Consider the following 115,343-nt stretch of genomic DNA (forward strand, 5'->3'; position numbering starts at 1 on the left):
ACTTTGGACAGCGTTACATTTAAGATTTGGTCCCCTTTTGTAACCATTTCTTTAATTTCAAATTCAAAAGGAAGACCTTGTTTTTTTAACTGTTCAATGACCCACTTGGTCTGTGTTAACGCAAGTTTACTTCGACGAGAGCCGACAATAATTTTTCGCATGTTGTCCTCCTAATTACGAACCCCAAAAGTGAAAATTCGATAAACTGCCAAATAAAAAGAAATTAATAAGTAAGACTAAGAACAATCCAATATTCCACATTGCGATTGCCTTTCCTTGAATACCTCTACGCAGTCTAGCATACAAGTAAGCGCTGTATGCAACAAACATTAAAAATGAACCTAACACTTTTGTATCGTACCAATGAAAATCTACGTATTTAATATAAGCCCATATGATTCCTAAGATTAACGAAAGCAATAACAGCGGTACACCAATTAAAATTAATACATAGGACATGTAATCTAGCTTTGTTAAATCTTCAATTCTTAGCAAGCGCTTGCCCCATTTCTTCTTTTTCAATAAATTATACTGAACAAGATACAGAGCGGAAAAAACAAAAGAGACTGAAAAAGCGCCGTAAGATAAAATAGCCATAGTAATATGAATGATTAATAATTCTGACACAAGGCGCTCCGACTGGACAGCAGTGTATGTTTCAAGTGGAGCAAACGTATGAATAGCCATAATTAAGAAACCAATCACATTTGTAAAAAACACCATAAAATCAACGCGAAACAGGCGATTAATCACAAGTGAAAGAGTAATTAACACCCACGCGTAAAAATACAGCCCTTCAGAAACGGTAAGAATAGGAAACCTTCCCGTCTCAAACATTCGTAAAATTAAAAAGGCTGTTTGCAAAACCCACACAATAGAAAGTAACCAGAAGGCTATCGAGTTTGCCTTCCGGTTATTTTGTACAAAATCAATAAAATATAATAAAACGCTCGCGGCGTATAAAATCACAATCAATTCATAGATTCTGGTTAATTCCATATCAACCATTATTCCATCCTCACTTAAGACTGATAAGCTACTGAATGAGACGTAATCGATGTACGAAGCTGCTCTTCTTTTTCTTTTTGCAAAGCAACTTCCTGTTCAATATTAAAAATCTTCATGAACAGCTCTAAAGAATCTTCAGCATGTTTCTCTCCAGCCAATTCTTTCGCGTGTAAAATTGGATCGCGAAGAAGTTGATTAATTATACTTTTTGTATGTTTATTTAAAACTTTGCGCTCACGCTCAGATAAATCTGGAAGCTTACGATCAATGCTTTTCATCGTTTCAGCTTGAATGGCAAGTGCTTTTTGACGAAGTGCAGAAATAACAGGCACAACGCCTAATGTACCAAGCCAAGACTTGAAAGCAACAATTTCAGCTTCAAGCATAATTTCAATTTCATCCGCAGCTTTTTGACGCTCTTGCAAATTGGATTCTACAATCCCGTTTAAATCGTCGATATCGTATAAAAAGACCGTCTCTAGCTCATCTAGTTCTGGATCTAAGTCACGCGGAACGGCGATGTCTACCATAAACAATGGACGACCTTTACGCGTACGCTCGGCTTCACTCATCATTTGTTTCGTTACTACATAGTCATTAGCTCCTGTTGAACTAATTAAGATATCTGCTTCGCTTAAAGCATGTTGAAGATCAGCAAATGGTTTCGCTTCTCCAGCAAAACGGTTTGCTAGCTCTTGTGCCTTTTCAAATGTTCGATTCACTACCGTTACTTTTTTAGCTCCGCTGCCATATAAATTCTGTACGGCAAGCTGACCCATTTTTCCCGCACCAAGAATCAACACATGTTTGGATGATAAGTCTCCAAAAATCTTTTTAGCAAGCTCTACGGCTGCATAGCTGACAGAAACTGCATTCGCACCAATTTCTGTTTCATGATGAGCTTTTTTGGCTAATGTCACAGCTTGTTTAAACAGCTGATTAAAAACCGTTCCAATTGTTTCTTCTTCTTGAGCAAGCAAAAAGCTTGAACGCACTTGTCCAAGAATTTGTGTTTCACCAATCACCATTGAATCTAATCCACATGCTACTCGGTATAAATGTTCGATGGCTCCATCATTTTCATAGATGGTTAAATAAGGCGAAAACTCTTCTTTATCTATTCCGAACCATTCAGCTAAAAATGCTTTTACATAATAACGGCCCGTGTGTAATTGATCAACAACAGCATAAATTTCCGTACGATTGCATGTTGAAACAATGATGTTTTCCAAAATACTTTTTTGGCCGCTTAACGTTTTCATGGCAGATGCTAGTTCTTGCTCATTAAAACTCAGCTTTTCTCTTATTTCAACAGGGGCTGTTCGAAAGTTTAAGCCGACTGCTATAATATGCATTTGTACATACCCCCTATAATTGAAATGTGCTTATTTATCCGAATTTGACGGGCAGTAACCCCTAAATTTCCAAAGAGCTACAGTGAGATAACTGCCCGTAAAATCCGGCGTTCTTCATTCTACTATTCGTAAAAAACGGCGGACATTACACAAGTGTAAGCTTCGCCTTATCTCTAACTATTATAACATGTTCTATAAGTCATTCGAAAAAAAAATGTGAACAGTCTTTGAAAACATGTGTTAAGATATTAACTGTTATTCCGTAATAAATTGTATCAAAAAAGCAGCGTTTTATCACGTTTTCTGTTTTGAAACACCTGGAGGTTACTATGAAAAAGCAATCAATGTTTTTTGGTGTCTTACTAGTTGGATTTGGAATCTTTTTCTTACTGAATGAACTACATATGAGCATTGCAGCAAAGGTATACACGTGGCCTGTACTGTTAATTTTAATAGGAGCAGCCCTGTTAACTGAGTCTGCTTTATCTCAAGATCATTCAAACTTGCTTGCAAGCTACATATTAATCACTTTAGGTATTCATTTCTATGTAAGTGAACAAATTCCCTTTTGGCCTACGAATATTAGCATGGTCGTTTTTATGGTGGCCATTAGCTTTTTACTTAGTGCTAGAAAAGCCAAATCAGGCTTTTTCCAAGGCGGCACCCTTTTAATTATTGCCATTTTAATGATGTTTTCAGACCGTCTTAAACTATTTTTGCCAAAAGTTGAAGACGGCGTAAATTATTTAACAACCTTCTGGCCTATTTTATTGTTACTAGTTGGGCTATATTTATTATTTTTCAAACGAAAGTAATCTATGTAAACAAGTTAAAAAAATGGAACGTTTGACTCACTTCCTGTTAGAGTGATGATAAACGTTCCATTTTTTTAGATTCTATTCCTTTGTTTAGTGAGTCATGCGATACTGCAAAGATTTCCACGCTTTATCTTTTCCTTCACCTGTTTCAGATGAGAAATGAATTAATTCATCATTTGGATCCAAGTCCAGCGTTTCTCTCACTACTTTTAAGTGCTTTTGCCATTTTCCTTTGGGAATTTTATCAGCTTTCGTTGCAATAACCATAACGGGAAGGTCATGGTGCTTCAAAAACTCATACATCATAACGTCATCCTTTGAAGGGGCATGGCGTAGATCAACAATCATTAACACAGCTTTAAGCTGCTCACGATTTGTTAAATACGTTTCAATCATTTTCCCCCATGCTTCACGCTCTTTTTTAGACACTTTTGCAAATCCGTAGCCAGGTACGTCTACAAAGTGAAGGATTTCATTAATTAAAAAGAAGTTAAGCGTTTGAGTTTTTCCAGGCTTAGACGACGTACGCGCTAAGCTTTTGCGATTGAGCATCTTATTAATAAAAGATGATTTTCCTACATTTGAACGGCCTGCTAACGCAAACTCTGGCAGGTTTTCTTTAGGATATTGTTCAGGGCGTACGGCACTGATAACAATATCGGCTTGAGTTACTTTCATTTTACCTCTCCTACTAGCGCATGTTCCAATACTTGGTCCACATGTGACACAAGAACGATGTCTAATTCCTCTTGTACACTGTCAGGGATATCTTCAATATCACGTTCATTATCATGAGGGATTAATATTTTAGTTAATCCGGCACGATGTGCACTAAGTGACTTTTCTTTTAAACCGCCGATTGGTAATACGCGACCTCTTAGTGTAATTTCTCCTGTCATTCCTACTTCTCTACGCACTGGTTTACCCGTTAGTGCTGATACTAGAGCAGTGGCAATGGTAATTCCTGCAGAAGGTCCATCCTTTGGTACAGCTCCTTCTGGAACATGGATATGAATATCATGTTTTTCATAAAACTTTTCATCAATTCCGAGTTTCTCTGCATTTGAACGCACGTAGCTAAATGCTGCCTGAGCTGATTCTTTCATCACGTCTCCAAGCTTTCCAGTTAGCACTAGTCTTCCTTTACCAGGGGACAAGCTTACTTCAATGGCTAGCGTGTCTCCTCCTACAGTTGTGTAAGCAAGACCTGTAGCAACGCCGACTTGATCTTCCGTCTCAGCCTGTCCGTAACGGAACCTAGGCTTACCAAGGAATTCTTCAAGCGTTTTGGCCGTCACCACCACGCGTTTTTTCTCGCCAGAGACTACGATGCGAGCTGCTTTTCGACAAATGGAAGCAATTTCGCGTTCAAGGTTACGAACACCAGCTTCTCTCGTATATAAACGGATGATTGCTGTTAACGCGTCATCGCGAATCTGCAAATTGCCCTTTTGCAGTCCGTGATTTTCTAGCTGACGCAGCAATAGGTGACGCTTCGCGATTTCAAGCTTTTCCAGCTCCGTGTAACCAGCAATTTGAATAATTTCCATTCGATCACGCAGGGGCCCCGGAATCGTAGCTAAGTTATTAGCTGTAGCCACGAACATCACTTTTGATAAATCATACGTTTCTTCTATATAGTGATCGCTGAAATTATAGTTTTGTTCAGGATCCAATACTTCTAACAAAGCAGAAGACGGGTCTCCTCGGAAATCATTTGACATTTTATCGATTTCATCAAGCAGAAATACCGGATTAATCGTTCCTGCTTTTTTCATTCCTTGAATAATGCGTCCAGGCATAGCTCCCACGTACGTGCGACGATGACCGCGGATTTCTGACTCATCTCTCACGCCGCCTAGAGACACTCGTACAAAATGACGATCTAGAGACGTGGCAATTGAACGGGCTAGGGATGTTTTCCCTACGCCAGGAGGTCCTGCTAAACATAAAATAGGGCCTTTAAGAGATTTTGTCAACTGCTGCACAGCTAGATATTCCAATACGCGTTCCTTCACTTTTTCAAGGCCATAGTGCTCATCGTTCAGCACTTGTTCAGCATTATGAATATTGAGCGTATCTTCCGTTTCATTTGTCCAAGGTAGCGCAATCAACCACTCGATATAATTTCGAATGACTGAGCTTTCAGCGGAGGTAGCAGGAATTTTTTCATAGCGATCCAATTCTTTAAACGCCACTTGTTTGACATGGTCCGTCATCCCACTTGCTTCAATTTTTTCGCGAAGTGTTGCTACTTCTCCCGTCTTTCCTTCTTTGTCTCCAAGCTCTTTTTGAATCGCCTTCATTTGCTCACGAAGATAATACTCTTTCTGAGTGCGTTCCATCGATTTCTTTACACGCTGTCCAATTTTTTTCTCCAGCTGCAAAACTTCTTGCTCGTCTTGAATATGAGAAATGATCGTATTTAATCTTTCCTTCACATCAGTTATTTCTAAAATTTCTTGTTTAAGCTGAATTTTTATTGGTAAATGAGAGGCTACAATATCCGCTAATCTTCCTGGTTCTTCAATGTCGCTTACGGTTGAAAGAGTTTCAACGGACACCTTTTTGGAAAGTTTTATGTATTGTTCGAAATAGTCTAAAAGCGTGCGCATCAGCGCTTTATCTTCTACATCAACCTGATGTTCTTCGTTTTGCTTTTCCACGTGCACAACAAAATATTCTTCGCTGTCTTCAAATTCTGTAACGTTTACGCGATTTAGTCCTTCTACTAAGACACGCATCGTTCCATTCGGCAGCTTTAGCATTTGTTTAATTTTTGCTAACGTACCGGTTCTATATAAATCCTCTTTTGTTGGTTCATCAATACCCATATCTTTTTGTGATACTAAACAAACTAAGTGATCATCCATCATTGCTTTTTCTAATGCTTGCACAGATTTATCTCGCCCAACATCTAAATGAAGCACCATTGTCGGATAGACGATCAAACCTCGTAAAGGCAATAGCGGCATTGTCAATTTTTCTTTTTCTGCCATGCAATGAACACCTCCAATGCTCGTCAATTAAAGTATGTAAAGTGTGAATTCTTTTAACAATTTTATCTCATTTGTATACACATGTCTAACAATAGTAATTACTAATTGTACCATGAGAAAGAATTAAAAGGCAAAATATATCTTTTTAAGCTCTTTTCATAAAAAAACGCCTTTTTCGTTGGCTGTGTATAAAGGTTTTATACGCGAAAAAGGCGATGAATATTCATCTGACCATTAATTTTTAATTATCATGATAGAATTAGCTAGATTCTCTAGTTGAAATAGCTGGATCTACCGACAAATGTGCAACATGCTCATGTACAGACAATAGCGCTTGTTCAAACACCTCCGTTAAATGATGGACAGGAATAATGTCGATACCTTTTACCTTTTCTACCATTGCATTCATATTTTCTTTTGGCACAATCACCGTCTGAACGCCTGCTTGTTTGGCTGCCTTGATTTTTGGAATCACGCCGCCAATTGGCTTTACGTTACCATGCAGACCAATTTCTCCTGTCATTGCTACCGTATGTTTAATTGGCACTTCATAAATCGCTGAGTAGATACCTGTTGCCATAGCAATACCCGCAGAAGGTCCATCAATCGGAACGCCTCCCGGAAAGTTTACATGAATATCATACTCATCGGCAGGAACATCCATTGAGCGAAGAACCGTTATGACATTTTCAATTGAGCTTTTAGCCATACTTTTACGGCGAATAGACTTCCCTTGAGTCCCTATACTTTCCTCTTCAACGATACCCGTAATAATAATGTTCCCTTTCTCTTTTGCAGGAATCGCTTTGACTTCAATTTCTAAAAGTGCTCCAGAGTTGGGCCCGTAAACGGCTAATCCATTAATAAGTCCCACTTTTTCCTCATCTGCAATTTTCGGATCGTGTCTTGGAGATAGTTGACTAGAATGAACAATCCATTCAATATCTTCATTTTTAATATCCGTTCGTTCCTCTGATATCGCTAATCCAGCCGCAATTTGCATCATATTAACCGTTTCACGTCCATTGCGTGCATATGTAGAAAACAGAGATAAACCTTCTTCTGATATATCCATTCTTACTTTATTTGCTGCTTTTTTTGCAACTGTAATAATTTCGTCGCGATCAAGCTCACGGAAAAATACCTCTACGCATCTGGAACGAATGGCAGGCGGAATTTCATTAGGTGTTCTAGTCGTCGCACCAATCAAACGAAAGTCTGCTGGCAACCCATTTTGAAAAATATCGTGAATATGTGTCGGGATTTGTGTGTTTTCTTCGCTGTAATAGGCGCTTTCCATAAACACTTTTCGATCTTCTAGAACCTTTAACAGCTTATTCATCTGAATAGGATGGAGCTCTCCAATTTCATCAATAAATAAAATTCCCCCGTGTGCATCTGTAACCGCTCCTTGTTTTGGCTGCGGAATTCCAGCTTGGCCCATGGCACCTGCTCCTTGGTAAATAGGGTCATGAACTGACCCAATCAAAGGATCAGCAATGCCTCGCTCATCAAAACGCGCCGTAGTTGCATCTAACTCTACAAATACAGCCGATTGTTTAAAAGGTGATTTTTTATTTTTTTTTGCTTCTTCTAACACTAAACGTGCTGCTGCCGTTTTTCCTACTCCAGGCGGCCCGTATACAATCACGTGCTGTGGATTAGGACCGCAAAGGGCAGCCTTTAGTGACCGAATTCCATCCTCTTGTCCGACAATATCGGAGAAGCTAGACGGCCTTACACGTTCGGCAAGCGGCTCAGTTAAAGAGATGGCTCTCATTTTCTGCAATTGCTCCATTTCTTTCTTTGAATCCCGGTCAATTGAGACTTTTTGCGTACGCTGATTGCGTAATAAATTCCAAAAATATAAGCCAATGATGATACCAAAAAAGAGTTGGACCATTAAGGCAATATTCGTCCAGTTCATAGATAAACCTCCTGCGCAGTTTAGTAAGATAATTATCAGTTATTATCTCCCTGCAGCAGTAGGAATAAACAAGATTCTAGTAAAAAGTAAAATTTAGTTGTGCTTCATCACTAGAAAAAAGCCGGGTACTCAAATTGAGTACCCGGCTTTTTTTATGCTGATGTTTTGCTGCCTTCTTGAATAGTAGATCCGTCTTCTAATACGAACTTAGGAGCCGCTTGATCACGAACAGTTTCACCTGTGATAATACATTTTGTAATATCATCACGTGAAGGAAGATCAAACATTACATCTAACATAATACCTTCAATGATTGAACGTAGACCACGAGCACCTGTTTTACGCTCGATTGCTTTTTTAGAAATTTCTACTAAAGCCTCGTCTTCGAACTCAAGTTCAACGTCATCAAGTTCAAGCATTTTTTGATATTGTTTCACTAGTGCATTTTTCGGTTTTGTTAAAATCTCAACTAGCGCTTCTTCATCAAGAGGCACTAAGCTAGCAGTAACCGGTAAACGACCAATAAACTCTGGAATTAAACCAAATTTTAATAAATCTTCCGGTAATACTTTTGCTAGTAACTCTTTTTCTGTAAAGTCTTGTTGTTTTGTTTCTGAACCGAAACCAATTACTTTTTTACCTAGACGACGCTTAATAATAGGTTCGATTCCGTCAAATGCACCACCGCAAATAAATAAGATATTTGTTGTATCAATTTGAATAAATTCTTGATGAGGGTGTTTACGTCCACCTTGAGGAGGAACGCTTGCTACAGTACCTTCTAAGATTTTAAGAAGAGCCTGCTGCACACCTTCACCTGATACATCACGTGTAATAGATGGGTTTTCAGACTTACGCGCTACTTTATCAATTTCATCGATGTAGATGATACCTTTTTCAGCTTTCTCCACATCGTAATCAGCTGATTGAATTAATTTTAATAAGATGTTTTCAACATCTTCTCCTACATAACCCGCTTCTGTTAGAGATGTTGCATCTGCAATCGCAAACGGTACGTTTAAAATACGAGCCAATGTTTGAGCTAGTAAAGTTTTACCGCTTCCTGTAGGTCCAATTAATGCAATATTACTTTTTGATAACTCAACGTCATCAATTTTACTGTTTGAATTGATTCGTTTGTAATGGTTGTATACCGCAACGGATAACGATTTTTTCGCATCCTCTTGACCAATTACATACTCATCTAAAATGTCACGAATTTCTTTTGGTTTTGGTACATCTTTAAATTCTACTTCTTCTTCTGTACCTAACTCTTCTTCTACGATTTCCGTGCAAAGTTCAATACATTCATCGCATATGTAAACACCTGGACCCGCAACTAACTTGCGTACTTGTTCTTGTGTTTTACCACAAAATGAGCATTTTAACTGCCCTTTTTCATCGTTAAATTTAAACATAATTTTCACCCCTTGTAGTATTTACTAAAGTGCTCGAAGCTGATTTCTATCCGCGCTATAGCCCAACAACATGAACAACTCATCTATTTGTAGGTAAATGCCCCTCTTTATTACATAGTAAAAGCGCTATGAAAAGATTTGTATTGCATTTTACCATACATTTTCTTGAATAGATACTAAAACGTTTTATGTATATGTTGTTGATGAGCATAACAGAATGGAGATCTGCTATTATATAGTGTCCTCTTATTGGGCCTATTTCATAACCACGGATTTCAAACAATGGGTTAAAGCTGCTTCTACGGTGTTGGTTATGATATAAAAAAACTATTGAAGTTTATAAAACAAGGCACGATCAAGTCGCGCCTTGTTTCTTACTTACTATTATGCAACAGCTTTGCTGTTTTCTACAAGAAATTCAACTGCTTTACGTACTTTCATGTCTTCTTTAATGCTATCAAGACTGCCAAGCACTTTCTTAATTTCTTCGACAGGCATGTTGTACATTCCTGCCATGTTTTCTAATTCTTTTTCTACTTCTTCTTCGCTTACTTCAAGATTTTCAGCTTTTGAAATAGCTTCTAGCGTTAAGTTGATTTTCACACGCTTTTCAGCATCCGGACGCATTTGGTCGCGAAGAGCTTTTTCATCTTGACCTGAGAATTGGAAGTAAAGTTCAAGGTTAAGACCTTGCATTTGTAAACGTTGTTCAAACTCTTGCATCATACGATCCATTTCAGTATTGAACATTGCTTCTGGAATTTCTACTTCAGCGTTTTCAGCAGCTTTTTCTACTAAAGTGTCGCGAAGAGCTGATTCCGCTTGATTCTCTTTATCGCTTTGTAATTTTTCTTTTGTTTTTGCTTTTAACGCTTCTAAAGTTTCTACTTCTTCGTCTACGTCTTTTGCAAACTCATCGTCTAAAGCTGGAAGCTCTTTAGATTTGATTTCGTGTAATTTCACTTTGAATTTAGCAGCTTTACCAGCTAGCTCTTCAGCGTGATACTCTTCAGGGAATGTTACTTCCACTTCTTTTTCAGCGCCTACTTCAAGACCAACTAGTTGCTCTTCAAAGCCAGGGATGAATGTGTTAGAACCGATTTCTAAAGAATAGTTTTCGCCTTTTCCGCCTTCGAATGCTTCGCCATCAACGAAACCTTCAAAGTCGATTACAGCTGTATCACCTTCAGCTACAGTTCCTTCTTCTTTAACAACTAGTTCAGCGTGACGCTCTTGAAGTGTTTTTAATTCAGCTTCAACGTCTTCATCTGTTACAGTTGTATCTACTTTTTCTACTTCTAAGTTTTTGTATTCACCTAATTTAACTTCAGGCTTAACAGTTACTTTAGCAGTGAAAACTAGAGGTTGTCCTTTTTCGATTGTTTCAACATCGATTTCTGGACGATCAACCGGTTCGATACCAGCTTCAACAATTGCATTGCCGTAAGCTTCAGGTAATAAGATGTCTAGTGCATCTTGGTATAAAGATTCTACGCCAAAACGTTTTTCGAAAAGTGGACGAGGCATTTTACCTTTACGGAACCCTGGTACGTTTACTTGTTTTACAACTTTTGTGAATGCTTTATCTAAGGCTTTATCAAACTCAGCAGCTTCAACTTCTACTGTTAAAACGCCTTGATTTCCTTCTTGTTTTTCCCATTTTGCAGACATGAATGTTTCCCTCCAAAATCATTTTAAGTAGTGATTTCTAAACTAGATAATGCAGATAGCCTATCAGTTCAACCCTCAATCATTATCTATTTAACTCCCTATTACTTTAAAGTAAGTAGGAATGTAATGTAAAGATGAAATTCTACTATACGTATTTAAGTGCATTTTACAACCATTATATTATAACATACAACAATAACGTTTCAACTAAACACCACATTTTATATAAAAGAAATTTCTTCAATTTCTTTTAGCTCTTTAATTGCCTTTCTTATTTCAGCTGCGGAGAAACTTCCGTCTTTCTCTGCTACAGCTGCATCTGACTCTTCTCCTTGCATCATCAGACTAACAGCATACACCGCTTCTGTCCAAAGTTTTACATTATCACCCGGTAAAAATGGAAATGTAATAAATAAATGACGCTGCCATATTTCAACGGCAACCTGCAGCAATGTAGGATTTTCATGCTCCAGCTTTTCCGTCAGCTGCGCTTCTACTTGCTCAGCAAACAAATACGGTGTTGTTCGTTGAAGCTGAAGCGCATTTACTTTTTTCGTCTCTCCAAACTTAGTAATCATAAAGTCAATGTCTACTTCTTCTTCCATGACTGTTTTTAAAGCGACTGTTTTTACGATAGGGTGAACAGCTTCGGATGAAAATAGCTGTTCCAGAAAGAAGCGCTGCTTTTCAATTCTCTTTGTTTTTAATGAATGAACCCATTCAAGCTGATCTTGAATATTGTCTAGAGCTGTGAATGATTTAAACTGCTCTAGCTGTTCTTCTTCTGTTTGTTCTTCTATGACTTGTTCTTGATTCATTCTATTCTTGCAGAACTCCAATAGCTGATAAAGCTGTTCAGCATGTTCAGAAGGGAGTTTGTGTTCTTGAATAACTGCTTGTAGAGTGACATATCCTTCATGATAGTGACCAAGCTGAATTAACACCATGAGGTACATTTGCAAATTATGATAATAATCGCCAATATCTTCTTTCAGCATTTGCTCACATAATTCCTTAGCTATGCCTGCATCACCGAGCTCCACGTGACAAATAACAAGGCCAAGCAAAATTTCATGATGCTTATTATCAAGTTCGTAGGCCTGCTCAAATAAAGGAAGTGCTTCTTGAAACTGCTTGTGCTGCATATGATCTGTAGCTTTTTCAACCAACCGTTCTTTTAATAGAGGAAAAGCTACAATTTTGTTTTGTTGTTCATTCGACATGTTTTCTCCCCACTTCGCGGTCCATTTGCTTTACAGTTTAGCAATTGAATTAACGGAACGCAAAAAAATCGAGCAAAATCATCATTTTGCTCGATTTTTGGTTAATATCTCACCGTTTTTGCTTCATAAGCAGAAATGTCGTCTTCAAAAGAAAGCGTATAGCCAATTTCATCATATCCGTTAACAAGCATATATTTCCAATGGCCATTGATATCAAACGTACGTTCAAAACCTGCTTCATCGGTAATTTTTTGCTGATGAAGATCGATTGTACAGGCGTAAGAAGCACTTTGAGACTCTTTCATCAAATAGGAAACATCTTCTTTTGGTAAAACAATAGGTAAAATACCATTTTTTAGACAGTTTTGTTTAAAAATATCCGCAAATGAAGGTGCGATAATAGCACGAAACCCGTAGTCTAAAAGCGCCCATGGAGCGTGTTCACGTGACGAACCACATCCGAAGTTCTCGTCAGCTACAAGAATTGTTGCTCCTTGATTTTGAGGCTGATTTAATTCAAACGTTTCATTTAACGTTTCATCTTCATTATATCGCCAATCAAAAAATAGAAATTGGCCAAAGCCAGTACGCTCAATTCTTTTCAAAAATTGCTTTGGGATAATTTGATCAGTATCTACGTTTGCTCGGTCGAGACCTGCTACTTTCCCTGTATGGATTGTAAAAGCATTCATCTGTGTTCTCCTCCTTATCGCACCGCTTGTTCTTGTAGTTTGCGTACATCAACAAAATGTCCATATACCGCTGCCGCTGCTGCCATTACCGGGCTTACTAAATGCGTTCTGGCGCCTTTTCCTTGACGTCCTTCAAAATTCCGGTTAGAAGTGGACGCACAGTGTTCGCCTTGTGGAACTAAGTCAGAGTTCATGCCTAGACACATGCTGCAGCCTGAGTCTCTCCAATCAAAACCTGCTTCAATAAAAATAGCAGATAACCCTTCTTCTTCAGCCATTCGCTTTACTTTTTGAGAACCTGGTACAATGATCGCTCGCACATCTGGTGACACTTTCTTTCCTTTAATAAAGGCTGCCACGTCACGAAGATCAGACAAACGAGCATTTGTACATGAACCGATAAATACATGCTGAACTGGAATCTCTTCTATTTCCATGCCAGGCTGTAAGCCCATATACTCAAGTGCTCGTGACAAAGACTTTCTCTCAGCTTCTGTTTTACACTCTTCTAATGTAGGAACTTGCTTGCTAACATAAGAACTCATCGCCGGGTTTGTTCCCCATGTTACAACAGGTTCAATTGTATCTGCATCAATTTCCAGCGTTTCATCGTACGTTGCACCTTCATCTGTTGCCAAAGCTGCCCAAGCTTCCACTGCTTTTTCAAACTGTTCTCCTTTAGGAGCATACTGACGTCCTTTAATATAAGAGAACGTGACATCGTCTGGACTGATTAAACCAGCTTTTGCACCGGCTTCAATAGACATATTACAAATGGTCATGCGCTCTTCCATTGAAAGATCGCGAATACATTCGCCCGTAAATTCCACGATTGAACCCGTTCCAAAATTCACGCCGAATTTTTGAATTATTGCTAACACAATGTCCTTAGCATAAACGCCAGGCTGCTTTTTGCCATTTACTTTCACTTGTAGCGTTTTTGGTTTCGCTTGCCATAGCGTTTGTGTTGCTAAAACATGCTCTACCTCACTAGTTCCTATCCCAAAAGCAAGCGCTCCAAATGCACCGTGAGTAGATGTATGACTATCTCCGCACACAATGGTTTTTCCAGGCTGAGTTAATCCTAATTCCGGTCCAATGATATGCACAATTCCTTGCTCTTCACTTGTTAAATCTAAAAGCTTCACACCAAACTCATGACAGTTTTCAGATAGTTTGTCTACTTGTTTCTTTGCAATCGGATCTTTAATATTAAAACGGTCAACCGTTGGAATGTTGTGATCCATTGTAGCAAACGTTAAGTCTGGACGCTTCACTTGGCGATTTGCCACGCGAAGACCTTCAAATGCTTGAGGAGACGTTACTTCATGAATAAGATGAAGATCGATATATAATAAGTCCGGCTTCCCCTCTTCTCGACGTACAACATGTTGTTCCCAAAGCTTATCAATAATTGTTTTTGGTTTCATACTGCTCCTCCTTTCTGATTATGAAAAACGTTTCTCACAAAACGTGAGAAACGCATGATTAACTGTAAGCTGTCATAATGCTTGAAATGGCAGAATCATTGGCAATTACCGCAGTTATCGCCTCCACCATTTTATCGGTACCTAAATAATGATTACCGTCTGCTAAGTCAGCTGTTCGATGACCTGCATGTAATACACTTTCAACCGCTTGTTCAATCACTGCTGCTTCTTTTTCTAATCCAAATGAATGTCTAAGCAACATTGCTGCAGATAAAATAGCAGCAATCGGATTAGCTTTGTTTTGACCAGCAATATCTGGTGCAGAACCGTGAACCGGTTCGTATAAAGATGGACCATCAGCCGTTAAGCTGGCAGATGGCAACATTCCTAACGATCCTGTCAGCATAGAAGCCTCATCACTCAAAATATCACCAAACATATTTTCAGTTACCACTACATCAAAATACTTCGGATTACGAATCAACTGCATAGCAGCTGAATCTACAAGCATATGCTCAAGCTCTACATCCGGGTAGTCTTTTGCTACTTCTTCAGCTACTTCACGCCACACTCTACTAGACTCAAGCACATTCGCTTTATCAACAGACGTTACTTTTTTACGTCGATTTACAGCCGTGTCAAATGCTTGGCGAATAATTCTTTCTATTTCTGTACGCTTATAAAATAATGTGTCGACAACTGTTTCTTCATTTCCTTCTGTTCGGCGCTCGCTAGGCTTACCAAAATATAAGCCTCCTGTTAGCTCGCGGACGATAATGAAGTCAACACCTTCAATGTATTCTTTTTTCAGAGGAGAGGCATCCGCTAAGCTATCATAAAACGTCACCGGACGAAGATTAGCATATAAATCCAGTTCTTTTCGAATAGCTAGCAAACCTTTTTCCGGTCGCAAATGTGAAGGGTTACGATCCCATTTTGGCCCTCCAACCGATCCAAGTAATACAGCATCTGCCTGCTTACAAGTCTCAATTGTACTTTCTGGAAGAGGTGTGCCGGCCTCATCAATTGCAGCTCCGCCAATTAGTCCATACGTAAACTCAAATTGATGATCAAAGCGCTCTCCAATTGCTTTTAAAACGGCAACAGCGCCCTTGGTTACTTCTGTTCCTACGCCGTCACCCGGTAATACAGCAACTTTTTTTGTCATGGTGGTCTCTCCCTTCAGTTCACATTACTTCTTGCTTTGTACGATGCTGCTGAATAGCAATTAAACGATTAATGGCGTTCAGATATGCTTTCGCTGACGATTCTAATACGTCAAATGCTACTCCGCGTCCGCTTGCTTCAGTTCCTTCGCTTTCAACCTTCACAAATACTTCAGCCAGTGCGTCCGGCCCACCGTTAATAGACTGAATACGATAGTCTAATAGTTTTACATCTTGTTCAACACAGCGCTGCAGCGTATTATAGATAGCTTCCACGCTTCCAGATCCCGTAGCTGCTTCTTGAATCTCTTCTCCGTTTTCTTTGCGAAGCGTAATCGTAGCCGTTGGAATATTGTTCGTACCATACTGAACTTGCAGACTTTCAAGCTTATATTCACTGTCTTTGCTAACTTGCTTTTGAATGACTAATGCCAATAAATCATCATCGGTAATGTCTTTTTTCTTATCTGCTAAGTCTTTAAACTTCTCAAAAAGCACGTTTGCTTCTGTATCTTCCAATGTGAATCCAAGCTCTACTAAGCGTGTACGGAACGCATGACGGCCTGAGTGTTTACCTAGCACAATTGGATTTTGTTTAACACCCACAAGTTCTGGGGAAATAATCTCATATGTTAACGGATTTTTTAAGACGCCATCTTGGTGAATACCTGATTCATGAGCAAAAGCATTTTTTCCGACAATTGCTTTATTTGGTGCAATATTCATTCCGGTAAGCTTACTGATAATGTCACTCGTACGCTTAATTTCAGGCAAGATAAGACCTGTGTTCGCTTGATAGAAATCTTGACGGACATGAAGCGCAAGTGCTACTTCTTCAAGAGCTGCGTTACCCGCACGTTCCCCGATTCCGTTAATCGTTCCTTCAATTTGAGTAGCTCCTGCTTCAATCGCAGCCATTGAATTGGCCACAGCTAGCCCTAAGTCATCGTGACAGTGAGCTGACAAATCAACTTTATGAATATTTGACACATGTTCTTTTAAGTAATTAAATACTGATTGATAGTCACCAGGAGTGATAAATCCTACTGTATCTGGAATATTAACGACTTTTGCACCAGCATCAATAACGGCTTCTACAATTCTAGCTAAAAACGGTAAATCTGTTCGACATGCATCTTCAGCAGACCATTGAACAACCGGGAATTTTTCACTTGCGTACTTCACCATTTCCACTGCTGTTTCAAGTACTTCATCAGGTGTTTTTTTCAATTTATGCTGCATATGAATTTCGGAAGTAGCGATAAAAACATGCAGTCTTGGTTCTGCACTTTCTTTTAACGCTTCCCATGCAATGTCAATATCTTTTGTAACAGACCTTGCAAGGCCTGTTACAGAAGAATTTTTGACAATAGACGCAATTTCTTTTACGGATTGAAAATCACCTTTTGAAGAAGCGGGAAATCCGGCTTCAATGATGTCGATACCTAATCGCTCTAACTGCTTAGCAATTTCAAGCTTTTCTTGTAGGTTCAAATTGACTCCAGGTGACTGTTCACCATCGCGTAGCGTCGTGTCAAATAGTTTAATTTTTTGCACTAGCGATCACCGCTTCTTTCTTTTGTTTTTTAACAAATGGCATCATTTCACGTAATTGAGCGCCAACTTTTTCAATTAAATGTTCGTTTTCACGGTTATTGATAGCTGTAAATTCCGGACGATTTGCTTGGTTTTCTAAGATCCAGCCTTTTGCAAATTTACCTGTTTGGATATCTTCAAGCACTTTTTTCATTTGTTCTTTTGAACGCTCATCTACAACGCGTGGTCCTGAAACGAAGTCACCCCATTGAGCTGTATCAGAGATTGAATAACGCATGCCTTCCATTCCGCCTTCATACATAAGGTCAACAATTAATTTTAATTCGTGTAAACACTCAAAATATGCAACTTCCGGTTGGTAGCCAGCTTCTACAAGCGTTTCAAAACCAGCTTTAACTAATGAAGTTAAACCACCGCAAAGTACTGCTTGCTCACCGAAAAGATCTGTTTCTGTTTCTTCTTTAAATGTTGTTTCTAACACACCCGCACGAGCTGAACCGATTGCTTTAGCATAAGCTAACGCTACGTCTTTTGCTTCTCCAGTTACATCTTGGAATACTGCGAATAACGCCGGTACGCCAGCTCCTTCTTCATACGTTCTTCTTACAAGGTGACCAGGGCCTTTTGGAGCTACTAAGAATACGTCAACGAATTCAGGTGCTACGATTTGGTTAAAGTGAATGTTGAAACCGTGAGCAAATACTAAAGATTTTCCTGGTTTTAGTCCTGGAAGAATTTCTTCGTTATAAACTTTTGGCTGATACTCATCTGGAAGTAATACCATTACTACTTCCGCTTGTTGAACTGCATCTTTTACAGATAATACAGTGAAACCGTCTTGCTCTGCTTGGTCCCATGATTTACCTTTACGTAATCCTACTACCACGTTTACTCCGCTGTCGCGTAAGTTTTGTGCATGAGCGTGACCTTGTGAACCATAGCCTACGATTGCTACTGTTTTACCTTGTAATAATTGATCCTTTGCATCTCCGTTATAATATACCTTTGTCATAATAAATCTCTCCTCTTAGTTTATATAGTTTTATATAGTTTACTTGGTTAGTAACTAGCTAGAATTAAATGATTGATGAAAGTTTGGCTGCGGCTTTTTGCGTACCGCGCGGAACAGCTACTGTGCCCGTGCGCGTTACTTCTTTTAATCCATAAGGCTGAAGCAGATCAATCATCGCTTCAATCTTGCTGGATTCACCTGTTACTTGAATAATTAAGCTGTCGCGGCTTACATCAATGATGGTTGCACGGAAAGGCTCAATTACTGCATAAAGTTCGTTACGGCTTGCTGGCGTAGAGGCTACTTTCATTAAAGCAAGCTCTCTTGACACCACAGCTTGATCCGTAATATCTTGAACTTTCAACACATCGATCTGCTTATTTAACTGCTTGATCACTTGTTCAGCAGCGTTATCATGCTCTACGTTCACAACAAACGTCATGCGTGATACATCTTCAGATTCAGTGTGACCTACCGAAATACTCTCAATATTGAAATTTCTTTTTGTGAATAACCCCGTCACGCGATTTAATACGCCCGCATGGTTTAATACAGTTGCTGTAATAATTCGCTTCATGGTTTCACCCCTACCATTTCATGTAATCCTTTTCCAGGTGCAACCATTGGATATACGTTTTCTTTAGGTGCGACAAAGAAATTTAGTAGAACAGGTCCATCTGTTTCCATTGCTTCTTTCAAAGCCGCATGCGCTTCTTCTTCAGTAGAAGCTTGTAAACCTTTGATATCATAAGCTTCTGCAAGCTTCATTAAATTAGGCTGATTCGGAATTAAAGAGTGTGAGTAGCGTTCTTCATAGAAGATTTCCTGCCACTGACGAACCATACCAAGCGACTGATTGTTAAGTACAACCACTTTTACAGGTAAATTTAATTCTCTAATAACTCCTAATTCTTGAAGCGTCATTTGAAATCCACCGTCACCAACGACTGCTACAACTGTTTTATCTTTGTTTGCCAGCTGAGCGCCGATTGCAGAAGGTAATCCAAAGCCCATAGTGCCAAGACCACCTGAAGTTACCCATCGATCTGGATTATTAAATGTGTAGTATTGAGCTACCCACATTTGATGTTGCCCAACGTCCGTTGTAACAACGGCATCTCCATTTGTATACTTGTGAAGCAACTCAACTACTTTTTGTGGTTTTAACACATCCCCTGAGTTCTGATACCATAGTGGATATTCTTGCTTCCACGCCGCTAATTTCTCATGCCATTTCGTATAATCTCCAACTTCTCCTTCTTGCAGAAGCAATTGCTTCAATACTTCTTTCGCATCTCCAACAATTGGAATCTTGGTTGGAACATTCTTTCCAATTTCCGCTGGGTCGATGTCAATGTGAGCAATTTTTGCATTTGGTGCAAAGTGCTTCAAGTTACCTGTTACTCGGTCATCAAAGCGTGCACCGATACTAATGAGAAGATCACTCTCATAAATTGCCATGTTTGCTGTGTAGGTTCCGTGCATGCCAGCCATTCCTAAATGAAGCGGATGATCTGCAGGAAAACAGCCCAACCCTAAAAGCGTATTAATAACCGGAATATTTTGACGTTCAGCATAATTTTTTAATTCTTCTGAACCTTTACTCAATAACACTCCCGCACCTGCTAGAATAACAGGTTGTTTTGCAGCTGCTACTGCGTCTGTTAATTTTTTAACCTGCAGCTGATTTGGAAAATAAGTTGGCTGATAGCCAGGTAAATCAATTTCTCCTTCGTAATTAAATGTTCCATCACCCTGTGCCATATCTTTTGGAATGTCGATTAAGACTGGACCAGGTCTTCCTGTTGTCGCAATATGAAATGCCTCTTTGATGATTCTCGGCATATCGCTGATATTGCGTACTTGATAGCTATGTTTTGTAATTGGCATTGTGATCCCTAATACATCTGCTTCTTGGAACGCGTCAGAACCAATTACACTTGAAGCTACTTGACCAGTAAAAACAACTAAAGGAAGTGAGTCAATCATCGCATCTGCCAAACCTGTTACGATATTTGTTGCACCAGGACCACTTGTTGCGATAACTACACCGGGTTTGCCTGAAATTCGTGCGTACCCTTCTGCTGCGTGAATTCCACCTTGTTCGTGACGAGCAAGTACGTGAAACATTCCTGAACCATATAGCTTATCGTAAATCGGTAAAACGGCTCCCCCTGGGTAACCGAAGATGACGTCAACATTTTCTCTTCTTAGAGATTCAATCAACATGTCAGCTCCATTCATTTGTGCCCCAGTGCTTACAGGTTCTTTCGTTTGCATATTGGCTCCCACTTTTCTCATCCTTTCGTTTTCTAGATAAAAGAAAAAAGACTTCTCACCCCTAAATAGACCCTATCAAATGATATAGGTCAAGGGGCGAAAAGTCTTTTGTACTTTACGCGGTACCACCCTCGTTTGTAATCGTAATGATTACCTTATGAATGTATACTGTACATTCTTTTTGATAACGAGTGCTTTGGAAGTACACTCGGTCGCCCTTACTGAATTTCAGGGTGACACTCTGAGGTGAGTTCATTTTGAGTTGGTAACGTCGGCTTCCAGCAACCCGACTCTCTGTTGATACCTAAACATCAAAACTACTTATCCTCTTCAACGTTTTAAAACGCTATATGCTTTTTGAACAATGCTTTACACATCATATTTTAAATTAATTACAATTAATTAAAATTTTTAGAAAACTTATATTTGAGGACTATCTTACGCCCATTTCTATGCATAGTCAACCACTTTTCAAGATTTTTTTAGACAATTTAGACTAAACAGAATATTTGAATGCGTTTTCATTATTGATGTAATAAGGGTTTACAGCAGTTCAAAAAGTTTTTGTGAAACGTTCATTTGTACACACTGAATGAACAAACATTCACTTTTAAGATAAATAAAAAACCGGCTTTTACTAAAAAGTAAAAGCCGGTTTTTTCCGGACGTCCCAGGAGAGATTCGAACTCCCGACCGACGGCTTAGAAGGCCGTTGCTCTATCCTGCTGAGCTACTGGGACATAATGTTAAAGTGTATCAAAGACAATACTTATTATATTCAAATATAATTTAAAAGTCAACGTTTTTTTGAAATTTTATGAGAAGAGAGGTAAAAAACCTTCTCTTCTCCCTATATTTGGCTATATTATGCTGAAAGTGTACAGGTTAACTGCATGCTAGGAATATGTTTACCGCTTATATCGTAAAACTGCACGGTAGCTTCTGTACCATCCATTACTAGTATAGCATACGTACGTTCTTTTCTCATACGAGGAAGTAACATACTTCCTGGATTGATAAATAAAACTCCGTCCATGAGCTCAGCTCCCGCTATGTGAGAATGCCCAAAACAAACAACGTTTGCCCCGACTTCTCTCGCTTTGTAATGCAGATTCATCATAGACATTTTAACATTATATAAGTGACCGTGTGTAACCAGACACGTAGCTTCTCCAAGCGACTCTACTCGATCATTAACGTAAGATGCATCGTAGTCACAATTTCCTCGAACGCCTAAAAACGCAGACATTTCTTTGCTGTCTTGCGGCAACTCAGAGTCCCCACAATGGATCATCTTATCTACATCAGCATGTCTCTCTCTGATAGTGAGCAGTTCTTCTTGTAACCCGTGGCTATCGCTTACAATTAATAGTTTCACACGTCATCACTCCTTCTAAAATTGCGCATCAATTAGCGGTGCTAGTTTTTGTAACGCATTTGCTCGGTGACTAATCTGATTTTTTTGCTCTTTGGTCAATTCTGCCATGGAGCATCTCCATTTTTCTACAAAGAAAATGGGATCGTACCCAAAACCGTTTTCCCCTCTTTTTTCCTCCAAGATGTGCCCTTTACACGTGCCTTCTACAATTTCGGTTCTCTTTCCGGGCACTGCAATGGCAAGAGAACAGTGAAAGCGTGCCGTGCGCTTTTCAAACGGCACGTCATTTAACTTTTGAAGTACCTTCTCTATATTAGCATTATCATCTTTATTTTCACCAGCATAACGCGCGGAATAAACGCCTGGCTCCCCGTTTAAGGCGTCAATAGCAAGCCCGGAGTCATCGGCAATGACCGGCTTATTTAATGCGGATGAAATGGCCTCTGCTTTTAGCGTGGCATTCTCTGCAAATGTAACGCCCGTTTCTTCCACGTCTTCAATCTCAGGAAAATCAAGAAGCGATTTTACTTTAAATCCCTTTGGTGAGAAAAGTGTTTCAAAATCTTTTACTTTGCCTGCATTTTTAGTTGCAATAATGATTTCACGCACATTAATCCCTTACCTTTCTTTAACCGGAATGTAGGCAGCCAGGTGATCAAGAACTTCCTTTTGCTGTTCAATCAATTGATAAACACCCTTTTCCCCTAAATCTAGAAGATGGTTTAACTGTTCTCTCGAAAACGTCGATTCCTCTCCCGTTCCCTGTAATTCTACAAACTGTCCGCTTCCTGTCATCACAATATTCATGTCAACTTCCGCTGTCGAATCTTCTTCATAATTTAAATCTAAAATCGAATTTTCTCCATGAATACCTACTGAAGTCGCAGCTAAGTAGTCACGAATAGGAATTTCTGTTAGCTTGTTCTCTTCAACCAGCTTTCCAAACGCTAAAACCATAGCCACAAAAGCACCTGTAATCGATGCTGTTCTTGTGCCTCCGTCAGCTTGAATAACATCACAATCAATCCAAATTGTCTTTTCTCCGACCTTTTCCAGATCGACTACAGAACGAAGAGCTCGTCCGATTAGACGCTGAATTTCCATTGTTCGTCCTGTGACTTTACCTTTTGATGATTCACGTATATTTCTTTGTGCCGTAGCTCGAGGCAGCATAGAATATTCAGCTGTAATCCATCCTTTTCCTTGTCCACGCATAAAAGGAGGCACTCTGTCGTCTATGCTTGCTGTACAAATAACCTTTGTGTCTCCCACCGAGATTAATACAGATCCTTCTGGATGCTTTAAGTATGAAGTATGAAGAGATACAGGTCTCAATTCATTAAATTCCCTGCCGTCCAAACGCATTAAGCATGTCCTCCTATAAATTCATTTATATGTAATAGTCTCTTCCATTTTAACTATGAAACAGCGGAAAGAGGTCGCTATTTCAGCAGACCTCTTTCTACTTAGTCCTTTACTAGTATAACAAAAATTTGTTTTTAAAAACTACCTGTGTTCACATTTTTAGGTCTTGAAACTGGTTCCGTTAATTTTTTCCCTTTTTCATCTTTTAGCGTTTTTTTGCCATTCACCTTAATGGCAACGCTGTCTACGGCTTTTTGCTCTGTCAGCGATAACACCAAGGAGTCGAGAACACGCTGAGAAATTTCCGTGCCTTTTAAATTTCCAAAGATGTTTTTATTAAAGTTAAGCGTTAACTCACCGTCCGCATACTTTGGAGCTGCTACGAGCTTTGCATCGGGATTAAAATCTGTCACTAAACCTGATGCAGGCGCAGGTCCTTCTACAAGTTCGTTCACAATTGCAGTGTACATATCTTTGTCATCAGAAGCAATTCGTTTTGTGACAGGAACATAGTAAGTTTGTTTGCCCTCTTGAGCTAAGTAATAAATCGTAACTGGCTTTGTTTGAGTTACGTCAACTACTCCAGTATTATCAAAGTTAATGCCATCTGCTCTGCTCAACCCTTTACTGATTGGCGTATGATTTACAGGCATCTCATCTTTATCATAGCCGTTAATGCGAATTTTAACTTTATTTACGCCTTCAAACTGCGTCAGCGTCCAAGTGACGGCCTGCAGGATACGGAGTTCATCTTCTTTTTTATATTCAGCAAATTCAGGTGAAAAATCTGCTACCATCGTGCCGTCACTTTCCAGCTTTGTCCCTAAAACTCTTGTATCAGCAGGAAGAACCGCTCGGAAATTATTTGGCAGTAAGTTTGTGACCGGTCCACCCTCTACTAAATATTCAAGAGACTGTTTAGCGACACCTTTTGATTTAGGAATTTCAAGCGTCTGGGGAACAACGTACCCGTTTTTATCAATTAAGTAGAGTTCTCTTTTGGTAGGCGCAGACGTTTCTGCCGCTTTACTTTGTTTTTTATTAGCTTCCGTTACTTTCGCTTCAGTCGCTAATGATTTTTCATCTTTCACATAGGTGACATCCTTTGGCGGATCAATTTCCTTTGCTGCGTTATCCCCTCCGAAAAGTCCACAGCCGGATAACAATACAGATGTGGTCACCACGGCGGATATGAGAACAAGTTGGGTCTTTTTGGACATTCCTTTCCCTCCTCAGACTGTTTGTACTACTATGTATACGAGCTTTTTTGCATTTTAGACCAGCTCAAAAAAGTTTTTGTCCACAAAAAAAACCGAGCATAATATGCACGGTTTTAAAGCTTGATATGTTCAACATTATATACAGGGTGCTCAAACCATTTAGATGCAATAGATTGAAACAGTTCTGTTGATCCTGTTGTAAAGAAGTAGTGTTCAGGCTCCATGTTTCTAGGAGCTAGTAAATTGCTATAAGAAAGAATGGCACTTACCTCTATTGCCGTTTCTTCCCCAGAACTGATTAACTGAACTCGAGGCCCAATTGCTTCTTGAATAACTGGCTTTAATAACGGATAATGCGTACATCCTAAAATAAGGGTATCCATATCTGTATGATAAAAAGGTTTTAATGTTTCTTTTACAATCCGCTGCGCTTCCGGTCCTTCATAATTACCGCTCTCTACAAGAGGTACAAACAAAGGGCATGCCAAATTTTCCACTTCCACTCTCGTGTGAAGAGCGCGGAGTGCATGTGTATAGGCTTGACTTTTTACGGTTCCGTTTGTGCCGATTACGCCTATTTTATGATTTTTAGTTACTTTAAGCGCAGCGCGTGATCCTGGTTCAATGACCCCTATAACCGGAATATCGAGCTGTTCTTGAATTTCATCCAATACAACTGCCGTAGCCGTATTGCACGCAATAACAAGCATTTTAATATCTTTAGCTATTAAATAATTAGTCATCTCCCATGTGAAAGCTCGTACTTCTTCACTAGGACGAGGACCGTATGGGCAGCGGGCTGTATCTCCAATGTACATAATTTGTTCTTTCGGAAGCTGTCTCATAATTTCCTTTGCTACCGTTAATCCACCCACACCCGAATCTATAACACCAATTGGTCTACTCAAAACAATCGCCTCATTTTTCTTTCATTTCATCATGCAATTTTCGTAACGTTACTCGTAAAACTTCCGTTTCACTCGGAGAGAAGTTTGCCAGTACGCCATTTAAATACGTTTGTCTCTTTTCAATTACTTCTTCGATAACACGTGCTCCTTCAGGAAGCAAATGAATACGTACTACGCGGCGGTCTTTTGGATCTTTCACCCGAACCACCAACTTGTTTTTTTCCATACGATCTACTAAATCTGTCGTTGTACTACAAGCGAGAAAAATACGATTTGATAAATCGCCAATCGTCATATCTCCACGTTCAAACAGCCACTGCAAAGCAATAAACTGAGGTGGCGTAATCGTATAGTCTTCTAAAATTTCTCTTCCTTTTTGCTTTACAATCGCTGCAATATGTCGAAGTGACTTTTCTAATTCTGCCACTGTATCCTCATTATTTTTTGCTGTCATACCGTAATCCTTTCCACCTATAAGTCTTATTTTCTATTATTTCTTTCAGTTAAACCCGTCTCTACTGTTTCTCTTTTCTATTTTATATTGTGCTCTTTTTTCGGTGATTTTTCAAGGTTAACATGAGGATTCTACAACGTTCAGCATCAAAAAACAGCTGCTCCATAAAAGGAGCAGCTGTTTCTATTAATTATTGATATACAGCTCGAAAACTGAGCTGAAATCTTTTGTTGTGTAGGCTGTTTTTTTATCTAATAACCAAGAAAACGCAGCTTCGTTAATTTCTTTAAATTCACCAGCAACACTTCCACTTGTATTTCTTGTACTGCTTAGCGTAGAAGAAGCTAGCTGAATACTTTGTTTAGCAAAATCGAGCGCAATTTCATTTTCACGCGTTATTTCAGACATTTTAAACAGCGCTTTATATAAATCTTTTACCTCTTCTATATGCTTTTTGTGTACATCGATAGAAAAAGTCTCCGAGCCAATTTTAAATTTAATTTCCACATCTAAATCGACAGTTCCAGCCGTTTCTAGCATCACGTTTGAAATGTGATTTGTGCTGTAGTTATAGCGGCGAAGCATGCGCTTTTTGCTTGTAGCACTTGTTCCATCAAGGTGAATGAGCGCTTTATTGGTAAAGCAATATTCATCTGACTTTGATTTGATTAGAAAATAAATTTTTTCTTGTTCTTCATGCATAACGTAATCATCTGCATCTACCTTGTCATAATCAACCGGCTTAATAACAGAACCAATATCACTTAGCCCTAATACATCAGCAGCTACTTTTCCAAACATTTCTCCATCTCCCTTTTAAAAACAATTGTATTATTTTCATGTTTTAAGTGTACTGTGCAAATGAGGGGATGTAAATAAAAAAAGGAGCTTCTTAAAAAGAAGCTCCACATTTATTAAAAGAACAAATTTAAAATCATATAGATAAGTGCAGCTAATGAAGCTGAAATTGGCAATGTGATAATCCATGTAATCACCATGCGCTGTGCAGTTCCCCATTTTACACCTTTCACTCGGTGAGCAGAACCTACACCTAAGATAGAAGATGAAATAACATGAGTAGTACTGACAGGTAGATGAATAAACGTTGCTCCAAAGATAATGGCAGCACCTGTTAAGTCCGCAGCTACTCCATTAACAGGACGAATTTTCATAATTTTACCGCCAACGGTTTTAATGATTTTCCATCCACCAATTGACGTTCCAAGCCCCATTGCCACCGCACAAGCCAGCTGGACCCACCACTGAATCTCAGTACCGCTTTGCATATTGTTAGCAATAAGCGCTAGCGTAATGATACCCATTGCTTTTTGCGCATCATTCGTACCGTGTGTGTAAGATTGTAGGGCTGCAGTCAGGATTTGAACGCGTCGAAAACGCTTATTCGTTTTCGTCAAGTTATGGTTTTTAAACGTTAGTTTGATAATCGTATAGACAATATAACCTACTACAAAGGCTAGAACTGGTGAAATTAGAAGGGCTTCAATGATTTTGATGAAACCTTTGTAATTTAAAGCACCAAATCCAGCAGCTGCAATAGCTGCTCCTGCAATCGATCCAATAATTGCATGAGAAGAACTACTCGGGATACCGAAATACCATGTGATTAGGTTCCACGCGATAGCAGAAATTAATGCTGCTAAAATAACGATAGAACCATTTTGAAGCGTATAAGGATCAACGATATCCTTTGTAATCGTTTTGGCTACGCCCGTAAACGTCATAGCACCGACAAAGTTCATGGTTGCGGCTAAAAGAATTGCATGTCGCGGTTTTAAAGCTTTGGTTGAAACAGAAGTCGCAATGGCATTAGCTGTATCATGAAATCCGTTGATAAAGTCAAAACCAAGTGCACCAACTACAATTAGAATGGTTAATATTAACATCGAGTCCATTATAATATAGCCCCGTTACGCATTCTTCATAATAACTGATTCTAAGTTGTTCGCAACCGTTTGACAATAATCCGCGATTTCTTCTAGCGTTTCATAAATTTCTTTATATTGAATAACTTTAATTGGATCTTTACATGTTGCAAATAATTGTTTTAGCGCACGACGATATAATGTATCACAATGTGACTCATACTCTTTAATTTTAATTGCATGTTCACTAATTTGAAGAAGCTTTTTCTCAGACAACAAATTAATAGTAATTAAAATCTCTTCAGCACAGCCTTGAATATTTTTAACAAATTCAGCTACATATTCATCAAATGTCGTAATTGAATGAATTTCCATTAAAGCAGCAAAGCTGTCGATGCCATCAAGTACATCATCCATGCTCATTGCTAGCTGTAAAATATCTTCACGCTCAATTGGAGTAATAAATGCTTTATTCAACTCAGTAATCACTGTATGCACGTATTTATCACCTTTTGATTCATACGCTTTTAAAACATTGGCAAATTCCTTTAGGTCAGATACATTTTGAAGTTCAAAGCTGCCTAAAAAATCTGCTGAGTCCTTAATATTTTGGGCAATGTCCATTAACATTTCAGAAAACTTGTCTTTTTTTCTTTTGATCACGTTGCAATCCTCCATCCAATTTATCGAAACTTTACCACTCGTTTTTTCTCTCTATCTTTTTATATGTGTTCTAGTTTCTTTTTTCATTTAAAGTAATGGATAAAACTTATCTGTTCATTACTATAACGAGAGAAACCACCTCTCTTGTGTATCAAAAAATTCGAAAAAAACAAACGTTTACCAGAGCAAAAGTCCCAAAAGATGGTTCTTTTACTTATAGGTTATGCGATTCATTTTTTTACGCCAAGTCAAAAATTACTCCTATTATTGTTAATTGTCAATAACTTTTCAAACACATTTTTTTAGGTCTCTTTACAATACATTAACAATAATACGTTCATTCCTTTTAAAACAAGGGTTTTCAGAGTTTGTATAAAACTGGGATTTACAAAAACTTAACATTACTCCCCTTGTGTAAATAATACAAGCCAGCTCCTTTAGAACTGGCTTTTATTATTTACTTATTATATTGCTGAAATACATTTTTTACTTTCGGCACGACGTAATGACTTCCGCCTTTATCTTCTACTCCTTCAATCATCATTGAAACGAGTAGGTTTTTCTGTTTTGTATCCACAGCTACAAACCAGCCGTTTTCCTGCCCTTTTTCACCTTGAGTTTTCTTTAATTCTGCCGTTCCAGTTTTTCCAGCCAGGGTTAACCCATCTATTTTTGCAGCATGACCCGTACCATTTTTATCTTCAATGACATCAACTAAATCATTTTGAATTAATTGTGCCGTTTCTTTAGATATTACTTGTTTTTTCCATATTCCACTCTCATCACCGTTCATAAGAATAGGCTTTACTATGTTTCCATCGTTTACAATCGATGTATACATCAATGCCAAGTGGAGAGGATTCACTTGCAGTTTCCCCTGGCCATAGCCAGAGTTTGCTAATACTCCCTCATCTTTAATATCTTGATCACCTGCAATTTTAGACGTTTCAAAAGGATAATTAACAGGCATTTCTTGATTGAACCCAAACTGTTTTAAACCACTGTTAAATTTGTCTAAACCTAACTTCAAAGCAGTCTGCGCAAAATAAATATTATCAGATGTAACATAAGCATCACGTAAATTAACATTCGGCTTGCTTCCCACTCGTGTTACGTAGAAATTCCCCCAGCTTTTATCTTTTTGCCACTTCTTCCCGCTGATTGATACACTTTCGTTTGGATTTACCACACCTTCATCAACCGCTAAAGCTCCCGTGACTAACTTAAATGTAGATCCCGGAGAATACGTTTTGGTAAAGCGGTTCATTAACGGCTTATCGGGATTCGTTGAAAGGGATTGATACGTATTAGCATCGATTCCAAAAGAAAAAGAATTCGGATCAAAAGCTGGCGTGCTTACAAGACCTAATATTTCTCCCGTTTTAGGTTGAAGAGCAGTAGCTACTCCTTTTTCATCTTTTAACTGTTCATAAAGGGATTTTTGAACATTCGTGTCTACTGTAACTTGAATGCTTTCCCCATCTTTTGGATTCACTTTTGCAATTTCATTCTTTTTATTGCCATCTTTATCTACAGTATAAATCGTGACGCCGTCTCGAGCACGAAGCTTATCTTCATATAAAGACTCCAACCCAATCATTCCAGCTTTAGACTGAGCATTATAGCCTTCATCTTTATGCTTTTTTAAATATTCCGCTGTGACAGGCGCAACGTATCCAACTAAATGGGCACACGCTTCTTCACAAGGATATACGCGCGCATTTACTTTTTTTTGTTGAATGCCTTCTACTTTTTTCAAAGAATTCTCTAAATTAGAGGCGTCTTTTTGACTAACTGTTTTAATAGGAACAAATTGATTCTTTTTCACCCAAGAAGCGCTCAGTGCTTGATTAATACTTTTTTCTGAAAGAGCAAGAGTCTTGCTTAATTGTTGTATAGCGTGCTCGCCGCCTTTAGAAAACTGCTGGGGAACAACTCCAATTTGAATCGCTTCTCCATTTTGAGCTAAATATTTCCCTGAACGATCCATAATTTCTCCACGCACAGCTGACTGAGCAGCTACTCTTACTTGCTCTTCTTGCTTAAGTCCTTTAAAAATCATGTTAGGCTTCCAATTAATATACCAATTCTCTGTATCCCCTTGTTTTTCTTGAACTACAGCAGCATTTTCTTTAAATGAGATTTTACCGGCTACAGAGTTCATGTTTACTTCAAAAGGTAAAACAGCTTTATGGTCTTTTATTTCTAAGTTTTCTATTTTACTTGCCTTCACTTTAAGCTTGTCCGCTTCAATTGCAGCATAGATATTTTTATATCGATTTACAAAGTCTTTTTCTGAAATCGTCTTTTTAGCATCTTTAGACAAGTATCCATACATGCCTTTAAAATCTTCTTTATTCCACATGGCTACATATTTATCAAATCGATCCTGTGCTTTCTGTTGATCATTTGAGCAACCGGCAGTTATTAATAAAAGAATTGCCATAGTAAAAAATAGCCACCCAATTCGTCTCATGATGATTTTCCCCCTTTTTTCAATAGCATTTCTCTATCATATAAAATTTTACATAAACTTTCCATCGGAAAGTTACAATCAGGAATTAATTGGTATTACAACCCACTAAATTTACATATCGACAAAAAAATCAATAGGCAAACAAGAAAAAAATTGAACATTTTGTGAATATTTTGTGTCTTTTTTGGAAAGTATTTGATATAATAATTGTAAGAAGAAAAAGAATAGGAGGCGACTAAAATGAGAAGATTCTTACAGCTTTACTTTATGTTTAGTTCTCTGTTCTGTTTTGGAAGCGTTTTCGTCCTACTTATGTCTCAAGAATATTATTTTGCACCGTTATTCCTCACACTGGGCTGTTTAAATATTTTTCTCTTTAAAGTATATATTCAAGAAAGTCGAAAAGATAAACAAGCTGCACCTGAAAAACCTAAACCAACAATTTAACGAACTCGTCTCTCGGCTGAGATGAATGTAAAAGAAGAACCGGTGAATTTTTCACCGGTTCTTCTTTTATGACGTTGAAGCTTTTGGAAACCTATCGTTTGCAATAATCTCACCGATGCTTTCACTCTTTCCTTCACCCTCATCAATATTTAAAAGCGGAAACAATAACTCGCCTACGTGATAAGCTTCTTCTAAATGCGGATAGCCTGATAAAATAAAAGATTCAATTCCTAAAGCTTCATATTCTTTTATTCGTTTCGCTACATTTTCAGCACTGCCTACTAGTGCAGTTCCTGCACCTCCCCGGACAAGCCCTACACCTGCCCATAAGTTAGGGCTAATCGTAAGTTCCTCTCTGGTTCCTCTATGAAGGCTCGCCATTCGCTGCTGCCCGACCGAGTCATACCTAGCAAAAGTACGCTGTGCTGCTTGAATCGTGTCGTCGTCCAAATGCTGAATTAATCGATCGGCTGCTTGCCAAGCTTCTTCTTCCGTTTCCCTTACAATAATATGCAAACGAATCCCAAACTTAACGGTTCTGCCTTCTGCTTCTGCTTGCTTTCTCACAGCCGTTATTTTTTCTCTTACTTGTTCAGGAGGTTCGCCCCACGTTAAATACACGTCAGAATGTTTCGCTGCAACTTTTTGTCCTGCGGGTGAAGATCCGCCAAAATAAATAGGTGGAGAAGGTTTTTGAACAGGTGGATACAACAGCTCACTGTTCTCTACATGAATATGTTTTCCTTCATAATTAACCGTATCTCCAGCCAATAACCCTTTCCACACATCTAAAAATTCATCCGCAGCTTCATAACGTTCATCATGTGATAAGAAAAGGCCATCTCCCGCTAATTCGGCCGGATCTCCTCCTGCTACTACATTAACTAGTAAACGACCGTTTGAAATTCGATCAAGAGTCGAGGTCATGCGCGCTGCCACGGAAGGGGCCATAATGCCGGGACGTACAGCTACTAAAAATTTCAAACGCTCTGTTTCAGGTATAAGTGAAGCAGCCAATAGCCAAGGGTCTTCGCATGATTTCCCCGTTGGAATCAAAACTCCTTCAAACCCTAAACGGTCAGCTGCTTGAGCAACTTGCCGAAAATATGAATAGTCTGCTGAACGATCTCCTCGATTTGTCCCTAAATATCTTCCATCTCCATGGGAAGGAATAAACCATAGTATTTTCATGATTCAACACTCCTTTTCGTTTGTTCTAGATGATATCCCAGCTCTTTTAATGAACGTTTAATTCTCGCTTCTGCTTGTTCCGCAATAAACTCAATTTCATTTTCTTTCGTATAAGCCACCTCAGAATCAACAATATAAACTCCATGAATAAGAGCAGTAGCCCCTAAAACTGATAAAGTCGGCTTAAATACATAATCAAGAGTCAGTAGGTGAGCAATGGTTCCCCCTGTAGCTATCGGCAGCACGGTTTTATTGTGAAAACCTTTTTCAGGTATTAAATCTAAAAATGTTTTTAAAATTCCTGTGTAGCTAGCTTTATAGATTGGGCTGACAATAATAACGGCATCAGCATCTGCGACTTTCTTTTGAGCTTCTTGAATCGCAGGGCTAGAAAAGTTAGCATATACTAAGTCTTCAGCGGGCAAGTCACGGACATGCACGGTTTTCACTTCATATTTTTCATCTTGTAGATATGCTGCAATATACTCGCTTAAAGCAGCTGACCTTGATTGCTTTGAAGGGCTTCCTGTAATAATTGTAACCTGGCTCATTATCATCTCTCCTTTTCACTTATAAAACTGATAGATTTACAAGGATTAATACGTGTATAAATCCTTCTTTTATTTTTCACCTGCGTAGCTGTCTCTCCATTTAAGAAGACGCTTTTCTAATACTCGGACAAATGAATCGGTTAATTTGCCTACAACAGCAAAAATGATAATTCCGACAAAAACTACGTCCGTTTGAGAAAACTGTCTAGCATCCATAATCATGTATCCTACACCTTCACTTGCTCCCATTAATTCAGCAACTACCAGTCCGAGCCATGCAATACCTAAAGACAATCGGACACCAAGTAAAATATTAGGAAGAGCAGCTGGTAAAATGAGTTTTGTGATTTGTTTCCATTTACTAAATTGAAGAACGCGAGCAACATCAAATAATTTCGAATCAACCCCGCGAATGCCTAGATACGTATTCACATAGATTGGAAAAAATGCACCATTTGCAATTAGCAATATCTTTGAAATTTCACCAAAGCCAAACCATAAGATAAATAAAGGCGCCAATGCAAGGTGTGGAACAGTTCTAAGCATTTGAATAGATGGATCCATATAGTGCTCTGTTTTCTTTGAGAAACCGACAATTACACCAAATAGCAACCCTAGTCCAGCTCCAACGGCAAAACCTATGGCAGCACGCAAAATACTGATTTGAAGATTAGCTCCGAGTTCCCCGGATACGATGAGCTGTTTAAAAGAAAGTACAATATCAACAGGTGTAGGAAGAACAGTTTTGGATACATAGCCCGCAGAACCAATAATTTGCCACACCGTGATAAGCAGAAGTGGCACGACAAGAGAACGAAGGAAAATCCCCTGCTTATTTTTCGCTTCTTCCTTTCTTTTTTTCACTTTTTGCAAGTGAGCTGCTGAAGACTGGACATGTCCTGAAACCACAGATGTTTTACTCATTTTCATCACCTCATTTTTCTTTTAATGCTTTTTCAATAAATGAATTATCAACAACATCTCCAGTATCAATTTTCTTTTTAATAACACCTAAAGATTGTTGAAAATCAGCTGTTCGCTGTTGTTCTGCAATAATTTCTTTAGAGGTTGGACGATTATAGGCAGGATTATTTTTTAACACTTGTCTTACTACGTCTTTATCTAGATTTTTTTGCTTTGCTAAAATATCCACAGATTCTTCAAAATGTTCGTTTTGCCATTCAAGCGCTTTTTGATAAACTTGTAAAAACTTAACGACTAACTCTGGATGATCTTTTGCAAAGCCTTCTCTTACAATAGTAAAACCTGGTGAAGCAACCTTTAATGAATCGCCGTCTGCTAAAATACGAGCTTCATTTTTTAAGTTTTGCAGTGAGATAAACGGTTCCCAGATTGACCATGCATCCACTGACCCATTTTCAAATGCTGGCTGAGCTTCGTCTGGCTGAAGCTGAATAATCTTTACATCACTTGGCTTCAACCCATTTTGGTCAAGAGCTCTGTATAATAAATTAAAACCGCTGCTTCCTTTCGCAACCGCAATCTTTTTACCTTTTAAATCTTTTACGCTTTTAATCTTGCTGTTTTTCCCTACTAAAATGGCATTTCCTTTCAACCCGTCGCTGGAATTAGCAATTTCTAAAAACGGAATGTCTGCGCCTTGACCAGAAATAACCGGTGAATTTCCAACTTGGCCGAAATCCAAATGTCCAGATGCTAAACCTTCAAATTGCGGAGGTCCGCTTTGAAACTCTGTCCATTTAACATTTACACCTATTTTTTTAAATTCTTTTTCAAACCATTTTTGGTTTTGTGCCAGCATTAAAGGGCCTAAGCTTTGTTGGATCCCAATGTTGATCGTAACGTCTTTTGAATCTTCTCCGCTCGCTTTTTCTTTTGTCCCGCATCCAGCCAATGCGAGAACAAGTACAATAGATGCAGTTAAAAGTAGCTTTTTCATCTGTTCTGTCTCCTTCTCTGTCTTATTGAATCTTTAATGTTCTCCTGCTTCTTCAAATTCTTTCAGTACTTGCTGCCTTAGCTGCTGAAATGGTAACTCTGTCTTTTTTCGCGGATGACTAATTTCTACTGGAACGACCCGGCTAATTTCTCCTGGCCTGGCACTCATAATCACAATTTTAGTCCCCAAGTAAATGGATTCATCTAAATCATGCGTAACAAAAATCATGGTTGTTTTTTCTTTTTTCCATATGTCTAGCAGCACATCTTGCAAATGAGTGCGAGTAAAAGCATCTAACGCACCGAACGGCTCATCTAATAATAAAACTTCTGGATTTCTTAAAAGAGCACGCGCAATAGCGACTCGTTGAGACATCCCTCCGGATAATTCTCGAGGATAAGCTTTTTCAAATCCTTTCAGCCTGACAATATCAATTAACTCATCTACGCGGCGCCGAACGTTCGAATCTTTCAGCGATAAGTCAGCCGCTATATTTTGTTCCGCATTAAGCCATGGGAACAAGCGGTGTTCTTGAAAGATCATTCCCTGTTTAATGCTAGGTCCGGCTATGTGCTTCCCGTTGATTTCAATACGCCCTTCATAATCCATATCAAGTCCTGCAATCATTTTAAGCAGCGTACTTTTTCCGCATCCGCTCGGACCAATAACGGTAATAAATTCACCTTTATTAATCGTAAGATTTACATTTCGCAATGCTTGAGTTACTTGTTCTCCTTTTTGAAATGATCGGTTAACAGATTGAATGACAACACTCACAGCAGTTCCTCCTCCTTAAATTTTCAAATCAAAAGCTCGTTCATCTAAAAACACAAAAGCTCCTACCTGAAAAAGGTAGGAGCTTTCGGTTGACCGATCAGCCCGTTGCTATATTTAACTGATTTGTTATTGGATTATTTTGAATTTTATCATATTAATCCGATTTGTCAACTGTGTTTTATATATATTATCACTTTGATTCTTGAGGATTTGGTTTTTTCCATTTAAATACCGAGTTTAAAAACCCATATATATGCTTAGACTCCTTCGTTAACAAAGGGCCAATAATAGCTAAAATCAATACATAAAGCGCGGCGAATGGCTGAAGAATTGCGGATAATCCTCCTTCAATTCCAATGTTAGCCATAATAATTGAAAACTCGCCTCGTGACATAATCGTTAACCCAATGTTGGTCGAAGCCTTGTGTGACAGCCCGCTTTTTCTTCCTGAGATCATACCGGCTGTAAAGTTACCAATAATCGTAAGCGCAACTGCACCAAGCGCAAGCCAGCCCGCATCCCATAGCGTGAGAGGATCAATACTTAACCCGAAGCTGAAGAAAAAGATGGCTCCAAAGAAATCACGAAACGGTACGACAAGATGTTCAATACGATCGCGATGTTCCGTTTCAGAAAAGACAAGTCCAAGCAATAACGCGCCAATTGCTTCTGCCACGTGAATTGTTTCTGAGAAGCCTGCCACAAAAAACAATACCGCAAAAACGACGATTATAAAGATTTCGTTTGATGAAATATTTAAAAGTTTATTTAGTAGCGGCGTGGCTTTTCGAGCAATGATAAAGAACAGCATCATATAGCCAAACGCAATTAAAATAGATGTTAAAGATCCAGCAAGCGATCCGTGGTCTCCAAGCACCAACCCTGAAACGACAGAAAGATAAACCGCTAAGAAAATATCTTCAAACATGATAATCCCTAATATCAGTTCCGTTTCTGGATTCGCTGTTCGTTTTAAATCAACCAATACTTTTGCGACAATTGCGCTGGACGAAATCGTAATAATTCCAGCGATAATCAGCACTTCAAGAAGAGGATTTCCTGTCAGGTATCCATACAATAATCCTAAAGTGAAGTTAATTAAAATATAAATAGACCCTCCCACCGCGATGGACCTACCTGATTTAATTAGCTTTCCAACTGAAAATTCTAATCCTAAATAAAACAGTAAAAAGAGAACTCCAATTCTCCCCATAAATTCAATAATCTCTTGGCTTTCAATAAACTTTAAACTGAATGAGCCAAACTCAGGAGCATGGGGACCGACCGCCATGCCCAGCAGAATGAGGAATGGAATAATCGTAAATTTAAATTTATGTGCTAGTATAGCCGCTAAAGCCACTAGTAACAAAGCTGTCCCAACTTCAAATACTAAATGATCCAATTATGAACTACCTCCTTGTGAAAGCAATTCTTTAATGAGCGTTTTTAAATTCCCTCGTTCTCCAGAGATAACAAGCGTATCTCCTTCTTCAATTAACGTATCTGGTCCTGGAGTTGATAATTTTTTTTGCGTGTTTTTAATGACGGCGATGATAGTGACATCATAGTTGCTGCGAACGTCAATTTCACCAATTGTTTTACTGTGAGCTTTCGCTTGTTTTTCAACTTTGTACCATTCAATAACTAAGTCATTGAATGCCACTTCAATGGTTTCCATTGCTTTTGGCTTGTAAATCATGCCGCCTAAAATTGCAGCTAGCTGTCTTGATTCTGTATCTGTTAACGTAATGTCAAAAATGCTTTCTTCTAAATCTTTTTGATCGAAGTGGTAGATTTCACGTCTTCCATCATCATGAATGATAACGACTACGCGGCTTCCTCCGCTTGTCTCAATTTCAAATTTACGGCCGATTCCTGGTAACTCCGTTTCTTTAATCATCATTGAATGATCACTCCTATAAAGTTTTTAAAAAGAATTTTTTAATTTTGCCCCGTTATTTGCCTAGAAAATCCGCATAGCAAATAAGCCTAAGAATAGTTGGTAATTTTAGGTTTGAAGAAAAGGCTGTTGAAATTTCAACCTTTTTTATTTAATTGAGGTAACTTGATTGAAAGATTTTTGGATAAAAAAGTGTTTTCTTGAGGATAAAATACGCAATTTGATGCGTTGGAATGATGAGTTTGGCACTCGTCCATACTAAAGCAAAAGTTACTATCACGCTTTGTATGAGGGATCCTATTTGTTTAACGCTGTGCTTAGCTCCTGGAGACATGTGCACAATATCGGTGTAATGCTGAACCGAACTTTTTGTGACCTTCACTTTTTCAAAGTCGTTATCAATAAATTTATCTGGCAAACTCGCAAAAGGCAAACAGAATATCATGCATAACAATAAGCTCATCCATACATTTTTCATCATCTCACCTCTCTTTCTTCTGAACTAGTATCTCCTTACTTAAAAGTATACGTACTCTGAAATTCAATTTCAAGCAATAAGTTTTTTTTATAAAGATTTACCTTTTTTATAATATTTTCTTAACGTCATTCTTTTTAGATATGTATGCGACACCTGAAAAAATATACAAAAAGCTGGCTTTCTAAGAAGAAAGCCAGCTCATGTTATAGTTCAAGTTCTCCCATTCGAAGGAGTTCTACGACTGCTTGAGAACGCCCCTTGACTCCAAGCTTTTGCATCGCATTAGAAATATGATTTCGAACTGTTTTTTCGCTAATGAATAGTTCACTCGCGATTTCTTTTGTTGTTTTGTCCTGTACTAAAAGCTCGAATACTTCTCGTTCACGCTTTGTAAGTAGCGGTTTAGGTTGAAACTCTTTTTCTTTCAATGTAACCCTCCTTGCCTGATCCTGAGTTGAACTATCGGATGGGTGTAAATTTAGTCAACATATCTTATGTGCGGTATGCCTACGCGGTTACTAGTTTTAGAAAAAATATGCAAAAAACTCTTTTTTTCCTTTAAAAAAGAAAAAAGCCTGAAGAAAGAGCCTTCAAGCCATTTTCATATAGTTGATAAACACCTTTTCATCTCTTCATCCCAAGGCACGCTTTTTCCTGTTTCTTTAGAAATTTGCACCATTGTTCCTCTCCCGGTGAGCACAACCTCTTTTTGCTCATTTTGAATCATATAGTGTAAATCAACCGACGAACGTCCAATTCTATGAGCTTTTACAAAAACAGATAGCACGTTGCCAAAATACACTTGTTTGGCATAATCGCACTGCAAATCAGCCACCACCGGTATCGTTCCCTCATGCTTACTCGTCCACTTTTGCATAAAGCCAATATGGTGAAAAAATTCCGTACGTATTTGTTCAAAATAAACAAAAGGAACCGTATTATTTAAATGCCCAAACATATCTGTTTCTGAAAATCTTACCTTGATCTCCTTCTTAAACGAAAATGACTCTTTCCAATGATCTATGTCTTCAATATACGAAATATTATTCATCTGTATTTCCTCCGTTCGTCATAGACAAAATAAAACCTCTCCGCGTGGAGAGGTTTTGAGTGATTATACTTGATCGCTACCAAAGAAACTTCTGAATGCTTGAATTGTTGTATCGCGGTTCAAAGCTGCGATTGAAGTAGTCAATGGAATTCCTTTTGGACATGATTGAACGCAGTTTTGAGAGTTCCCGCAGTTCGCTAGTCCTCCATCACCCATAATCGTCTCTAAACGTTCTCCTTTATTTAACGCACCGGTTGGATGGGCATTAAACAAGCGAACTTGAGAAAGCGGTGCTGGACCGATGAAGTTTGACTTGTCGTTTACGTTTGGACAAGCTTCTAAGCAAACGCCACATGTCATACATTTGGATAACTCATACGCCCACTGACGTTTCTTTTCAGGCATACGTGGTCCTGGCCCTAGATCGTATGTGCCATCGATTGGAACCCAGGCTTTTACTTTTTTCAGTGAATCAAACATACGGCTGCGGTCTACTTGCAAGTCACGAACCACAGGAAATGTTTTCATTGGCTGTAAGCGAATTGGCTGTTCTAGTTTATCAACAAGAGCCGTACATGACTGACGAGGTTTACCGTTGATGACCATTGAACAGGCTCCGCATACTTCCTCTAAACAGTTCATCTCCCAGTTTATCGGAGCAACCTCTTTACCTGAAGCATCAACAGGGTTACGTCTGATTTCCATCAGTGCTGAAATAACGTTCATATTCGGACGATACGGAATTTCAAACTCCTGATTGTAAGGAGCAGATTCAGCTGAATCTTGACGTGTAATAATGAAGCGCACTGTCTTTTGGACTGTTTGTTGTTCACTCATTGATTAACGAACCCCCTCTTGTTGTTTTTTTGGTTTTTCATCTTTTTTCTTTGTGTAGTCGCGCTTACGCGGTTTGATTAACGATACGTCTACCTCTTCATAATGGAAAGAAGGAGCCGTTTTCTTATCCACAAAAGATGCCATTGTTGTTTTTAAGAATTCTTCATCGTTACGATCAGGGAAATCTGGCTTATAATGAGCACCGCGACTTTCGTTACGGTTGTAAGCTCCTAGCGTTACAACACGTGAAAGCTGAAGCATGTTTTGCAGCTGACGAGTAAATGTTGCCGCTTGATTACTCCATTTAGCCGTATCATTAATGTTAATACGATCATAGCGTTCAATTAATTCTTGAATTTTTTCATCTGTTTTTAACAGTTTGTCATTGTATCGTACGACTGTCACGTTGTCAGTCATCCATTCCCCTAGCTCTTTATGAAGAACATATGCATTTTCTGTACCTTGAAGATTCATGATATTGTTCCATTTCTCTTCTTCTTCTTTCACATGACGATCATATACGCTTGAAGAAATAGCATCTGCGCTCTTTTCTAAACCATTGATGTATTCAACCGCTTTAGGACCAGCAACCATCCCACCATAAATAGCTGATAATAATGAGTTTGCTCCTAAACGGTTCGCTCCGTGCTGTGAATAATCACACTCACCAGCTGCGAATAAGCCAGGAATATTTGTCATTTGATCGTAATCCACCCATAAACCGCCCATTGAATAGTGTACGGCTGGGAAAATTTTCATTGGCACCTTGCGCGGATCATCGCCCATGAATTTTTCATAGATTTCGATGATACCTCCAAGTTTAATGTCTAGCTCTTTTGGATCTTTATGTGAAAGGTCCAGATAAACCATGTTCTCTCCGTTAATTCCTAACTTCTGCGCTACGCAGACGTCAAAAATTTCACGAGTTGCAATATCACGAGGTACTAAGTTACCGTATGCAGGATATTTTTCCTCTAAGAAATACCAAGGTTTACCGTCTTTATATGTCCAAACGCGTCCGCCTTCTCCACGAGCAGATTCACTCATAAGACGAAGCTTATCATCTCCTGGGATAGCAGTTGGATGAATTTGAATAAACTCTCCGTTTGAATAGTATGCACCTTGCTGATACACGATAGATGCCGCTGAACCGGTATTAATAACTGAGTTCGTCGATTTTCCAAAAACAATTCCAGGTCCACCTGTAGCCATAATAACCGCGTCAGCTGGGAACGTTTTAATTTCCATTGATTTTAAATTCTGTGCAGAAATTCCGCGACAGCTGCGCTCATCATCAAGAACAGCACCTAAGAATTCCCATCCTTCGTACTTTGTCACAAGTCCGGCAACTTCATAGCGACGAACCTGCTCATCTAATGCATACAATAATTGTTGACCCGTTGTTGCCCCAGCAAAAGCCGTACGGTGATGCTGCGTCCCGCCAAATCGTCTGAAGTCTAACAAACCCTCAGGAGTACGGTTAAACATAACACCCATGCGGTCAAGTAAGTGAATAATACCAGGAGCTGCTTCACACATTGCTTTTACAGGTGGCTGGTTGGCTAAAAAGTCTCCGCCGTACACTGTGTCATCAAAGTGTTCCCATGGTGAATCCCCTTCACCTTTCGTATTTACGGCTCCGTTGATTCCACCTTGCGCGCAAACTGAGTGAGATCTTTTTACCGGAACTAGTGAAAATAAATCTACTTGCTTGCCAGACTCAGCAATTTTTATTGTTGCCATCAAGCCAGCTAAACCGCCACCGACTACGATGATTTTTCCGTTACTCATCGGAACCCCACTCCTTCAAAACCTTAATTTTATGCAAATGCGAATAATGTACGAACACCTACAAATGTAAGTGCTAAGAAGATTGCTAATGTCACATAAGTTGAAATTCTTTGAGAACGTGGTGTTACAGTTAACCCCCAGCTAACTCCAAATGACCATAGACCGTTTGCAAAGTGGAAGATCGTAGATACAACACCAACTATGTAGAATGCAAGCATTGCCGGGTTGCTTAAAATTCGTTCCATCATTTGAAAATCTACTTCTTTTCCAAGCGCAGCTTGTATTCTGGTTTCCCATACGTGCCATGTGATGAAGATAAGTGTGATTACACCTGAAACACGCTGAAGGATAAACATCCAGTTACGGAAAAATCCATAGTTGTTAACGTTTGTTTTAGCAGTGAATGCGATGTAAAGACCGTATATTGCGTGAAAAACGATTGGTAAGAAAATAATGAAAATTTCTAGAGCATAGCGGAAAGGTAAGCTCTCCATGAAGTGAGCTGCTTGATTAAATGATTCTTCTCCCTTTGTCGCGAAATGATTCACAACTAAATGCTGTGTTAAGAAAATCCCGATTGGTATTACCCCAAGTAATGAATGGATTCTCCGATATTGAAACTCTCTGTTTGCCGCCATCTGCGTAGACCCCCCTTAGTTAAATGAACATAGTTTGTGAAGAACTTTCTTACTCCCACTAGACAAATAGATTAATCGTGAATACAGGAAATGAAAACCTTTGCATTTCCTAATAAAGTATGTGACAGGTTAATTTTACTCCCATCGATTAAGAGCGTCAAGGCAAGATGTTTAAATCTTCTATAAAATATAAATTTATAAAATTTTATATTTGTTACCGCTTACTATACTGATGTTACAGATTTTTTCTTTCTATTATAATATTGCTTGCCACAACTAAGTAAGCGTTTACTTTATACTTTTATTGTAAACAAGTTCACAAAACATTTACACAGGTAAAAGTACCCTTTTAAAAGGTATATTATGGATTTTTTATCTTTACATCTAACTCTTTTTACCATAATAAAGATCCTCTTACATTTTATTAAAAAAATGCGTGAGAGGTTTTTTAGATTTGTATATAATAGTAGTAAAGAAAGAGGGGAAAGCATGAGCAATTTACAAACAGAATCACAGCAAGAACTTGAAGAGACGATGGAAACATCAGAACCTAATGTCACAGCTGAAACAGAGAGAACTCTTGATCACGTTTCATATTTCGGATACAGCCTTTTGCGTGACGTGTTAATTCCAGAGCTTCTTGGAGACGAAACAAATACCATTTCATACTGGGCAGGAAAACACCTTGCGCGGAAATACCCGTTAAATACAATGGATGAAATCGTCGCTTTTTTTAAAGCAGCTTCCTGGGGAACACTGACGCTTGCAAAAAAAGATAAATATTCACTAGAGCTTGAGTTATCAGGTGAGGTGGTCAGCAAAAGATTTCAGCAGGAAACTTGTTCGTTTCATCTTGAGTCAGGATTTGTAGCTGAACAGATTCAGCGTCAAAACAACTGCCTAACAGAAGCCTACTTAACACATAAAGAAAAGAACGGAAAAGTGCTGATTTCCGTGCAGTGGGACCGAAAAGATATCTTACCTACCGAAACGCGTGCGGAGCGTTATAAAAAATAGGAAATATGTATATATAAAAGACGTGGAAATACCACGTCTTTTTCTCTTCTTTATACGTGCACTGCTTGCTGCTCTTCTAATTCAAATGCTACGTGAAGCGTCTCAACAGCTTTTACCATATCAGCGTGCGGTACAACTGTAGATACTTTAATTTCAGACGTGCTGACCATCTTCACTTCAATTTTCTCTCCTGCCAGCACTTCAAACATTTCGGCTGCAACGCCTGGATTAGAAATCATGCCAGAGCCGACAATTGATACTTTAGCCAGACTGCTTTCATGTTCAATACGCGTATATCCTAAAGTAGATTTATACTCTTTTAAGACGGCAAGAGCGGCATCTACGTCTACAGTTTTAATAGAAAATGAGATAGAAAGACGATTATTAGCCGTTACGTTTTGAATAATAATGTCCACATTTAACTGTTCTTTTGCTAATGCTGTAAAAATAGTAGAAAGAGTTTGCAACTCTTTGTTTAACCCTTCAATTGTCACTCGTGAAATATTATCTTCAAACGCAATTCCTCTTACGACTAAGTTTTGTTCCATTGAAACTTCCTCCTCAACAATCGTTCCATTCTCGTTTTCTAAGCTTGAACGCACTTCTAGCGGTACCTGATAATTTTTTGCAAACTCAACGGCGCGCGGATGCAGCACCCCTGCTCCCAAATTAGCTAATTCTAACATTTCGTCATATGAAATAGAGTGAAGCTTACGAGCATCTTCTACATAGCGCGGATCTGTCGTAAACACTCCTGTTACGTCTGTATAAATATCACATTTTGCAGCTTTTAATGCTGCGGCAAGAGCTACTGCCGTCGTGTCAGAGCCGCCTCGACCTAATGTTGTAATGCTTCCATCTTCTGAACAGCCTTGGAATCCAGCTACTACTACGATTCGACCTCTATCTAATTGGCTTTGAATACGAGTCGTGTCAATGTGCTGGATTCGTGCATTGCTGTGAACTGCTTCCGTCTGGATACCAGCTTGCCAACCTGTTAGCGAAGTTGCTTCATACCCTTTATATTGAAGAGCCATTGTTAACAGGGAAATCGTTACTTGTTCTCCAGTTGTAAGAAGCATATCCATTTCGCGTTTGCTTGGACTGTCCGTAATATCACTTGCTAATTTCACCAGTGCATCTGTAGTTTTGCCCATTGCCGATACAACAACAACTACTTGGTTACCGCGCTCTGCTTCTTGAATAACACGGTTTGCTACATGTTGGATACGTTCAACAGAACCAACAGATGTTCCACCAAATTTTTGAACGATTAATGCCATAATTTTGTTCATTCCTTTTCAATAAATTTGCATATGCAGGATGATGAGAAGCTAAATTTTTTTACTCAGACAATAAAAAAAGCAATGAGATGAGCTCTCATTGCTTAACGAACGAAAATTATAAAACATAACCGTCCACTGCCGTGAGATAGCTCTCCAAGAATCTACATCTTGACAATCCTACGTTTATTCAACGCAGAACCAGCAATCATTACTATGAGGTAATGTTCACTTCGGCAAATTTCCCTTTCCGCATCATTCATAAGAGCTCATACCCTTCCTGATACGTACTGATTAAATTTGCACCTCTATCTTCACTTCATTTGATGAAGTGTCGTATGAAATTAGTTAATAGCTTATCAAATATTTTCTATTATTTCAAGACTATTTTTGCAATGTTTCATAAATTTTTTCAGCGATGTTTTGAGGAACACCTGAATTTCGAATATCATCAACCGTTGCTTCTTTCAATTTTTTCACCGAACCAAAATACTTTAACAAAGCTTTTTTACGCTTTTCTCCCACTCCCGGAATGTCGTCCAGAACAGACTGAAAAGCGGACTTAGAGCGCACTTGACGGTGGAAGGTAATCGCAAAGCGGTGAACTTCATCTTGAATTCGCTGAAGCAAATAAAATTCTTGACTATTGCGTTCAAGCGGTATGATTTGAGGAGGCTCACCAATCATCAGGTTGGAGGTTCTGTGCTTATCATCTTTGACAAGACCTGCTGTAGGCACTAAAAGTCCCAATTCATTTTCGAGAACGTCCTGTACTGCAGCTAAATGCCCTTTGCCTCCATCTACAACAATTAAATCTGGAAGCGGAAGACCTTCTTTTAACGCTCTGGAATACCGTCTGCGAACGACTTCTCTCATGGAACTGTAATCATCTGGTCCCTTTACGGTCTTAATTTTATATTTGCGATATTCTTTCTTTTCCGGTTTCCCATCAACAAAAACAATCATCGCAGAAACGGGATCTGTCCCTTGAATATTTGAGTTATCAAATGCTTCAATCCGGTAAGGCGCTGCAATTCCAAGCTCTTCTCCTAACCGTTCAACTGCGCCGACCGTGCGCTCTTCATCTCGTTCAATTAAATAGAATTTTTCACCGAGCGCAATTTTTGCATTTTTACACGCAAGTTCTACTAATTCTTTCTTTTTGCCTCGCTTTGGATGCTGAACCTCTACTTCTACTAATTTCTCAGCTAACTCTGCATCAATCGTTGCTGGAACCAGCACTTCTTTTGGCTTAATATTTTTGGCATAAAACTGACCGATAAAAGTTAAGAAATCTTCTTCTGGCTCTTTATAAAAAGGAAACATAGAAACTTCTCGCTCAATTAATTTCCCTTGGCGAATAAAGAAAACTTGAACACACATCCAGCCTTTATCATAAGAATAGCCAAACACATCTCGATTAACAAAATCATTAAACGTTACTTTTTGCTTTTCCATTGTCGCTTCAATATGAGCAATTTGATCTCGATATTCTTTAGCCCGTTCAAAGTCAAGTTCTTCTGAAGCTTTTAACATTTTTTCAGTTAACTCTGTTTTGACATGCTCATATCCACCATTTAAAAACCGCGTGATATTTTCAATAATTTGTTTGTTTTGCTCTTCTTTTACTTCTTTTACGCAAGGAGCTAGACATTGCCCGATATGGTAATACAAACAAGGTCTGTCTGGCATGGTAGAGCACTTTCTTAGTGGATAAATGCGATCAAGAAGCCGCTTGGTTTCATTTGCAGCTTGGACGTTAGGATAAGGACCGAAGTATTTCCCTTTATCTTTTTTTATTTTTCTTGTAATAACAAGGCGGGGCTGTTTTTCAGCTGTAATCTTAATAAAGGGATAGCCCTTATCATCTTTAAGCATAATATTGTATTTTGGATCATGCTTTTTAATTAAATTCATTTCTAAAATAAGCGCTTCTAAATTAGAAGATGTGACGATATATTCAAAGTCGACAATGTCGTTTACAAGTCGAAGCGTCTTTCCGTCATGAGATCCGGTAAAGTAGGAGCGCACTCGATTTTTTAATACTTTTGCTTTTCCTACGTAAATGACCGTTCCATATTTATCTTTCATCAAGTAGCAGCCGGGCTGATCCGGTAAAATAGCCAGCTTTTCTTTTAAATAATCATTCATACTTTTCTCCTTCCTCTTCTCTTACTCTGTCCATCTATACATTCGCTTATGAAGCGTAACCTACATTCTTTCCTGCTTTACAATACATGCACATAAGCCGGATTTATGACGGTGTTCCTTACATCTAGTATAAAACAAACGAACGCATATTCGCTAAATAAAAGTATTCCAAAAAGAGAAAAAGTGGAGAAAAAGAAAAAACCTAGCCTGAGCTAGGTTTTGACTTACGCGTGTTTATTAATTAATTCTGTTAATGCTTCTTTTGGTTGGAAACCAACTACTTGGTCAACTTTCTCTCCATCTTTAAATAATACTAAAGTTGGGATACTCATAACACCAAATTTTCCAGCTGTTTCTTGGTTTTCATCAACGTCTACTTTCACGATTTTAACTTTATCGTTAAGTTCGCCATCAATTTCTTCAAGAACTGGAGCAATCATTTTACAAGGTCCGCACCATGGTGCCCAAAAGTCAACAAGCACTAGGCCTGATTTAATTTCATCTGTAAAGTTTTTATCTGTAGCATGTGCAATAGCCATTTTAATTCCTCCTAAATATATGCAATATCCAAATTCTACTCACAGTATATCACCTTCAAATAAGGTTTGCTAACTTTTTGCTTACATTTATACTGTTTATTCTCCGCTCTAGTTTGTACAATTCACATAAAAACATACGTAGAAAATTTCGTTTTCCGTGAGGTTGAGACATAACGAAATGAATTCCATCTAAAGGTGAACAAATAGTATACAAAGGCTGAACCGCTTGTGCCACCGCAGTTGATTTCTATGCAAGACTTCGCTTTCCCCGGGAGTCTGGCACAGAAATCAACTGCTAGAAAGACCCACACACATAAAGTTTACCCCAACAAAAAAACGAACCACTAATCAAACATCTTGATCAATGGTTCGTTTTTCACTTCGTCTAAAATCCTTTTGTCCCAGCCTCTTACGCAGACTGTACTTTCAGCTTTTTAAATTCTTCCGTTAGTAGAGGCACCACTTCAAATAAATCTCCAACGATTCCGTAATCAGCTACTTTAAAAATATTCGCTTCAGGATCTTTGTTAATGGCAACAATAATTTTTGAATTTGACATGCCGGCCAAATGCTGAATGGCTCCTGAGATTCCGCAGGCAATGTATAAATCTGGTGTGACTACTTTGCCCGTCTGACCGATCTGAAGAGAATAGTCGCAGTAATCTGCATCGCACGCTCCGCGAGATGCCCCAACAGCTCCATTTAACACGTCCGCTAGTTCTTGGAGAGGTCCAAAACCTTCCGTGCTTTTTACACCTCGACCACCTGCAATCACGACTTTTGCTTCGGATAAATCAACCCCTTGCGTTGCTTTCCGTACAACTTCTTTTACAACTGTACGCAGGTTTTTGATTTCAACATTTAAATCCTCTACATCGCCTGTACGTCCCTCTTCTTTTGCAAGCGGTGAAATATTATTTGGACGAATCGTGACAAACGTAAAAGCATCGGTCATGATTTTCTTTTCAAATGCTTTACCAGAATAAATTGGGCGGGTGAAGACTACTTGATCCCCTCCAACTTCTACATCCGTCACATCGGAAATAAGTCCTTTGTCTAAGCGAGCTGCCAGTTTTGGCGCTAGGTCTTTGCCAAGAGCCGTATGGCCAAATACGATAGCTTCAGGCTGTTCACTTTCAATGATGGCTAATAACGCCTGAGCGTAACCATCTGATGTATAAGCAGCTAAATCTTCATGCTCCGTCACAACAACTTTATTTGCTCCGTACGCAATAAGCTCTTCACTTAAAGCTTTTACGTTCTTTCCTACTAACGCTGCAACAATTTCTCCACCGTCAGCTACAGTAGATGCTGCGGAAATCGCTTCAAACGATACGTTTCGTAATCCCCCATCACGTGCTTCTCCTAGAACTAACACTTTGCGTCCCATTGCAATACCCCCATTGTTTTGACTTATTAAATGACTTTTGCTTCTTTATGCAGTAAATTGACCAGTTCTGTCACTTGATCTTTTATATCTCCTTGTAATACGCGTCCTGCGTCTTTTTTCGGAGGCAAATAAATTTCAATTGTCTTTGTTTTTGCTTCTACATCATCTTCATCTAAATCTAAATCATCCAATTCCACTTCAACCAACGGTTTCTTCTTCGCTTTCATAATCCCTGGAAGAGATGGATAGCGAGGTTCGTTAAGTCCCTGCTGAGCTGTTACTAAAAGAGGAAGCGACGTTTCAATAACCTCGGAATCACCTTCCACATCGCGTACAACAGTTACTTTTTCACCTTCGATATCCAATTTTGTAATGGTCGTGATATAAGGGATTTCTAACTGTTCTGCTACGCGCGGTCCCACTTGGCCCGAACCTCCGTCAATCGCTACGTTTCCTGCCAAAATCAAGTCAGGAGATTGTTCTTTTAAGTACTGTGCCAGCAGCCTAGAAGTCGTGTACTGATCGCCATCTTCTATGTCATCTTCCGTATTGATTAAAACCGCTTTATCTGCTCCCATAGCCAAAGCTGTTCGGAGTTCTTTTTCTGATTCTTCCCCTCCTACACTCACGACCGTAATCTCCCCGCCATGCTTTTCCTTTAGCTGAATAGCTTCTTCAACTGCATACTCATCGTAAGGATTAATAATGAATTCAGCCCCATCTTCAACAATTTGACCATTTTTTAATGAAAGTTTCTCCTCTGTATCGAATGTTCTTTTTACTAACACGTAAATATTCATTCAATTCCCCTCCTAAGCTTATTTTCCTAAAAATTTAGGCTGGCGCTTTTCAATAAAAGCGGCTACGCCTTCTTGAGCATCCCGGCTTTTGAATACGCTTCCAAAAAACTGCGCTTCTTTTTTAATGCCGCTGTAGTAAGCATCTGTTTTTACATGCTGAAGCAGCTGCAAGGTAGCTTTAACAGAGATTGGGCTTTTTTTGGCAATTTTTCTAGCAAGTAAAAATGTTTCATTGATAAGCTGACTTTCTTCAAAAGCTGCATTTGCCAATCCTAACTCCACTGCCTCGCTTCCGGATATTGGATCACTTGTCAGCATCATCTCACAAGCCTTATGAACTCCTACATAACGAGGCAATCGCTGAGTTCCTCCAAACCCTGGTATAATTCCTAACTGAAGCTCAGGCAAGCCCAGCTTAGCGTTTTCTGTTACCAAACGGATATGGCAGCTCATAGCAAGCTCCAATCCTCCGCCTAAAGCAGCTCCATGAATAGCTGCAATCACTGGTTTTGGGTAATTTTCAATATACTCAAAGAGCTCTTGACCGTTAACAGCAAGCTTCTCGTATTCTTTTTCCTGCTGAAGTGATGTGAATTCTTTTATATCAGCTCCGGCACAAAAAAATTTCCCTTCACCTTTAATAACGATAACCCTTGTCTCTTTACTATCTTCCAAATGTTTCAAAACACTTGAAAGATCTTTTAATAAAGCTTGAGACAAAGCGTTAGCAGGTTGTCTATTTAACGTAATGAAGCTTATTGCATCAACAGTTTCAACCTGGATAATCTCCATTTGTTTACGCCACCCTTTCTTTCTATTTTCATTACCTTGCGCTTTTTCCCCTCGCAGGGGAGCAGCAGGCTCACTTACGATTATGAGCCGCTGCAGCCGTTTAACAGCAGGGAATGGACTTTATCTACCGATTCTATTAGACCATATCGATGATCGTTCATTACCCATGTTGTGACAGTTTCATCAATCGTTCCAAAAATCATCTGTCGCGCAAGACGAATATCTATATTTTCAGAAAACTCACCCGTTTCGATTCCTGTCTGCAAAATAGAATCAATGAGAGTCAGATAATCTTTTAATACATCATTAATTTTCAATCTTAAATCTTTGTTCGATTGACGCAGTTCGAGCTGTGTCACTGTAGCTAAATGATGATCCTCTGCTAGAAACGAAAAATGTTTGTCAATTAACACATGAAGTTTTTCTGCCGCGGTTTCAATTCCCGCCAGTTCTTCATAAATTTTTTCTACAAATTGTCCCATCTTCTCTTGAAACAAAGAAATTAAGACATCTTCTTTGTTTTTAAAATATAAATATATCGTACCGTCTGCAACTCCAGCCTGCTTAGCAATTTTAGAAACCTGAGCATTGTGGTATCCGTTTTCTGCTATTACTACTACAGCTGCATCGATAATCTGTTTATACTTTGGCTTATTTCTTCTCAATCTTATACGCTCCTTTAAAATATGAATGATTATTCATTCATATCTTTATAATAAAGAAACCGCAAGTATCTGTCAATTATGTTTCAGTAAAAAAATCAAAGGCGACGATCGATTACGTCGCCTTTTTATGCTTTTCATTTTCTTCATCAATCAGCGCTCGTCGCAGAATCTTACCGACCGCTGTTTTGGGAAGCTCATTTCGAAATTCATAAAGGCGCGGAACTTTATAAGCAGCTAAATACTTTCTGGAAAACTCATTTAGCTCTTCTTCAGTACATCTTACACCATTTTTCAATACAATGTAAGCCTTCACCGTTTCTCCTCTATATGGGTCAGGAACACCTACTACTACAGCTTCTTGAATTTTTTCATGCTCATATAATACTTCTTCAACTTCTCGAGGATAGATATTATATCCCCCGGCAATAATAATATCTTTCTTTCGGTCTACTACATAAAAATAACCTTTATCATCCATATAGCCAACATCACCTGTTAGCAACCATCCGTCTCGCATAACAGCCTCCGTTTCTTCAGGCTGCTTCCAGTATCCTTTCATGACCTGAGGACCTTTAACCGCAATTTCTCCTACTTCGCTTACAGCAGCTTCTTTACCTGTTTCAAACGAGAGAATTTTGGCATCCGTGTCTGGCCAAGGCACTCCAATGCTTCCTGGTATTCTCTCTTCCCAAAGAAAATTAGCATGAGTAACAGGAGAGGTTTCTGTTAATCCATACCCTTCTACCAGTTTACCTCCGGTGATCTTTTCAAACTGCTCCTGCACTTCTACAGGAAGGGGAGCCGAACCGCTCATACATGAATCAATGGAAGATAGGTTGTATTTTGCTAAATCAGGATGATTTAATAATGCGATGTAAATTGTCGGAGCACCTGGAAATAAAGTAGGCTGCTGCTTATGGATGGTTTTGAGCGTCGTTTTTGCATCAAATTTAGGCAGAAGAACCATCTCATAGTTTTGCAAAACCGATAGAACAAGAACCGTTGTTAAACCATACACATGAAAAAATGGAATAATTCCAAGCACTTTTTCTTCTCCATGCCTGCAGCGGTATAACCAATGTGAACACATTGTTGCATTGGCTACCAAGTTTTTATGAGTAAGCATGACTCCTTTTGGAAAACCTGTTGTTCCCCCGGTGTATTGTAAAATCGCGATATCTTCGTCTGAAATTCCCTCAGCGTTACATACTGCGGGAGTGGATTCATTTATAATACGTTTAAATAAATGAGTAGTCTCCGTATGACTCACATCCACGCTTATCTTCTGCTGCTTGCGCTGAATAAATGGATACATTATGTTTTTGGGAAATGGGAGATAATCTTGAATAGAGGTGATGACTACGTGTTTCACTTTTGTTAACGCTTTCATTTTTACTACACGCGGATATAGCAAATCGAGTGCAATAATCATGGTCGCTTCTGAATCATTAAGCTGATACTCTAACTCTCTTTCCGTATACAAAGGATTTGTTTGAACCACTACTCCTCCGGCAAGAAGAACAGCATAAAAGGAAATTACTGCTTGAGGGCAATTTGGAAGCATAATGGCTACTCTATCCCCTCTTTTTAATCCCAGTTCAATAAGGTAAGATGACAGCTTTAGAGAATCTTGATGCAGCTGGGAAAACGTCATTTTTTTCCCTAGAAAATAGATTGCGCTTTTTTTAGGATCCTTTTGAACTGCCTCTTCAAAAAGCTGTGCTAAATTTTTTTGTTCATAATGAAGCATAGCAGGTATTTCATCCGGATATTGAGAAAGCCATATCTTTTCGGTGGATTCCACACGCATCCTCTCCCTCAAAAAAAAATAAAAAATTAGAATTTTCTAATTAAAATTATAGTTCATTCTTTTTTTAGATGCAATCGTTATTCAATGTTCTCTTTCCTACCTAATCACTCTTTCATCCTGCAGCGTAATAAATAAAAATTGGATTTACCCCTGTACATTATCCGAATTTTTTGTATATAATAAAAATTAGATTTTTTTAAGGAGCTGTATGAATTGACAACAACATTGACTAAAGGACCGTTTAAAGCAGATCACGTTGGAAGCTTTTTGCGTCCCGAGCGTATCAAGCAAGCACGATTACAAGTGGAAAACGGGGAAATGACAAAGAAACAGCTTCGAGCAATTGAAGATGAAGAAATTCGTAAACTCGTAGAAAAGCAAAAACAAATTGGATTAAAAGCCGTCACAGACGGTGAGTTTCGCCGTGCGTGGTGGCACTTTGATTTTCTGTCAGAGCTTGTTGGCGTAGAACTTTACGAAGCAGAGACGGGAATTCAGTTTCACGGAGTCCAAACAAAAGCTCACGGCATCAAAGTGACTGGAAAACTAGATTTTAATCACCACCCTATGATTGAAGATTATAAATTTCTTCATCAAGCTGCTGGAAAAGAACACGTAGCTAAGTTCACCATTCCAAGTCCTAATATGCTGTTTTTCAGAGGTCATATTGAAGAGTCTGCTTACTCGGATACGGATGTATTTTTTGCTGATTTAGTTAAAACATATCAAAAAGCCATTCAAGCATTTTATGATGCCGGATGCCGCTATTTACAGTTAGATGATACTGCGTGGGCAGTCTTTTTCTCAGAAAAAGGACAAGAACAAATCGCTTCAAAAGGTTTCACCCCCCAAGAATTACTGAAACGTTTTACGGATGCGATCAATGAATCCATTGCGCATAAGCCAGATGATATGGTCATTACAATGCATATTTGCAGAGGGAATTTCCAGTCTACTTATACAGCAAGCGGCGGATATGAAAATGCGTCAAAAGCTATTTTCAGTCAGTTAAACGTAGATGGACTATTTTTAGAATTTGATGATGAACGCTCAGGAGGATTCGAACCTCTTCGACATGTAAAGCGAGATGATCTTCAGATTGTCCTTGGTCTTATCACATCAAAATTTGGAGATTTAGAAGATCCTGAAGCAGTGAAAAAACGAATTGCTGAAGCGGCAGAATTTGTTTCTCTTGATCAAATTTGTTTAAGTCCCCAGTGCGGATTTGCTTCTACAGAAGAAGGAAATTTACTTACTGAAGAGCAGCAGTGGGATAAAGTAAAGCACGTGATTTCAATTGCTGAAGACGTATGGAAGTAATCATAAAAAAGCTGACCTGCTTGAAGGCCAGCTTTTTTGCTGTCATCATAATGTTAGGAAAAGCTATATAGATAAATAGATAAGACCAATAAGCATAAACACTCCGCATAAAACGAGTAAAATTTTCGCTAACTTCTCCATCACTCTCTCCTATCCTATCCCTGCTCCTATTACATAGGACATACCGATTGAAATAACAAGTGAAATAAACCCAACGGCTCTGTTATCTTGTTCAATTTCATCATCGATTCGAAATTTCGGCGTCAAAAATTCGAAAATAAAATAGCTGACTAGTAAAAGAACGAATCCATATATTCCCCATCCGAGCATTCTTAACAAATTGTCGTTATGCTCAATTGAATAGCGAAAAATATTAGCTAATCCAAATATTTTCCCACCTGTTGCCATCGCAACAGCCATATTTCCTTTTTGAATCTCTTCCCAATTCTTATACTTAGTAACGAGCTCAAACACAACAAGAAAGACGACAATGCTCAAGACAACCACGCTGTAATAAGCGGCGGATTCAATATACGGGTCTTTCCAAAAATCCCTCATTTTTGCATCACTCCTAATTTATATTACGCTCCACGCAATGAACTGACAGGTCTCTTTCCTTTACTTGTATCGTTCTTAAAAGAGATAGAAAACCCAGCATAGTCCATGAGCCATGTCGGATTTTCTATCTTCATATATGCTTGTTCAGCGCATCGACTGACACCTTTATTTCAGCGTTCTTTTATTTAAATTCCACAACCGTAACGCCAGAACCTCCTTCAGAAGCTTCTCCGAAACGAATATTTTTGACAGAACGATGATTTTTCAAATATTCCTGTACACCTTTACGAAGAGCTCCAGTTCCTTTACCGTGGATAATCGAAACGCGCGGATAGTTGGCTAATAAAGCATCATCAATATATTTTTCAACTCGAATCAGCGCATTTTCATAGCGCTCTCCTCTTAAATCCAGTTCTAGATTTACATGATAATCTTTTCCTTTTACCGTAGCAAGCGGCTTCGTTTCTACAGGTTTTGGAGAACTGATATATTCGAGGTCTTTTTCTTTCACCTTCATTTTCATAATTCCCATTTGTACTTGCCATTCATTATTGCTTACTCGTTCCACAAGCGTTCCTTTTTGTCCCCAGCTTAAGACTTTCACTTCATCTCCAGCTTGAAGAGTGCGCTCTTGTTTTTTCGGCACAGCCGGTTTCTTTTTACTTTTTTCAAGAGTTGGAACTGCATCTTCTAGACGCTTACGCGCCTCAATCAATTCATGCTCTTTTACAAGCGCATGATTTTTTTGACTCATTTTACGCAAATCGCTAATGATTTTCTCTGCTTCTTCAGATGCTGCTTTAACTGTGGCTTGAGCTTTTTCTTCAGCTTTTTCGTACAGCTTATCTCGTTTTTCATTAAACTCAATAATCTGACTCTGTAATTCTTTATGAAGCTTCTGAGCCTCTTTTCTTAGTTCTTCAGCTTCTTCTAGCTCGTGTTCAGATTGACGGCGGCTATCTTCAAGAGAGGCAATCATATTTTCTACTTTATTTGTTTCTGAGCCAATATAGCCTTTGGCACGTTCAATTACTTCAGCACTTAAACCTAAACGTTTTGAAATCTCAAAAGCATTGCTTCGGCCCGGTACACCAATCAGCAGCTTGTAAGTAGGGCTCAATGTTTCAATATCGAACTCTACGCTAGCATTGACCACTCCTTCACGATTATAGCCGTACGCTTTTAATTCAGGATAGTGAGTAGTCGCAACTACGCGAGCGCCTCTTTCATATACTTGATCTAAAATCGAAATCGCAAGCGCTGCACCTTCTTGAGGATCCGTTCCTGCTCCCAATTCATCGAACAAGACCAGACTTTCGTGATCTACTTTTTGTAAAATATCTACAATGTTGACCATATGAGATGAAAAGGTACTCAAACTTTGTTCAATCGACTGCTCATCTCCAATATCAGCAAATACGTGTTTAAACACAGCCATTTCCGATCCATCCAGCGCAGGAATCTGCAAACCTGCTTGAGCCATTAACGTAAATAATCCAAGTGTTTTTAACGTTACGGTTTTACCGCCGGTATTTGGCCCTGTAATAACGATGGACGTATATTGATCACCTAGCTCAATATCATTCGCAACGACATCTTCCTGTGCAATAAGAGGATGTTTTGCCTTCACTAACTTAATATAGCCTCGATCGTTCATTTTAGGTTTTGAAGCTTTTAGCTCATGGCTATAGCGCCCTTTAGCAAACATGAAGTCCAGCTCACCTAACAGATAAACGTTTTGACGGAGTTCATTTGCCACTTCCGCTACCTGAACAGTTAAAGCAATGAGAATACGCTCAATTTCTTGTTTTTCTTTTACTTTTGCTTCTTGAAGCTCATTGTTTAACGTCACAATCGCCTGAGGCTCAATAAATAAAGTTGCTCCGGATGAAGATTGATCGTGCACAATGCCTCCATACGCACTGCGATATTCTTGCTTAACAGGAATAACAAAACGTTCGTTTCGAATGGTAACAATTGCATCTGACAACATTTTTTGAGCAGACGAGGAGCGAATAAGGCTCTCTAGCTTTTCTCGAATACGAGACTCCGTTGAGCGAAGTTTTTGACGAATGCCTCTTAGCTGGTCGCTTGCACCGTCTAGCACTGTGCCATTCTCATCAATACTCATTTTAATTGTTTGTTCTACCTCAGGAAGAGGCATTAGTTTTTCGATATGTTCAGTTATAATTGAAAGCTGTAAATCTTCGTCTTCCACTACTTGCTCGATAAATTGCTTGACTTGTCTTGCAGCATAAATAGTGCTTGCTACATCAAGAAGTTCATTAGAGCTTAGCGTTCCCCCAATTTCAGCGCGCTTCACGCTAGGTCGAACGTCAAAAATGCCCCCTAGCGGTACGTTGCCACGCAATCGCAGCACGGTTGTAGCTTCATCTGTTGCTTCCTGCCATTTAACTACTTCTTCATACTGAGTCGAGGGAATCAAATTCGCTACTTTTTCTCGGCCTAAAGAAGAAGCTACTTTTTTCTGAAGCTGTTCCTTAACTTTATTAAACTCTAGTACATGAAAAATACGTGATTGCAAAACTGATTCCTCCTGTTGCTTATTTATGTCGATTTAAAAAGGCGGTTAATTTTTTGAGGCTATACGTATTTAATACCGTTTCTGGTTTAAGCCAGCCTTTAATTCCCGTAGATATTCCAATTTCCATATGCTCTAGCATGTCTATATTGTGAGCATCTGTATTAATAGCAATTTTAACTCCTGCCTCTTGGGCTTTTTTTATGTGCTCAGCAGCTAGATCTAAACGGTTTGGATTCGCGTTTAGTTCAAGAGCCGTTTTTGTTTCTTTAGCTAATTCAATCAGCATATCAATATCTACATCATATCCGTTGCGGCGACCAATCAAACGACCGGTCGGATGAGCGATTAAATCTACATGAACATTGTTTAACGCTTGCTTTAAGCGATTCATAATTTCTTCGCGTGATTGCGAAAAACTAGAGTGAATGGACGCAATAACAAAATCTAGCTCAGCTAGCAGTTCATCATCATAATCAAGTGTTGCATCAGGCAAAATATCCATTTCAATTCCTGCTAGTATTGTAAAATCATCGAACTGTGCGTTTAAACGATTAATTTCTTCACGCTGTTTACGAATGCGTTCAGGCGTTAGACCGTTAGCTACTTTTAAATACTGAGAATGGTCTGTAATCGCCATGTACTCATAGCCTCGCGCGCGACATGCTTCGGCCATTTCTTCAATCGAATACGCCCCGTCGCTCCACGTGGAGTGCATATGCAAATCACCTTTTACGGCACCGTAGGTCACAAGCGTTTGAGGCTTTATAAATGCATCTACTTCGGTTCCATCTTCACGAAGTTCCGGCGGAATAAAAGACAGCCCAAAATGTTCATAGAATGCTTGTTCAGACTCAAAAGTCATAACTTCGCCTGTATCCGCATTTTCAACGCCATACTCGCTAATTTTTTCACCGCGCTCTTTTGCTAATTGACGCATACGCACATTATGATCTTTTGATCCTGTAAAATGGTGAAGCGTTGTGGCAAACGCTTTATCTTCTACAAGACGAAAATCCACAGACACATCGTACTCATAGGCTAACGTTACTGATACTTTTGTATCTCCATTTGCAATGATATCCTTCACATTTGGCAGCGATACTAGCTGTTCACGGACAGCATGAGGCTCAGCTGTTGAAATAATAAAATCAAGATCTTTTACGGTTTCCCTCATGCGGCGAATGCTCCCTGCTTGAGAAAAACGCTCAATGCTATGCATCTGTTTAAGGGCTTCTAAAATTTCTTCCGCTATTGGAAGCATAAAAGCAAGAGGCAAACGATCAGGACGCTTCCCAAACTCTTCAATAGCAGCGATAATTTTTTCTTCTGTCTTTTTACCAAAACCGCTTAGTCCCTGCACTCGATTTTCCATACAGGCCTGATGCAGTGATTCCATATCTCGAATATCTAGCTCTTTATATAATTTAGCGATTTTTTTACCTCCAAGCCCCGGCAGCTTAAGCAAAGGAATAAGTCCTTCAGGAACTTCTTGCTTTAGTTCTTCTAATACGCTTGACTCATTTGTTTCCATATACTCTGTAATGACTGCAGCCGTTCCTTTTCCAATCCCTTGGAGCTTGGTAAAATCCTCAATCTCTGTCAGCGTTCTTTCGTCCGTTTCTAGCGCTGCAGCTGCTTTTCGAAAAGCGGAAATTTTAAAAGGGTTATCTCCCTTTAATTCCATATATGTAGCAATTATTTCTAACAATTTAATAATATCCTTTTTATTCATCTCTTTTCACCAGCCTATTATCATAATAACGAAACTTCCAAAAACATGATGAGTGACATATTTACTCTCTCAAATTTTCATCTAGACATACTTTTATCCTCGTGAAAACCGCAGATCAGACTGCGATAAAAAAAGAGGGTATCTCAAAAGTATTATGACACTTTCGACACACCCTCTCAACAAGCTATTGTAATTTCATTACATTACACCATACTGAGTCCACAAATCTTGAATCGCAGACGATAAGTATGGAGTATTTTGTACGATATTGATTGCAATTGAAGACTGTTGAATTGGCGTTTGAATTTCACTTACAGGAATCACGGCTCCAATGTATAACAAAATAAAAATGATGATATACACTTCAACGAATCCAAGTGCACCGCCGCCCCATTTATTTAACTGGCGCAGAATTGGCAGTTCGGTTAAAGCCGTTAAAACAGAGCCTGCAAGGCGAAGTACAATGTGAGTAGCAAAAAATAAAATCGCAAATGCAATCATTCGATAAAAAGCGTCTTCTATCGTTCCAGAATCAAATACAAACGATGCGACACTTTGCTGCTGAATATTGTCCGGAAACGGAATCAACAAGCGAAGTCGGCTTGCCAAATCTCCACTAAACATATAAGCGACGATAAACGAAACCGCAAAACTGACAATATGAATGAGCTGCAAAATAAATCCTCTTTTAAGACCTGTTACAAAGCCTAAAAGAAGCAATATAATTAAAATGATATTAAGCATTGACTCAGTCATTCCTCTTTTCCATAAAGTTTTTGTTCAAGTCTCTCATAGTCTTCTTTCAGTTTTATATATTCGTGTACAGCATTCACAGCTGTTAATACTGCTAATTTATTGATATCTAAAGAAGGGTTTTTAGTACTGATTTCACGCATTTTTTCATCCACTATAGAGGCGACAAGTCGAATATGGCTTGTACTTTCGCTACCGACGATGCTGTACTGCTGACCAAAGATGTCAACTGTCGCACGTGTTTTATCTTGTCTTGACACGAGAAAATCCTCCGTTCCACGAAAAATCCTAATCCCTATCATACCACGAAGAAGACTTCAATGGAAACATATCTATATTTAAGCTATCATAAGGGATAGTGCTTATAAAGTAAACTAAAATACCCCGAAAGGAGTGAAGCATTATGTCACATGCTGTTATTAAGGTATCAGCTGATCAAATAGCTAAAATGAAGCTTCATTACACATCCTATCTGCAGCCTAAACTGCCGCAGGGAAGTATTTTTTCGGCTAAAACTTCCGGCTGTTCTATCACTGCGTACCGCTCTGGAAAAATACTTTTTCAAGGAAAAGAAGCTGAAACAGAAGCGGCTAAGTGGGGAGGCTCTTTAAATGCTGCGAAAAAGGCTCCTGTCTCACACCTCCCATCAAACTTCAGCTCACTATCGGTCATCGGTTCTGACGAGGTAGGGACGGGAGATTATTTTGGTCCTATGACCGTAGTTGCTGCCTATGTTCAAAAAGAGCAGCTTCCTTTGTTAAAAGAATTAGGAGTACGAGATTCAAAAGAGTTAACGGATGCTAAAATTATTGAAATTGCCAAACAGCTTGTTTCGTTTATTCCCTATAGTTTGCTTGTTTTACATAACGAAAAGTATAATGCATTTCAAGAAAAAGGCATGTCACAAGGTAAAATGAAAGCTCTATTGCACAACAAAGCTTTATCCAACGTGTTAAAAAAATTGGATCCTGAAAAACCCGATGCCATTTTAATTGACCAGTTTGTCGAAAAAAACACCTATTATAAACACGTGGTAAAGGAAAAAGAGATTATCAAAGAAAATGTCTTTTTCAGTACAAAAGGAGAAAGCGTTCATTTATCTGTAGCTGCTGCTTCCATTATTGCCAGATACGCATTTTTAAAACAAATGGATTTGCTGACGGAAAAGACCGGGATGGTTATTCCTCGCGGAGCTGGCGCACAAGTTGATATCGCTGCTGCTAAAATTATTAAGAAACATGGCGTCAATGCGCTGAATTCTTTAGCTAAAATTCATTTTGCTAATACAGAAAAAGCTTTAAAATTAGCTAAAAAATAAGAGATGTGGAAATCCACATCTCTTTTCTTATTCTTATGAACGAAGCGTTGCACCAAATTCTTTTTCTACAGCTTCTAACACTGCACCATGTGCTTTTGCTACTTCTTCATCTGTTAATGTACGTTCAGGATCTAAGTAACGTAAAGAGAAAGCTACAGATTTCTTGCCTTCTTCCATACGCTCGCCTTCATATAGATCAAATACCGTCACGTCTTTTAAAAGTTCTCCGCCCGTCGTATAGATGACGCGCTGAACTTCTCCTGCAAGAACGTTTTTATCTACCACAAGTGCAATATCACGTGTAATAGATGGGAATCTTGGAATAGCTGAATAACGAACTTCTTCGACATCTGCAGCTAATAGCTCTTGAAGGTGTAATTCAAATACGTATGTTTCACGAAGACCATACTGTTTCTGAGCAACAGGATGAACTTGACCTACGTATCCAATTTCTTTTTCATCTAGCCATACAGCCGCTGTACGTCCAGGGTGCATACCGTCTTTTTTAACGGGAGCATATGAGATTCGTTTCTCCAAACCAAGCTGTGCAAATAACCCTTCTAGTACACCTTTAATCACATAGAAATCAACGACTTTCTTTTCACCTTGCCAGCCGTGAGCATGCCATAGACCCGTGATTGCACCAGCTACGCGCTCCTGCTCATCCGGTAATTCTCCTTCACCTTTAGATAAGAACACTGAGCCTGTTTCGTATAGCGCAATAGAATCCGACTGACGAGCATTATTATGCTTCACTGCTTCTAGCAAATGAGGCACTAAGCTTTGACGAAGGATACTGCGATCTTCACTCATCGGCATTGCTAAACCAATCGTACTTGTTGCATTTAGTGCAAACTGAGTAGCTTTTTCAGCGCTCGTTAGCGAATATGTTGTCGTTTGTGCTAATCCCGCACCTTCTAAGAAACGGCGAACTTTACGGCGTCCAAGCTGATACTCTGTTAGTTTTCCTGGAGTTGCCACTGTCACAGGAAGCGTTGTAGGAAGGTTGTCATAGCCATACATACGCGCTACTTCCTCGACGATATCTTCTTCAATTGTAATATCGCCTCTACGAGTTGGCACTGTTACAACAATGGTTTCGTCTTCCACTTTGTTTTCAAATTGAAGACGGTTCATAATGTCTTGTACTTTTTCCATTGATAGCTCTGTACCAAGCACATCGTTAATACGTCCAAGTGACACAGCTACAACAGCAGGTTCCACAGTTAGTGTATCTACTTCTACAGTACCGCTTACCACTTCACCTGAAGCGTATTCAGCCATTAATTCTGCTGCGCGGTCAGCAGCTACACGCGTACGGTTAGGATCAATTCCTTTTTCAAAACGAGCGCTTGCCTCACTGCGAAGACCGTGGTCTTTTGAAGCTTGGCGAACCGTTAAGCCTTTGAAGTAAGCTGATTCAATGAGAACATTTACCGTATCGTCTTTTACTTCGGAGTTCGCTCCGCCCATTACACCTGCAAGAGCTACCGGCTCACTGCCGTTTGTAATGACAAGCTGATTGTCTTTTAATACGCGCTCTTGATCATCAAGTGTTACAAACTTTTCGCCTTCTGACGCGTGACGTACAACAATTTCTTTTGAACCAAGACGATCATAGTCAAAAGCATGCAGCGGCTGGCCGTATTCAAGCAAAATATAGTTGGTAATATCAACAACGTTGTTATGAGGTCGAATACCCGCTGCCATTAAACGCGTTTGCATCCATAATGGTGACGGAGCAATTTTTACGTTTTTCACAACGCGCGCTACGTAAAGCGGATTGTCTTCTTTTGCCTCTACTTTAACGGAAATATAATCAGCTGCTTGCTCATCAGACGTTTGCACGTTTACTGACGGATACTTCACTTCACGACGTAAAATAGCAGCCACTTCATGTGCTACACCTAACATACTTAAGCAGTCTGACCGGTTTGGTGTTAGCCCTAGTTCTAATACTTCATCGTTTAAGTTTAATGCATCTAGTGCATCCGCTCCTACTTCAGCATCGCTTGGGAACACGAAGATACCTTCTTGATAATCTTTTGCCACAAGCTTGCTTTCAATGCCAAGCTCTTGAAGAGAACAAATCATACCGTTCGATTCTTCACCGCGAAGCTTAGCACGCTTGATTTTAAAGTTACCTGGAAGTACAGCTCCCACTTTTGCAACCGCTACTTTTTGACCTTGTGCCACGTTCGGTGCTCCGCACACGATTTGAACGATTTCTCCTCCGCCAAGATCTACTTGACAGCGGCTTAATTTATCAGCATTCGGATGCTGTTCACGTTCTACAACGTGACCAATTACCACTCCGCTGATGCCTTTATTTAAGTTTTCTACACCTTCAACTTCAATTCCACTTTTTGTGATTTTATCTGCTAACTCTTCTGCCCTTACGCCTGATAAGTCAACATACTCTTGTAACCAACGATAAGATACAAACATCGTAGTCCCTCCTTTATACTTGTTTAAATTGATCTAAGAAACGAACATCATTTGTATAGAAATGACGAATATCATCCACGCCGTGTTTTAACATAGCAATACGCTCTACACCGATTCCAAAAGCAAAACCACGATATTTAGTTGAATCGTATCCAGCCATTTCAAGAACATTTGGATGAACCATGCCAGCTCCTAAAATTTCAATCCAGCCTGTTTGTTTACATACATTACAGCCTTTACCTCCACATTTTGCACACGATACGTCTACTTCTACAGACGGCTCAGTGAATGGGAAGAAACTTGGACGAAGACGAATTTCACGGTCTGCACCGAACATCTTTTTCACAAATACTTCAAGCGTGCCTTTTAAATCGCTCATACGAATGTTTTCGTCTACTACAAGACCTTCAATTTGCATGAATTGATGAGAATGCGTAGCATCATCGTCATCGCGGCGGTACACTTTACCTGGGCAGATAATTTTAACAGGTCCTTTGCCTTCATTCTTGTTCATAACACGAGCTTGAACAGTTGATGTATGCGTACGAAGAAGCGTTTCTTCCGTAATATAGAACGTATCTTGCATATCACGTGCTGGGTGACCTTTTGGCAAGTTCAGCGCTTCGAAATTATAGTAGTCCTGCTCTACTTCCGGTCCTTCTGCTACTTCATAGCCCATCCCTAAGAATAAATCTTCTACTTCTTCAACCACGCTCGTTAGCGGGTGATGCGTACCTGCTTTAACAGGGCGTCCTGGCAGCGTTACGTCGATTGTTTCTGAAGCAAGTTTACGCTCTACCTCAGCTGCTTCTAACGCCGTTTGTTTTTCTTCAATTTTAGATGCAATAGCTTCACGCACTTCATTTGCAAGTGCTCCCATTACAGGACGCTCTTCAGCTGAAAGTTTTCCCATACCGCGAAGTACTTCTGTGATAGGGCCTTTCTTTCCTAAATAAGCTACGCGTACGTCGTTTAATTCTTTTAAAGCACTTGCTGCTTCGACTTTTGCAATTGCTTCTTGTTGAAGTTCTTGTAAACGTTCTTTCATCACTTATTCCTCCTTTTAACGTAAAAAATGACAAATAAAAAAACCTCCTCCCAAAAAAGGGACGAGGATTAGTCGCGTTACCACCCTTGTTAACTATATACACAGACGTATACAGTTCACTTCATTCAAGTTAACGGAATCTCCGGAACACCTTTACATCTATGTAAGATGGTCTAAGTGTCAACTCAAGAGGTGAATTCACTTATTACATTTATAAAAATGCTTTCAGTCGCGGCATTTTCTCCCTGCATAAACGGACATAAGCTACTGCTCTCTTTCATCGTTTTTTACATATGTAACTATTGTATTATTATAGTGAAAACACGTTCTCGATGCAACTACATTCCGCGTAAATAATAAAGTAAGATTCCAGAAGCGATGGCAACATTTAGCGACTCGCTCTTTCCATAGATGGGAATGTACAGATTCTGATCCGTTTGTTCCAGCACTTTCTCGCTTACGCCGTTTCCTTCATTTCCCACAATCAGCGCAAATTCGTTTGAAGGTTTTACGCATGTGTAGACCTTTCCATTTTGTAGAGACGTGCCGTAAACTGCTATTCCTCTTTCTTTTAACAGTGAAATCATTTCGAGTAAATCGCCTTTTACAATTGGAAGATGAAAAATAGCTCCTTGCGTTGAACGAACGACTTTTGGGTTGTACACATCCACGCTGCCCTCTCCAACGATAATAGCGTCCACTCCGGCAGCATCAGCAGTTCGAATAATCGTACCTAGGTTACCTGGATCTTGCACCGCATCTAAAAGCAATACTTTCTGTGCTGTATGAATGATTTCTGCATGCTTCGTTTGAAAACACACAGCGATAATTCCTTGAGGTGTTTCGGTGTCAGATAATAATTTGATTATTGCTTCGTTGACAACCGTTATTTCGATACCGTCTATGTTCCACTGTGCTGGCACTTCGATCGATTCGCGTATAATTAGTTCCTTTACGCAATCCTTATTTTTGATAGCTTCTTCGACTAAATGAAAGCCTTCTACCATAAAAAGGCCCTGCTTATCACGGTCTTTTTTATTATGCAGCTTTTTCCACGCTTTTACCTGCGGATTTTTAACTGAATCAATTTGTTTCACAAACATAACTCCTTTATCTATATAAAAATAAATAGTTCGATTACATTTTGCTCAATAATCATTAGATAAGTTTCACTTTATTGTACATAGAAATCGCAAAGAAAACAAAAACTATTGGTAACTTTACGATAGCTGAGGTGAAAATGATGGATCTTAATTTACGAAATGCTGTTATTGCAAACGTTTCAGGAAACTCAAAAGAAGAGCTTGAAGCTACAATTTCTGACGCTATTCAAAGTGGCGAAGAAAAAATGCTCCCTGGACTTGGTGTTTTATTTGAGGTGCTTTGGGAAAAGTCTCCAGAATCAGAAAAAGAAGAAATTCTGACAACGCTTGAAAACGGTTTAAAATAAATAGCCTTTTCCTATGTACAGCAAAAAGCTCATTCTCCTAGGAGAATGAGCTTTTTTTAATTATACGTAATTGCGTTAACCGTATTTCGGTCTAAACGTTTAATTACTTCGGCAATTAATTTGACTGCATTTTCATAATCATCACGATGAAGCATCGCTGCATGAGAATGGATATAACGAGTTGCGATCGTAATTGAAAGTGCAGGCACCCCGTTAGCTGAAATATGGATAGAACCTGAGTCCGTACCCCCTCCAGCGATTGCATCAAATTGATATGGAATATTTAATTCATCTGCCACATCTACCACTGTATCTCGAAGTCCTTTATGAGAAACCATGGAAGCATCATATAAAATGATTTGCGGACCATCTCCCATTTTAGAAGATGCTTCTTTATCAGAAACACCAGGTGTATCTCCAGCGATACCGACATCAACAGCAAATGCAATATCCGGTTCAATAAAGTTAGCGGATGTTTTTGCACCTCGGAGTCCAACTTCTTCTTGCACCGTTCCCACACCATACACAACATTTTCATGTTTTTCATTTTTTAAAGCTTTTAATACATCGATAGCAATTGCACAGCCGATACGGTTATCCCATGCTTTCGCTAGCAGCATCTTTTCATTGTTCATAACCGTAAATTCGAAATAAGGTACAACCTGATCACCAGGTTTCACTCCCCACTCCGCTACTTCTTCTCTGCTAGAAGCGCCAATATCGATGAACATATCTTTAATGTCAACTGGCTTTTTACGAACTTCTGGAGGCAGGATATGAGGAGGCTTTGAGCCAATAATCCCCGTTACCTCTCCTTTAGATGTAACGATGGTTACGCGTTGAGCAAGCATAACTTGCGACCACCATCCGCCTACCGTTTGAAAACGAATAAAGCCGCGTTCATCAATTTGAGTCACCATAAAGCCTACTTCATCTAAGTGACCGGCTACCATAATTTTAGGTCCTTGTTCGTTGCCTACTTTTTTTGCAATCAAACTGCCTAGCCCATCCGTCGTTACTTCATCTGCATAAGGTGCAATATATTTCTTCATAACCTCACGCGGTTCACGCTCATTTCCAGGAATTCCTTTTGCATCTGTTAGTGCTTTAAGCATTGTCAATGTTTCATCTAACTTTGTCATATGGATTACCCCTTTCATATGTATACCTCTATTATAGCTAAAAAGAGGTTGAAGTAAAATTTCCCATCCCTTTATTTCTAGTATCCTTGTTCTTGGCGCTTAAAATTCACTTCATTTTTTGAGACGTACGCTTCTTCAATATGTTCAGCGGAAAAACCAAACATATCGCCAAGCGTCATGTAAGATACAAACATGTCCACATAGTTTTCTTTCGACTGATCCTGCTCGAAAGCAGCAACTTGTGCAAATACCTGTAAAAATTGTGCTGTTTTTGAATCGCTTGCTTTTGCATTTGGTAACTCAGTTAAATCAGCGTATCCTTTTTCAATCCCTAAAGAAAGGATAAAATGTACGCCGTCCACAAATTCTTCTAAAATAACAGCGTCTTCAGCCGGAGGTTTGACGCTCCAAAATTTGAAGCAGCGCGTTTCGTTTGCCAGCTCTCCGATTTCGACAAGCAGTGCTAAAAGCTTTCTCGGAACCAAGTTTTCCTTATGAAGCTCATGCTTGTCCTCTATATGCTGATCCAGCTGGCGCTGCATGGTAAATAGCTGTTGTAAATTCAATGTAATCACTCCTGTAATTATGTATATCTTCTTCTTTTTAAACCAATAAAGAAATTATATCAAAAATCATGAAACTTTTTAGAAACTCGAACGTAAAGTAAGAAAACTGTGCCTTGTAAAGGAGGGAGCGTTATGTTTGTTATTGTTATCGTTCGCGTGTTCATTTTCGCGCTTGTTGCTTACACACTATTAAAGCTGGTTCAGCATTTTCGCAGTCCAAAGCGGAAGCTTGTAGCAGCTCAGGAACATCAGCAATTTTTTGTTGTTGACGAAAAAACGAATATCCGCAAAAATTTTCTACTAACGTATAAAGGTATTTTATTTGAAGGAGAAAAATACAGCAATCCCAATGAACCAGAATCTTTGTCAATTACAATGGTGTTAACAGATCCATCTCGATTACATGAACTGCAAAAACAAGATTTCAAGCTGCTGGAAAGCCACGTACACGACATGTATCCAAATGCTCCTATTCGCTGGAAAAGCCCCGTTCGAGAATTTTTACACTGAGCACAAAATCATTTGTGCTCAGCTGATAACAAAAAAGAAAAGTAAGTCAAGAGCAGCAAGAATAGGAAAACCTACTTTAAACGATGTGTGCTTCGTTTTATGACGATAGCAATACATACCAATCAGTCCTCCGATGGCTCCTCCGACAACAGCTACCGTCCACAGTGTGCTTTCGGCAATTCTCCACTCATGTCTTTTCGCTTTTTGTTTGTCTCTATACATCATTCCTACCCCTACGATATTAATAACAATAAAATAGGTAAGCAGCAGTTCATTCATGATATGTCCTCCGATAGCAAAAAAGCCTCATCATCTAAAGATGACGAGACTTTATATTCATTACTTATCTAAGCCTTTTTTAGCAGCAGTTGCTAATTCAGCAAATGCTTTTTCATCAGCTACAGCTAAGTCAGCAAGCATTTTGCGGTTAACTTCAATACCTGCTAATTTTAAACCGTGCATTAAACGGCTGTAAGAAAGACCGTTCATACGAGCAGCTGCATTAATACGTGTGATCCATAATTTACGGAAATCACGTTTTTTCTGACGACGGTCACGATAAGCATACATGTGAGATTTCATAACTTGCTGATTAGCAACTTTATATAATCTATGCTTCGAACCGAAGAAACCTTTAGCTAATTTTAAAACTTTTTTACGACGTTTGCGTGTTACTGTACCGCCTTTTACGCGTGGCATAATTGTTTACCTCCTGTATTGTTTCTATCTCAACCCAAATTACTTAATGTTATCTAATAAGTGACGGATACGTTTGAAGTCACCTTTGCTTACTAAAGAACCTTTACGTAATTTACGCTTTTGTTTTGTAGATTTGTTAGCGAATAAATGGCTTGTGTAAGCACGAGCACGTTTTAATTTACCGCTTCCAGTCTTTTTGAAACGCTTTGCAGCGCCACGATGTGTTTTCATTTTTGGCATGGGGTGTTCCTCCTCGTTCTATTACTTCTCGTTTTTAGGTGCCAAGACTAAGAACATGCTGCGGCCTTCCATTTTAGGAGCCGATTCAACTGAACTTACATCTTCGCAAGCTTGTGAAAAACGTTCAAGTACTTTTTGGCCAATCCCTTTATGAGTAATGGCACGACCTTTAAAGCGAATAGACGCTTTCACTTTGTCACCTTTTTCAAGGAACTTGCGTGCGTTACGAAGTTTAGTGTTAAAATCATGTTCATCAATTGTTGGACTTAAACGAACTTCTTTTAAGTTTACAACTTTTTGGTTTTTACGAGCTTCTCTTTCTTTACGTTGTTGCTCATAGCGGAATTTACCGTAGTCCATAATACGACATACCGGCGGTTTCGCATTTGCAGCAACCATTACTAAGTCAAGATTTACTCGTGAAGCAATTTCTAATGCTTCATTTTTTGATTTAATTCCTAATTGTTCACCGTTTTGATCAATTAGACGAACTTCGCGAGCTCGAATGCCCTCGTTTACCATCATGTCCTTGCTAATAAGTAGCCACCTCCAAGGTTTAATGAGCGAATACGCTTGCTTAGACCGATTATTAACTCACACAAAAAAGTGTGAGTACATACTGCACCCACACTTCTATCGTTTTAATTAAGATACGATGTACCTGCTAACTGCTCTATGCGTCACTCAGGTGAGAAGCGGGTGCTTCTTCTTCTGTATAAACAAGTATTCAATTACTTAAGCTATTATAGTATCAACAAAGACAAAAGTCAATGATTTCGTTCTTTTTTTAACAACAAAAGTTATTGTATCAAAGGAAAAACATTTATGCAACAGTTTTTTATAAATGTTAGATAAAAAAGCAGAGAATTTCAATTCTCTGCTTTCTTCATTAACGAGATGCTTCTGCTTTTACATTTTGTAAAAAGGCTTGGAAATCCACTGTTTCTGAATTCTGCTCACCATATTTACGTACGTTTACTGCTTTATCCTCTACTTCTTTATCCCCTACAACAAGCATATAAGGAATTTTTTGCATTTGAGCCTCACGGATTTTATAGCCAATTTTCTCATCGCGAGAATCAAGTTCCACGCGAATACCCGCAAGCTGAAGCTGTTCTTGCACTTCTTTTGCATACTCAAGGTGAACCGTAGTTGATACCGGAATCACTTGAACTTGTACAGGTGCTAACCACGTTGGGAAAGCTCCTTTGTATTCTTCGATTAAGAAAGCTACAAAACGTTCCATTGTTGACACCACGCCGCGGTGAATAACAACCGGTCGATGTTGTTTTCCGTCTTCCCCTACATACGTTAAGTCAAAGCGTTCAGGAAGTAAGAAATCCAGTTGAACCGTAGATAGCGTTTCTTCTTTACCAAGAGCCGTTTTAACTTGAACGTCTAGTTTTGGACCGTAGAATGCCGCTTCGCCTTCAGCTTCATAATAATCAAGATCAAGCTCATCCATTGCGTCTTTTAACATACTTTGTGCTTTTTCCCACATTGCATCATCATCAAAGTATTTTTCTGTATCTTCAGGGTCACGGTAAGATAGACGGAATGAATAATTTTCAAATCCAAAATCTTTATAAACCGCTTCAACTAAGCGAACTACACGAATAAATTCTTCTTTGATTTGATCCGGACGTACAAAGATATGCGCATCATTCAGCGTCATGCCTCGAACACGCTGAAGTCCTGATAATGCTCCTGACATTTCATAGCGGTGCATCGTTCCAAGCTCAGCAATACGAATTGGAAGCTCACGATAGCTGTGAATACCTTGTTTGTAAACCATCATGTGATGAGGACAGTTCATTGGACGAAGAACAAGGTCTTCGTTATCCATTTCCATTGCAGGGAACATGTCATCTTGGTAGTGCTCCCAGTGACCAGACGTTTTGTAAAGTTCTACACTTCCAAGCACTGGAGTATAAACGTGCTGATAACCAAGGCTTACTTCTTTATCTACGATATAACGCTCGATAATACGGCGGATCGTCGCACCTTTTGGAAGCCATAAAGGCAGACCTTGTCCTACTTTTTGAGAATTTGTAAATAAGTTTAACTCTTTACCAAGTTTACGGTGGTCACGTTCTTTTGCTTCTTCAAGAAGACGAAGATGCTCGTCTAAATCTGCTTTTGTAAAGAATGCTGTACCATAAATACGCTGCAGCATTTGATTATCGCTGTCTCCGCGCCAATAAGCACCCGCCACGCTTAATAGTTTAAATTCTTTAATTTTACCTGTTGACGGCACGTGCACGCCTCGGCAAAGGTCAAAGAATTCGCCTTGTTGGTAAATCGTAACCTTTTCACCTGCTGGAATCGCATCGATCAATTCAAGCTTTAGTTCATCGCCAACTTCTTTAAAAAGTTGAATGGCTTCTTCACGAGAAACTTCTTTTCGTTCAATTTCAATATTTGAATTAACGATTTTTTTCATTTCTTTTTCAATTTTACCTAAATCTTCAGGAGTAATTGATTCTTCCATATCGATGTCATAGTAAAAACCGTTTTCGATAACCGGCCCTACACCTAGCTGTACTTTTGTATCTTTGTATAAACGTTTGATTGCTTGAGCCATTAAATGCGCTGTACTGTGACGCATAATTTCAAGCGCTTCAGGAGCATCTTGCGTAATGATTTCAAGACTGCCATCTTGTTCGATTGGCGTACGTAAATCCAGCAGCTCGCCTTTTACTTTGCCTGCTAATGCTTTTTTCTTTAATCCCGGGCTAATAGAAGCCGCAATATCTTCTGTTGATGATCCTTTTGGATACTCTTTCACAGCTCCATCAGGAAATGTCATTTTGATTACTTCTGACACAACTTTCCACTCCTTTAACATAACTGAATAAACTTTTTGTAAAAACAAAAAACTCGTCCCTTATCAAAAGGGACGAGTTGTGTATACACGCGGTACCACCCTTGTTTCCTCTTCGTATCTTGGATAACCCAAAGAACCCGAAGCGGCTCGAGGTTTTATAACGGAAATTCCGTCAGTAATTACTAGAGGCTCTGCTCGTTTACTACTGAAGTTTAGAGGTGGTAAGAATATATTCCGTGTTAGGAGATTTTCAGCCTGGATCTCCCTCTCTACAAACCGTAAATATACACTCATGTCCTCATCATAACTTGTAACATATAGCTGTTTTTTAATATGCATTTATTATATTCATTTTCAAAATAGAAATCAACCTTTCACGTTATATTTTGCTTTTGATCAAACGGAAATTCATTTTTTTCGTATAACATAACTTTTTCTTGAAAGATATTTTGAATGGTATAAACAAAATCATGATCATGCTGGTCGCTATACAGATGAATAGCAGCTGGAGATAAACTTAGCAAAGGCGCGATAATAGTTGAGTCTATGTATAATGATTCTTGTTCAGATAAAAAGGCCTCTGCTAGAGCTGCACATTCACGTTCAGGAACATACCTACTATTGTCGTACAACACAAACCTGTTTTTATTCAAGTGCATTACGTACACATCACCTGTAGATGACTGTCTTTCATTAGCTGCTTGACGCAGCTGATGAATAAGAATTTGATAGTCTTGTTCAAGCTTATATTCATCAATCGCCAGCTCGGCATAATAGCGCAGCCGCTCTTGATATTCTTTTAAACGGAATTGGAGAAAAGACTCAAAGGTGAATGTTACATTATGAATGAAGAAGTCTTGAAGAGCCTGGCGGATAAGTAATTCTCTTGGAAGAGAAAATGTTTTTTGCGGAATTTCGCCTCTCTCTCCTTCCATAATCCCCCCCATAATTTGAAGCAGCAAATCTTGCTCTTCCTCTTCTGAATAGAAAAATTGTTCTTTTAATATGTTTACCATCATCTTTTTTTCTTTCTTTTTTAAAATTACGTGGGTTAATACCGGTATCACCATGTCTTGTAAAATGGCCTCTCTATGGTATGTCTCATCAATGACTAAAAGCTGATTATTCACTAGCTTCAAGCACTGTGAACCATATGATAAAGCGCTTCGCTTCGCGCATAAAGACTCATATACAACGACTGCGTCTTCTACATATTTAAAGAATATTTTCATTCCTCATAGCCCCCCTTTGGACACGCTTTATTAATGTATATGGGGCAACATGCAAAAAAATGAGCAAGTCGTTACAAGAAATGTAAAACGACCTGCTCATCTATTTCGTTTATTCTCTCCATTCATTTCAACAGGAATGGCTAGAGACTTAATTCGTTCCATGACACGAGCGGCTTTGAGCTCTTCCTGCTCGCCTCTTTGGGTATAAGTCAAATGATGTTGAAGCTCTTTAAAATTTAAATTCGAGCTGAAAAATGTCGGCAAATTTTCGAGCATGCGGAATTGTAAAATGGTTCCGAGCACATCGTCTCGCATCCAGCTCGTTACGGATTCTGCTCCGAGATCATCAAGCATAAGAACCGGTACTTTTTTGACATACTCTATTTTCTCATTGAAGCTTTGATCTTGAAACGAACCTTTTAACTCACGCAAAAACTCCGGAACATACAGAATGGTAGATTTCACTTTCTTTTCGGCTAACGCATTGGCAATTGCTCCAAGAAAATACGTTTTCCCCACACCAAACGAACCGTGTAAATATAAAGCTTTCATTTTCTTATTTGGCTCATATTCTCGCACAAAATCTCTTACTAGTTTAATGGCTTCAAATCTTCCCTGCTCAATTTCGATATCAGACATTGTTGCCTGTAAAATTTCTTTCGGCACGTACATACACTGAATAAAAGATTCTTGTTCTTTTCGCTCATCTTCTTGTACTTTTCTAGGACAGCGTTCATACTGTAAATCAATATTACGGCCTTTTACAACCAGCTGAGGGTGGTATCCCTTCACCATGTTGACACAGCTTTGCAGAGAAGGACACTTGTCACAGCATTTGCTTTGGTCGATAAATTCATGCATCTTCATCAGACCTCGGTCGACCATTTGCTCATCTAACTCATGGCGATGCTCTTGCAAAAATGTTTTAACTTCAGGATCAGACAGGATACTGTTTCTTAATGCTTCTAAGCGTGCTTTAAAATCTTTTTTGTTCACTAACTGATTTAGTGAATCATTGATAGGCTTCATCTTTTTCACCTCGTCTCTATCATACCTGCTTTTTATTCTTTATGCTTTTGTTTTAGCTCTTGATCTAACTGCTTGAGCTCTTCTTGTAGCTTTCGTTTTTCTTCTTCAAATCCGTCCACTTCTTTTGAAGGCTGCTTTTTCTCTTCTTTTTCTTCATCGCTCAGCCACTCTGGCACCATTTCTTTACGCACAATCTTTCGTCCAGCCGTTTTTTTATTTTGCTTTGCTTCGGTCCAGTTCTGATATTCTTTCTGTTCATTTTTAGCTAAATTCATGGCATCTTGAACAGTTTGGACCTTTTTGCGCGCCCAGTGTCCAGCAATTTTCTCTACATAGCTCTTAGACAATTTCATATCGGATCTTAGCATAACATAGTAAATCAGAACATTTACTACCCCTGGTGAAAGTTTTTGGTTAAACATCACTTCTTCAATCATTTGCAAATCCGCTTTTGAAGGCTCTGCTCCCCCGGAAAACTCGATCAAAAGCTGTCGAGGAGAAGTCACTTCAAGCTGTTGAATAAGCTGCTCTTCTTTCGTCTGCGGCTGCTTTTCCTGCATAGTACGAAGCATGGGCGGCTGAATTTGTTCGCTTAGATTTGGAAGTGCTTCTCCATTTTCAAATTGGTAAAAGGACTGTGCTGCTTTTCTAAGTAATTCAATATCAACTTGATCGTTCTCATTTAGTGAATCGAGCACCACATTTTTCATTTGAAGAGGATCGATACCATATAAAAAAGCTAGCTTTTCAATCGCTTGTTTTACTTTAGATGTAATGGACCTTTTCGAAATCATTGAATCTGTTAGACCTGCTAAAAATAAATCAAAATCAAAGGAGTCCGGGCTCATCTCAATAGAAGCGCGTTTGGAGGAATCTACAAAGTCCGTTTGAGCATCAGGAGAAAATACATCCTTGCTTTCAGACTGAAAACTTGGAGCCAGCTCTGTTGCTTTAACTGATTTAAATACATCGTTAAATGAATGCGTGACATCTTTGAACGATTGGTCATCGACGAGTGAATCCGAAAAATAATTTTTCACTTTTTGAAAGATGGATTTTCCAAGTCGGTTATATAAATATACATTTAACACACCATCGTTAAAAAACTGATGGGGCATAAGAGGAGGAATGAGCTCATAAATGAACACACGAACATCATCTTCTTCCTTAATATATGTTTTTAACAAACCAATGCCTTCTAATTTTAACCGCTCATGGTAAATAGCTTTCAAATTAATTTGCATCATTGACATTAGATGATGATGCGTAGACTCTTTCCCCCATAAACGGTCTTGTTCCAGCTCGCTCCATAGCGTCATATACAGACCAAAGCACGTCGTACCCACCAACGGCTGATAGAGCATGGTTAAAATCTTTCGGTCGTATTCCTGCAGTATGCCGTTCGAACGAACAACATAACGATCGACGGGTATCATTTCTTTCCAATGTTGTTCTTTCATGTCGTTCCCTACCTACTTTTAAAGTAATAGAAATGACAAAAAAAGAGCCTAAAGAATACTTCAATAGCTCTTTTACAGTCGTTCCTTCTTAATTAAATCTTTTAATTCATCAATAAATACATTGATGTCTTTAAATTGTCGGTATACAGAAGCAAATCGAACATAAGAGACTTCATCGATAGCAGCTAATCGCTCCATCACCATTTCTCCTACCACATCTGACTGCACCTCTGATGTACCCTGACTGCGCAGCTCTGTTTCAATATCGTGTACGGTATCTTCTAATTGTTTTAAGCTTACTTGGCGTTTTTCACACGCCTTAATTAACCCTCGAAGGATTTTGTCTTTGCTGAACTCTTCTCTCGCTCCATCTTTTTTTACAACAATTAACGGAAGTTCTTCTACTTTCTCAAAAGTTGTAAAACGATAGTGACACTCTTCGCATTCACGTCTTCTACGAATAGAGCGGCCTTCTTCTACAGGGCGCGAGTCCAGCACTCTCGTTCCATTGTAATGACAGGATGGGCACTTCATATTCTCAGCTCCAATAATAAACCTTGTTTTTCTTTTTATTTTCTCTTATATAAGTTAATTTCCATCTATGTTAGCCGGCTATTCGCCATTTATTATGATTTTTATCATCATTTCCTTTAACAAACACGATGCTGTATTAAAGGATTTGCTTTATTCCATCTTATAGAAAACAAGGCTTGAATACAAGTAAAGGAAAAGGAATTTCCCCATTTTATTTCCTGAAATTCAAAAATGATAAGGAACTTACGAAGAAAGAGGAATAAGTTTTTGATCAAAGCTCTTATAAAGCGTACGTACAAGTTCTTTACTAAAACCAAAATCAACCGGCACCACTTTTGATTCTGTTGTAGCAGAAAAATCGATAGCGGTTTCAAGAGGACGTACGTTAATAATGGTAATCACAACAAAAGCTTTTCTTCCTTTTACAACGTTTAAGCTAATTTCTCCTCGCTCTTCATATGCAGCAAGTATCTCTATCCCTTGCATGTGCTTCAACATTTCATGAACTTGCTTAAATGCATTCCCAGCCGTTGTTTTATAATAATGCGTTTTTAGAGTCGGATCTGAATGGTGATCGCTTGTTTCTACATGATTAGAAAATAAAGATTTAACTGCTTGTACTACCCCCATGTTGTTATCCCCTTTGTTTTTGCGTATTAAAATTTTATATACTAAAAAGAGGTGTGTAATACACCTCTTAACTTACGTAATCAATCGACACTATTAAAGTGCATTCGCTTTAGTTTGTTTTACCTGAACAGGACCCATTCCACGTGGCAATTCAATTGTTTCACGTGTCTGTGCACTTAGAGCATCTGCAATATAATCTGCTGCGATTGTAGGATCTAAATGACCACAAGTATAAACATCGATACTTGCATAACCATGCTCTGGGAAGCTGTGAATCGTTAAATGTGATTCTGAAATAATAACAACGCCACTTACACCTTGAGGTGCAAATTTATGGAACGCTACTTCGCGAACTTCCGCACCAGATTTTAAAGCTGCATCAACAAACGTTTTTTCAATATAATCAATATCATTTAACTTATCGAAATCGCATCCCCATAATTCTGAGATGACATGACGACCCATTGTTTCCATAATGATATTTCCCCCTTTAACAATTTTTAATCGTTAAACATGAAGTTCTTTCGCCATATAGCATGTTAACTACCACGGGGGAAAGTTAGTCCAAAGAGGTCCTAACCCTTTAAGTAGCCACATCACCGAAAGGTACACAAGAAGTTCACGAAACATAGTATACTTTGTTTACATTTATTTTGCAATACGTGTTTTGATTTTATTAAAGATTGTTCTTGCAGATAGACCTATACAAATTACCCCTGTATTCTCGTGAGACAGTGTGTAAAAGCTTCTAAACGACTATTAATTTTTTATTAAAATTGAGGAAAATAAACACCCCTTTGCATGCTTATCTTATTGCTTTTCCCTATTCTTTTGAATAAAAACAAAAAAAACAGGGCGATAGCTCCCTGTTTTTTTAAAAGCAATCAATAGCTTTCTTAGCTTACTCTTATTTTTGATCCATTACGCATTTCTGCAGCAATATATCTTACCAAATCGACTACGCGCTGAGAGTAGCCCCACTCGTTATCGTACCAAGCTAACACTTTAATTTTATGATCTTCCATTACGATCGTGGATAGTCCATCTACAATAGCTGAATGAGGATTTGTATTAAAGTCAATTGATACGAGTGGTTCCATTGTTAAATTTAAAATGTTCTTTAATGGTCCTTCAGCAGCTTTAATAAATGCTAAATTAACATCTTCCATCGTCACAGGTTTCCTTACATCCACAACTAAATCAACAAGCGATACGTTCGGCGTTGGTACACGAAGCGCCATTCCATGAAGCTTTCCTTTTAAATGAGGAAGAACTAATGAAAGTGCCTTGGCTGCGCCAGTTGTTGTAGGAATAATTGATTGAGCACATGCACGGGCTCTTCGCAAATCTTTATGCGGATTATCGATATTCTTTTGATCATTTGTATATGCATGAACGGTCGTCATTAAACCGTTTTCAATTGTGAACGCTTCGTCTAGTACCTTGACAACTGGAGCTAGACAATTTGTCGTACAAGAGGCATTAGAAATAATGTTATGCTGATTCACATCAAACTCTCGTTCGTTTACGCCCATCACAATAGTAATATCTTCCTGTTTACCCGGTGCCGTTAACACAACTTTTTTCGCACCTGCTTCAATATGTAACTGCGCTTTTTCTCTTGAATTAAATTTCCCCGTTGCTTCAACAACTAAATCAATCCCAAGCTCTTTCCAAGGCAAATTCAGCGGATCACGTGAATTTAATAGCTGAATTCTTTTACCGTTAACAATTAGCGCATCATCATCACATTTGACATCTCCATTGAATGGTCCGTGTATAGAGTCATATTTGATTAAATGTGCTAACGTTTCTGCTGGATAAGATGCATTTATTGCAATAATATCTAAATTTTCCTCTATAATCGCTGTGCGAAACACCATTCTTCCTATTCTCCCAAAACCATTAATGGCAATACGTGCTTTCATGGCTATACCCCTCTCTATATGTGTTATACTATTTAACTTTTTATATTGAATAGTATAACATAAATATTTAAAAAGTGAATAATATTAATTTTTTTTAATAAATTATTTTAATTAAGTTTTACTATATGTATATAGCGAGAACAGATATTTAACACATTCTTTTTTAGAAGCCCTTAAATATTCCCAATAAAAAAAGAGTGAATGCAATCATTCACTCTTTAATCTAGCCATAGGGCTAATATACTTAAAAGCTGTTGTTTTGTTTCCTCTACAGGACCGTTGTTATTGATCACCGCATCGGCTAAGGCTACTTTTTGAATCAAAGGCAGCTGTGCATGGATACGCGCATAGGCATCCTCCGTCGAGAGATTATTACGCGATTTTAACCTTTCTAACTGCACAGACTCATCGACATATACAACCACTACTTTATCGACTAAGTGTGTCAAGTCACTTTCAAACAGTAGCGGAATATCTAATACAACGGCTTCGTAACCTTCCTCTATATAGCTTTCCTTTTGAGAAAGCATTTCTTTTCTTACGGCAGGATGTACAATTGCATTCAATTTTTTACGTTCTTCCTCTTGATAAAACACAATTTCCCCTAAAGCCGCTCGATTGATCTCCGCATTTTCGTGAAGAATAGCACGGCCGAACGTCTCGACAATTTGTTTGTATGCTTCTTTTCCTGGTTCTACGACGGCTTTTGCAATGTGATCAGCGTCGATTACTGGAATACTGATGTCTCGTAGCATTCCGGTTACCGTGCTTTTCCCGCTTGCAATTCCGCCTGTTAATCCAATTACAATTGACATTGGCCTCTCCTTTATCTCTTTATTTAAAATCTAAAAATACCTAAAATAATGAGCAGAACTCCTGGTACAAATGAGAACATTTTCATCCATGATAAACGTGAAAAAACCTTGCCAAACTGTATGCCCGCACTTAAAAAAAGAGAACTCATAAGAGCTACAGCAATTGCTAGAGCATACGGCGAATAACCTAATAAAGCCGCTCCAAACCCCGCTCCAAATGCATCAAGAGATAATGCAATTCCAAGTATAAATGCTTCAATACCATTGATGGAACCTGAATTATCTAAATCTGCTGCAATTGGCTTTTTCAATACGTTAATGACTAGGCCAATTGACTTAATTTCAATTTTCACTAATGTTTTTTCTTCTTTCACTCGAGGTGAATCTGCCGGACAAAAAAACTGGTATAAAATCCACATCCCAAGCAGAACAAGAATACCTCCGCCTACTTTATTTAGTACATCCACTGAAAATAGATGCGTAAGTACTTTTCCTAAAAACATAGAAAACATTAAAGAAAATGCTGAGCAACATGAAATAATAAAAATGGATTTCAGCGGGATTTTCACCTTTCGAAGTCCGTACGTCAGGCCAACGCTAAAGCTGTCAAGACTTACGGCAAAAGCAAGAATAACTAAAGAAAATGTTATCATGATGAGAGGACTCCTTTCCTTTCTGTCTATACGTAGTATATGAAAGGAGCCCATCCATTGTTATTTTTTAGCCGGCTGACAATTTGGGCAGATATGTGTTCCTCTACCGCCTACAACAAATTTTTCAATTGGAGTACCGCACATTTTACAAGATTCGCCTTTTCTTCCGTACACATAAAGCTGCTGCTGAAACATGCCTATTTGTCCCTGTGTGTTTACATACGTGCGAATTGTGCTGCCTCCTTGCTTCACAGCTTCTTGAAGAGTCGCTACAATTTCTTCGTGCAATTTTTCATACTCTTCGTCTGTTAGTTGGCTGGCCACTCGTTCAGGATGAATCCCTGAGCGAAACAGTGCTTCATCTACATAAATATTCCCAAGCCCAACCACGACATTTTGATCGAGTAAAACCGGCTTGATTTTTCGAGAAGTTTTGCCGATTCGCATTTTTAATTGACTTGGATTAAATGTTTCGTCAAACGGTTCAGGTCCAAGGCCAATAAGAGGAGGAAACAGATCTTCCTCTCCCTTTTTAAATAAGTGCATAGTACCAAACTTCCTTACATCCCGGTATCGCAATTCTGTTCCATCGGTGAAGTGAAAAAAGACGTGTACATGCTTATCTGGTTCTTCTGCATTCTCATGGAGAGCATATTTACCTTCCATACGTAAATGAGAAACCATCGTATAATCATCGAGCACAATTTTCAAAAACTTACCTCTGCGTTCAACATCTCGAATAGTTTGTCCAACAAGCGCGTCACAAAACTGTTCAACTTGTTCAGGACGTTTGATAATATTGGGCCATTTAACTGTTACACGCTCAATGGTCTTTCCACTGGCTAATTCAATTAACGTACGTCTGACGGTTTCAACTTCTGGTAATTCTGGCACGTTTGTCACATCCTTTTTCCACTACTTTGCTTCGTACCAAGTCTTTCCGTAAGAATAATCTACTTTCAACGGAACTTCTAGCTCTAAAGCGTTCTCCATTACTTCTGGTACGATTTTCTCTAAAATTTTAATTTCTTCTTCTGGGGCTTCAAAAATCAGCTCATCGTGTACTTGAAGCAGCAGCTTAGCCTGAAGATTTTCATCTTTTAAGCGCTTATCCATTTCAATCATTGCTTTTTTTATAATATCAGCTGCCGTCCCTTGGATAGGCGTATTCATCGCCGTACGCTCAGCAAAGCTGCGGAGGTTAAAGTTTCGGCTCGTGATTTCAGGCAAGTAACGTCGGCGGTGCAAGAGCGTTGTTACATATCCCTTTTCTTTTGCATCGCGTACAATCGTATCCATATACTCCTGTACACCAGGGAAGCTTTTTAAATAGCGTTCAATAAAAGTAGCCGCTGCTTTTCTCGTAATTCCTAAACTTTGCGATAAACCGTAATCACTGATGCCATAGACGATTCCAAAGTTAACTGCTTTAGCCTGACGGCGCATATTCGACGTTACTTCTTCTCTTTCGACGTGGAACACATCCATCGCTGTTTTCGTATGGATATCTAAGTCATGCTTAAACGCATCGATTAGCTTTTCATCATCTGCAATATGAGCCAGTACGCGCAGCTCAATTTGTGAATAATCCGCCGCAAATATTAACCAATCAGGCTGTGAAGGCACAAACGCACCTCTTATTTTTTTACCTTCTTCAAGACGAATCGGGATGTTTTGCAAGTTAGGATCTACTGAGCTTAATCTTCCCGTTTGAGTTAATGTTTGATTAAAGCGGGTATGAACTTTTCCATCGCTTTCATGAATAACCTTTTTTAATCCTTCAATATACGTAGACTGTAATTTTCCTAGCTGACGGTATTGTAAAATCTCTGGGATAATATCATGGGTACTAGCTAATTGCTCTAATACATCAGCTGATGTGGAATAGCCTGTTTTTGTTTTCTTTATGACTGGAAGCTGCATTTTTTCAAAAAGAACAACTCCTAGCTGCTTTGGCGAATTAATATTAAATTCTTGTCCAGCGTATTCGTAGATTTTCGCTTCAATTTTTTCAAGCTGTTCTCGAAGATCTTCGCCCATTTCATCTAAACGCGCCCGGTCAATTTTCACCCCTTGATATTCCATATCAGCAAGGACAATGGCAAGAGGCATTTCAAGCTTCTCAAACAGCTCAAACTGTTCATTTTCAACCAATTCTTTTTCTAACACTTCTTTTAAATAAGCGACGGCGGCTGCTTTTCTTATAACATGCTCAGCTAGCTGATCAGCTTCCGCAATGCTTCGCTTAGCTCCTTTTCCATACACAGCTTCATCTGATTGCACTTGATGATACCCTTTTAATTTTGCAATTGTCGCTAGGTCATCATTTGCCTCAGCAGGATTCAAGATGTAAGAAGCAATCATTACATCATGTTCAATTCCTTTAATTTCATGCCCCGCCCATTTTAACGATACAATCGTACGTTTTCCATTAAACACCGTCTTTTTTACACGTTCATCTTCTAACCATGCTTTAAATTTAGAAGATGAAAGAGCTGTATCTTTATCAATAAAATAGTGGCCATTTTTGTTGCTGATTCCGAAACCGAGCAGCTGATTGTGATGATAGTTTTCTTCGTATCCTTCTACAATAAGAGCTGCTTCGCTTGTTAACATATCATCGTGAACTTCCTGCGCTATTTCAAACGTCAGTTCTTCAAAATCTGCTTCCTCTTCTGCTGATTCACCAAATTTAGCAAGCAGAGAATTAAACCCAAGCTCTTTAAATAATGAGATGACCTTTGAAGATTCAAACCCGTCATACTTTGCATCTTCTACAGATACTTCAAGAGGCGCTTCGCAATAAATTGTTGCAAGCTTTTTACTCATGATGGCTGATTCACGATTATCTTCTAGCTTTTCTTTTAATTTTTTACCGCTGACTTGATCGATAGATTTCAATACATTTTCAACCGTTTCGAACTCTTTTAATAGCTTTAAGGCTGTTTTTTCGCCGACTCCAGGCACGCCTGGGATATTATCCGAGCTGTCCCCCATAAGGCCTTTCATATCAATAATTTGTGCAGCCGTAATACCATACTTTTCATCAATGGCTGCAGGCGTATAGGAATCGACATCCGTAATCCCTTTTCTCGTAATATCTACGGTTACATGTTCTGACACAAGCTGAAGTAAATCTTTATCCCCAGAAATGACTTTTACGGCCATTCCTTTTTGTTCAGCTTGTTTTGAAAGCGTACCGATAATATCATCCGCTTCATAATCAGGGAGTTCATAGCGCTTAATCCCATATGCATCTAATAACTCACGAATAAAGGGAAACTGCTCTGAAAGTTCAGGAGGCGTCTTTTGTCTTCCTCCTTTGTATTCTGTAAATGTTTTGTGGCGAAACGTTGTTTTCCCTGCATCAAATGCCACAAGTAAATGCGTCGGCTTCTCTTCCTCTAAGATACGTGTCAGCATTGTAGTAAAGCCATATATGGCATTTGTATGTATTCCTTTATCATTGTTTAAAAGCGGCAAAGCAAAAAATGCACGATAGGCAATACTATTCCCGTCAATTAATACTAGTTTTTGTGTCATTCATGTTCCTCCATTTCGCTCTCTTCTTATCTTACCTTTATTTTAGCAAACAATAAGCTTTAAGGACAAAAAGTACTCTTGAATTCAACGTTTTATTTTCATGTGGTGATAAGATTTGTCCATCATAAAATAAAAACACCGCCTAGTTATTTTAGGCGGTGTAACATGTGAATGGATAGAAAATGTCAAAAAGAATCGGCGAAAATAGCACGGTTAAAGCTATTTTCGCCTTACACATTGGCTCCTTGGATGAAGGGGTTTCCATGAAAAATTGTATCAATTAATTATTAAGCTACATTAAATAAATTGTAAAAGGAACGTAAACATTTTACATCTGCGGCAAATACTTGTGCAGCTTGACCGAAAAAGTTGTCCCTTTATTGACTTCACTTTTCACTTCAATTTCCCCTTTATGAGCTTCAACAAGATGTTTAACAATTGCTAATCCAAGACCTGTTCCTCCGGAATTACGGCTTCTTGCTTTATCTACTCGGTAAAAGCGCTCAAAAATACGTGAAATTTCATCAGAATCAATACCGATACCTGTATCTTGAACATGAACTGTAATCGTTTCTTCTTCCTCTTCAAGCGAAACGTGAACAGTTCCTCCAGGCATTGTATACATGAGCGCATTGCCGATTAAGTTAACAAACACTTGCATAAGGCGCTGACTGTCACCATCAATCCACGCTTCTTCAGGAAGCGTATCTAACGTTAGCGTGATTTCTTTTTCAGTCGCTCGGTTTGATAGCACTGTTATGACCTCATAGAGAAGGGTATTCAAATCTACTGAATGAATGCTTAGCTTAAACCCTTGCTGTTCAACTTTAGACAAATCTAAAAGATCTTGAATCAAGCTCTCCATGCGCTGACTTTCCGTTAAAATGATAGATAGAAACTGCTGGCGCAGCTGTGGATCTTCCATGGCACCGTCTAACAATGTCTCACTAAACCCTTTTATAGACGTAATAGGAGTTTTTAGTTCATGAGACACATTTGCTACAAAGTCACGCCGAACTTGTTCTAGCTTTTTCAGCTCGGTAATATCATGGAAAACAAGCACAATCCCTTTCCATTCATCGTTTAAGCCAATAATCGGCGCTCCGTAAACATCAAAATATCTTCGTTCAATATTTAAAGGCAGAACCACTTGTTTTCGAACCTTTACTTCCGTCATAAATATTTTTTCCACAAGCTTAATGATTTCTTTATGCTCAAATACCTCGTAATACAAATGATAAAGGAAGTCATCCGGATGTATATGAAACTGCTCTTTATAAGCTCGATTTACTAAGTTTATATAGCCTCGACTATCGATAAGAAGCATGCCGCTTCCCATATTTTCAATTAGCGTGCGCAGCCTGTCCTGCTGCATTTCTTGATTAGTGATAGACTCTTGCAGATTACGAGCAAGTGCGTTAATAGACTGACTCAGCATCCCTGTTTCATCTACATAATCTTCATATGTACGAGCTTTATAATTCCCTTTTGCAAGTTCCATAGCCACTTTGGTTGCCGATTCAATAGGACGGGTATAGCGTCCCATAATCTTTACACCTAAGAGTAAAATCACAATCAAAGCTAAACCTAAGCTTCCAATAAGAAGGCCCCAAATTTGCTGATTTACTTGTTTCAATGAATCAAACGATGTACTCAGCACAACAAATCCCTCTTGCTTACCTTCTATAATAAGCGGGATACCATAGTAATATAAGTCGTAATCTTCTTTAATTTGATCAAAGCTTTTTTTACTGTTTAACTGCTTTTTTAATACTTGTTGGATTACGATACTTTTTTCGATTCTTTGCTGCTTGCTACCTGGATTTGAGTCAACTAATATTTTTCCGTCTTTTTGAACGATAGTCGTTCGTACACTTAACGAATGGCTGATTTGATCAACTTTAGATTTTAAAGCAGGACTTGTGATACCTTCTTCGCTAATGTACATTTCTACAAGCTTTGCCTCTTTTTCCATTCGCTCTTGAAACGTCTGAAAATAAAAGTTTTTAAACAACTGTCCCAGCAGCAGGCCAAGACCTACTAATACAATAATAATAAGTACTAATAGAGCCAAAAGTAGCCTTGAACGAAATTTATTCATCTACCTTTGGTTCCTCCAGCTTATATCCTAATCCTCTAATCGTTTTTATATAAACAGGTTTTCGCGTATTGTGTTCGATTTTCTCACGCAAATGGCTGATGTGCACATCTACAATTCGCGTATCTCCGGCAAAATCATAATTCCACACTGCACTTAGTAGCTGATCACGAGTTAATACCCGCCCTTTGTATTTTGCCAAATATAATAATAACTCAAATTCTTTTGGAGTAAGCTCAAGCTGCTCTTGATTAAAGTAGGCCTCATAATGATCTGGAAGAATTTTTAAATCACCGATCGTGATGCGCTCGCCATCTTCCTCTTGTTCATTTTCCTGAGCAATAATTTGTGTTCTGCGTAAAATGGCTTTTACACGCGCCACTACTTCTCGAGGACTAAATGGTTTCGTCATGTAGTCATCTGCGCCAAGCTCTAGCCCTAATACTTTGTCGAACTCATCGTCTTTTGCAGTTAACATTAAAATAGGCGTCATCACTTTTTGCTGACGAAGCTTTTTACAAACTTCAATTCCATCCATCTTAGGAAGCATCAAGTCTAACACAATTAAATCCGGTTTTCCTTCTAGTGCCTTGTTGTATCCTTCTTCCCCATCTTCAGCTGTTTCTACTGTAAAGCCAGCTTGTTGTAAATTATATTGTAATAATGTTGAAATTGATTGTTCATCATCTACGACTAATAATTTCTTACCCATATTAACGATATAAGCCTCCATCTAGTTAAATTAAACCGCAGCTTCATCCAAATGATATTATTTTCTATTTATCTTCTCTTATCATACAATGTTTTAGCCTCGTTCTCCAATACATTTCAACATTTTCAGAAAATATGATCAAACAGTTTCTTCTATATTTATAAATATTTAAGGTGTTTTAAAAATTTTCAAAGTCGTGTGTCTCTACTGATGGAAGTCTAAACGGCGGATACACAAGAAACCGCGCCGTTACTACTTTCTCTTTTTGCTCATTGACCGCTTCCACCTCAATCGTAACAGTTTTAGAAGAAACATCTACCTCTGTCACTTCAAATAAAAATTCAATCGTGCTATAATGGTGAATCTTTTTGGGGAAGGTTACCGTATGTTCTGCAACGTGGCTTCCAGGTCCGGGCAAATACTTTGAAATGGCTGCTGTCATAATACCGGTAATCATAATACTTGGCACAATAGGTTTTTTAAAAGGGGTCTGAGATGCGTAATCATGCTGAATGTATAAAGGGTTCGAATCATTTGTCAGCCCTAAGTACAATAAGATATCCTTATCTTCAATTCGTTCCGTTAGCGTTAATTTTTCTCCAACTTTTATATCTTCAATACTTCGGCCTATTTTTTGTTTTTTACCTAATATCATCATCATTCCACCTTTTGTATAAAGTAATAGCTTTTCTTTATATACAAGAAAAATTCGAGGTTTCCCTCGAATTTTCCTTGTGAATATTGTTTGAATATTGATAAAAACCTATACTCAAACCTATTTTATGGTATTAAGCTAATACACCCATGACAGTTTTAACTGATTTTGCTGATTGATCTAAAGAAGCTTTTTCAGAATCAGTCAGTTCTAATTCAATTACCTGCTCAATTCCTGCGGCTCCTAATACGGTTGGAACACCTAAGTAGATGCCGTTATAACCATACTCACCCTCTAGGTAAGCAATCGCTGGTAAAATGCGACGCTGATCTTTTAGGATCGCTTCTGTCATTTCCACTAAAGAAGCAGCAGGAGCGTAGTACGCACTTCCATTACCTAATAAGTTAACGATCTCGCCGCCGCCTTTGCGTGTTCGTTCAACAATTGCTTCAAGGCGCGCTTTTGGAATAAGCGTTTCAAGAGGAATACCGCCAGCATATGAGTAGCGTACAAGAGGTACCATATCATCGCCATGTCCACCAAGTACAAAACCTGTGATATCTTTTACTGAAATGTTTAACTCCTGCGCTACGAACGTACGGAAACGTGCAGAATCTAATACACCTGATTGACCAATTACGCGGTTTTTAGGAAAACCAGATTCTTTAAATACCGTGTACGTCATAGCATCTACCGGGTTTGTTAACACGATAATATGACAGTTTGGTGAGTATTTAACAATTTCTTGAGTAACAGACTTCATGATCTTTTGGTTCGTTGTTACTAGATCATCGCGACTCATACCTGGCTTGCGTGCGATACCAGCTGTAATAATGACAATGTCAGAATCAGCTGTGTCTTCGTAGTTGGCTGTTCCTGTAATGTTAGCGTCAAATCCTTGTACGGGACTTGCTTCTAACATATCCAGCGCTTTACCTTTAGCTGGATTTTCTAATTGCGGAATATCAACTAATACAACATCAGCTAACTCTTTTTGACCAATTAAAAAAGCAGTTGTAGCTCCCGTAAAGCCCGCTCCGATAACAGATACTTTTTTACGCATATTTGCCATTATAATTCCTCCCCTAAATGAATAGCTATTAAACTGTTACTTGTTTTCCTAGATTGCTAATTAATTCATCAGCGAACTCTGAACACTTCACTTCTGTTGCACCATCCATTAAACGTGCGAAATCATAAGTTACTACTTTTGAAGCAATTGTTTTTTCCATTGATTTCATGATTAAATCCGCTGCTTCGTTCCAGCCAAGGTGTTCAAGCATTAACACACCTGATAATAATACAGAAGATGGGTTTACTTTATCTAAACCAGCATATTTAGGTGCTGTACCGTGAGTTGCTTCAAAGATAGCATGTCCAGTTTCATAGTTGATGTTTGCTCCTGGAGCAATTCCGATACCGCCAACTTGCGCCGCTAATGCATCTGAAATATAATCTCCATTTAAATTCATTGTTGCTACTACATCGAATTCACGTGGACGAGTTAAAATTTGTTGTAAGAAGATATCTGCAATTGAATCTTTTACAATAATTTTTCCTGCTGCTTCCGCTTCTGCTTGAGCTTTGTTTGCAGCCTGTGCACCTTCTTTTTCAACGATGCGGTCATATTGTGCCCAAGTAAATACTTTATCGCCGAATTCTTTTTCAGCTAGCTCATAGCCCCAATTTTTAAATGCGCCTTCTGTATATTTCATAATGTTACCTTTGTGTACAAGCGTAACAGACTTGCGGCCTTGTTCAATTGCGTAGTTGATTGCTGCACGCACAAGACGCTCTGTTCCTTCAGAAGAAATAGGCTTAATACCTAATCCAGAAGTTTCAGGGAAACGGATTTTATTTACGCCTAATTCCGTTTGTAAGAATGAAACAAGCTTTTGTACTTCTTCAGAACCCTTCGCATATTCAATACCAGCATAAATATCTTCAGTATTTTCACGGAAGATAACCATATCTGTATCTTCAGGGCGCTTAATTGGAGAAGGTACGCCGTCAAAGTAGCGAACAGGACGTAAGCATGTGAATAAGTCTAATTCTTGACGCAATGCCACGTTTAGAGAACGAATTCCACCGCCTACTGGTGTTGTTAATGGTCCTTTGATTGCAATTATGTATTCGCGAATTGCATCTAATGTTTCTTCCGGTAACCATTCGCCAGTTTGATTAAATGCTTTTTCACCTGCTAATACTTCTTTCCAAACGATTTCTTTTTCACCATTGTATGCTTTTGCAACCGCTGCTTCTAATACGCGAGAAGCTGCTGCCCAGATATCCGGACCAATTCCGTCACCTTCGATAAATGGAATAATTGGGTTATTTGGTACGTTTAACACGCCGTTTGCTACAGAAATTTGTTCACCTTTTGTCATGAGAATGACCTCCTTAAAAAATTTGTCTACTTTCACTTATGGAAAAGTGCTCAACGAACGTGAGCACCTTCGTCACATTGTTTAGCTGCGCTCTTCAAGCGGAATGTACGTTTGTTTTCCAGGACCGATATAATCAGCTCTTGGACGAATCAAACGATTGTTTGAATACTGCTCTAAAATGTGAGCAATCCATCCTGATACGCGGCTTACGGCAAAGATCGGAGTAAATAGATCGTGATCAATCCCTAAGCTGTGGTATACAGAAGCTGAATAGAAGTCAACGTTTGGCGGAAGCTTTTTCTCGCCTGTTACGATCTCTTCAATTTTTACTGACATATCGTATAGCGTTGTATCTCCTGCTTGTTTGGTAAGTTTTTCAGACATTTCTTTCAAGTGCTTGGCACGAGGATCACCCTGTTGATACACACGATGTCCAAATCCCATAATCTTTTCTTTTTTCGCGAGCTTTTCGCGAATGTAAGGTTCTGCGTTTTCAACTGTTTGAATGTCAGACAACATTTTCATAACAGCTTCATTCGCTCCCCCGTGAAGAGGACCCTTTAACGCTCCAATAGCGGCTGTAATTCCTGAATAAATATCGGATAACGTTGCCACACAGACACGAGCTGTAAAAGTTGAAGCATTTAGCTCATGGTCAGCGTGTAAGACAAGTGCTTTATCAAATGCCTCTACTTGGATATCAGTTGGCTCTTCGCCGGTTAACATATATAAAAAGTTAGCGGCAATGCTATAGTTTTCGTTTGGTTCAATTGGCTCTAATCCGTTACGGACTCTTGAAAAAGCCGTTACCACCGTTGGTAATTGTGCTTGCAAACGAACAGCTTTGCGATAATTTGCTTCTTCATCCATTAAATCAGCTTCAGGATCGTACAACCCCAATAGTGATACGACTGTTCTTAAAGCTGCCATTGGATGAACATCTTTAATTGGATAAGTTTTGAAATGATCTAAGACTTCTTGGGGTAATTTAGCGTTTTCTGCTAGTAATCTAGAAAACACAGATAATTCTTCTTTGTTAGGTAATTTTCCGTGCCATAGTAAATACACCACTTCTTCAAATGTTGCATAATTCGCTAAATCATCAATATTGTAGCCTTGATATGTTAAAGTGTCATCAATAATTGAACTCACTGCTGACGTTGTAGCGACTACCCCTTCTAGACCTCGAGTTGCTGTCATAAATCTCCACTCCTTTACAGAAAAAATTCCCCATACCTTTCTGTGTAAAACGTGAAAAACAAAATTGAGCCTCTGCTCAACTAGACATTAAATGATATACGAAGCGCCTCTTTTGAATATATATCTTGGAAGAACATTCCTTTACCCCACGTAAAGAAAATGCTTACATTTCCATTTGTTTCAATAACACACAAAATCAAAACATCTGCATGTGTCATTGCTTTGTTACAGCCCTATAGGTAAAACATACAATTGTATGTAAAAAGATGCGGCCTCAAAATATATTATAAACAATTATCTGACTTTTGTGAATCAAAAGAGAGAAGAAATTTTAAAAAAATTATTATTATACAAAAATTTCTACGAAAAAAGTTCGGTTAATTTCATAAATAAATAAGCAATTCCAGCACCGATTAACGGACCTACTGCCACCCCTTGAAACAGCGCCACAGCAAGAATTGTGCCAAAAACTAAAGCGGTCGTAATATGCGGATCATCTTCCAAGAGTGTAAGTCCATATTTGGCAATAATTGCTACAGCAATTCCCGCTCCTAGAGCAATCCAGGCATAAGAAGATTTCACAGCCTCTCCTAATTGTTTGAATCCTATGTCTCCTGTTGCAATCGGCACAAGAACGGCAATTGTAATAACCGTTACTCCAATATTAATTCCTTTTGATTGTAGAAACGGAAAAACCTTACCGTCTAACCCGATTAATTTTAAAATAAGTAAAAATGCAACTGCAATGATTAATGATTGATTTTTAGCCACTAATCCAATTACGAGTAAAACAGCTAAAAAAAGCATGGGTTGTGAGAACATTTTACTCATCCTTTCTTTTTTTATTGTGATAAATCTAAAGCGTATGACGTAAATATTTTATGAGTAGCTTTTTCTTTTGTTAACTATCGTTTACAAGGAGGCCTCTATTTATTGTGTACAAGCTTCATTTACACCGACTATTTCGCTTAGCTTGTGTGTTGGCAATTATTGCAGCATCTATATTTCTTAGTTATTATGTCTCTTCTCTCATATATCCATTTATTATCGCCTGCTGCATCGCTTTTTTTATAAACCCTATGGTTAATCTATTTGAATTGAAGCTGCGCTTACCCCGCTACTTAGCTGTTTTACTGTCAATGGTTCTTATCTTCTCTCTTTTGGCCGGACTTATTACGTTACTTATCACAGAAATCATTGCAGGAAGTACGTATTTAGCGAAAGTTGTTCCCACAAATTTCAAAGAAGTGGTCATATTTATTGAAAATATTGCTACAGAACAAATACTTCCATTTTATGAACGCATTACTTCTATGTTTAACAACTTAAATACCGGTCAGCAAGCAACTATTTTATCGAACATTAAAGGGGTAGGCAACCATATCGCTCAAACCGTGGGCGATTTTTTGCAAAATGTATTGCAAAGCATCCCAGTACTTTTATCCGTATTGCCTAATGCAGCGACTGTGATTATTTTTTCATTGCTGGCTACTTTTTTTATTAGTAAAGATTGGTACAAGCTGATGGCTAAAAGCAGCTTGTTTATTCCTAAAAAAGTAAGAGAAAATGGACAGACAGTTGTTGTGGAGCTTAAAAATGCACTGTTTGGTTTTATTAAAGCTCAGCTTACGCTTATTTCGATTACCACAATCATCGTTCTTTTTGGTTTACTTGTTCTTAGGGTTGATTATGCTATTACAGTCGCTTTATTAATTGGCTTAGTAGATATTCTTCCTTACCTCGGAACAGGACTGGTTTTTGTTCCTTGGATGATTTATGCCTTTGCAACAGATAACGTGTCATTTGCTGTAGGGCTCTCGGTACTATATGCTGTAGTACTTGTGCAGCGACAAATTATGGAACCAAAAATTTTGTCATCAAGCATTGGTCTTGATCCTCTCGCTACATTAATTGCTTTATTTGTAGGATATCAACTGATTGGATTTTTCGGATTAATAGTTGGCCCTGTTATTCTTGTTATTCTAAAAACTCTTCATACAACGGGGGTTTTTAAAGAAACGTGGCAGTTTATTATAGGAAAATGAAAAAGTGTGTGAAAGAAGCTTCTTTCACACACTTTCTAATTAACGAATAATCGTCATTCGATTACGTCCTTGAAAAAATCTTCTTAGCCACGTTAAAAGAAAAGGCTTAACGATTCTGCGTGTAAACGGCAGTAAAAAGATAAAGCCTACAACATCTGTCAAGAAGCCTGGAAACAGCAGAAACAGTCCGCCAAATAGTACACACATACCATCAAGGATTTCACCGCTCGGAACATGTCCCTGGCTCATCTGACGCTGTGCTTTTTGAAAAAGAGATGTTCCTTGTTTTTTCGCTAGAAACGCACCAATAAAACTGGTAGCAATAATCAGTAAAAATGTTGACATGACACCAATGAGATGACTTGAATAAATCAAAATCATTACCTCAACAGCAGGTACAATAAGAAGGAGCGGAAGGAGCTTCCTCACCATCATCACCTCTTCGCTTATTGAATTGCCTAAACAAAAAGAGAAGGGTTCCCCTTCTCTTTTTTCTATCATCTACGTGTTCTTACAGTACGCTTGCGTGTCCGTTGTATACAACACCGCGTGAAGCATCAACTGTAATATCTTGATCTTCCGAGAATACGCTTGTTGCGTTTTCTACGCCTACAATGACAGGAATGCTTAAGTTTAACCCTACTACAGCTGCATGGCTTGTTAGACCGCCTTCTTCTGTAATAAGAGCTCCTGCTTTTTCAATTGCACCGATCATATCGCGATCTGTGCTGTTTGTAACAAGGATAGCACCTTCAGTCATTTTTGCATTTGCTTCTTCAGCAGTTTTAGCAATAACTACTTTACCAACTGCTGCTTTACGACCAATTCCTTGTCCTTTAGCAAGAACGTCACCTACAACTTGAACTTTCATTAAGTTCGTTGCACCTGATTCTCCAACTGGAACACCAGCTGTAATAACCACTAAGTCGCCGTGTGCTACAACGCCTGTTTTTACTGCGTCATTTACAGCGTGATCTAACATATCGTCAATTGTATTTACGCGCTCACCAACAACTGGTGTAACACCCCATACTAGAGACAGACGACGTGCAACAGAATCGTTTGCTGCAACAGCTACGATTGGAGATTGCGGACGATATTTAGAAACGATTTTCGCTGTATAACCACTTTCTGTTGGCGCTACGATTGCACTAGCGTTTAAGTTAAGCGCTGTGTGTACAACAGATTGTCCAATTGCATCTGTAATAGATGGGCCAACTTGCTTGCTGCGCTGTTGTAAAATCTCAGAGTAGTTTAGAGCTTGCTCAGCACGAGAAGCGATTGAATGCATTGTTTGTACAGCTTCAACTGGGTAAGAACCTGCAGCTGTTTCACCAGATAACATAATTGCATCCGTACCATCAAAGATAGCATTGGCAACGTCACTTGCTTCCGCACGAGTTGGGCGCGGGTTGCGTTGCATTGAATCAAGCATTTGTGTAGCTGTAATAACTGGTTTGCCAAGCGCATTACATTGTTTGATTAGATCTTTTTGTACTAATGGTACTTCTTCAGCAGGAATTTCTACTCCTAAGTCACCACGAGCAACCATTAAACCGTCTGAAACTTCAAGAATTTCCTTGATGTTATCTACGCCTTCTTGGTTTTCAATTTTTGAGATGATTTGAATGTGAGCTGCATTGTGTTTTTCTAGTAGTTCACGAATTTCTAATACATCAGATGCGCGACGCACAAAAGAAGCAGCGATAAAATCAATGCCTTGTTCGATACCGAATACAATATCGCTTGCATCTTTTTCAGTGATACCAGGAAGGTTTACACTTACGTTTGGCACGTTTACACCTTTTTTATTTTTTAATGTACCTGGGTTAAGTACTTTTGTTTTGATTTCACCGTCAGTTTTATTGATTTCTAGTACTTCAAGACCGATTAAACCGTCATCTAAAAGGATTTTTGATCCTACGTGTACGTCTTCAATTAGACCTGGATATGTAATTGAGAATTTTTCAGTTGTTCCCACTACTTCTGTCATAGAAACAATGATTTCAGAGCCTTCTTGTAACTCAATTGCACCATTTTCCATTGTGTTTGTACGAATTTCAGGTCCTTTTGTATCAAGTAAGATACCTACTGTTTTACCTGTTTGTTTCGCAGCTTCACGAATGTTAACAATACGTGCACCGTGCTCTTCAAAGTCACCGTGAGAGAAGTTTAGACGACAAACGTTTAAGCCTGAGTTAATTAGTTCAACTAATTTTTCTACACTTTCACTCGCTGGTCCAATAGTACATACAATTTTAGTTTTACGCATTCAAATTTCCTCCTATATATTTACTATTTACTCTTTAGATAGGGCAAATAGCTATTTCTTTTACTAACCTTGTACTAGCAGGCTATGAACAAATATTTTGTTGCCCTGACTTGTTCACCTTGCTTTACGTGTAACTTATGAAATACCTACGTAGCGCTGAATCAAATAGCAAACAAATACACAGCACTTTAACGATGAATTTCTTCATCGTTTGCTTCTTGTTTTACTATTCCCTGCAATTCATACAGCAATACTTGCTGCCTGATTTGTCTTTTAGAGAAAAGACAAACGCTCGCACAGCTGCTAATAACCATAGGAAATTTTTTAAAAACACTCTTTTTCTACTTTTACTTAAAGGTTTTTGCTGTCTATAAAATACCACGAAGAACTTGTAAACACAATAGAGAAGGGCTATACAAACCGCACAAAAACGCGCACCCTTATTTTTCAAGAGTGCACGTTTCTTTATTTTATAGTAATGGCATCGTTTTCAGCTGCAAATTGTCCGATTTTTTTGTATTTTAAATAACGCTCTTCCACTAGCTCTTCTTTTGATAAATTCATCAGCTCTTTTAATGATTTCTTGATAATGCCCTCCATGTATCCAGCTTGTGCATCGATATCTCGGTGAGCTCCGCCTTTTACCTCTGAAACCATTTCATCTACAATACCCAGTTCTTTCAAATCTGGTGCTGTAATCTTCATCGTTTCAGCAGCTTTTTTCGCAAGAGAAGAATCTTTCCAAAGAATGGCTGCCGCTCCTTCTGGAGAAATAACTGAATACGTGGAGTTCTCAAGCATATGAAGGTGATTTCCTAAACCTAATGCCAAGGCTCCCCCGCTTCCTCCTTCTCCAATTACAATGCAAATAACAGGTACAGTTAAGCCAGCCATTTCGAAAAGGTTTTTCGCAATAGCTTCGCTTTGTCCGCGCTCTTCTGCCGCTTTTCCTGGATAAGCTCCTTTTGTATCAATAAAGCAAACAATTGGGCGGTTAAATTTCTCCGCTTGCTTCATTAGACGCAGTGCTTTACGGTAGCCTTCAGGGTGAGGCATACCAAAATTACGGCGAATATTTTCTTTCGTATCTTTACCTCTCTGATGTCCAATCACGGTAACAGGCACGCCATTAAACTTGGCAATTCCTCCTACGATTGCTTCATCATCTCCATAAAAGCGATCTCCATGACACTCTAAAAAGTTTGTAAACAAGCGCGAAATATAATCGAGTGTTGTAGGACGCTCAGGATGACGAGCAATTTGAACACGGTTCCATGGGCTTAGATGATTGTAAATATCGTTTTCTACTTTTTCTAAGCGATTTTCTAACTTATCAATTTCGCTAGATAAATCCACTTCTGTGTTTTTAGCAAACTCTTTAAGCTCTGCAATCTTGTTTCGCAACTCGACAATTGGACGTTCAAATTCTAATTCGCTTACCACTCGATGTCACCTCCTGCTACGTGTATATCTAAAATAGTTGTTAACGTTTCTTTTAAATCATGACGGTCAATAACTCCGTCTAGCTGACCATGCTTCAACAGAAATTCCGACGTCTGAAAATCTTCTGGAAGCTCTTCTCTAATTGTTTGTTCAATAATACGTCTTCCAGCAAAGCCAATTAACGCGCCCGGCTCGGCTAAATTATAATCCCCTAACGAAGCAAAGCTTGCTGACACGCCCCCTGTAGTAGGATGTGTCATAATCGAAATGATTAAGCCGCCTTCATCACTGAACATTTTAAGAGCTGCGCTAGTTTTAGCCATTTGCATCAAGCTCAGAACACCTTCTTGCATACGTGCACCGCCTGAAGCTGTAAAAATAAGGAATGGAACATGCATTTCCTTCGCTTTTTCAATGGCGCGAGTAATTTTCTCGCCGACTACAGAGCCCATGCTTCCCATACGGAAGTGTGAATCCATAACAGCAACTACTACTTTAATGCCTTCAATATCTCCTTCACCCGTAACAATCGCTTCACTCAAATTAGTTTTCTCACGATCTTTTTCGAGCTTTTCGAGATAATCAGGGAACCCAAGAGGATTTTCTGACGTCATATCTTTGTCGTATTCAACAAACGTTCCGCTGTCGATTAAGCTTTCGATACGCTCTGGTGCTGTCATTTGATGATGATATCCACAGTTTAAGCATACTTTTAAGTTTTTATTTAACTCTTTCGTATACATTATTTTTTTACACTTTTTACACTTGGTCATAATTCCTTCAGGTACATCTTGTCTCATATGCTCAGAAGGAATCGTAGCATATTTTCGTTTTTTTGGAGTTTTTGTGTTTTTTGTAAATAAATCTCGTAACAAGGTGTAACCTCCTTTTGGTTCTTTTCTTTATCATAAGAACCTTTATTCTTCCTCTTCTTCTACTATTTACAAGTTGTGAAAATCCGCCTCAAATACAAATCAAGTGACGGATAGACAAAAATTGGACGAATTGTTCGCTTCACTTTATTAGTTGCTATTTACTTTACTAGATGACTGTTTGATTTTGTGTAGAAAGATGGCATGTCTCTTTCGACAAATTCCTTCTTTCACACTTGTTTGTAGCACTGATGGTGAAGATTTAATACAGCTGCTTCATCTTTTTTAGCTAACGCCTCTACTAATTCACTTATCAGAGTGTCGCTTGGCGCTGAGTTTTGTTGAAAAGTTTGAGAAAAACGGCAAATAATCAACCAGATTCGGTGTAATAGCCGATTAGGCTGCAAAGAAAACAAATAGTCAAACAAGTTCTTCAAACAATCGTCATTCTGCTTTTGAATTGCTTTCGAAACATTGATTTCGTCCTGTTCCGCTAAAACAAAATACAAACAGCTCTTTTCAAGAATATATCTCGTCTGAATTAAATCTGATTTTGTTTTACCGTCTTGTACTAAAAAAGTAGGTAATAAATCAATAAATTGATGATCCCCTACTTCTTTAATAAACGTACCTTCACCTCTTCTAGTTTCAATCAACCCAATTAGCTCTAACGCTCTGAGCGCTTCTCGAACGGAAGAACGTCCTGCGCCTAACCGTTCAGAAAGCTCTCGTTCTGACGGGATTTTATCCCCCGTAGTTAAACGATCGTCTTCCATTAGCTGGCGAATTTGTTTTAGAATTTCTACATATACTTTTGAACGTTCATTCTTCAAGTTTACTACCACTCACTTTACATTACTTTAACAGGCATGCTTGAAGCATCATGCCTGTCAAAGAACAGTTGATGTAACCTTATTCAATAATCGCTAAGCGACGTGTGTTTTCAGCTACGGCTTCTGGCTTTACTTTTATTCGGGCAACGCCTGTTTCCATAGCTGCTTTTGCAACAGCGGCGGCTACTGCCGGAGCCACTCGTGCATCAAATGGACCTGGAATCACATAGTCTGTATTCAAGTCCTCTTCCGTAATTAAATTAGCAATGGCCTCAACTGCAGCCATTTTCATTTTTTCATTAATATGAGTAGCACGTACATCTAGTGCACCTCGGAATATCCCCGGAAACGCTAGGACATTGTTCACTTGATTAGGAAAATCAGAACGTCCGGTGCCGATTACTTTCGCGCCAGCTTTTTTAGCTTCTTCTGGCATAATTTCAGGCACCGGATTTGCCATTGCAAAAATGATTGGGTCTGGATTCATCTTTCCAATCATCTCCGGTGTGAGTGCTCCTTCAACCGAAACTCCAATAAATACGTCAGCTTCTTCTAACGCATCAGCTAACGTACCTTCTACTTTGCTTCGATTTGTATAGGCTGCAACTTCATCTTTTATACGGTTCATGCCGTGAGGACGCTTGTCATAAATCGTTCCTTTGGAATCACACATAATGATATCGCGCACTCCATAGCTGTATAATAATTTAATAATAGCAATGCCAGCAGCTCCTGCTCCATTCGCTACCACTTTGATTTGTGACATTTTTCTTCCTGTCAGCTTCAGGGCATTAAGAAGACCCGCTACCGTAACAATAGCCGTCCCATGCTGATCATCATGAAAAACCGGGATATTTGTTTCCTTTTTCAACCGCTCTTCAATTTCAAAACAGTTAGGAGCCGCAATATCTTCTAAATTAACGCCTCCAAAAGTAGGTTCTAGCAATTTAACAGTTTCTATAATTTTGTCCACATCTGTCGTGTTTAAACAAATTGGGAATGCATCTACGCCGGCAAAACTTTTAAAAAGGACAGCTTTCCCTTCCATTACTGGCAGAGCAGCCTCGGGACCTATATTGCCTAAGCCCAATACGGCAGTGCCATCAGATACAACAGCTACCATATTTCCTTTCATCGTATATTCATATACATTGTTTACATCATCATATATTTCTTTGCAAGGTTCTGCTACACCAGGGGAATAAGCAAGGCTTAAATCCTCTGCGTTTCGAACAGGAATTTTGGACTTTGATTCTAGTTTACCTTTGTTAATGCGGTGCATATGCAATGCTTCTTCACGTAAAGACAATGAATTTCACTCCCAATAAACAAAATGATAACAAATACTGCGCCTGAACCATGTTCTTTCCCACACTACTCATATGATGTTATAAATCCAATTGCATTTCATTTCAAGAAAAACGCATCTAATTCGTATATTTCATAAAAAACGGTGGTCAGACCACTTTTTTAACTATTTTACCATATAACATCACATGAAATCTGTAAAGACTATATCTTCTTGAACACAACGTGCTTCTCTCCCAGCATTGCTTTTAAAGTGTTTATTAACTCGTCGCTTCGTTCAATAGAATAGTGAACGGGAAGCTTGACCAATTGACGTTCTGCCTCATAATAAATTTTTACGGGGATTTTCCCTCTATGAGACTGAAAATGCTGGTAAATAGTATGAAGCAGCTTTTCTGTACCTTGCTTTGTTTCTATACGTAAGTATAATTCTTCTGACGGTAGTTTTTGAACCGCTTCGCTAGCAGCTTCAGCACGTTGACAAACAATTTGCTGCTGCCCATTTCTTTCATCTATCTTTCCTTGTATCAGTAAAACCTTACCTTGTTCAAACAGCAGACGATTCTGCTCAAATACGCGGGGAAACGCAACAACTTCTCCTTCTCCACTTTCATCCGTGATGCGTAAAAAAGCCATTTGCTCTCCTTTTTTCGTTCGAATGACGCGAATTTCCAACACAAATACTAAAAGAGAGACCGCTTTTCCTGAAGCGTATTCTTTCATATCGTGAAGAGAAACAACAGAATAAAAGGAATTCAGCGCTTCATACTGAGAAGCAGGGTGGCTTGATAAATAAAAACCTAGCATATCTTTTTCATACTGAAGCCGATCTTCTATTTTCAGTTCCTCTTTTTCCATATATTTAGGCTTTAACGAAAATTCATCTCCAAATCCAAAGTCATCATCTGGCAGTACCAAGCTTGCATGTTCAAACGCTACATCAATCGTTGCTAATAAAGTAGCTCGATTTTCTCCAAACTCATCAAAGCCTCCAGACAGAATCAAAGCTTCAAGCGCCTTTTTATTCACGGCTTTTTGTGAAACACGGGCACAAAAATCAAATAAGTCTTCAAATCTTTTTTTCTTTCGCTCTTCTGTTATTTCCTGCATAGCTGCTGCACCAATATGTTTAATCGCTGCAAGGCTATACCTTATACTTTCACCTTCTACGTTAAACGAATACATGCTCTTGTTAATAGAAGGTGGGAGAACTTGTATTTTTTTTCTTTTTAGTTCATTAATATATTGAGCAATTTTCCCTTCGTTTCCAATAACGCTCGTTAGTAAAGCTGAAAAGAACTGCAGCGGGTAATGTGCTTTCAAATAAGCTAACTGATAGGCTACCATACTGTAAGCAACGGCATGACTTCGGTTGAAGCCATAATCAGCAAAACGCACAATAAGGTCATACACTCGATTAGCAACGGATAGGTCATATCCTTTCTTCTTGCTTCCTTGGATAAAATGAGCTCGTTCACGATCCAACACTGACCGTTCTTTTTTACTAACTGCTCTTCTCAACAAATCTGCTTCTCCAAGAGAAAAACCGGCCATTTTTGAAGCAATCTGCATAATTTGCTCTTGATACACGATAACGCCGTGCGTGGATTGTAAAATGTCTTTAAGCGTAGGATGATCATATATTACCTTCACCACTCCATGCTTGCGCTTAATATAGGTTGGAATATTTTCCATCGGACCAGGTCTATACAGCGCGTTAACTGCTACAATATCTTCTAGCTCTGTAGGTTTTAATTGCTGAAGAACTCTTCTCATTCCATCTGACTCTAGCTGAAAAATACCGGTCGTATCTCCTTTACTCAGCAGTTCAAAAGTTTTTTGATCGTTAAACGGTATATGAGACAGTGCCAGCTTTCGATTCATGTCCCGCTCAATTTTCTTTAAAATATGATCTAAAATGGTTAAGTTGCGCAAACCTAAAAAGTCCATTTTCAAAAGCCCAACGTCTTGCAGAGCTTCCATTGGATATTGAGTCAGATATACATCATCATGTCCTTCTTGTACAGCTACAGATTGCGTCAGCGGCTTCTCACTAATCACAACGCCTGCTGCATGCGTAGAAGTATGCCTTGGCAGTCCTTCTATCTTCATGGCAATGTTGTACCATTGTTTTCTGGCTTCATTTTCGGATAAATAGTCTTGAAGAACTCTTGAATCACGAAGAGCGCTTTTCAACGTTGTACCTGGTTTAGTTGGAATCGCTTTGGACATTTTGTTTAGCGCGTCTTGATCAAATCCCATCACTCTCCCTACATCACGTACGGCTGCTTTAGCTGCTAATGTTCCAAATGTAATGATTTGAGCTACGTGCAGCGCTCCATATTTTTGAGCCACATACTGAATGACTTGATCTCGTTTGTTATCAGGAAAATCAATATCAATATCAGGCATCGAAATACGTTCAGGGTTTAAAAAGCGCTCAAATAAAAGCTGATGCTGAATTGGATCAACATTTGTAATTCGCAAGGCGTATGAGACCAGTGAGCCTGCTGCTGAACCACGGCCTGGGCCCGTTAGGATACCGTGTTCATGAGCATAATTCATAAAATCCCATACGATAAGAAAGTAATCACTAAAGCGCATATTTTCAATAATGTTCAGCTCATAATCCAAGCGTTCCTCATATTGTTCCGTGATCACTTGAACTCTTTCTTGCAATCCTTTTTCGCAGAGAGTGCGCAAGTAGGCTGATGATGTAACAGACGGGGGAACAGGATATTTTGGAATGGACATTACACCTAGAGAAATTTCGAGCTCGCATCGACTTGCGATTTTTATACTTTCTTCTATTAAAAAATGCTGGTCATGAAAGAGATCTTCCATTTCATCAGGTGATTTGAAATAGTACTCGCTGCTCTTACTTTTTACCTCTTCATCGCTATGTAATTTCTCTCCGTCTCGAATAGCTGCTAAACACTCATACGCATCCCGATCTTCTTTTTTTAAATATTTCACTTGATTCGTCGCAACAAGCGGGATATTTTCTTCAGCAGCAAGTTCCGTTAACTGCTGATTTATAAAAGCTTCATCCTGTTCGTGGCGCTGTATCGATATATACAAAGACTGCGAATATACTTTTTTAAAGAATTGAAGCACTCGCTTAGCATCTTGAAGTTTGTTTTCTGCTAGCAGGGTTTCAACTTCTCCAGTTACACCGGGTGTAATAGCAATCAACCCGCCGCTATAATGATGGAGCCATTTTTTATTTACACCGTGTTTTTCCTTGGTTTGAACTAAACTGCTTAGTTTTAATAGATTTTCATATCCCTTATCATTTTCCGCTAACAAAACTAAAGGGTACGCTCGCTCGCTTTCTTCATGTTCTAGGATTGATAATGTGAGCCCAATAATTGGCTTGATCCCTGCTTTCACGCAGGCTTTATAAAAAGGAATGACTCCGTACATCACGTTTTCATCAGTCAAAGCAATCGCTTCATAGTTCATTTTCTTAGCTGTTTCTACAAGTTCATGAATACGAACGGAACTGCTTAATAAGCTATAAGAACTTTGAAGCTGCAAGTGAACAAAAGGCACAGGACTTCCCACCTTTCTTTAATTCTTTATTCTTATTATAAATTTTGTTGCCGGCGTAGACAAATTACATAACTCTGAGCGTTTGTCCATATATATGTAGGAAGCGTGATTCATTGATAAACTAGTAAAGGAGGACACGTCATGACAAAAGAGCCTTTTATGTCTCTTTTCATTTGGAGTTATTTCACTTCATTAGGTATTATTTTAGGCGGTTCATTAATTGGAGCATTTGCGGGGTTTTTAATTGGAAAATCTCCTTTATACGTCATGCATACCCTCAGCAATAGTTTGAAAATCTGGGCAATTGTCGGAGCAATTGGAGGAACATTTGATACGTTTTACAGCTTTGAGCGCGGACTCTTTGAAGGAGCCACAAAAGATGTATTCAAACAAATCCTTTTAATTCTATCCGCTATGGGAGGAGCTCAGACCGGGGCTCTTATCATCAAGTGGTTAACTCAGGAGCATTTTGTATGAGGGTACCCAGCGAGCGAATGTTCAAGCGCTCCGACTGGCAGCGTTTTTTTGCCGGTATAGTCATTGGAGCAATTGTTAGCTGGGGGGTGTTTTTAACGATTTATGGCGTTTCAAGAGATAGAGAGCTAGAGGAAGTTCGAATTGCTAATGATAAGCTAGAAAAAGCAAATTTGCAAATTAGCGCATGGCAAGAAGATGTAAAAGCATTAAACAAGGAAATGAAGCAGCATTTGATTATTCAGAATGTGAAAGTAAAATTAGTAAATGGCAATCGTTATAAAGTAAACTCTGTGGTTGAATACAATATTCAAAAAAGCGTCGACGAAGAAGCACAGCACTTAATTGCCCAAGATATTGAAAGTGCGTATCGAAGCAGGGATATCTTAAAAAAAGCAATTGAAAATAAAAAATACGAATTCGATAAAACGATTTATGAAGTTGAAGTTCATCAAATTTATTTTTATACAACGCTTTCGATTGAAGTTCGAATTAAAAAGATGGAAAAAGTACTATAAAAAGCCGCTGATTTAAAATCAACGGCTTATTTTACAGATTACTGCTGACTGCAGAGCTCTTCTAAATCAAGTAGTAAAGGCTCTACTTCTTCCCATGAATAAATGGAAGCGCCGGACGCAAGAGGATGGCCTCCTCCGTTGTATTTTCTAGCAATTGTATTAATGAGAAGCTCTTTTGAACGAAGGCGAACACGAATTTGATTTTCTTCCTCCACAAAAAACACCCACGTTTTTACTCCATCAATTTGCCCTAACGAACCGACTAGCTGAGAAGCATCAGCTGGTGTCACATCATATTTTCGAAGAATTTCATTTGGAATTTTCATATGAGCAACTCCTGCTGGAGACATCGTAAAGTTTTGCAGCACGTATCCGTGTAAGTGAGCGACGTTTTCTTTTGTTTTGTATAACTGATCATATACATCTTTAAAATTGAAACCATATTGAATCAATTCACTTGCATAGCAAAACGTTTTCGGCTTTGTATTTGGAAATAAAAATCGACCCGTATCTCCGACGATACCGCTGAAGATCAGCTTTGCTCCTTCATCATTAAGAGATAAACCCTTTTCTTTTCCTTCCAAGTAAAATTCATAAATCATTTCGCTTGTTGAAGAAGCAGACGTCTCAACCCAAAGCAAATCACCGTAAGGAGTTTGGTTTGGATGGTGATCAATTTTAATGACCATTTTTCCATTTACGTAGCGCTGATCTGATACTCGTGCTTCATTAGCCGTATCACAAACAATGACAAGCGCACCCTCATAGGTCTCATCAGCGATATCATCCATCCGGTATAAAAATTTTAATGACTCCGCTTCTTCTCCCGTTACGTATACCTTCTTCTCCGGAAAAGATGTTTTTAACAATTCCGCTAATCCGCACTGAGATCCGTATGCATCTGGATCTGGACGAATGTGCCGGTGAATAATGATGGTGTCAAACTGCTTAATAGCTTCTAATATTTGTGCTTTCATTTTCTCTCTCCCGTCAAGACTGTTCTTATTTTATGTACGCACCACGTGCACTTACATTTCCACAGCGCTGTATCCATATTATTTATTAAATCATATCTCTTCTCTTTTTTAAAAGAAGAATCAATCAATAGTAGAATTTTCTGTCATCGACCTGTAAAATAATAGATACTACTGTAAACACTTTCAACACTACTGCTTACTAGCATCTAGAAACATTACGGATAGAAATACACCGGACTGGAGGGGCGTCTGTGCCATTTTTTATGATTTTAATCGTTGTGTCCTTTGTTTTCTACATGTATTTAAAAGTAAAATACGTACGTTCGAAACGCCAAATGGAACGAAAGTGGATTTCCGCTAAGTCGAGTATTTGTCTTGGCTCTTTTGTATTATTTTTTGGAATCAATCAATGGTTTATTTACGAAACAAGCCTTTCGCTTATCATCGGCATACTATTTGTATTATTCGGTTCAGGCAGCATATTAGCAGGTATCAAAGCTTACAAGTACTATCAGCCTTATGCAATAAAAGAAGCTGATCAAATGTAAAAGAAGCTGCAGAGCAGCTTCTTTTTTTATACTCTTTCCAATAACTGAGCCATCATCATCGCTTTCCCTACTACAACCCCGGCATTGTAGACTTCTACATCTAATTTAGCAAACTTCCGACCAAGTTCTAATAGCTTAGGACGAATTTCAATTACGCTTTCAATTTGAACTGGCTTAATAAAATAAACGGTGATGTTTTCAATAACCAAATCACCTTTTTTATATAAGCGAAGAACACGATTGGCGGCTTCCGTTACAATAGTAGTGAAAACTCCGTATGAAATAGTCCCCATATAATTCGTCATTTGCGGCGTTACTTCACAGCGATACACCGGTGCTTCTTTTGTCTCTTGTACATCCATAAATTGATTGGTTACAATGTCGTCAATGGTTTCTCCTACCTGCGGTTGACGCTGAATCATTTGCAGCGCCTTTAAAACATCTTGACGGCTGATAATGCCCTCTAGCCGGTGGTAATCATCCACTACAGGCAGCACTTCAATCCCTTCCCATACCATCATATGCGCAGAAGAAGCGACCGATGTTTTCCCGTGAACCGTCATCGGATTTTTCGTCATTACTTTTTCAATTGAAGTAGAAAGGTCATATCCAATAACATCTTTTGAGGTGACCATACCGTGAACTTTCATATGCTGATCCACTACAGGAAAACGACTGTGGTGAGTCTTATCGTTACATTCATGCCATTTTTCAATCGTATCGGTTAACTGCAAGCTAACCGCTTCAGAGATAGGTGTTAAAATATCCTCTACAAGCACAATTTCTTTTTTTATCAGCTGATCATAAATAGCACGGTTAATCATCGTTGCAACTGTAAACGTGTCATAGCTCGTTGAAATAATAGGAAGCTTAAGATCATCCGCAAGCTTCTTAACCCATTCTTCCGTATCAAAGCCGCCCGTAATTAACACGGCTGCTCCTGCTTCAAGAGCTAATTCATGAGCGTTTACTCGATTCCCTACGATAAGAAGGTTTCCGGCCTCGGTATATCTCATCATAGCATCAAGCTTCATCGCTCCAATAACAAACTTGTTTAACGTTTTATGCAAGCCTTCACGTCCGCCCAGCACTTGTCCATCCACGATGTTTACTACTTCAGCAAACGTGAGCTTTTCAATGTTTTCTTTTTTCTTTCGTTCAATTCGAATGGTCCCAACTCGTTCAATCGTTGAAACATATCCTTTATTTTCCGCGTCTTTTATTGCTCGGTACGCCGTGCCTTCACTGACATTCAGTTCTTTGGCAATTTGGCGCACTGAAATTTTTTCACCAATTGGAAGCGAATCGATATACTGTAAAATTTGCTCATGTTTTGTCGCCACGTGTACTTCACCCTTCTAAAACGTTTTTACGTTTCATATGTCTTTTCTTTTATTATACGGGGGAAGTGAAATGGATTCAATCTAACCTCTTTGACGCAAAGGCTTTCTCGCACTATTTTTTTGAATACTTGCCTTTTTGCGGCGCGGTGCATAAAGCAGTGATGACAAATTGCCTCCAGCTACAAAAAGAGCAAAGGTAAGCCAGCTTATACTAAAAATCCCTTGCAAACTCGAAGTTGTTAACACTAAGTGCGGCATTGCATAGTAAAGCATCACTCCACATAGTAAAAGCGATAAAATAACTCGATTTTTTTCCATAGCTCTCCCTCCTTATTATTACTATCGTATGCAGGGAAGTAAAAAAAGCAGAACGTTTCTTTACAAATAAAAAGAGATTAAGACATAACTGCATCGATTCAATCCAAAGACGAACAAATGTGAGACATGAGCTGAACTGCTTGTGACACCGCAGTTGATTTCCGTGCAAGACTTCGCTTTCCGCGGGCGGCCGGTGAGCCTCCTCGGCGCTTGCACTCCAATCAACAGCTAGAAGCCGCTACATATATGAAACCTACGTTCACCATAACAATAAAAAAAGAACGAGTGATCGATATTATCGATTACTCGTTCTTTTTTAACTTTAACTGAAATCGTTTTGTCCCACCCTCTATCTATGATTAAAGATCCAATCCTTCTCCAGCTTTTAATACTTTTCCTTCAATGCCAGATAAAGACTCAACAAACTGATGAGGATCTTGCTTAATTACAGGAAATGTATTGTAGTGAATTGGCACAACAAGCTTTGCCTGCACCCATTCCGCTGCGATAGCTGCATCTTCAGGTCCCATTGTAAAGTTATCTCCAATTGGAAGAAATGCTACGTCAGGCTCATGGCGACCAATTAACTTCAAATCAGAAAATAAAGCCGTATCTCCAGCATGATAAATTGTCTTTCCTTCAATCGTTAAAAGCAAACCAGCCGGCATTCCTGTATAAATAATTTTCTCATTATTTTCTGTATAACTTGAACCGTGGAAAGCTTGGGTCAATTTCACCGTGCCAAAATCAAATGTATAGGCTCCGCCTATGCTCATTGGATGTACGTTTAAGCCTTGCCAGCTAAGATATGTAGCTAATTCTGCTACTGCCACAACAAGTGCACCGCTGCGCTTAGCAATTTCCACCGTGTCGCCTACATGATCATTATGGCCATGAGTCAGTAAAATCACATCTGCTTTTACATCTTCAGCATTTAAATCTGTTAATTCATTTCCAGTGATAAACGGGTCAATTAAAATTGTTTTTCCTTTTGTTTCAATTTTAACAATAGAATGTCCATGATAAGAAACGTGCATCATTTATTCTCTCCTTTTACACTAACATTTTCTATATTCTACCCGTCCGTTTTAGTTACAAAACAAGTGAATACGCGGCTATCATATCACAAACTGCGCAAAAACATGCCTTATTATGCTTGCTCTAATAAAGTTGTTGCATCAGCGTAAGTTAGACCGTGTGCATCTGCCACAGCCGCGTAAGTGACAAACCCATTTAGGGTGTTGATGCCTTGAAGAAGGGAAGGGTTTTTTAAGCACGCTTTTTTATATCCCTGATTTGCTATTTGCAGAGCATAAGGCACCGTTACGTTGGTCAGCGCTAAGGTCGACGTACGTGGAACAGCTCCGGGCATATTAGCAACAGCATAATGCAAGACCTCATGCTTCGAATAAGTCGGGTTATCGTGAGTGGTAATGCGATCAGTTGTTTCAAAAATCCCCCCTTGATCAATAGCAATATCAACTACAACGGACCCTTTTGACATCGTTTGAACCATTTCCTCGGTGACAAGCTTTGGCGCTTTAGCTCCTGGTATGAGAACCGCTCCTATCACTAAATCTGACTCTTTTACAGATTGTGCGATATTGTAGTGATTTGACATTAATGTCGTCACTTCTTTACCAAATAAATCATCAAGCTGGCGAAGGCGATCAGCGTTTAAATCAATCATTGTAACATCAGCCCCTAATCCGACCGCAATTTTAGCTGCGTTGGTTCCTGCTACTCCTCCTCCAATAATTGTTACTTTTCCTCTTTGCACGCCTGGAGCTCCACTTAATAAAATCCCTTTGCCACCTTTGGTTTTCTCCAAAAATTGAGCTCCAATCTGAGAAGACATTCTTCCTGCAACTTCGCTCATCGGAGTTAACAGAGGCAAGCTTTTGTTTGGAAGCTGTACAGTTTCATAAGCGATGCCTACCACCTTTTTATCAATCAATGCTTTCGTTAATGCTTCTTCAGCTGCCAAATGTAAATAGGTAAACAAAATAAGTCCTTCACGAAAATATCCGTATTCTTCTGAAATCGGTTCTTTTACTTTCATAACCATTTCAGCATCCCATGCTTCTTTTGCAGTATTTACAATAGAAGCTCCTGCATTTGTGTAATCTTCATCATGGAATCCAGAGCCTTCTCCTGCCTGTGTTTCAATATATACATCATGCCCACCGTTAACTAAAGCTGTAACACCAGCTGGAGTAATAGCCACGCGATTTTCATTGTTTTTTACTTCTTTCGGCACTCCAATTTTCACCTTTATCCCTCTTTTCTTATATCAGTGATTAACTGAAAAAAGAACGCCACACCAAATCCTTTAGAAAACCGGATTTACTATGACGTTACCTTTCGATAGAGCTCAGCATAATCCTGCTTTTCTTAGTCTATATACAGTATATGCATCTAGTTATTCATATAGTTCGTTATCACTCTGTGCTTCTGGATTTTCGACTACAGAAGCCATAGCATCGCCAATGACGCCGCTTGAATAAGAATCCATTAGCTGTCTTGATGTCTCTTTTTCTCCTTCGAAATCATATTCATATACATGCTGCGGATGTTTTTTGTCTTTCATATGTCACTTCTCCTTTTTCACTTTATTTTCTTTAAGAATGTGAACTTTACTTCATAATCCCTTACATAATCTTTTCTATTTTCTTCTTAAATGCTCTAGTTATACCACCATTTATCTCACATCAAAAAACGCCCGCAGATTTTTCTGCGGACGTTTTGATAACTTTTTTATATTGATGTTTTTTCATGCAATTCATCTTTAGCTAGCTGAATTGCTTTTTTTACTTGTTCAAATCCTGTTCCTCCCGCGCTATTGCGGCGATTAACAGCTGTTTTTGGACTTAATACATGATAGATGTCTTCCTCGAATAAATCTGACGCTTCCTTATATTGCTCAAGCGGCAAATCCATTAGGTAGATATTTTTCTGAATACAAACGAGAACCAGTTTCCCAACCACTTCATGTGCTTCACGAAACGGCATACCTTTTGAAGCAAGATAGTCAGCTAACTCCGTTGCATTTGAAAAATCTTGTTTCGTAGCTTTTTCCATAACATTTGTTTTTACTGTCATTGTTTCAATCATGCCAGCAAAAATGGTCAAACATCCTTCAATCGTTGTAACCGTATCGAACATGCCTTCTTTATCTTCTTGCAAGTCTTTGTTGTATGTTAAAGGCGTGCCTTTTAACACAGTCAATAAGCTAAATAAATGACCATATACTCGTCCTGTTTTACCACGAATTAACTCCGCCATATCAGGATTTTTCTTCTGAGGCATAATACTGCTGCCCGTTGCGTACGTATCATCCATTTCAATAAATTGAAATTCTTGACTAGACCATAAAATTAACTCTTCACAAAAACGAGATAAATGCATCATTAAAATAGAACTGTTGCTTAAAAACTCTAAAATAAAGTCACGATCGCTGACAGCATCCATACTGTTTTGATAAATCCCATTAAAGCCTAGAAGTTCCGCGCTATAGTGACGATCAATTGGGAATGTCGTACCAGCTAAAGCTCCTGCTCCTAAAGGAGATAAATCAATACGCTTCAGTGATTCCGCATAACGTTCAGCATCGCGCTTGAACATTGAAACATAAGCCATTAAATGATGAGCAAAAGAAACCGGCTGCGCGCGCTGTAAATGTGTGTAGCCTGGAAAAATGGTTTCAACATGCTGATCTGCTTTTGTAAGTAGTACATCTTCTAGATTTTCAATCAACCCTACAATTTGCTGAACATGCTTTTTTAAATATAAGTGCATATCTGTAGCAACTTGATCATTACGGCTTCGACCCGTATGAAGCTTTCCTCCAACCGGACCAATTTCATCAATTAATAACTTTTCTAAATTCAAATGAATATCTTCATATTGAGCAGAAAATGTTAATTCTTTCTTCTTAGCTTTTTCAAGCAGTGTTTGAAGGCCCTTTTTAATTTGTGACGCTTCATCTCCAGAAAGAATACTGCATTTCTCCAGCATTTTTACATGTGCTAAACTGCCTTCAATATCTTCTTCTACAAGATGCTGATCAAATGAAATCGACGCACCGAACTCGTCAATCCATTGTTCAGGACGTTTCGTAAAACGCCCTCCCCAAAGTTTGGTCATACCGTTGTCACCTTCTTTTGATTTACCATGCTGCTCACTTGTGTTGGAAGTCCCCATAATGAGATGAAACCAACTGCTGCATTGTGATCAAATTCATCTTCTTTTGTATATGTTGCAAGTTTTTCATTGTATAAAGAATTAGGAGATTTACGTCCCTCTACGATAGCATGCCCTTTAAATAGTTTTACTCTCACTGTTCCGTTCACATATTGCTGCGTATCTTTTAAGAATGCAAGCAGTGAATTCGTTAATGGAGAGAACCATAAACCTTCATAGATAACTTCTGTTAATTTTTTCTCAATTACTGGTTTGAAGTGCGCTACTTCTTTTACTAATGTTAAATCTTCAAGCTCTTTGTGCGCTTTAATTAATGTCATAGCAGCTGGACACTCATATACTTCACGTGATTTAATTCCCACAAGACGGTTTTCTACATGGTCAATACGTCCGACTCCGTGCTTACCTGCAATTTCGTTCAATTCTAGAATTAACTGAGCTAGCGTGTACGATTGACCGTTTAATGATACGGGAACACCTTCAACGAATTCAATTTCCACTACATCGGCTGTGTCCGGAGTGTTTTCAAGAGAAGCCGTTAGGTCATATGCTTCTTCAGGTGGAGCTGCCCAAGGATCTTCAAGAACACCACACTCATTACTTCTTCCCCATAAGTTTTGGTCAATTGAAAATGGGCTGTCTAAGTTAATTGGAATTGGAATATTCTTTTCTTTTGCATACTCGATTTCTTCTTCACGAGACCATTTCCAGTCACGAACAGGAGCTAAAACTTCTAAGTGTGGATTTAATGCTTTAATTGATACTTCGAAACGCACTTGGTCATTTCCTTTTCCCGTACATCCATGTGCGACAGCTACTGCATTTTCTTGTTCTGCTACTTCTACAAGCTTTTTAGCGATTAGCGGTCTAGATAGTGCAGATACTAATGGATATTTTCCTTCATATAATGTGTGTGCTTGAAGTGCTGCTAACGCAAATGTATTGGCATACTCTTCTTTTGCATCAATCACATATGATGATACCGCTCCAACTGTTAAGGCTTTTTCTTTAACGAATTTTAAATCTTTTCCTTCGCCTACATCTAAACAGCAAGCTACTACATCGTACCCTTTTTCCTGTAACCATTTAATTGCAACTGACGTATCTAAACCTCCGGAATATGCTAAAACAACTTTTGGATTACTCATTATCTATTCCTCCTACAAATTATATATATATTAATACAACCGTTTTAATTTTTATTCATTTAATCTACTATTACTTTAACAACTTTTTAATCTATTTTCAATAGTTATTCAAAAAAAAGTATATAAATTCACATTTATTTTAATTTAACAGGGTGAAATCTCTTAAAATACTGTAAAAATAAACATGAATGAATATTCTTTTCTTACATACTGTGTATATTTATATGCATAAATCAAGTATAAATGATTTATTTTTCACTTACAGTAGCTCTGGCTTTTGTCATTGTATAAAATGGAAGGGAAGAGGTGAAAAAATGGAGCGCTTTTTTACTTATGACAACAGACTCGGTATAAAAATTCCTGTTCTTGAAAGAGAATGGACATTCTATTCTGAAAAAGTTCAGCAGGATATTCTCCTAACATGGGAATCCATTCGGGGGGACATTCCAGACAAAATTCAATCTTTAGAAAAGAGTATTAATCAAAAACAAGCGGCGTTAGAAGACGAGACTAATTTTATCCGCTCCTGTGAATTAAATAGCGAGATAGGAGAACTTGCTTCTATTATTAATGATTTGTGGATTTGGTATCGAACAAATGAGGAAATATCAAAGAAAGTTCACGGATAGACAAAAAAACGAGTCTCATGAAAAATTAATGAGACTCGTTTTTCTTATCCAGCAAATAGCGGTATTGATAAAAGCGCTTTGCATAATCTGTCACTTGCTTGGCCATTCGGTAATTCATCCCTCCGCCAACCATCATACTCACCACTGGCAAACGATTGTAAACTTTTCTTTTTGCAGCAAATATAGCTAGCGTTTTCCCGATTTGCACAACGATTTTTTGCAGCCACGTTTTATCTACAATTTGATCAACACCTTCATAAAAATACGGGTCAAATTCTTGGCTTAACTCACTCTTTAATTGATGCCACCCCTCAGCCTGAAGGTGTCTAGGTAGCGTTGCTGCATGGAAAACTTTTAGCGTTAGCATCAGCTCTGAAGGAGTCTGGATATGATAGCCGTAGCTCATTGCTGCCTGTTGCACCGCTTGAATATTCATACATAAAACAGCAGGTATATCAATACCGACTAGCAGCGATTGTCCGGTTCCTGAAAGTGCTCCTTGACTCAGCGCATACAACCGAAGCTTGGCCATTTGCTGTTCGCATATATAAGAAAGCTGATCTACTTGAAGGGAATTCATTTCTGACAGATCTGTGATATCCTCTTTGAATACACGAGCGGTTTCAATAATTCGTTTTGTCGCTTGAGTTTGCATTTCCGTACCTTGAATTAATGCAGTTAACTGAAAGAGTCCCTCATCAATTTTATGTAAATAGGTCTCACGAACAGAAGCTGGAATTAAGTTAAGCCCTTTTTCTAACCACTCTTCGTATAATAACTCCATCTCAGTTGCTTCTACACTCTGTAAGCTCTCTTCCCATTTATAGATTTCTTCTAAAAGCTGTTCTTCGCGATTCGTTAGTATCATCATGTCACCCTTTCAAGAAATAAGTAGTTTTATTTTTATTATAACAAATAATGCATCCGTTACATTTTGCTTCCTATATTATTTCTTTCTTCTATACGTTGTAAACCTTCTTTCAACCGTCAGCTACTGACGCTATATAAAAAAGCTGATTTCCTAACAAGGAAATCAGCTTTTCGTTAGTTTGCCTGACAATTTATGAGAATTCATGCATTGAAGAGGCACTTTATGAACTTAAATATTCGCTAAACGAGTAACGTCACGTGCAATCATAACTTCTTCGTCTGTAGGAATAACCATAACTTTAACTGGAGAATGAGGGTAGCTAATAAATGCTTCTTCTCCTTGTACACTATTTAAAGCTGGATCCCAATAAACGCCCATGAACTCTAAACCGCGAAGAACGCGAGCACGTACAACATCACTGTTTTCTCCAATACCTGCTGTAAAGATGATTGCATCTACACCAGACATACGAGCAGCATAAGAACCGATATATTTATGAATACGGCTAGCAAATACTTCAAGTGCTGTTTCAGCGCGTTCATTGCCTTCAGCGCTTGCTTTGATTAGATCGCGTAGGTCACTAGAAATACCAGATACACCTAAAAGACCACTTTCTTTATTTAATACATTTAATACTTCGTCAGCAGTTTTTCCTGTTTTCTCCATAATAAATGGAATTAATGCAGGGTCAATGTTACCTGAACGAGTTCCCATTGCTACACCAGCTAATGGTGTGAAGCCCATTGATGTATCAATTGACTTGCCGCCTTCAATTGCAGCAATACTTGCACCGTTACCTAAGTGACAAGAAATTAAGCGCAATTGTTCGATTGGACGGCCAAGAAGCTCAGCTGCACGCTCAGAAACATATTTATGAGATGTGCCGTGGAAACCGTATTTACGAACGCCATACTGTTCATAGTACTCGTACGGTAAGCTGTACAAGAATGATTTTTCTGGCATTGTTTGATGGAATGCTGTATCGAAGACTGCTACAGCTGGAACATTTGGAAGAATATCTT

The 115,343-nt window shown here is 38.7% G+C and carries 109 protein-coding genes, 1 tRNA gene, 1 riboswitch and 4 other annotated features (2 of these 115 running past the window's edge); of the genes, 12 read left to right on the plus strand and 98 right to left on the minus strand.

Going from position 1 to position 115,343, the window contains the following annotated elements; translation table 11 throughout:
* The 3 genes in view from hemC to hemA are tightly spaced (at most 14 nt apart) and all read right to left on the minus strand, a layout consistent with a single transcriptional unit that may run on beyond the window.
* Positions 1-161 carry the 5' portion of a hydroxymethylbilane synthase gene (hemC, locus tag LJC66_RS23775; RefSeq protein ID WP_016765662.1) on the minus strand. Its footprint begins 772 nt before the window's first position, so the window shows 161 of its 933 coding nt (coding positions 1-161); its start codon is at positions 159-161; its stop codon lies beyond the left edge, outside the window.
* Positions 162-174: 13 nt separating this feature from the next.
* Positions 175-1,008: a cytochrome C assembly family protein gene (locus tag LJC66_RS23780; RefSeq protein WP_025750612.1), complete on the minus strand. Its 834-nt coding sequence runs from the start codon at positions 1,006-1,008 to the stop codon at positions 175-177.
* 14 nt (positions 1,009-1,022) lie between these two features.
* Positions 1,023-2,363, minus strand: coding sequence for a glutamyl-tRNA reductase (gene hemA / locus LJC66_RS23785; protein ID WP_230933651.1), 1,341 nt, complete (start codon positions 2,361-2,363; stop codon positions 1,023-1,025).
* A 329-nt stretch (positions 2,364-2,692) separates the two neighbouring features.
* On the opposite strand from hemA, the gene LJC66_RS23790 reads away from it, so the two are divergent.
* Positions 2,693-3,178, plus strand: a complete 486-nt coding sequence (locus tag LJC66_RS23790; RefSeq protein ID WP_013059363.1) for a LiaF transmembrane domain-containing protein — start codon at positions 2,693-2,695, stop codon at positions 3,176-3,178.
* Between the two features lie 93 nt (positions 3,179-3,271).
* On the opposite strand, the gene yihA is transcribed toward LJC66_RS23790, so the two are convergent.
* From yihA to LJC66_RS23910, 24 genes are all read right to left on the minus strand, one after another.
* Complete coding sequence (gene yihA / locus LJC66_RS23795; protein WP_013059364.1) at positions 3,272-3,859, minus strand: ribosome biogenesis GTP-binding protein YihA/YsxC; 588 nt, start codon at positions 3,857-3,859, stop codon at positions 3,272-3,274.
* Positions 3,856-6,180: an endopeptidase La gene (gene lon / locus LJC66_RS23800; RefSeq protein ID WP_195695852.1), complete on the minus strand. Its 2,325-nt coding sequence runs from the start codon at positions 6,178-6,180 to the stop codon at positions 3,856-3,858. The genes yihA and lon overlap by 4 nt, the downstream gene beginning before the upstream one ends.
* A gap of 259 nt (positions 6,181-6,439) precedes the next feature.
* Positions 6,440-8,107, minus strand: coding sequence for an ATP-dependent protease LonB (lonB, locus tag LJC66_RS23805; RefSeq protein ID WP_013085136.1), 1,668 nt, complete (start codon positions 8,105-8,107; stop codon positions 6,440-6,442).
* A gap of 152 nt (positions 8,108-8,259) precedes the next feature.
* Positions 8,260-9,525: an ATP-dependent protease ATP-binding subunit ClpX gene (gene clpX / locus LJC66_RS23810; RefSeq protein WP_013059367.1), complete on the minus strand. Its 1,266-nt coding sequence runs from the start codon at positions 9,523-9,525 to the stop codon at positions 8,260-8,262.
* Positions 9,526-9,909: 384 nt separating this feature from the next.
* Positions 9,910-11,196 (minus strand): trigger factor, encoded by a 1,287-nt coding sequence (tig, locus tag LJC66_RS23815; RefSeq protein ID WP_121946049.1) that lies wholly within the window; start codon positions 11,194-11,196, stop codon positions 9,910-9,912.
* A gap of 221 nt (positions 11,197-11,417) precedes the next feature.
* Positions 11,418-12,419, minus strand: a complete 1,002-nt coding sequence (locus tag LJC66_RS23820) for a tetratricopeptide repeat protein (RefSeq protein WP_230933652.1) — start codon at positions 12,417-12,419, stop codon at positions 11,418-11,420.
* A 101-nt stretch (positions 12,420-12,520) separates the two neighbouring features.
* The gene (leuD, locus tag LJC66_RS23825) at positions 12,521-13,111 is read right to left on the minus strand and encodes a 3-isopropylmalate dehydratase small subunit (RefSeq protein ID WP_013059370.1); all 591 of its coding nucleotides are present in this window, start codon (positions 13,109-13,111) and stop codon (positions 12,521-12,523) included.
* A 14-nt stretch (positions 13,112-13,125) separates the two neighbouring features.
* Positions 13,126-14,541 (minus strand): 3-isopropylmalate dehydratase large subunit, encoded by a 1,416-nt coding sequence (leuC, locus tag LJC66_RS23830; protein ID WP_230933653.1) that lies wholly within the window; start codon positions 14,539-14,541, stop codon positions 13,126-13,128.
* A gap of 58 nt (positions 14,542-14,599) precedes the next feature.
* Entirely contained in the window at positions 14,600-15,709 is a 1,110-nt protein-coding gene (gene leuB, locus LJC66_RS23835) for a 3-isopropylmalate dehydrogenase (RefSeq protein WP_013059372.1), read from the minus strand.
* Positions 15,710-15,728: 19 nt separating this feature from the next.
* A complete protein-coding gene (locus tag LJC66_RS23840) occupies positions 15,729-17,264 on the minus strand; it encodes a 2-isopropylmalate synthase (protein ID WP_230933654.1) in 1,536 nt (511 codons plus the stop codon).
* Positions 17,251-18,276 (minus strand): ketol-acid reductoisomerase, encoded by a 1,026-nt coding sequence (gene ilvC, locus LJC66_RS23845; RefSeq protein WP_013085141.1) that lies wholly within the window; start codon positions 18,274-18,276, stop codon positions 17,251-17,253. The genes LJC66_RS23840 and ilvC overlap by 14 nt, the downstream gene beginning before the upstream one ends.
* A 64-nt stretch (positions 18,277-18,340) precedes the next feature.
* A complete protein-coding gene (ilvN, locus tag LJC66_RS23850) occupies positions 18,341-18,853 on the minus strand; it encodes an acetolactate synthase small subunit (protein ID WP_195695848.1) in 513 nt (170 codons plus the stop codon).
* Positions 18,850-20,577, minus strand: a complete 1,728-nt coding sequence (gene ilvB, locus LJC66_RS23855; RefSeq protein ID WP_153254654.1) for an acetolactate synthase large subunit — start codon at positions 20,575-20,577, stop codon at positions 18,850-18,852. The genes ilvN and ilvB overlap by 4 nt, the downstream gene beginning before the upstream one ends.
* A 68-nt stretch (positions 20,578-20,645) precedes the next feature.
* Positions 20,646-20,899, minus strand: a binding site (T-box leader).
* A 323-nt stretch (positions 20,900-21,222) separates the two neighbouring features.
* Positions 21,223-21,296 (minus strand) — tRNA-Arg (locus LJC66_RS23860).
* Between the two features lie 125 nt (positions 21,297-21,421).
* Positions 21,422-21,934, minus strand: a complete 513-nt coding sequence (locus tag LJC66_RS23865) for a metallophosphoesterase (RefSeq protein WP_013059377.1) — start codon at positions 21,932-21,934, stop codon at positions 21,422-21,424.
* Between the two features lie 15 nt (positions 21,935-21,949).
* Positions 21,950-22,543 (minus strand): XTP/dITP diphosphatase, encoded by a 594-nt coding sequence (locus LJC66_RS23870; RefSeq protein WP_195695847.1) that lies wholly within the window; start codon positions 22,541-22,543, stop codon positions 21,950-21,952.
* Positions 22,544-22,552: 9 nt separating this feature from the next.
* Positions 22,553-23,299 carry a ribonuclease PH gene (gene rph, locus LJC66_RS23875; RefSeq protein WP_013059379.1) on the minus strand — a complete coding sequence of 249 codons (747 nt, stop codon included), beginning with the start codon at positions 23,297-23,299 and terminating at the stop codon, positions 22,553-22,555.
* A 134-nt stretch (positions 23,300-23,433) separates the two neighbouring features.
* On the minus strand, positions 23,434-24,519 hold the full coding sequence (locus tag LJC66_RS23880; RefSeq protein ID WP_050688580.1) for a GerMN domain-containing protein: 1,086 nt from the start codon (positions 24,517-24,519) through the stop codon (positions 23,434-23,436).
* Between the two features lie 113 nt (positions 24,520-24,632).
* Positions 24,633-25,427, minus strand: a complete 795-nt coding sequence (racE, locus tag LJC66_RS23885; protein ID WP_013085145.1) for a glutamate racemase — start codon at positions 25,425-25,427, stop codon at positions 24,633-24,635.
* A 10-nt stretch (positions 25,428-25,437) separates the two neighbouring features.
* A complete protein-coding gene (locus tag LJC66_RS23890; RefSeq protein WP_013059382.1) occupies positions 25,438-25,881 on the minus strand; it encodes a MarR family winged helix-turn-helix transcriptional regulator in 444 nt (147 codons plus the stop codon).
* Between the two features lie 186 nt (positions 25,882-26,067).
* Entirely contained in the window at positions 26,068-26,682 is a 615-nt protein-coding gene (locus LJC66_RS23895) for a PH domain-containing protein (protein ID WP_013059383.1), read from the minus strand.
* Positions 26,683-26,795: 113 nt separating this feature from the next.
* The gene (locus LJC66_RS23900; RefSeq protein WP_050688581.1) at positions 26,796-27,794 is read right to left on the minus strand and encodes an inorganic phosphate transporter; all 999 of its coding nucleotides are present in this window, start codon (positions 27,792-27,794) and stop codon (positions 26,796-26,798) included.
* A gap of 15 nt (positions 27,795-27,809) precedes the next feature.
* Positions 27,810-28,442: a DUF47 domain-containing protein gene (locus tag LJC66_RS23905; protein WP_218039679.1), complete on the minus strand. Its 633-nt coding sequence runs from the start codon at positions 28,440-28,442 to the stop codon at positions 27,810-27,812.
* 442 nt (positions 28,443-28,884) lie between these two features.
* Positions 28,885-30,903 (minus strand): penicillin-binding transpeptidase domain-containing protein, encoded by a 2,019-nt coding sequence (locus LJC66_RS23910; protein ID WP_230933655.1) that lies wholly within the window; start codon positions 30,901-30,903, stop codon positions 28,885-28,887.
* Between the two features lie 240 nt (positions 30,904-31,143).
* Between LJC66_RS23910 and LJC66_RS23915 the strand changes: the two genes are divergently transcribed.
* Complete coding sequence (locus tag LJC66_RS23915) at positions 31,144-31,350, plus strand: hypothetical protein (RefSeq protein WP_230933656.1); 207 nt, start codon at positions 31,144-31,146, stop codon at positions 31,348-31,350.
* Between the two features lie 66 nt (positions 31,351-31,416).
* Here the strand turns inward: LJC66_RS23915 and ssuD are convergent, their stop codons facing one another.
* The 13 genes from ssuD to LJC66_RS23980 all read right to left on the minus strand — a co-directional run bounded on the left by ssuD (position 31,417) and on the right by LJC66_RS23980 (position 42,485).
* Positions 31,417-32,541 carry an FMNH2-dependent alkanesulfonate monooxygenase gene (gene ssuD, locus LJC66_RS23920; protein ID WP_230933657.1) on the minus strand — a complete coding sequence of 375 codons (1,125 nt, stop codon included), beginning with the start codon at positions 32,539-32,541 and terminating at the stop codon, positions 31,417-31,419.
* On the minus strand, positions 32,538-33,092 hold the full coding sequence (ssuE, locus tag LJC66_RS23925; RefSeq protein WP_230933658.1) for an NADPH-dependent FMN reductase: 555 nt from the start codon (positions 33,090-33,092) through the stop codon (positions 32,538-32,540). The genes ssuD and ssuE overlap by 4 nt, the downstream gene beginning before the upstream one ends.
* 69 nt (positions 33,093-33,161) lie before the next feature.
* A complete protein-coding gene (locus tag LJC66_RS23930; RefSeq protein WP_153254661.1) occupies positions 33,162-34,016 on the minus strand; it encodes an ABC transporter permease in 855 nt (284 codons plus the stop codon).
* Positions 34,017-34,026: 10 nt separating this feature from the next.
* The gene (locus LJC66_RS23935) at positions 34,027-35,013 is read right to left on the minus strand and encodes an aliphatic sulfonate ABC transporter substrate-binding protein (RefSeq protein ID WP_230933659.1); all 987 of its coding nucleotides are present in this window, start codon (positions 35,011-35,013) and stop codon (positions 34,027-34,029) included.
* A gap of 33 nt (positions 35,014-35,046) precedes the next feature.
* Entirely contained in the window at positions 35,047-35,790 is a 744-nt protein-coding gene (locus tag LJC66_RS23940; protein WP_374199254.1) for an ABC transporter ATP-binding protein, read from the minus strand.
* Between the two features lie 190 nt (positions 35,791-35,980).
* A complete protein-coding gene (locus tag LJC66_RS23945; RefSeq protein WP_025750630.1) occupies positions 35,981-37,192 on the minus strand; it encodes a cation:proton antiporter in 1,212 nt (403 codons plus the stop codon).
* Positions 37,193-37,693 (minus strand): cation:proton antiporter regulatory subunit, encoded by a 501-nt coding sequence (locus tag LJC66_RS23950; RefSeq protein WP_050688587.1) that lies wholly within the window; start codon positions 37,691-37,693, stop codon positions 37,193-37,195.
* A gap of 148 nt (positions 37,694-37,841) precedes the next feature.
* The gene (locus LJC66_RS23955) at positions 37,842-38,171 is read right to left on the minus strand and encodes a hypothetical protein (protein WP_230933660.1); all 330 of its coding nucleotides are present in this window, start codon (positions 38,169-38,171) and stop codon (positions 37,842-37,844) included.
* A gap of 200 nt (positions 38,172-38,371) precedes the next feature.
* Positions 38,372-38,596, minus strand: a complete 225-nt coding sequence (gene gerE / locus LJC66_RS23960) for a spore germination transcription factor GerE (protein ID WP_013059396.1) — start codon at positions 38,594-38,596, stop codon at positions 38,372-38,374.
* A gap of 173 nt (positions 38,597-38,769) precedes the next feature.
* Positions 38,770-39,219, minus strand: coding sequence for an acyl-CoA thioesterase (locus LJC66_RS23965; protein WP_230933661.1), 450 nt, complete (start codon positions 39,217-39,219; stop codon positions 38,770-38,772).
* Between the two features lie 63 nt (positions 39,220-39,282).
* Entirely contained in the window at positions 39,283-40,056 is a 774-nt protein-coding gene (sdhB, locus tag LJC66_RS23970; RefSeq protein ID WP_013059398.1) for a succinate dehydrogenase iron-sulfur subunit, read from the minus strand.
* Between the two features lie 3 nt (positions 40,057-40,059).
* Complete coding sequence (gene sdhA, locus LJC66_RS23975) at positions 40,060-41,847, minus strand: succinate dehydrogenase flavoprotein subunit (RefSeq protein WP_013059399.1); 1,788 nt, start codon at positions 41,845-41,847, stop codon at positions 40,060-40,062.
* 29 nt (positions 41,848-41,876) lie between these two features.
* Positions 41,877-42,485: a succinate dehydrogenase cytochrome b558 subunit gene (locus tag LJC66_RS23980; RefSeq protein ID WP_013059400.1), complete on the minus strand. Its 609-nt coding sequence runs from the start codon at positions 42,483-42,485 to the stop codon at positions 41,877-41,879.
* A 489-nt stretch (positions 42,486-42,974) separates the two neighbouring features.
* On the opposite strand from LJC66_RS23980, the gene LJC66_RS23985 reads away from it, so the two are divergent.
* Complete coding sequence (locus tag LJC66_RS23985; protein WP_230933662.1) at positions 42,975-43,502, plus strand: YslB family protein; 528 nt, start codon at positions 42,975-42,977, stop codon at positions 43,500-43,502.
* A gap of 50 nt (positions 43,503-43,552) precedes the next feature.
* Here the strand turns inward: LJC66_RS23985 and LJC66_RS23990 are convergent, their stop codons facing one another.
* From LJC66_RS23990 to LJC66_RS24025, 8 genes are all read right to left on the minus strand, one after another.
* Positions 43,553-44,785 carry an aspartate kinase gene (locus LJC66_RS23990; RefSeq protein ID WP_230933663.1) on the minus strand — a complete coding sequence of 411 codons (1,233 nt, stop codon included), beginning with the start codon at positions 44,783-44,785 and terminating at the stop codon, positions 43,553-43,555.
* A 141-nt stretch (positions 44,786-44,926) separates the two neighbouring features.
* A riboswitch (Lysine riboswitch) is annotated at positions 44,927-45,104 on the minus strand.
* Between the two features lie 65 nt (positions 45,105-45,169).
* On the minus strand, positions 45,170-46,936 hold the full coding sequence (uvrC, locus tag LJC66_RS23995) for an excinuclease ABC subunit UvrC (RefSeq protein ID WP_060745466.1): 1,767 nt from the start codon (positions 46,934-46,936) through the stop codon (positions 45,170-45,172).
* A gap of 224 nt (positions 46,937-47,160) precedes the next feature.
* Positions 47,161-47,475, minus strand: a complete 315-nt coding sequence (gene trxA, locus LJC66_RS24000) for a thioredoxin (protein ID WP_013059404.1) — start codon at positions 47,473-47,475, stop codon at positions 47,161-47,163.
* A gap of 409 nt (positions 47,476-47,884) precedes the next feature.
* Positions 47,885-48,865, minus strand: a complete 981-nt coding sequence (locus tag LJC66_RS24005; RefSeq protein ID WP_050688591.1) for an electron transfer flavoprotein subunit alpha/FixB family protein — start codon at positions 48,863-48,865, stop codon at positions 47,885-47,887.
* 26 nt (positions 48,866-48,891) lie between these two features.
* Positions 48,892-49,665 (minus strand): electron transfer flavoprotein subunit beta/FixA family protein, encoded by a 774-nt coding sequence (locus tag LJC66_RS24010; protein ID WP_016765685.1) that lies wholly within the window; start codon positions 49,663-49,665, stop codon positions 48,892-48,894.
* Positions 49,666-49,683: 18 nt separating this feature from the next.
* The gene (locus LJC66_RS24015) at positions 49,684-50,457 is read right to left on the minus strand and encodes an enoyl-CoA hydratase (RefSeq protein ID WP_195695838.1); all 774 of its coding nucleotides are present in this window, start codon (positions 50,455-50,457) and stop codon (positions 49,684-49,686) included.
* An 80-nt stretch (positions 50,458-50,537) separates the two neighbouring features.
* Positions 50,538-51,122, minus strand: a complete 585-nt coding sequence (locus LJC66_RS24020) for a fatty acid metabolism transcriptional regulator FadR (RefSeq protein ID WP_013059408.1) — start codon at positions 51,120-51,122, stop codon at positions 50,538-50,540.
* Between the two features lie 112 nt (positions 51,123-51,234).
* The gene (locus LJC66_RS24025; RefSeq protein WP_230933664.1) at positions 51,235-52,932 is read right to left on the minus strand and encodes an AMP-binding protein; all 1,698 of its coding nucleotides are present in this window, start codon (positions 52,930-52,932) and stop codon (positions 51,235-51,237) included.
* Positions 52,933-53,145: 213 nt separating this feature from the next.
* On the opposite strand from LJC66_RS24025, the gene LJC66_RS24030 reads away from it, so the two are divergent.
* Positions 53,146-54,252, plus strand: coding sequence for a 5-methyltetrahydropteroyltriglutamate--homocysteine S-methyltransferase (locus LJC66_RS24030; RefSeq protein WP_195695836.1), 1,107 nt, complete (start codon positions 53,146-53,148; stop codon positions 54,250-54,252).
* Positions 54,253-54,402: 150 nt separating this feature from the next.
* Here LJC66_RS24030 and LJC66_RS24035 read toward each other — a convergent pair whose 3' ends face one another.
* The 5 genes from LJC66_RS24035 to zapA all read right to left on the minus strand — a co-directional run bounded on the left by LJC66_RS24035 (position 54,403) and on the right by zapA (position 60,100).
* Positions 54,403-54,810, minus strand: coding sequence for a DUF350 domain-containing protein (locus tag LJC66_RS24035; protein ID WP_013059411.1), 408 nt, complete (start codon positions 54,808-54,810; stop codon positions 54,403-54,405).
* Positions 54,811-54,991: 181 nt separating this feature from the next.
* Positions 54,992-57,355 (minus strand): endonuclease MutS2, encoded by a 2,364-nt coding sequence (locus LJC66_RS24040; RefSeq protein ID WP_034648703.1) that lies wholly within the window; start codon positions 57,353-57,355, stop codon positions 54,992-54,994.
* A gap of 19 nt (positions 57,356-57,374) precedes the next feature.
* Entirely contained in the window at positions 57,375-59,087 is a 1,713-nt protein-coding gene (gene polX, locus LJC66_RS24045) for a DNA polymerase/3'-5' exonuclease PolX (protein WP_230933665.1), read from the minus strand.
* 198 nt (positions 59,088-59,285) lie between these two features.
* Positions 59,286-59,843 carry a CvpA family protein gene (locus tag LJC66_RS24050; protein ID WP_308280734.1) on the minus strand — a complete coding sequence of 186 codons (558 nt, stop codon included), beginning with the start codon at positions 59,841-59,843 and terminating at the stop codon, positions 59,286-59,288.
* Complete coding sequence (gene zapA / locus LJC66_RS24055; RefSeq protein WP_013059415.1) at positions 59,840-60,100, minus strand: cell division protein ZapA; 261 nt, start codon at positions 60,098-60,100, stop codon at positions 59,840-59,842. The genes LJC66_RS24050 and zapA overlap by 4 nt, the downstream gene beginning before the upstream one ends.
* Before the next feature lie 143 nt (positions 60,101-60,243).
* On the opposite strand from zapA, the gene rnhC reads away from it, so the two are divergent.
* Positions 60,244-61,158, plus strand: a complete 915-nt coding sequence (gene rnhC, locus LJC66_RS24060) for a ribonuclease HIII (protein ID WP_230933666.1) — start codon at positions 60,244-60,246, stop codon at positions 61,156-61,158.
* Between the two features lie 33 nt (positions 61,159-61,191).
* Here rnhC and pheT read toward each other — a convergent pair whose 3' ends face one another.
* From pheT to LJC66_RS24075, 3 genes are all read right to left on the minus strand, one after another.
* Positions 61,192-63,606 (minus strand): phenylalanine--tRNA ligase subunit beta, encoded by a 2,415-nt coding sequence (gene pheT, locus LJC66_RS24065; RefSeq protein WP_230933667.1) that lies wholly within the window; start codon positions 63,604-63,606, stop codon positions 61,192-61,194.
* A 13-nt stretch (positions 63,607-63,619) separates the two neighbouring features.
* A complete protein-coding gene (gene pheS, locus LJC66_RS24070; protein ID WP_014458064.1) occupies positions 63,620-64,654 on the minus strand; it encodes a phenylalanine--tRNA ligase subunit alpha in 1,035 nt (344 codons plus the stop codon).
* Between the two features lie 54 nt (positions 64,655-64,708).
* Positions 64,709-64,944, minus strand: a binding site (T-box leader).
* A gap of 48 nt (positions 64,945-64,992) precedes the next feature.
* A complete protein-coding gene (locus tag LJC66_RS24075; RefSeq protein WP_171776576.1) occupies positions 64,993-65,757 on the minus strand; it encodes a TrmH family RNA methyltransferase in 765 nt (254 codons plus the stop codon).
* A 140-nt stretch (positions 65,758-65,897) separates the two neighbouring features.
* On the opposite strand from LJC66_RS24075, the gene sspI reads away from it, so the two are divergent.
* Positions 65,898-66,104, plus strand: coding sequence for a small acid-soluble spore protein SspI (sspI, locus tag LJC66_RS24080; RefSeq protein ID WP_013059420.1), 207 nt, complete (start codon positions 65,898-65,900; stop codon positions 66,102-66,104).
* A gap of 56 nt (positions 66,105-66,160) precedes the next feature.
* On the opposite strand, the gene LJC66_RS24085 is transcribed toward sspI, so the two are convergent.
* Positions 66,161-67,246 (minus strand): M42 family metallopeptidase, encoded by a 1,086-nt coding sequence (locus tag LJC66_RS24085; RefSeq protein WP_028410532.1) that lies wholly within the window; start codon positions 67,244-67,246, stop codon positions 66,161-66,163.
* 77 nt (positions 67,247-67,323) lie between these two features.
* Positions 67,324-67,812, minus strand: coding sequence for a dUTP diphosphatase (locus tag LJC66_RS24090; protein WP_230933668.1), 489 nt, complete (start codon positions 67,810-67,812; stop codon positions 67,324-67,326).
* A gap of 132 nt (positions 67,813-67,944) precedes the next feature.
* On the opposite strand from LJC66_RS24090, the gene LJC66_RS24095 reads away from it, so the two are divergent.
* On the plus strand, positions 67,945-68,322 hold the full coding sequence (locus LJC66_RS24095) for a hypothetical protein (protein WP_016765696.1): 378 nt from the start codon (positions 67,945-67,947) through the stop codon (positions 68,320-68,322).
* A gap of 18 nt (positions 68,323-68,340) precedes the next feature.
* On the opposite strand, the gene LJC66_RS24100 is transcribed toward LJC66_RS24095, so the two are convergent.
* The 23 genes from LJC66_RS24100 to LJC66_RS24210 all read right to left on the minus strand — a co-directional run bounded on the left by LJC66_RS24100 (position 68,341) and on the right by LJC66_RS24210 (position 91,786).
* Positions 68,341-68,601 carry a DUF1294 domain-containing protein gene (locus LJC66_RS24100; RefSeq protein WP_195695829.1) on the minus strand — a complete coding sequence of 87 codons (261 nt, stop codon included), beginning with the start codon at positions 68,599-68,601 and terminating at the stop codon, positions 68,341-68,343.
* Positions 68,602-68,661: 60 nt separating this feature from the next.
* Complete coding sequence (gene rplT / locus LJC66_RS24105) at positions 68,662-69,021, minus strand: 50S ribosomal protein L20 (RefSeq protein ID WP_013059425.1); 360 nt, start codon at positions 69,019-69,021, stop codon at positions 68,662-68,664.
* A gap of 39 nt (positions 69,022-69,060) precedes the next feature.
* Positions 69,061-69,261: a 50S ribosomal protein L35 gene (gene rpmI / locus LJC66_RS24110; protein WP_013059426.1), complete on the minus strand. Its 201-nt coding sequence runs from the start codon at positions 69,259-69,261 to the stop codon at positions 69,061-69,063.
* Positions 69,262-69,282: 21 nt separating this feature from the next.
* Complete coding sequence (gene infC, locus LJC66_RS24115) at positions 69,283-69,786, minus strand: translation initiation factor IF-3 (RefSeq protein ID WP_013059427.1); 504 nt, start codon at positions 69,784-69,786, stop codon at positions 69,283-69,285.
* A 69-nt stretch (positions 69,787-69,855) separates the two neighbouring features.
* Positions 69,856-69,978, minus strand: a sequence feature (ribosomal protein L20 leader region).
* A 172-nt stretch (positions 69,979-70,150) separates the two neighbouring features.
* Entirely contained in the window at positions 70,151-72,109 is a 1,959-nt protein-coding gene (gene thrS, locus LJC66_RS24120; RefSeq protein ID WP_374199263.1) for a threonine--tRNA ligase, read from the minus strand.
* Between the two features lie 44 nt (positions 72,110-72,153).
* Positions 72,154-72,402, minus strand: a binding site (T-box leader).
* 60 nt (positions 72,403-72,462) lie between these two features.
* On the minus strand, positions 72,463-73,320 hold the full coding sequence (ytxC, locus tag LJC66_RS24125; protein WP_195695827.1) for a sporulation protein YtxC: 858 nt from the start codon (positions 73,318-73,320) through the stop codon (positions 72,463-72,465).
* A 96-nt stretch (positions 73,321-73,416) separates the two neighbouring features.
* Positions 73,417-74,349, minus strand: coding sequence for a primosomal protein DnaI (dnaI, locus tag LJC66_RS24130; protein ID WP_195695826.1), 933 nt, complete (start codon positions 74,347-74,349; stop codon positions 73,417-73,419).
* A gap of 32 nt (positions 74,350-74,381) precedes the next feature.
* Positions 74,382-75,809: a replication initiation and membrane attachment family protein gene (locus tag LJC66_RS24135; protein ID WP_195695825.1), complete on the minus strand. Its 1,428-nt coding sequence runs from the start codon at positions 75,807-75,809 to the stop codon at positions 74,382-74,384.
* 72 nt (positions 75,810-75,881) lie between these two features.
* Entirely contained in the window at positions 75,882-76,343 is a 462-nt protein-coding gene (gene nrdR / locus LJC66_RS24140) for a transcriptional regulator NrdR (RefSeq protein WP_013059432.1), read from the minus strand.
* A 243-nt stretch (positions 76,344-76,586) separates the two neighbouring features.
* The gene (locus tag LJC66_RS24145) at positions 76,587-76,973 is read right to left on the minus strand and encodes a hypothetical protein (protein ID WP_013085185.1); all 387 of its coding nucleotides are present in this window, start codon (positions 76,971-76,973) and stop codon (positions 76,587-76,589) included.
* A gap of 93 nt (positions 76,974-77,066) precedes the next feature.
* The gene (gene speD, locus LJC66_RS24150; protein WP_013059434.1) at positions 77,067-77,447 is read right to left on the minus strand and encodes an adenosylmethionine decarboxylase; all 381 of its coding nucleotides are present in this window, start codon (positions 77,445-77,447) and stop codon (positions 77,067-77,069) included.
* 422 nt (positions 77,448-77,869) lie between these two features.
* Positions 77,870-78,901, minus strand: a complete 1,032-nt coding sequence (locus tag LJC66_RS24155; RefSeq protein ID WP_013059435.1) for a glyceraldehyde-3-phosphate dehydrogenase — start codon at positions 78,899-78,901, stop codon at positions 77,870-77,872.
* Positions 78,902-79,119: 218 nt separating this feature from the next.
* The gene (gene coaE / locus LJC66_RS24160) at positions 79,120-79,716 is read right to left on the minus strand and encodes a dephospho-CoA kinase (protein ID WP_230933670.1); all 597 of its coding nucleotides are present in this window, start codon (positions 79,714-79,716) and stop codon (positions 79,120-79,122) included.
* A gap of 23 nt (positions 79,717-79,739) precedes the next feature.
* Positions 79,740-80,369, minus strand: coding sequence for a sporulation membrane protein YtaF (gene ytaF, locus LJC66_RS24165; protein WP_195695824.1), 630 nt, complete (start codon positions 80,367-80,369; stop codon positions 79,740-79,742).
* Between the two features lie 60 nt (positions 80,370-80,429).
* Positions 80,430-81,263 (minus strand): DNA-formamidopyrimidine glycosylase, encoded by an 834-nt coding sequence (gene mutM / locus LJC66_RS24170; protein WP_195695823.1) that lies wholly within the window; start codon positions 81,261-81,263, stop codon positions 80,430-80,432.
* 21 nt (positions 81,264-81,284) lie between these two features.
* Positions 81,285-83,912 (minus strand): DNA polymerase I, encoded by a 2,628-nt coding sequence (polA, locus tag LJC66_RS24175; RefSeq protein ID WP_116372542.1) that lies wholly within the window; start codon positions 83,910-83,912, stop codon positions 81,285-81,287.
* A 328-nt stretch (positions 83,913-84,240) separates the two neighbouring features.
* On the minus strand, positions 84,241-86,013 hold the full coding sequence (gene pnpS, locus LJC66_RS24180) for a two-component system histidine kinase PnpS (RefSeq protein WP_102813835.1): 1,773 nt from the start codon (positions 86,011-86,013) through the stop codon (positions 84,241-84,243).
* Positions 86,006-86,722: a response regulator transcription factor gene (locus LJC66_RS24185; protein WP_230933671.1), complete on the minus strand. Its 717-nt coding sequence runs from the start codon at positions 86,720-86,722 to the stop codon at positions 86,006-86,008. The genes pnpS and LJC66_RS24185 overlap by 8 nt, the downstream gene beginning before the upstream one ends.
* A 178-nt stretch (positions 86,723-86,900) precedes the next feature.
* The gene (locus LJC66_RS24190; protein WP_230933672.1) at positions 86,901-87,377 is read right to left on the minus strand and encodes a MaoC family dehydratase; all 477 of its coding nucleotides are present in this window, start codon (positions 87,375-87,377) and stop codon (positions 86,901-86,903) included.
* A 133-nt stretch (positions 87,378-87,510) separates the two neighbouring features.
* The gene (mdh, locus tag LJC66_RS24195; RefSeq protein WP_195695820.1) at positions 87,511-88,449 is read right to left on the minus strand and encodes a malate dehydrogenase; all 939 of its coding nucleotides are present in this window, start codon (positions 88,447-88,449) and stop codon (positions 87,511-87,513) included.
* Between the two features lie 28 nt (positions 88,450-88,477).
* A complete protein-coding gene (gene icd / locus LJC66_RS24200) occupies positions 88,478-89,770 on the minus strand; it encodes an NADP-dependent isocitrate dehydrogenase (RefSeq protein ID WP_255255780.1) in 1,293 nt (430 codons plus the stop codon).
* Between the two features lie 75 nt (positions 89,771-89,845).
* On the minus strand, positions 89,846-90,964 hold the full coding sequence (gene citZ / locus LJC66_RS24205) for a citrate synthase (RefSeq protein ID WP_016765709.1): 1,119 nt from the start codon (positions 90,962-90,964) through the stop codon (positions 89,846-89,848).
* 360 nt (positions 90,965-91,324) lie between these two features.
* Positions 91,325-91,786 (minus strand): DUF441 domain-containing protein, encoded by a 462-nt coding sequence (locus LJC66_RS24210; protein WP_013059446.1) that lies wholly within the window; start codon positions 91,784-91,786, stop codon positions 91,325-91,327.
* Positions 91,787-91,899: 113 nt separating this feature from the next.
* Here LJC66_RS24210 and ytvI point away from each other — a divergent pair, with 113 nt between their 5' ends.
* Complete coding sequence (gene ytvI, locus LJC66_RS24215) at positions 91,900-93,009, plus strand: sporulation integral membrane protein YtvI (RefSeq protein WP_195695818.1); 1,110 nt, start codon at positions 91,900-91,902, stop codon at positions 93,007-93,009.
* Between the two features lie 39 nt (positions 93,010-93,048).
* Here the strand turns inward: ytvI and LJC66_RS24220 are convergent, their stop codons facing one another.
* The 7 genes from LJC66_RS24220 to dnaE all read right to left on the minus strand — a co-directional run bounded on the left by LJC66_RS24220 (position 93,049) and on the right by dnaE (position 103,292).
* Positions 93,049-93,441, minus strand: coding sequence for an FxsA family protein (locus LJC66_RS24220; protein ID WP_025750656.1), 393 nt, complete (start codon positions 93,439-93,441; stop codon positions 93,049-93,051).
* 79 nt (positions 93,442-93,520) lie between these two features.
* Positions 93,521-95,281, minus strand: a complete 1,761-nt coding sequence (gene pyk, locus LJC66_RS24225) for a pyruvate kinase (RefSeq protein ID WP_195695817.1) — start codon at positions 95,279-95,281, stop codon at positions 93,521-93,523.
* A gap of 465 nt (positions 95,282-95,746) precedes the next feature.
* Positions 95,747-96,724 carry an acetyl-CoA carboxylase carboxyl transferase subunit alpha gene (gene accA / locus LJC66_RS24230; RefSeq protein WP_195695816.1) on the minus strand — a complete coding sequence of 326 codons (978 nt, stop codon included), beginning with the start codon at positions 96,722-96,724 and terminating at the stop codon, positions 95,747-95,749.
* A complete protein-coding gene (gene accD / locus LJC66_RS24235; protein WP_013059451.1) occupies positions 96,718-97,599 on the minus strand; it encodes an acetyl-CoA carboxylase, carboxyltransferase subunit beta in 882 nt (293 codons plus the stop codon). The genes accA and accD overlap by 7 nt, the downstream gene beginning before the upstream one ends.
* Positions 97,600-97,826: 227 nt before the next feature.
* Positions 97,827-98,429, minus strand: a complete 603-nt coding sequence (locus tag LJC66_RS24240) for a FadR/GntR family transcriptional regulator (protein ID WP_230933673.1) — start codon at positions 98,427-98,429, stop codon at positions 97,827-97,829.
* A gap of 79 nt (positions 98,430-98,508) precedes the next feature.
* The gene (gene ystJ, locus LJC66_RS24245) at positions 98,509-99,738 is read right to left on the minus strand and encodes an NADP-dependent malic enzyme (RefSeq protein ID WP_013059453.1); all 1,230 of its coding nucleotides are present in this window, start codon (positions 99,736-99,738) and stop codon (positions 98,509-98,511) included.
* Positions 99,739-99,941: 203 nt separating this feature from the next.
* Entirely contained in the window at positions 99,942-103,292 is a 3,351-nt protein-coding gene (gene dnaE / locus LJC66_RS24250; protein WP_230933674.1) for a DNA polymerase III subunit alpha, read from the minus strand.
* A gap of 141 nt (positions 103,293-103,433) precedes the next feature.
* On the opposite strand from dnaE, the gene ytrH reads away from it, so the two are divergent.
* On the plus strand, positions 103,434-103,769 hold the full coding sequence (gene ytrH / locus LJC66_RS24255) for a sporulation membrane protein YtrH (protein WP_013059455.1): 336 nt from the start codon (positions 103,434-103,436) through the stop codon (positions 103,767-103,769).
* Positions 103,766-104,284 (plus strand): sporulation membrane protein YtrI, encoded by a 519-nt coding sequence (gene ytrI / locus LJC66_RS24260; RefSeq protein ID WP_057233227.1) that lies wholly within the window; start codon positions 103,766-103,768, stop codon positions 104,282-104,284. Before ytrH ends, ytrI begins: the two co-directional genes overlap by 4 nt.
* Before the next feature lie 38 nt (positions 104,285-104,322).
* Here ytrI and LJC66_RS24265 read toward each other — a convergent pair whose 3' ends face one another.
* Positions 104,323-105,261: a DHH family phosphoesterase gene (locus tag LJC66_RS24265; RefSeq protein WP_230933675.1), complete on the minus strand. Its 939-nt coding sequence runs from the start codon at positions 105,259-105,261 to the stop codon at positions 104,323-104,325.
* A 251-nt stretch (positions 105,262-105,512) separates the two neighbouring features.
* Between LJC66_RS24265 and LJC66_RS24270 the strand changes: the two genes are divergently transcribed.
* Entirely contained in the window at positions 105,513-105,809 is a 297-nt protein-coding gene (locus tag LJC66_RS24270) for a YtpI family protein (protein WP_230933676.1), read from the plus strand.
* A gap of 26 nt (positions 105,810-105,835) precedes the next feature.
* Here LJC66_RS24270 and LJC66_RS24275 read toward each other — a convergent pair whose 3' ends face one another.
* The 7 genes from LJC66_RS24275 to LJC66_RS24305 all read right to left on the minus strand — a co-directional run bounded on the left by LJC66_RS24275 (position 105,836) and on the right by LJC66_RS24305 (position 112,821).
* Positions 105,836-107,152, minus strand: a complete 1,317-nt coding sequence (locus LJC66_RS24275) for a CBS domain-containing protein (protein WP_013059459.1) — start codon at positions 107,150-107,152, stop codon at positions 105,836-105,838.
* A gap of 81 nt (positions 107,153-107,233) precedes the next feature.
* Positions 107,234-107,470 (minus strand): hypothetical protein, encoded by a 237-nt coding sequence (locus LJC66_RS24280; RefSeq protein ID WP_050688614.1) that lies wholly within the window; start codon positions 107,468-107,470, stop codon positions 107,234-107,236.
* 359 nt (positions 107,471-107,829) lie between these two features.
* Positions 107,830-108,507 carry a metal-dependent hydrolase gene (locus tag LJC66_RS24285; RefSeq protein WP_195696999.1) on the minus strand — a complete coding sequence of 226 codons (678 nt, stop codon included), beginning with the start codon at positions 108,505-108,507 and terminating at the stop codon, positions 107,830-107,832.
* A 113-nt stretch (positions 108,508-108,620) separates the two neighbouring features.
* Positions 108,621-109,742 (minus strand): alanine dehydrogenase, encoded by a 1,122-nt coding sequence (ald, locus tag LJC66_RS24290; RefSeq protein WP_230933677.1) that lies wholly within the window; start codon positions 109,740-109,742, stop codon positions 108,621-108,623.
* 150 nt (positions 109,743-109,892) lie between these two features.
* Complete coding sequence (locus LJC66_RS24295) at positions 109,893-110,060, minus strand: hypothetical protein (RefSeq protein WP_013059463.1); 168 nt, start codon at positions 110,058-110,060, stop codon at positions 109,893-109,895.
* A gap of 167 nt (positions 110,061-110,227) precedes the next feature.
* Entirely contained in the window at positions 110,228-111,616 is a 1,389-nt protein-coding gene (gene argH, locus LJC66_RS24300) for an argininosuccinate lyase (protein ID WP_195695810.1), read from the minus strand.
* The gene (locus LJC66_RS24305) at positions 111,613-112,821 is read right to left on the minus strand and encodes an argininosuccinate synthase (RefSeq protein ID WP_013059465.1); all 1,209 of its coding nucleotides are present in this window, start codon (positions 112,819-112,821) and stop codon (positions 111,613-111,615) included. Before LJC66_RS24305 ends, argH begins: the two co-directional genes overlap by 4 nt.
* Positions 112,822-113,135: 314 nt before the next feature.
* Between LJC66_RS24305 and LJC66_RS24310 the strand changes: the two genes are divergently transcribed.
* Positions 113,136-113,450, plus strand: coding sequence for a hypothetical protein (locus LJC66_RS24310; protein ID WP_195695809.1), 315 nt, complete (start codon positions 113,136-113,138; stop codon positions 113,448-113,450).
* Between the two features lie 25 nt (positions 113,451-113,475).
* Here the strand turns inward: LJC66_RS24310 and LJC66_RS24315 are convergent, their stop codons facing one another.
* Together LJC66_RS24315 and LJC66_RS24320 are read right to left on the minus strand one after the other, a co-directional pair.
* The gene (locus LJC66_RS24315; protein WP_230933678.1) at positions 113,476-114,321 is read right to left on the minus strand and encodes an EcsC family protein; all 846 of its coding nucleotides are present in this window, start codon (positions 114,319-114,321) and stop codon (positions 113,476-113,478) included.
* A gap of 228 nt (positions 114,322-114,549) precedes the next feature.
* On the minus strand, positions 114,550-115,343 hold the 3' portion of the coding sequence (locus LJC66_RS24320; protein WP_050688617.1) for an acetate kinase. Its footprint extends 397 nt past the window's final position; 794 of the gene's 1,191 nt are visible here — the last part of the coding sequence; the start codon falls outside the window, past its right edge — the gene reads right to left on this strand; it ends in the stop codon at positions 114,550-114,552.

It is taken from the genome of Priestia sp. TSO9, assembly GCF_021029645.1.
In the GTDB taxonomy this organism is placed as follows: Bacteria; Bacillota; Bacilli; order Bacillales; family Bacillaceae_H; genus Priestia; species Priestia megaterium_E.

Bases quoted from the DNA above. Each gene is read 5' to 3' on its own strand.
- LJC66_RS24295 (WP_013059463.1), bottom strand. From the start codon at position 110,060: ATGAAAGACAAAAAACATCCGCAGCATGTATATGAATATGATTTCGAA.
- LJC66_RS23780 (WP_025750612.1), bottom strand. From the start codon at position 1,008: ATGGTTGATATGGAATTAACCAGAATCTATGAATTGATTGTGATTTTA.
- ilvN (WP_195695848.1), bottom strand. From the start codon at position 18,853: ATGAAGCGAATTATTACAGCAACTGTATTAAACCATGCGGGCGTATTA.
- LJC66_RS24315 (WP_230933678.1), bottom strand. From the start codon at position 114,321: ATGATGATACTAACGAATCGCGAAGAACAGCTTTTAGAAGAAATCTAT.
- rnhC (WP_230933666.1), top strand. From the start codon at position 60,244: ATGTCACATGCTGTTATTAAGGTATCAGCTGATCAAATAGCTAAAATG.
- LJC66_RS23790 (WP_013059363.1), top strand. From the start codon at position 2,693: ATGAAAAAGCAATCAATGTTTTTTGGTGTCTTACTAGTTGGATTTGGA.
- ytrI (WP_057233227.1), top strand. From the start codon at position 103,766: ATGAGGGTACCCAGCGAGCGAATGTTCAAGCGCTCCGACTGGCAGCGT.
- thrS (WP_374199263.1), bottom strand. From the start codon at position 72,109: ATGTTAAAGGAGTGGAAAGTTGTGTCAGAAGTAATCAAAATGACATTT.
- LJC66_RS24285 (WP_195696999.1), bottom strand. From the start codon at position 108,507: ATGCACGTTTCTTATCATGGACATTCTATTGTTAAAATTGAAACAAAA.
- ytaF (WP_195695824.1), bottom strand. From the start codon at position 80,369: ATGATAACATTTTCTTTAGTTATTCTTGCTTTTGCCGTAAGTCTTGAC.
- LJC66_RS24100 (WP_195695829.1), bottom strand. From the start codon at position 68,601: ATGAATGAACTGCTGCTTACCTATTTTATTGTTATTAATATCGTAGGG.
- LJC66_RS23905 (WP_218039679.1), bottom strand. From the start codon at position 28,442: ATGGAGGATTGCAACGTGATCAAAAGAAAAAAAGACAAGTTTTCTGAA.
- polA (WP_116372542.1), bottom strand. From the start codon at position 83,912: ATGACACAAAAACTAGTATTAATTGACGGGAATAGTATTGCCTATCGT.
- LJC66_RS24220 (WP_025750656.1), bottom strand. From the start codon at position 93,441: ATGGTGAGGAAGCTCCTTCCGCTCCTTCTTATTGTACCTGCTGTTGAG.
- lonB (WP_013085136.1), bottom strand. From the start codon at position 8,107: ATGAACTGGACGAATATTGCCTTAATGGTCCAACTCTTTTTTGGTATC.
- LJC66_RS24210 (WP_013059446.1), bottom strand. From the start codon at position 91,786: ATGTTCTCACAACCCATGCTTTTTTTAGCTGTTTTACTCGTAATTGGA.
- LJC66_RS24190 (WP_230933672.1), bottom strand. From the start codon at position 87,377: ATGATATTAGGTAAAAAACAAAAAATAGGCCGAAGTATTGAAGATATA.
- hemA (WP_230933651.1), bottom strand. From the start codon at position 2,363: ATGCATATTATAGCAGTCGGCTTAAACTTTCGAACAGCCCCTGTTGAA.
- tig (WP_121946049.1), bottom strand. From the start codon at position 11,196: ATGTCTGCAAAATGGGAAAAACAAGAAGGAAATCAAGGCGTTTTAACA.
- ytxC (WP_195695827.1), bottom strand. From the start codon at position 73,320: ATGAAAATATTCTTTAAATATGTAGAAGACGCAGTCGTTGTATATGAG.
- LJC66_RS23980 (WP_013059400.1), bottom strand. From the start codon at position 42,485: ATGGCGGCAAACAGAGAGTTTCAATATCGGAGAATCCATTCATTACTT.
- sdhA (WP_013059399.1), bottom strand. From the start codon at position 41,847: ATGAGTAACGGAAAAATCATCGTAGTCGGTGGCGGTTTAGCTGGCTTG.
- coaE (WP_230933670.1), bottom strand. From the start codon at position 79,716: ATGTCAATTGTAATTGGATTAACAGGCGGAATTGCAAGCGGGAAAAGC.
- argH (WP_195695810.1), bottom strand. From the start codon at position 111,616: ATGACCAAACTTTGGGGAGGGCGTTTTACGAAACGTCCTGAACAATGG.
- ilvB (WP_153254654.1), bottom strand. From the start codon at position 20,577: ATGAGAAAAGTGGGAGCCAATATGCAAACGAAAGAACCTGTAAGCACT.
- infC (WP_013059427.1), bottom strand. From the start codon at position 69,786: ATGATGGTAAACGAGGGCATTCGAGCTCGCGAAGTTCGTCTAATTGAT.
- LJC66_RS24035 (WP_013059411.1), bottom strand. From the start codon at position 54,810: ATGAGGGATTTTTGGAAAGACCCGTATATTGAATCCGCCGCTTATTAC.
- LJC66_RS24280 (WP_050688614.1), bottom strand. From the start codon at position 107,470: ATGGAAAAAAATCGAGTTATTTTATCGCTTTTACTATGTGGAGTGATG.
- leuD (WP_013059370.1), bottom strand. From the start codon at position 13,111: ATGAATGCTTTTACAATCCATACAGGGAAAGTAGCAGGTCTCGACCGA.
- LJC66_RS24085 (WP_028410532.1), bottom strand. From the start codon at position 67,246: ATGACAAAGTTAGATGAAACATTGACAATGCTTAAAGCACTAACAGAT.
- LJC66_RS23950 (WP_050688587.1), bottom strand. From the start codon at position 37,693: ATGATGATTAAAGAAACGGAGTTACCAGGAATCGGCCGTAAATTTGAA.
- leuC (WP_230933653.1), bottom strand. From the start codon at position 14,541: ATGAAACCAAAAACAATTATTGATAAGCTTTGGGAACAACATGTTGTA.
- LJC66_RS23990 (WP_230933663.1), bottom strand. From the start codon at position 44,785: ATGGCATTAATCGTTCAAAAATTTGGTGGAACATCTGTTGGTTCTGTT.
- LJC66_RS24185 (WP_230933671.1), bottom strand. From the start codon at position 86,722: ATGGGTAAGAAATTATTAGTCGTAGATGATGAACAATCAATTTCAACA.
- LJC66_RS23820 (WP_230933652.1), bottom strand. From the start codon at position 12,419: ATGTCGAATGAACAACAAAACAAAATTGTAGCTTTTCCTCTATTAAAA.
- mdh (WP_195695820.1), bottom strand. From the start codon at position 88,449: ATGGCAAATATGCGTAAAAAAGTATCTGTTATCGGAGCGGGCTTTACG.
- LJC66_RS23965 (WP_230933661.1), bottom strand. From the start codon at position 39,219: ATGAATAATATTTCGTATATTGAAGACATAGATCATTGGAAAGAGTCA.
- rplT (WP_013059425.1), bottom strand. From the start codon at position 69,021: ATGCCACGCGTAAAAGGCGGTACAGTAACACGCAAACGTCGTAAAAAA.
- LJC66_RS24155 (WP_013059435.1), bottom strand. From the start codon at position 78,901: ATGAAAGCACGTATTGCCATTAATGGTTTTGGGAGAATAGGAAGAATG.
- nrdR (WP_013059432.1), bottom strand. From the start codon at position 76,343: ATGAAGTGCCCATCCTGTCATTACAATGGAACGAGAGTGCTGGACTCG.
- LJC66_RS24305 (WP_013059465.1), bottom strand. From the start codon at position 112,821: ATGAGTAATCCAAAAGTTGTTTTAGCATATTCCGGAGGTTTAGATACG.
- leuB (WP_013059372.1), bottom strand. From the start codon at position 15,709: ATGACAAAAAAAGTTGCTGTATTACCGGGTGACGGCGTAGGAACAGAA.
- LJC66_RS24135 (WP_195695825.1), bottom strand. From the start codon at position 75,809: ATGAAAGAACAACATTGGAAAGAAATGATACCCGTCGATCGTTATGTT.
- LJC66_RS24145 (WP_013085185.1), bottom strand. From the start codon at position 76,973: ATGGGGGTAGTACAAGCAGTTAAATCTTTATTTTCTAATCATGTAGAA.
- LJC66_RS23900 (WP_050688581.1), bottom strand. From the start codon at position 27,794: ATGGACTCGATGTTAATATTAACCATTCTAATTGTAGTTGGTGCACTT.
- pyk (WP_195695817.1), bottom strand. From the start codon at position 95,281: ATGCGTAAAACTAAAATTGTATGTACTATTGGACCAGCGAGTGAAAGT.
- LJC66_RS23955 (WP_230933660.1), bottom strand. From the start codon at position 38,171: ATGATGAAAAATGTATGGATGAGCTTATTGTTATGCATGATATTCTGT.
- LJC66_RS23890 (WP_013059382.1), bottom strand. From the start codon at position 25,881: ATGACAGCAAAAAATAATGAGGATACAGTGGCAGAATTAGAAAAGTCA.
- lon (WP_195695852.1), bottom strand. From the start codon at position 6,180: ATGGCAGAAAAAGAAAAATTGACAATGCCGCTATTGCCTTTACGAGGT.
- sdhB (WP_013059398.1), bottom strand. From the start codon at position 40,056: ATGAGTGAACAACAAACAGTCCAAAAGACAGTGCGCTTCATTATTACA.
- LJC66_RS23985 (WP_230933662.1), top strand. From the start codon at position 42,975: ATGAGCAATTTACAAACAGAATCACAGCAAGAACTTGAAGAGACGATG.
- clpX (WP_013059367.1), bottom strand. From the start codon at position 9,525: ATGTTTAAATTTAACGATGAAAAAGGGCAGTTAAAATGCTCATTTTGT.
- LJC66_RS24050 (WP_308280734.1), bottom strand. From the start codon at position 59,843: ATGACTGAGTCAATGCTTAATATCATTTTAATTATATTGCTTCTTTTA.
- pheT (WP_230933667.1), bottom strand. From the start codon at position 63,606: ATGTTTGTATCTTATCGTTGGTTACAAGAGTATGTTGACTTATCAGGC.
- LJC66_RS23910 (WP_230933655.1), bottom strand. From the start codon at position 30,903: ATGAGACGAATTGGGTGGCTATTTTTTACTATGGCAATTCTTTTATTA.
- yihA (WP_013059364.1), bottom strand. From the start codon at position 3,859: ATGAAAGTAACTCAAGCCGATATTGTTATCAGTGCCGTACGCCCTGAA.
- citZ (WP_016765709.1), bottom strand. From the start codon at position 90,964: ATGACAGCAACTCGAGGTCTAGAAGGGGTAGTCGCTACAACGTCAGCA.
- ssuE (WP_230933658.1), bottom strand. From the start codon at position 33,092: ATGAGCCAGGTTACAATTATTACAGGAAGCCCTTCAAAGCAATCAAGG.
- LJC66_RS24025 (WP_230933664.1), bottom strand. From the start codon at position 52,932: ATGCGTGTGGAATCCACCGAAAAGATATGGCTTTCTCAATATCCGGAT.
- LJC66_RS24075 (WP_171776576.1), bottom strand. From the start codon at position 65,757: ATGTTTGTGAAACAAATTGATTCAGTTAAAAATCCGCAGGTAAAAGCG.
- LJC66_RS23935 (WP_230933659.1), bottom strand. From the start codon at position 35,013: ATGAAAAAGCTACTTTTAACTGCATCTATTGTACTTGTTCTCGCATTG.
- LJC66_RS23895 (WP_013059383.1), bottom strand. From the start codon at position 26,682: ATGTTTGGAAAAGTAGCTGCTGATGTATTAGGGCTAAGTGATATTGGT.
- ilvC (WP_013085141.1), bottom strand. From the start codon at position 18,276: ATGACAAAGGTATATTATAACGGAGATGCAAAGGATCAATTATTACAA.
- ytrH (WP_013059455.1), top strand. From the start codon at position 103,434: ATGACAAAAGAGCCTTTTATGTCTCTTTTCATTTGGAGTTATTTCACT.
- LJC66_RS24095 (WP_016765696.1), top strand. From the start codon at position 67,945: ATGTTTGTTATTGTTATCGTTCGCGTGTTCATTTTCGCGCTTGTTGCT.
- LJC66_RS24005 (WP_050688591.1), bottom strand. From the start codon at position 48,865: ATGGGACGCAAAGTGTTAGTTCTAGGAGAAGCACGTGATGGGGGATTA.
- uvrC (WP_060745466.1), bottom strand. From the start codon at position 46,936: ATGAATGATTATTTAAAAGAAAAGCTGGCTATTTTACCGGATCAGCCC.
- rph (WP_013059379.1), bottom strand. From the start codon at position 23,299: ATGCGTTTGGACGGCAGGGAATTTAATGAATTGAGACCTGTATCTCTT.
- dnaI (WP_195695826.1), bottom strand. From the start codon at position 74,349: ATGAAGCCTATCAATGATTCACTAAATCAGTTAGTGAACAAAAAAGAT.
- LJC66_RS24265 (WP_230933675.1), bottom strand. From the start codon at position 105,261: ATGAAAGCACAAATATTAGAAGCTATTAAGCAGTTTGACACCATCATT.
- ssuD (WP_230933657.1), bottom strand. From the start codon at position 32,541: ATGAAAATACTATGGTTTATTCCTTCCCATGGAGATGGAAGATATTTA.
- LJC66_RS23930 (WP_153254661.1), bottom strand. From the start codon at position 34,016: ATGAGTAAAACATCTGTGGTTTCAGGACATGTCCAGTCTTCAGCAGCT.
- trxA (WP_013059404.1), bottom strand. From the start codon at position 47,475: ATGGCTATTGCACATGCTACAGATAAAAACTTTACAGATGAAATTAAA.
- LJC66_RS24310 (WP_195695809.1), top strand. From the start codon at position 113,136: ATGGAGCGCTTTTTTACTTATGACAACAGACTCGGTATAAAAATTCCT.
- LJC66_RS24010 (WP_016765685.1), bottom strand. From the start codon at position 49,665: ATGAATATTTACGTGTTAGTAAAAAGAACATTCGATACAGAGGAGAAA.
- LJC66_RS23915 (WP_230933656.1), top strand. From the start codon at position 31,144: ATGAGAAGATTCTTACAGCTTTACTTTATGTTTAGTTCTCTGTTCTGT.
- LJC66_RS24015 (WP_195695838.1), bottom strand. From the start codon at position 50,457: ATGGAGATTATCCAGGTTGAAACTGTTGATGCAATAAGCTTCATTACG.
- speD (WP_013059434.1), bottom strand. From the start codon at position 77,447: ATGGAAACAATGGGTCGTCATGTCATCTCAGAATTATGGGGATGCGAT.
- pnpS (WP_102813835.1), bottom strand. From the start codon at position 86,013: ATGAATAAATTTCGTTCAAGGCTACTTTTGGCTCTATTAGTACTTATT.
- pheS (WP_014458064.1), bottom strand. From the start codon at position 64,654: ATGAAAGAACGTTTACAAGAACTTCAACAAGAAGCAATTGCAAAAGTC.
- rpmI (WP_013059426.1), bottom strand. From the start codon at position 69,261: ATGCCAAAAATGAAAACACATCGTGGCGCTGCAAAGCGTTTCAAAAAG.
- sspI (WP_013059420.1), top strand. From the start codon at position 65,898: ATGGATCTTAATTTACGAAATGCTGTTATTGCAAACGTTTCAGGAAAC.
- polX (WP_230933665.1), bottom strand. From the start codon at position 59,087: ATGAATAAAAAGGATATTATTAAATTGTTAGAAATAATTGCTACATAT.
- LJC66_RS23880 (WP_050688580.1), bottom strand. From the start codon at position 24,519: ATGTCCAAAAAGACCCAACTTGTTCTCATATCCGCCGTGGTGACCACA.